This is a genomic window from Rhodococcus sp. Leaf233, from assembly GCF_001426165.1.
GTDB lineage: Bacteria > Actinomycetota > Actinomycetes > Mycobacteriales > Mycobacteriaceae > Rhodococcoides > Rhodococcoides fascians.
This window is the reverse complement of the sequence record NZ_LMRO01000001.1, coordinates 228707-343215: the sequence shown is the minus strand read 5'-3', so window position 1 is coordinate 343215 and position 114509 is coordinate 228707. Positions and strand designations below refer to the sequence as shown.

112 protein-coding genes, 2 tRNA genes and 1 pseudogene (2 of these 115 running past the window's edge) are annotated in these 114509 nt (G+C 65.3%); 48 read left to right on the top strand and 67 right to left on the bottom strand.

Features of this window, described 5'->3' with window-relative positions; genetic code table 11:
• Together ASH04_RS01640 and ASH04_RS01635 are read right to left on the bottom strand one after the other, a co-directional pair.
• A protein-coding gene (locus ASH04_RS01640) for a flavin-containing monooxygenase (protein ID WP_057472597.1) crosses the window boundary here: on the bottom strand, window positions 1-209 show its 5' portion. Its footprint begins 1282 nt before the window's first position; the window shows 209 of its 1491 coding nt (coding positions 1-209); it begins with the start codon at window positions 207-209; its stop codon lies beyond the left edge, outside the window.
• A gap of 26 nt (window positions 210-235) precedes the next feature.
• Window positions 236-1102, bottom strand: coding sequence for an SDR family oxidoreductase (locus tag ASH04_RS01635; RefSeq protein ID WP_027494433.1), 867 nt, complete (start codon window positions 1100-1102; stop codon window positions 236-238).
• Window positions 1103-1174: 72 nt separating this feature from the next.
• On the opposite strand from ASH04_RS01635, the gene ASH04_RS01630 reads away from it, so the two are divergent.
• On the top strand, window positions 1175-1819 hold the full coding sequence (locus tag ASH04_RS01630) for a TetR/AcrR family transcriptional regulator (protein ID WP_032373825.1): 645 nt from the start codon (window positions 1175-1177) through the stop codon (window positions 1817-1819).
• Window positions 1820-1826: 7 nt separating this feature from the next.
• Here the strand turns inward: ASH04_RS01630 and ASH04_RS01625 are convergent, their stop codons facing one another.
• Window positions 1827-2828 (bottom strand): EamA family transporter, encoded by a 1002-nt coding sequence (locus ASH04_RS01625; RefSeq protein WP_057472596.1) that lies wholly within the window; start codon window positions 2826-2828, stop codon window positions 1827-1829.
• Window positions 2829-2867: 39 nt separating this feature from the next.
• On the opposite strand from ASH04_RS01625, the gene ASH04_RS01620 reads away from it, so the two are divergent.
• Entirely contained in the window at window positions 2868-3401 is a 534-nt protein-coding gene (locus ASH04_RS01620; protein ID WP_057472595.1) for a CGNR zinc finger domain-containing protein, read from the top strand.
• Between the two features lie 118 nt (window positions 3402-3519).
• Complete coding sequence (locus ASH04_RS01615; protein WP_052053276.1) at window positions 3520-3780, top strand: hypothetical protein; 261 nt, start codon at window positions 3520-3522, stop codon at window positions 3778-3780.
• A gap of 28 nt (window positions 3781-3808) precedes the next feature.
• Here the strand turns inward: ASH04_RS01615 and ASH04_RS01610 are convergent, their stop codons facing one another.
• From ASH04_RS01610 to ASH04_RS01590, 5 genes are all read right to left on the bottom strand, one after another.
• Entirely contained in the window at window positions 3809-4918 is a 1110-nt protein-coding gene (locus ASH04_RS01610; RefSeq protein ID WP_057472901.1) for a hypothetical protein, read from the bottom strand.
• A complete protein-coding gene (locus ASH04_RS01605) occupies window positions 4915-6270 on the bottom strand; it encodes a hypothetical protein (protein WP_057472594.1) in 1356 nt (451 codons plus the stop codon). Before ASH04_RS01605 ends, ASH04_RS01610 begins: the two co-directional genes overlap by 4 nt.
• Window positions 6271-6318: 48 nt before the next feature.
• Complete coding sequence (locus ASH04_RS01600; RefSeq protein ID WP_057472593.1) at window positions 6319-7548, bottom strand: AGE family epimerase/isomerase; 1230 nt, start codon at window positions 7546-7548, stop codon at window positions 6319-6321.
• Between the two features lie 39 nt (window positions 7549-7587).
• Window positions 7588-8145, bottom strand: coding sequence for a dihydrofolate reductase family protein (locus ASH04_RS01595; protein ID WP_032388252.1), 558 nt, complete (start codon window positions 8143-8145; stop codon window positions 7588-7590).
• Window positions 8146-8220: 75 nt separating this feature from the next.
• Entirely contained in the window at window positions 8221-8631 is a 411-nt protein-coding gene (locus ASH04_RS01590) for a RidA family protein (RefSeq protein ID WP_057472592.1), read from the bottom strand.
• 79 nt (window positions 8632-8710) lie between these two features.
• Here ASH04_RS01590 and ASH04_RS01585 point away from each other — a divergent pair, with 79 nt between their 5' ends.
• The gene (locus tag ASH04_RS01585; RefSeq protein WP_032364524.1) at window positions 8711-9079 is read left to right on the top strand and encodes a winged helix-turn-helix transcriptional regulator; all 369 of its coding nucleotides are present in this window, start codon (window positions 8711-8713) and stop codon (window positions 9077-9079) included.
• Between the two features lie 4 nt (window positions 9080-9083).
• Here the strand turns inward: ASH04_RS01585 and ASH04_RS01580 are convergent, their stop codons facing one another.
• Window positions 9084-10175, bottom strand: a complete 1092-nt coding sequence (locus tag ASH04_RS01580; RefSeq protein WP_057472591.1) for a spore photoproduct lyase family protein — start codon at window positions 10173-10175, stop codon at window positions 9084-9086.
• 50 nt (window positions 10176-10225) lie between these two features.
• Window positions 10226-11110, bottom strand: coding sequence for a LysR family transcriptional regulator (locus ASH04_RS01575; protein ID WP_032388249.1), 885 nt, complete (start codon window positions 11108-11110; stop codon window positions 10226-10228).
• A gap of 112 nt (window positions 11111-11222) precedes the next feature.
• On the opposite strand from ASH04_RS01575, the gene ASH04_RS01570 reads away from it, so the two are divergent.
• Window positions 11223-12470, top strand: a complete 1248-nt coding sequence (locus tag ASH04_RS01570; protein WP_032373817.1) for an MFS transporter — start codon at window positions 11223-11225, stop codon at window positions 12468-12470.
• A 3-nt stretch (window positions 12471-12473) separates the two neighbouring features.
• Here ASH04_RS01570 and ASH04_RS01565 read toward each other — a convergent pair whose 3' ends face one another.
• Window positions 12474-13694, bottom strand: a complete 1221-nt coding sequence (locus ASH04_RS01565; RefSeq protein ID WP_082519132.1) for a putative bifunctional diguanylate cyclase/phosphodiesterase — start codon at window positions 13692-13694, stop codon at window positions 12474-12476.
• A 166-nt stretch (window positions 13695-13860) separates the two neighbouring features.
• Window positions 13861-14592 (bottom strand): annotated as a pseudogene (locus tag ASH04_RS27065) (PAS domain-containing protein); the annotation flags it as partial.
• A gap of 673 nt (window positions 14593-15265) precedes the next feature.
• Between ASH04_RS27065 and ASH04_RS01555 the strand changes: the two are divergent.
• Genes ASH04_RS01555 through ASH04_RS01540 form a run of 4 tightly spaced genes read left to right on the top strand, consistent with a single transcriptional unit; the run spans window position 15266 to window position 19281 of the window.
• Window positions 15266-16363 (top strand): hypothetical protein, encoded by a 1098-nt coding sequence (locus tag ASH04_RS01555; protein WP_057472588.1) that lies wholly within the window; start codon window positions 15266-15268, stop codon window positions 16361-16363.
• Between the two features lie 58 nt (window positions 16364-16421).
• On the top strand, window positions 16422-17513 hold the full coding sequence (locus ASH04_RS01550) for a LolA family protein (protein ID WP_143536288.1): 1092 nt from the start codon (window positions 16422-16424) through the stop codon (window positions 17511-17513).
• Window positions 17510-18472, top strand: coding sequence for an ABC transporter ATP-binding protein (locus ASH04_RS01545; RefSeq protein ID WP_032391304.1), 963 nt, complete (start codon window positions 17510-17512; stop codon window positions 18470-18472). The genes ASH04_RS01550 and ASH04_RS01545 overlap by 4 nt, the downstream gene beginning before the upstream one ends.
• A complete protein-coding gene (locus ASH04_RS01540) occupies window positions 18469-19281 on the top strand; it encodes an ABC transporter permease (RefSeq protein WP_027494448.1) in 813 nt (270 codons plus the stop codon). The genes ASH04_RS01545 and ASH04_RS01540 overlap by 4 nt, the downstream gene beginning before the upstream one ends.
• Here the strand turns inward: ASH04_RS01540 and ASH04_RS01535 are convergent.
• The 4 genes from ASH04_RS01535 to ASH04_RS01520 all read right to left on the bottom strand — a co-directional run bounded on the left by ASH04_RS01535 (window position 19271) and on the right by ASH04_RS01520 (window position 21310).
• Window positions 19271-20080 (bottom strand): lipase family alpha/beta hydrolase, encoded by an 810-nt coding sequence (locus ASH04_RS01535; protein ID WP_057472586.1) that lies wholly within the window; start codon window positions 20078-20080, stop codon window positions 19271-19273. The genes ASH04_RS01540 and ASH04_RS01535 overlap by 11 nt on opposite strands.
• Before the next feature lie 52 nt (window positions 20081-20132).
• On the bottom strand, window positions 20133-20351 hold the full coding sequence (locus ASH04_RS01530; RefSeq protein ID WP_027494450.1) for a hypothetical protein: 219 nt from the start codon (window positions 20349-20351) through the stop codon (window positions 20133-20135).
• 124 nt (window positions 20352-20475) lie between these two features.
• A tRNA-Thr gene (locus ASH04_RS01525) sits at window positions 20476-20548 on the bottom strand.
• A 66-nt stretch (window positions 20549-20614) separates the two neighbouring features.
• The gene (locus tag ASH04_RS01520) at window positions 20615-21310 is read right to left on the bottom strand and encodes an SDR family oxidoreductase (protein ID WP_027494466.1); all 696 of its coding nucleotides are present in this window, start codon (window positions 21308-21310) and stop codon (window positions 20615-20617) included.
• A gap of 87 nt (window positions 21311-21397) precedes the next feature.
• Here ASH04_RS01520 and ASH04_RS01515 point away from each other — a divergent pair, with 87 nt between their 5' ends.
• The gene (locus ASH04_RS01515; RefSeq protein ID WP_032369317.1) at window positions 21398-21916 is read left to right on the top strand and encodes a CGNR zinc finger domain-containing protein; all 519 of its coding nucleotides are present in this window, start codon (window positions 21398-21400) and stop codon (window positions 21914-21916) included.
• On the opposite strand, the gene ASH04_RS01510 is transcribed toward ASH04_RS01515, so the two are convergent.
• The 4 genes from ASH04_RS01510 to ASH04_RS01495 all read right to left on the bottom strand — a co-directional run bounded on the left by ASH04_RS01510 (window position 21913) and on the right by ASH04_RS01495 (window position 27261).
• Entirely contained in the window at window positions 21913-23100 is a 1188-nt protein-coding gene (locus tag ASH04_RS01510; protein ID WP_057472585.1) for a DNA polymerase III subunit delta', read from the bottom strand. The genes ASH04_RS01515 and ASH04_RS01510 overlap by 4 nt on opposite strands.
• Before the next feature lie 118 nt (window positions 23101-23218).
• The gene (gene topA, locus ASH04_RS01505; RefSeq protein WP_057472584.1) at window positions 23219-26209 is read right to left on the bottom strand and encodes a type I DNA topoisomerase; all 2991 of its coding nucleotides are present in this window, start codon (window positions 26207-26209) and stop codon (window positions 23219-23221) included.
• Window positions 26210-26318: 109 nt separating this feature from the next.
• Complete coding sequence (locus ASH04_RS01500; protein ID WP_057472583.1) at window positions 26319-26906, bottom strand: hypothetical protein; 588 nt, start codon at window positions 26904-26906, stop codon at window positions 26319-26321.
• Between the two features lie 151 nt (window positions 26907-27057).
• Window positions 27058-27261 carry a cold-shock protein gene (locus tag ASH04_RS01495; RefSeq protein ID WP_005248460.1) on the bottom strand — a complete coding sequence of 68 codons (204 nt, stop codon included), beginning with the start codon at window positions 27259-27261 and terminating at the stop codon, window positions 27058-27060.
• 436 nt (window positions 27262-27697) lie between these two features.
• Between ASH04_RS01495 and ASH04_RS01490 the strand changes: the two genes are divergently transcribed.
• Together ASH04_RS01490 and ASH04_RS01485 are read left to right on the top strand one after the other, a co-directional pair.
• Window positions 27698-30067 (top strand): DEAD/DEAH box helicase, encoded by a 2370-nt coding sequence (locus tag ASH04_RS01490; RefSeq protein WP_057472582.1) that lies wholly within the window; start codon window positions 27698-27700, stop codon window positions 30065-30067.
• A gap of 243 nt (window positions 30068-30310) precedes the next feature.
• Entirely contained in the window at window positions 30311-31573 is a 1263-nt protein-coding gene (locus ASH04_RS01485; protein WP_057472581.1) for an alpha-hydroxy acid oxidase, read from the top strand.
• 237 nt (window positions 31574-31810) lie between these two features.
• On the opposite strand, the gene ASH04_RS01480 is transcribed toward ASH04_RS01485, so the two are convergent.
• From ASH04_RS01480 to ssd, 7 genes are all read right to left on the bottom strand, one after another.
• On the bottom strand, window positions 31811-32176 hold the full coding sequence (locus ASH04_RS01480; RefSeq protein ID WP_057472580.1) for an Rv3654c family TadE-like protein: 366 nt from the start codon (window positions 32174-32176) through the stop codon (window positions 31811-31813).
• Entirely contained in the window at window positions 32173-32484 is a 312-nt protein-coding gene (locus ASH04_RS01475; protein WP_032392769.1) for a TadE family type IV pilus minor pilin, read from the bottom strand. The genes ASH04_RS01480 and ASH04_RS01475 overlap by 4 nt, the downstream gene beginning before the upstream one ends.
• A gap of 23 nt (window positions 32485-32507) precedes the next feature.
• On the bottom strand, window positions 32508-32711 hold the full coding sequence (locus tag ASH04_RS01470) for a DUF4244 domain-containing protein (RefSeq protein ID WP_027494474.1): 204 nt from the start codon (window positions 32709-32711) through the stop codon (window positions 32508-32510).
• A 63-nt stretch (window positions 32712-32774) separates the two neighbouring features.
• A complete protein-coding gene (locus ASH04_RS01465; RefSeq protein WP_057472579.1) occupies window positions 32775-33347 on the bottom strand; it encodes a type II secretion system F family protein in 573 nt (190 codons plus the stop codon).
• The gene (locus tag ASH04_RS01460; protein ID WP_057472578.1) at window positions 33344-34123 is read right to left on the bottom strand and encodes a type II secretion system F family protein; all 780 of its coding nucleotides are present in this window, start codon (window positions 34121-34123) and stop codon (window positions 33344-33346) included. Before ASH04_RS01460 ends, ASH04_RS01465 begins: the two co-directional genes overlap by 4 nt.
• Window positions 34120-35304 (bottom strand): TadA family conjugal transfer-associated ATPase, encoded by a 1185-nt coding sequence (locus ASH04_RS01455; protein WP_200937260.1) that lies wholly within the window; start codon window positions 35302-35304, stop codon window positions 34120-34122. The genes ASH04_RS01460 and ASH04_RS01455 overlap by 4 nt, the downstream gene beginning before the upstream one ends.
• A complete protein-coding gene (gene ssd, locus ASH04_RS01450; RefSeq protein ID WP_082519131.1) occupies window positions 35301-36416 on the bottom strand; it encodes a septum site-determining protein Ssd in 1116 nt (371 codons plus the stop codon). Before ssd ends, ASH04_RS01455 begins: the two co-directional genes overlap by 4 nt.
• A 335-nt stretch (window positions 36417-36751) precedes the next feature.
• On the opposite strand from ssd, the gene ASH04_RS01445 reads away from it, so the two are divergent.
• Window positions 36752-37597, top strand: coding sequence for an HAD-IB family hydrolase (locus tag ASH04_RS01445; protein ID WP_205912680.1), 846 nt, complete (start codon window positions 36752-36754; stop codon window positions 37595-37597).
• Between the two features lie 365 nt (window positions 37598-37962).
• Here ASH04_RS01445 and ASH04_RS01440 read toward each other — a convergent pair whose 3' ends face one another.
• The 5 genes from ASH04_RS01440 to ASH04_RS01420 form a co-directional block, all read right to left on the bottom strand.
• Complete coding sequence (locus ASH04_RS01440; protein ID WP_032364740.1) at window positions 37963-38709, bottom strand: hypothetical protein; 747 nt, start codon at window positions 38707-38709, stop codon at window positions 37963-37965.
• A 32-nt stretch (window positions 38710-38741) separates the two neighbouring features.
• A complete protein-coding gene (locus tag ASH04_RS01435) occupies window positions 38742-40463 on the bottom strand; it encodes a dipeptide ABC transporter ATP-binding protein (protein ID WP_027494481.1) in 1722 nt (573 codons plus the stop codon).
• Window positions 40460-41431, bottom strand: a complete 972-nt coding sequence (locus tag ASH04_RS01430; protein WP_027494482.1) for an ABC transporter permease — start codon at window positions 41429-41431, stop codon at window positions 40460-40462. The genes ASH04_RS01435 and ASH04_RS01430 overlap by 4 nt, the downstream gene beginning before the upstream one ends.
• Window positions 41424-42350 (bottom strand): ABC transporter permease, encoded by a 927-nt coding sequence (locus ASH04_RS01425; RefSeq protein WP_027494483.1) that lies wholly within the window; start codon window positions 42348-42350, stop codon window positions 41424-41426. The genes ASH04_RS01430 and ASH04_RS01425 overlap by 8 nt, the downstream gene beginning before the upstream one ends.
• Window positions 42351-42514: 164 nt before the next feature.
• Complete coding sequence (locus ASH04_RS01420) at window positions 42515-44143, bottom strand: peptide ABC transporter substrate-binding protein (protein ID WP_027494484.1); 1629 nt, start codon at window positions 44141-44143, stop codon at window positions 42515-42517.
• Between the two features lie 444 nt (window positions 44144-44587).
• Between ASH04_RS01420 and acs the strand changes: the two genes are divergently transcribed.
• The gene (gene acs / locus ASH04_RS01415; protein ID WP_032369305.1) at window positions 44588-46531 is read left to right on the top strand and encodes an acetate--CoA ligase; all 1944 of its coding nucleotides are present in this window, start codon (window positions 44588-44590) and stop codon (window positions 46529-46531) included.
• Between the two features lie 64 nt (window positions 46532-46595).
• Here acs and ASH04_RS01410 read toward each other — a convergent pair whose 3' ends face one another.
• Window positions 46596-47966 (bottom strand): MFS transporter, encoded by a 1371-nt coding sequence (locus ASH04_RS01410; RefSeq protein ID WP_027494486.1) that lies wholly within the window; start codon window positions 47964-47966, stop codon window positions 46596-46598.
• Window positions 47967-48233: 267 nt separating this feature from the next.
• Between ASH04_RS01410 and ASH04_RS01405 the strand changes: the two genes are divergently transcribed.
• Both ASH04_RS01405 and ASH04_RS01400 read left to right on the top strand, forming a co-directional pair.
• Window positions 48234-48728 carry a phage holin family protein gene (locus ASH04_RS01405; protein WP_032373800.1) on the top strand — a complete coding sequence of 165 codons (495 nt, stop codon included), beginning with the start codon at window positions 48234-48236 and terminating at the stop codon, window positions 48726-48728.
• 24 nt (window positions 48729-48752) lie between these two features.
• Window positions 48753-49685, top strand: coding sequence for an alpha/beta fold hydrolase (locus ASH04_RS01400; RefSeq protein ID WP_057472576.1), 933 nt, complete (start codon window positions 48753-48755; stop codon window positions 49683-49685).
• Between the two features lie 10 nt (window positions 49686-49695).
• Here the strand turns inward: ASH04_RS01400 and marP are convergent, their stop codons facing one another.
• From marP to nth, 4 genes are read right to left on the bottom strand one after another with little or no spacing between them, the layout of a single operon-like run.
• On the bottom strand, window positions 49696-50886 hold the full coding sequence (gene marP, locus ASH04_RS01395) for an acid resistance serine protease MarP (RefSeq protein ID WP_057472575.1): 1191 nt from the start codon (window positions 50884-50886) through the stop codon (window positions 49696-49698).
• The gene (locus ASH04_RS01390; protein WP_032386606.1) at window positions 50883-51569 is read right to left on the bottom strand and encodes an NUDIX hydrolase; all 687 of its coding nucleotides are present in this window, start codon (window positions 51567-51569) and stop codon (window positions 50883-50885) included. Before ASH04_RS01390 ends, marP begins: the two co-directional genes overlap by 4 nt.
• 23 nt (window positions 51570-51592) lie before the next feature.
• Window positions 51593-52201, bottom strand: coding sequence for a TlpA family protein disulfide reductase (locus tag ASH04_RS01385; RefSeq protein WP_057472899.1), 609 nt, complete (start codon window positions 52199-52201; stop codon window positions 51593-51595).
• 50 nt (window positions 52202-52251) lie between these two features.
• Complete coding sequence (nth, locus tag ASH04_RS01380; RefSeq protein ID WP_235579931.1) at window positions 52252-52938, bottom strand: endonuclease III; 687 nt, start codon at window positions 52936-52938, stop codon at window positions 52252-52254.
• A 173-nt stretch (window positions 52939-53111) separates the two neighbouring features.
• Between nth and ASH04_RS01375 the strand changes: the two genes are divergently transcribed.
• Window positions 53112-53381, top strand: coding sequence for a hypothetical protein (locus tag ASH04_RS01375; protein WP_027494493.1), 270 nt, complete (start codon window positions 53112-53114; stop codon window positions 53379-53381).
• Between the two features lie 255 nt (window positions 53382-53636).
• Window positions 53637-54311, top strand: a complete 675-nt coding sequence (locus tag ASH04_RS01370; RefSeq protein ID WP_027494494.1) for a Crp/Fnr family transcriptional regulator — start codon at window positions 53637-53639, stop codon at window positions 54309-54311.
• Window positions 54312-54338: 27 nt separating this feature from the next.
• Here ASH04_RS01370 and ASH04_RS01365 read toward each other — a convergent pair whose 3' ends face one another.
• Window positions 54339-55130, bottom strand: a complete 792-nt coding sequence (locus ASH04_RS01365; protein WP_057472573.1) for an MBL fold metallo-hydrolase — start codon at window positions 55128-55130, stop codon at window positions 54339-54341.
• 71 nt (window positions 55131-55201) lie between these two features.
• On the opposite strand from ASH04_RS01365, the gene ASH04_RS01360 reads away from it, so the two are divergent.
• Window positions 55202-56062, top strand: coding sequence for a Gfo/Idh/MocA family protein (locus ASH04_RS01360; protein WP_057472572.1), 861 nt, complete (start codon window positions 55202-55204; stop codon window positions 56060-56062).
• A 13-nt stretch (window positions 56063-56075) separates the two neighbouring features.
• Window positions 56076-57464, top strand: coding sequence for a wax ester/triacylglycerol synthase domain-containing protein (locus tag ASH04_RS01355; RefSeq protein ID WP_235579930.1), 1389 nt, complete (start codon window positions 56076-56078; stop codon window positions 57462-57464).
• Here ASH04_RS01355 and ASH04_RS01350 read toward each other — a convergent pair.
• Both ASH04_RS01350 and ASH04_RS26380 read right to left on the bottom strand, forming a co-directional pair.
• Complete coding sequence (locus tag ASH04_RS01350) at window positions 57445-57903, bottom strand: RidA family protein (protein WP_027494498.1); 459 nt, start codon at window positions 57901-57903, stop codon at window positions 57445-57447. The two genes, ASH04_RS01355 and ASH04_RS01350, sit on opposite strands and share 20 nt — an antisense overlap.
• A gap of 4 nt (window positions 57904-57907) precedes the next feature.
• Entirely contained in the window at window positions 57908-58075 is a 168-nt protein-coding gene (locus ASH04_RS26380; protein ID WP_072691993.1) for a DUF4177 domain-containing protein, read from the bottom strand.
• A 105-nt stretch (window positions 58076-58180) separates the two neighbouring features.
• On the opposite strand from ASH04_RS26380, the gene ASH04_RS01345 reads away from it, so the two are divergent.
• Complete coding sequence (locus tag ASH04_RS01345) at window positions 58181-59188, top strand: ArsA-related P-loop ATPase (protein ID WP_027494499.1); 1008 nt, start codon at window positions 58181-58183, stop codon at window positions 59186-59188.
• Window positions 59185-60315 (top strand): ArsA family ATPase, encoded by a 1131-nt coding sequence (locus ASH04_RS01340; protein ID WP_027494500.1) that lies wholly within the window; start codon window positions 59185-59187, stop codon window positions 60313-60315. The genes ASH04_RS01345 and ASH04_RS01340 overlap by 4 nt, the downstream gene beginning before the upstream one ends.
• 20 nt (window positions 60316-60335) lie before the next feature.
• Here the strand turns inward: ASH04_RS01340 and ASH04_RS01335 are convergent, their stop codons facing one another.
• Window positions 60336-60659 (bottom strand): WhiB family transcriptional regulator, encoded by a 324-nt coding sequence (locus ASH04_RS01335; RefSeq protein WP_008712729.1) that lies wholly within the window; start codon window positions 60657-60659, stop codon window positions 60336-60338.
• A 293-nt stretch (window positions 60660-60952) separates the two neighbouring features.
• On the opposite strand from ASH04_RS01335, the gene ASH04_RS01330 reads away from it, so the two are divergent.
• Complete coding sequence (locus ASH04_RS01330) at window positions 60953-63304, top strand: penicillin-binding protein (protein ID WP_057472570.1); 2352 nt, start codon at window positions 60953-60955, stop codon at window positions 63302-63304.
• Between the two features lie 66 nt (window positions 63305-63370).
• Here the strand turns inward: ASH04_RS01330 and ASH04_RS01325 are convergent, their stop codons facing one another.
• Entirely contained in the window at window positions 63371-63835 is a 465-nt protein-coding gene (locus ASH04_RS01325) for a GatB/YqeY domain-containing protein (protein WP_027494503.1), read from the bottom strand.
• Between the two features lie 197 nt (window positions 63836-64032).
• Here ASH04_RS01325 and ASH04_RS01320 point away from each other — a divergent pair, with 197 nt between their 5' ends.
• From ASH04_RS01320 to ASH04_RS01310, 3 genes are all read left to right on the top strand, one after another.
• Window positions 64033-64959 carry a metallophosphoesterase gene (locus tag ASH04_RS01320; RefSeq protein ID WP_228139376.1) on the top strand — a complete coding sequence of 309 codons (927 nt, stop codon included), beginning with the start codon at window positions 64033-64035 and terminating at the stop codon, window positions 64957-64959.
• A 17-nt stretch (window positions 64960-64976) separates the two neighbouring features.
• A tRNA-Pro gene (locus ASH04_RS01315) sits at window positions 64977-65050 on the top strand.
• 80 nt (window positions 65051-65130) lie between these two features.
• Window positions 65131-65556: an SRPBCC family protein gene (locus ASH04_RS01310; RefSeq protein WP_027494505.1), complete on the top strand. Its 426-nt coding sequence runs from the start codon at window positions 65131-65133 to the stop codon at window positions 65554-65556.
• 61 nt (window positions 65557-65617) lie between these two features.
• On the opposite strand, the gene ASH04_RS01305 is transcribed toward ASH04_RS01310, so the two are convergent.
• The 11 genes from ASH04_RS01305 to ASH04_RS01255 all read right to left on the bottom strand — a co-directional run bounded on the left by ASH04_RS01305 (window position 65618) and on the right by ASH04_RS01255 (window position 77966).
• Window positions 65618-66589, bottom strand: a complete 972-nt coding sequence (locus ASH04_RS01305) for an LLM class F420-dependent oxidoreductase (protein ID WP_032387954.1) — start codon at window positions 66587-66589, stop codon at window positions 65618-65620.
• Between the two features lie 9 nt (window positions 66590-66598).
• On the bottom strand, window positions 66599-67399 hold the full coding sequence (locus tag ASH04_RS01300) for an SDR family NAD(P)-dependent oxidoreductase (protein WP_027494507.1): 801 nt from the start codon (window positions 67397-67399) through the stop codon (window positions 66599-66601).
• Window positions 67400-67429: 30 nt separating this feature from the next.
• The gene (locus ASH04_RS01295; RefSeq protein ID WP_057472569.1) at window positions 67430-69229 is read right to left on the bottom strand and encodes a glycoside hydrolase family 15 protein; all 1800 of its coding nucleotides are present in this window, start codon (window positions 69227-69229) and stop codon (window positions 67430-67432) included.
• Window positions 69226-69915: an HAD family hydrolase gene (locus tag ASH04_RS01290; RefSeq protein WP_057472568.1), complete on the bottom strand. Its 690-nt coding sequence runs from the start codon at window positions 69913-69915 to the stop codon at window positions 69226-69228. The genes ASH04_RS01295 and ASH04_RS01290 overlap by 4 nt, the downstream gene beginning before the upstream one ends.
• Window positions 69916-69998: 83 nt before the next feature.
• Complete coding sequence (locus tag ASH04_RS01285; RefSeq protein WP_027494510.1) at window positions 69999-70472, bottom strand: Dps family protein; 474 nt, start codon at window positions 70470-70472, stop codon at window positions 69999-70001.
• Window positions 70473-70611: 139 nt separating this feature from the next.
• The gene (locus ASH04_RS01280; RefSeq protein ID WP_027494511.1) at window positions 70612-72144 is read right to left on the bottom strand and encodes a catalase; all 1533 of its coding nucleotides are present in this window, start codon (window positions 72142-72144) and stop codon (window positions 70612-70614) included.
• 174 nt (window positions 72145-72318) lie between these two features.
• Window positions 72319-72954: a hypothetical protein gene (locus ASH04_RS01275; RefSeq protein ID WP_027494512.1), complete on the bottom strand. Its 636-nt coding sequence runs from the start codon at window positions 72952-72954 to the stop codon at window positions 72319-72321.
• On the bottom strand, window positions 72954-74645 hold the full coding sequence (locus ASH04_RS01270; protein ID WP_032373786.1) for a GMC oxidoreductase: 1692 nt from the start codon (window positions 74643-74645) through the stop codon (window positions 72954-72956). The genes ASH04_RS01275 and ASH04_RS01270 overlap by 1 nt, the downstream gene beginning before the upstream one ends.
• Window positions 74642-76150, bottom strand: a complete 1509-nt coding sequence (locus ASH04_RS01265; RefSeq protein WP_235579899.1) for a flavin-containing monooxygenase — start codon at window positions 76148-76150, stop codon at window positions 74642-74644. The genes ASH04_RS01270 and ASH04_RS01265 overlap by 4 nt, the downstream gene beginning before the upstream one ends.
• Entirely contained in the window at window positions 76147-76743 is a 597-nt protein-coding gene (locus tag ASH04_RS01260) for a TetR/AcrR family transcriptional regulator (protein WP_057472567.1), read from the bottom strand. The genes ASH04_RS01265 and ASH04_RS01260 overlap by 4 nt, the downstream gene beginning before the upstream one ends.
• 44 nt (window positions 76744-76787) lie before the next feature.
• A complete protein-coding gene (locus ASH04_RS01255) occupies window positions 76788-77966 on the bottom strand; it encodes an epoxide hydrolase family protein (RefSeq protein WP_057472897.1) in 1179 nt (392 codons plus the stop codon).
• A gap of 84 nt (window positions 77967-78050) precedes the next feature.
• On the opposite strand from ASH04_RS01255, the gene ASH04_RS01250 reads away from it, so the two are divergent.
• From ASH04_RS01250 to ASH04_RS01240, 3 genes are read left to right on the top strand one after another with little or no spacing between them, the layout of a single operon-like run.
• Window positions 78051-78620, top strand: a complete 570-nt coding sequence (locus tag ASH04_RS01250) for a CGNR zinc finger domain-containing protein (protein WP_057472566.1) — start codon at window positions 78051-78053, stop codon at window positions 78618-78620.
• 49 nt (window positions 78621-78669) lie between these two features.
• Complete coding sequence (locus ASH04_RS01245; RefSeq protein ID WP_057472565.1) at window positions 78670-78948, top strand: hypothetical protein; 279 nt, start codon at window positions 78670-78672, stop codon at window positions 78946-78948.
• Window positions 78949-78989: 41 nt separating this feature from the next.
• Entirely contained in the window at window positions 78990-79877 is an 888-nt protein-coding gene (locus ASH04_RS01240) for a polysaccharide deacetylase family protein (RefSeq protein ID WP_057472564.1), read from the top strand.
• A gap of 27 nt (window positions 79878-79904) precedes the next feature.
• Here ASH04_RS01240 and ASH04_RS27480 read toward each other — a convergent pair whose 3' ends face one another.
• The 3 genes from ASH04_RS27480 to ASH04_RS01220 all read right to left on the bottom strand — a co-directional run bounded on the left by ASH04_RS27480 (window position 79905) and on the right by ASH04_RS01220 (window position 84368).
• A complete protein-coding gene (locus ASH04_RS27480; RefSeq protein WP_327212955.1) occupies window positions 79905-80147 on the bottom strand; it encodes an HNH endonuclease signature motif containing protein in 243 nt (80 codons plus the stop codon).
• A 1803-nt stretch (window positions 80148-81950) separates the two neighbouring features.
• Window positions 81951-82403: a DUF6855 family protein gene (locus ASH04_RS01225; protein WP_200937258.1), complete on the bottom strand. Its 453-nt coding sequence runs from the start codon at window positions 82401-82403 to the stop codon at window positions 81951-81953.
• A gap of 147 nt (window positions 82404-82550) precedes the next feature.
• Entirely contained in the window at window positions 82551-84368 is a 1818-nt protein-coding gene (locus ASH04_RS01220) for a multicopper oxidase family protein (protein ID WP_057472561.1), read from the bottom strand.
• A gap of 117 nt (window positions 84369-84485) precedes the next feature.
• On the opposite strand from ASH04_RS01220, the gene ASH04_RS01215 reads away from it, so the two are divergent.
• Complete coding sequence (locus ASH04_RS01215; protein ID WP_027494521.1) at window positions 84486-85556, top strand: ABC transporter ATP-binding protein; 1071 nt, start codon at window positions 84486-84488, stop codon at window positions 85554-85556.
• A 49-nt stretch (window positions 85557-85605) separates the two neighbouring features.
• Here the strand turns inward: ASH04_RS01215 and ASH04_RS01210 are convergent, their stop codons facing one another.
• A complete protein-coding gene (locus tag ASH04_RS01210) occupies window positions 85606-86628 on the bottom strand; it encodes an aspartate-semialdehyde dehydrogenase (RefSeq protein ID WP_027494522.1) in 1023 nt (340 codons plus the stop codon).
• A 2-nt stretch (window positions 86629-86630) separates the two neighbouring features.
• Window positions 86631-87896, bottom strand: coding sequence for an aspartate kinase (locus tag ASH04_RS01205; protein WP_027494523.1), 1266 nt, complete (start codon window positions 87894-87896; stop codon window positions 86631-86633).
• 136 nt (window positions 87897-88032) lie between these two features.
• Between ASH04_RS01205 and ASH04_RS01200 the strand changes: the two genes are divergently transcribed.
• The 3 genes from ASH04_RS01200 to ASH04_RS01190 all read left to right on the top strand — a co-directional run bounded on the left by ASH04_RS01200 (window position 88033) and on the right by ASH04_RS01190 (window position 92271).
• Window positions 88033-89721 carry an FUSC family protein gene (locus ASH04_RS01200; protein ID WP_156394444.1) on the top strand — a complete coding sequence of 563 codons (1689 nt, stop codon included), beginning with the start codon at window positions 88033-88035 and terminating at the stop codon, window positions 89719-89721.
• 152 nt (window positions 89722-89873) lie between these two features.
• Window positions 89874-91685: a 2-isopropylmalate synthase gene (gene leuA, locus ASH04_RS01195; protein ID WP_032364570.1), complete on the top strand. Its 1812-nt coding sequence runs from the start codon at window positions 89874-89876 to the stop codon at window positions 91683-91685.
• Window positions 91686-91893: 208 nt separating this feature from the next.
• Window positions 91894-92271, top strand: a complete 378-nt coding sequence (locus tag ASH04_RS01190) for an SHOCT domain-containing protein (protein WP_057472559.1) — start codon at window positions 91894-91896, stop codon at window positions 92269-92271.
• On the opposite strand, the gene ASH04_RS01185 is transcribed toward ASH04_RS01190, so the two are convergent.
• A complete protein-coding gene (locus tag ASH04_RS01185; protein WP_057472558.1) occupies window positions 92240-93151 on the bottom strand; it encodes a LysR family transcriptional regulator in 912 nt (303 codons plus the stop codon). The genes ASH04_RS01190 and ASH04_RS01185 overlap by 32 nt on opposite strands.
• Window positions 93152-93223: 72 nt before the next feature.
• Here ASH04_RS01185 and ASH04_RS01180 point away from each other — a divergent pair, with 72 nt between their 5' ends.
• The 3 genes from ASH04_RS01180 (at window position 93224) to ASH04_RS01170 (ending at window position 96171) form a co-directional block, all read left to right on the top strand.
• Window positions 93224-94120 (top strand): EamA family transporter, encoded by an 897-nt coding sequence (locus ASH04_RS01180; protein WP_032392791.1) that lies wholly within the window; start codon window positions 93224-93226, stop codon window positions 94118-94120.
• Window positions 94121-94205: 85 nt separating this feature from the next.
• The gene (locus ASH04_RS01175) at window positions 94206-95468 is read left to right on the top strand and encodes a Mur ligase family protein (protein WP_032400335.1); all 1263 of its coding nucleotides are present in this window, start codon (window positions 94206-94208) and stop codon (window positions 95466-95468) included.
• Window positions 95461-96171 carry a type 1 glutamine amidotransferase gene (locus tag ASH04_RS01170; protein WP_057472557.1) on the top strand — a complete coding sequence of 237 codons (711 nt, stop codon included), beginning with the start codon at window positions 95461-95463 and terminating at the stop codon, window positions 96169-96171. Before ASH04_RS01175 ends, ASH04_RS01170 begins: the two co-directional genes overlap by 8 nt.
• 32 nt (window positions 96172-96203) lie before the next feature.
• Here the strand turns inward: ASH04_RS01170 and ASH04_RS01165 are convergent, their stop codons facing one another.
• The 3 genes from ASH04_RS01165 to ASH04_RS01155 form a co-directional block, all read right to left on the bottom strand.
• On the bottom strand, window positions 96204-97211 hold the full coding sequence (locus ASH04_RS01165; RefSeq protein WP_057472556.1) for a type IV toxin-antitoxin system AbiEi family antitoxin domain-containing protein: 1008 nt from the start codon (window positions 97209-97211) through the stop codon (window positions 96204-96206).
• Between the two features lie 126 nt (window positions 97212-97337).
• A complete protein-coding gene (gene recR, locus ASH04_RS01160; RefSeq protein ID WP_027494532.1) occupies window positions 97338-97946 on the bottom strand; it encodes a recombination mediator RecR in 609 nt (202 codons plus the stop codon).
• A 9-nt stretch (window positions 97947-97955) separates the two neighbouring features.
• Window positions 97956-98294 carry a YbaB/EbfC family nucleoid-associated protein gene (locus ASH04_RS01155; protein ID WP_027494533.1) on the bottom strand — a complete coding sequence of 113 codons (339 nt, stop codon included), beginning with the start codon at window positions 98292-98294 and terminating at the stop codon, window positions 97956-97958.
• Between the two features lie 132 nt (window positions 98295-98426).
• Between ASH04_RS01155 and ASH04_RS01150 the strand changes: the two genes are divergently transcribed.
• Complete coding sequence (locus ASH04_RS01150; RefSeq protein ID WP_139278370.1) at window positions 98427-99077, top strand: hypothetical protein; 651 nt, start codon at window positions 98427-98429, stop codon at window positions 99075-99077.
• On the opposite strand, the gene ASH04_RS01145 is transcribed toward ASH04_RS01150, so the two are convergent.
• Window positions 99074-99508: an SRPBCC family protein gene (locus tag ASH04_RS01145; RefSeq protein WP_027494535.1), complete on the bottom strand. Its 435-nt coding sequence runs from the start codon at window positions 99506-99508 to the stop codon at window positions 99074-99076. The two genes, ASH04_RS01150 and ASH04_RS01145, sit on opposite strands and share 4 nt — an antisense overlap.
• 258 nt (window positions 99509-99766) lie before the next feature.
• On the opposite strand from ASH04_RS01145, the gene ASH04_RS01140 reads away from it, so the two are divergent.
• Window positions 99767-101212, top strand: coding sequence for an FAD-binding oxidoreductase (locus ASH04_RS01140; RefSeq protein WP_057472555.1), 1446 nt, complete (start codon window positions 99767-99769; stop codon window positions 101210-101212).
• On the top strand, window positions 101209-102525 hold the full coding sequence (locus ASH04_RS01135) for a class I SAM-dependent methyltransferase (RefSeq protein ID WP_032369284.1): 1317 nt from the start codon (window positions 101209-101211) through the stop codon (window positions 102523-102525). The genes ASH04_RS01140 and ASH04_RS01135 overlap by 4 nt, the downstream gene beginning before the upstream one ends.
• A gap of 52 nt (window positions 102526-102577) precedes the next feature.
• On the opposite strand, the gene ASH04_RS01130 is transcribed toward ASH04_RS01135, so the two are convergent.
• Both ASH04_RS01130 and ASH04_RS01125 read right to left on the bottom strand, forming a co-directional pair.
• On the bottom strand, window positions 102578-103360 hold the full coding sequence (locus tag ASH04_RS01130; protein ID WP_057472554.1) for an alpha/beta fold hydrolase: 783 nt from the start codon (window positions 103358-103360) through the stop codon (window positions 102578-102580).
• Window positions 103361-103388: 28 nt separating this feature from the next.
• Window positions 103389-104321, bottom strand: a complete 933-nt coding sequence (locus ASH04_RS01125) for an oxygenase MpaB family protein (protein ID WP_057472553.1) — start codon at window positions 104319-104321, stop codon at window positions 103389-103391.
• Between the two features lie 23 nt (window positions 104322-104344).
• Here ASH04_RS01125 and ASH04_RS01120 point away from each other — a divergent pair, with 23 nt between their 5' ends.
• Genes ASH04_RS01120 through ASH04_RS01110 form a run of 3 tightly spaced genes read left to right on the top strand, consistent with a single transcriptional unit; the run spans window position 104345 to window position 107620 of the window.
• Window positions 104345-104914, top strand: coding sequence for a TetR/AcrR family transcriptional regulator (locus tag ASH04_RS01120; protein WP_057472552.1), 570 nt, complete (start codon window positions 104345-104347; stop codon window positions 104912-104914).
• 28 nt (window positions 104915-104942) lie between these two features.
• Window positions 104943-105203 (top strand): acyl-CoA-binding protein, encoded by a 261-nt coding sequence (locus tag ASH04_RS01115; protein WP_032364582.1) that lies wholly within the window; start codon window positions 104943-104945, stop codon window positions 105201-105203.
• A 50-nt stretch (window positions 105204-105253) separates the two neighbouring features.
• Window positions 105254-107620, top strand: coding sequence for an FdhF/YdeP family oxidoreductase (locus tag ASH04_RS01110; RefSeq protein ID WP_032399298.1), 2367 nt, complete (start codon window positions 105254-105256; stop codon window positions 107618-107620).
• A gap of 6 nt (window positions 107621-107626) precedes the next feature.
• On the opposite strand, the gene ASH04_RS01105 is transcribed toward ASH04_RS01110, so the two are convergent.
• Window positions 107627-108301, bottom strand: a complete 675-nt coding sequence (locus tag ASH04_RS01105) for a GntR family transcriptional regulator (protein ID WP_057472551.1) — start codon at window positions 108299-108301, stop codon at window positions 107627-107629.
• Between the two features lie 102 nt (window positions 108302-108403).
• On the opposite strand from ASH04_RS01105, the gene ASH04_RS01100 reads away from it, so the two are divergent.
• A complete protein-coding gene (locus ASH04_RS01100; protein ID WP_442971185.1) occupies window positions 108404-109921 on the top strand; it encodes an aldehyde dehydrogenase family protein in 1518 nt (505 codons plus the stop codon).
• Window positions 109922-109923: 2 nt separating this feature from the next.
• Window positions 109924-110826 (top strand): oxygenase MpaB family protein, encoded by a 903-nt coding sequence (locus ASH04_RS01095; RefSeq protein ID WP_057472549.1) that lies wholly within the window; start codon window positions 109924-109926, stop codon window positions 110824-110826.
• 16 nt (window positions 110827-110842) lie between these two features.
• Here the strand turns inward: ASH04_RS01095 and ASH04_RS01090 are convergent, their stop codons facing one another.
• Entirely contained in the window at window positions 110843-111895 is a 1053-nt protein-coding gene (locus ASH04_RS01090; protein ID WP_057472548.1) for an alpha/beta hydrolase, read from the bottom strand.
• A 343-nt stretch (window positions 111896-112238) separates the two neighbouring features.
• Here ASH04_RS01090 and mihF point away from each other — a divergent pair, with 343 nt between their 5' ends.
• From mihF to ASH04_RS01070, 4 genes are all read left to right on the top strand, one after another.
• Complete coding sequence (gene mihF / locus ASH04_RS01085) at window positions 112239-112553, top strand: integration host factor, actinobacterial type (protein ID WP_008712632.1); 315 nt, start codon at window positions 112239-112241, stop codon at window positions 112551-112553.
• A gap of 82 nt (window positions 112554-112635) precedes the next feature.
• Window positions 112636-113118, top strand: a complete 483-nt coding sequence (locus ASH04_RS01080) for a cation:proton antiporter regulatory subunit (RefSeq protein WP_027494547.1) — start codon at window positions 112636-112638, stop codon at window positions 113116-113118.
• A gap of 19 nt (window positions 113119-113137) precedes the next feature.
• Window positions 113138-114310, top strand: a complete 1173-nt coding sequence (locus ASH04_RS01075; RefSeq protein ID WP_027494548.1) for a cation:proton antiporter — start codon at window positions 113138-113140, stop codon at window positions 114308-114310.
• 13 nt (window positions 114311-114323) lie between these two features.
• Window positions 114324-114509, top strand: the beginning of a protein-coding gene (locus tag ASH04_RS01070) for a GntR family transcriptional regulator (RefSeq protein WP_052063059.1). 471 nt of this gene lie beyond the right edge of the window; only the first 186 of its 657 coding nucleotides appear in the window; it begins with the start codon at window positions 114324-114326; its stop codon lies off the right edge, out of view.

Sequence of the window (114509 nt, the reverse complement as noted above, 5' to 3'; positions counted from 1 at the left end):
CTGTACCCGAGGGTGTACATGTCGGAATCGGAGCGAATACCGGGGTAGCGGAACAGATCCCAGGTGCCACCGATCGCCCCGCGGCTTTCGAGGATGGTGTACGTCTTCCCGGGCAGATCGTGCCCGAGGTGACGCGCGGCACCGATCCCGGACAGGCCGGCACCGATGATGAGGACATCGACCTCGGGGGTGGTCAGTACGGCAGTCATGAGCAACGATTCCTTCGGTGGGGGGGTCAGCTGATTTTGTTGCGTGCGCTCTCGGACCTACCGAGACGCGCTACTTCTTCGTCCATCTTGGGCAGGATCGTCGGCACGTGCGCCAACATGCTGCGATCGCCGACGCGCGAGGTGATGACGGCCTTGAACCAGGACGCCGCACCCACCCACCGCGGTACGTAGACGCGGCGCTTGCGCTTGGCCAGGCCGTCGACGAACGCATCCACGCACTGCTCGACGGTCATCGTCTTCCCGAGGGGGCCGGGCAGTACCGCGAGCAAATCCTGGAAGGCGCTGAGATCGGACTTCGCGTCCTGGACCATCGGGGTATCGATCCAGGCCATGTGGGCCGAGCCGACGTCGACTCCTCGGTAGTTCACTTCCAGCCGAAGCGCATTGGCGAAATGCTCGGCTGCGGCTTTGCTGGCGTTGTACGCGGCCAAGCCGGGGCACGGGGTGAACGCGGCCAGCGAGGAGACGACGAGGATGTAGCCGTTGCGTTCGATCAGCGACGGCAACGCAGCGCGGACGGTGTTGAACACGCCCATCACGTTGATGTCCATGACGCGCTGGAACGTGGCCGGGTCCACCTGCAGGATCGATCCGTAGCTGGCGATTCCCGCATTGGCGAGCACCAGATCGATGCCTCCGTAGGCCGCGATGCCGCCGTCGACGGCGCGCTGCATGTCGTCCAGATTTCGGACGTCGGCGACGAACGCCTCGGCCTTCAGCTGCGTCGCGACCTCCCGCAGCGGAGCCTCGTCGACGTCGACGAGTACCAACTTGGCTCCACGACCTGCCAACGCACGTGCGGTCTCGGCACCGATTCCTCGTGCCGCGCCTGTGATCAGAACGACCTTGTTCCGGAGCGTCGATGACGCCATGTCTCCCCCTCGATCGAGATTCATTCCTGCGAACACTTTGCATCTGATACCGAGCGGTGTCAAGATCTGTCTGTGACTACCCATCACAGTGACGTCGGCAGGACGTATCGCGGAGCTCCCCCGCAGCAGCGGCAGCAGGAGCGTCGAACCCGGCTGCTCGATGCCGCCGTCGAAGTGTTCGGCACCACCGGGTACCGGACGGCGACCGTGGAGAAAGTCTGCGTCGAAGCGGGGCTGACCAAGCGCTACTTCTACGAGTCCTTCACCAACAGCGAAGAACTCCTGATGGCCACCTACGCCCGCGCCACCGACGCGATGCGCGAGAGCATCCTCGCCGGAGCGGCCTCGGAGACGGAGTCCAGCGAACAGGTGCTCCGAGGAGCCCTGACCGGATTCTTCACGTTCGTCGCCGAGCAACCGAAGTCCGCTCGTATCGCCTTCGTCGAAATCCTCGGCGTATCCCCCACCGTCGACGCGTTGTACCGCAAGACCACCACCTCGTTCTCGGCGACGGTGCTACAGGTAGCCGACACCGTCGGGTCCAGCCGAGGCCTGGCCGGGCCGAACCGTAAAACGCTGGCGATGGGCCTGGTGGGCGCGGTTCTCACCATCGCTCAGCAATGGTTGCTGTCCCCCGAACGCGAACCTCTCGACTCCGTGATCGCCAGTGCGCACACCATTCTGGCCGCCGTCGTATTCGGACGCGTCGACGGCTGAGCAATTGTCATGCTCTGCTCTGCAGCGGCTCCACCGGTTCGTCCGAGGTGACGCGTTCACCTGATTTGACGACGACGACACCGAGCAGAATCAGTGCGCCACCGGCCAATTGGATCGGCCCCGGAGCCTGGCCGAGCAACAGCCACGCAAACACAAGCGCTGCAACAACTTCCATCAGACCCATGAACGACGCCAGCCGCGAGCCGAGGCGTCGGCCGGCCGCAATTCCGAGTACGTACGCCAACGCGGCGGTCACCACACCGAGACCGATGATCGGAACCCACCACGGCACAACGGCATCGACGAACGTGACGTCGGTCAGGGGAGCCGCGAACGGGACGATGCCGACCAGCCCGGCGGCGAGCAGAATGAGTCCACCCGCCAGCAGACCGCCCCCGGCAAGCACGATCGGTGGCAAGCCGTTGCTCTCGTCGGCGGAGAGCACCCAGTAGACGGCGGCCCCCGCCATCGCGCCGAGCGCCCACAGCACGCCGACGCTGTCGACGTCCGCGCCGGAGATCAGGTCGAGCACGAGCACCAGTCCCATTGCGGCCAACAGCGCACCGACCAGCGTCAGCCGACCCGGACGCTGCTGGTGCCGAAACCACATCCAGCCGATGACGGCTACGGGCGAGGTGAATTCGATGAGCAGTGCGACACCCACGTCCATTCGGCCGACGGCGTTGAAGAACGCGAGCTGACAACCGGCCACCGCGAAGGCACCGTAGGCCACGAGCAGCTTCCAATTCTTGGCCAACAGGCCCCAGCGTCCACGCAGCGCGAGAATCGACGGAATCAGCAACACCGCTGCCGCGAGCAGGATGCGCGCAGTCACGGCGGCACCGGCGGTCCAGCCGGCATCGAGCAGGCCTTTGGCCAACGAGCCGGAGAGCCCGAACGATGCCGCGGAGAGGAGCGCGAACATGAGCCCCGAGAGTCGACGCGACCGTGCCGCAGCGTCGTGTGCAGCAGCGCGATCCACCTGCGCGTCATGAGTGTAAGCCGTCATGACATGTGACAGTAGGGAGTGAATTGGTAAGGTGTCAACATGCTTTTTGCTCATGACGCAGAACTGTCGCTTCTGTCCGCCGTGGCATTGGTCAATTCCGCCGAAGACCCGGACACGCTGACCACCCGCGAGGAGCTGGCCGACTTCTTCACCGACCAGGGCTACTCCGGACGGTTCGACGGCGACGACGCCGAGCTCGAGGCTGTGCGGGCACTGCGTCCGACCCTGCGATCACTGCTCACCAGCAGTCGAGACGACGCCGTGCTCGAGGTGAACCGCTTGCTTGCCGAATCCTCGGCCCTGCCCCGACTGGTCCGGCACGACACTCTCGACTGGCACGTCCATGCCGCCGCCGACGACAGTCCACTGGCAACCCGCATCGTCGTCGAGACTGCGATGGCCATGATCGACGTCATCCGAGCCGACGAGCTCTCCCGTTTCGACGTCTGCGCCGATCCGGACTGCAACGGGCTGGTTCTCGACCTCTCCCGAAACCGCTCTCGCCGCTTCTGCAGCACCACCTGCGGCAACCGCGCGGCGGTTGCCGCGTACCGCGCACGCAAGGCCCAGTAGCACCGCAGAGCTTAGACGACCGGGTTTCGGGTATTCGGCGACGGAACTTAGCGAGAGGAACATCCCCATGGTCGAGAAAAGGCCTTCGAAAACGAGCTGGGCACGTGCAGTCGAGAACATGCTGGCCGTCATCTTGATATTCGCCGGAATTGCATCTGCGGGCGGTCTGATCGCGGCTCTGGCGGGCGGCTTCGAGGGATGGGCGATCGTCGCCGGCATCACCGTGGTCGTACTGTTCGCAGCCGCGTTCTTCGCCGTTCGCGACGGTGCCCGACGACGCGCGCGGGAAGTCGACACCGTCGTCTACTCCCCCGACAACACCGATCAACTGTTCGACGTGGACCCGAATACCGGTGAGCGCACTCCGCACCGGGAATAGCACTGCCGCACGTAAGAGCTGCTCGGCGTCAACTCGGAACCGATTCGAGACGAACCATCGAATCGGTTCCGAGGAAGAACACACCCGATCGCGTCTGGGCGATAGTGCCGCTGTCGGTGAACCCATCGGATCCAGCCGGGATGGTCCAATGCCACCGCACATCACCGGAATCCGTCGTCGCGACATACGCCGGACCGTCGATCGAATAACGAGTGTTGCCGATGACCTTGTCCGTATCGAACGGATCCGGCAACTCCCAGACAGTAGCGCCGGTGGAGTCGACGACGGTGTCGTCCGAGGTCATGTCGAGACCCTCGACGGGTGCTCCGGTGGTCGGATCGAAAAATGTAGCCTCTCCGCCCATCGTCACGACGCCTCGCCCGTCGGCCGTGTGAATCACCGTGCCACTCAGGCCCTCCCACCCCACGGATGTGGTGATCGGTAGCGTCCACATTCGGTCGAGTGCATTCACCGACCCGCCGTGCAACACGGATTCGCCATCCTCAGGGCTGCCTTCCAACAACAGCACCGATGTCCCGTCGCTCTCGATCGCGTAGACGTACCAGCCCTCGGGGACCGGTATCCGCTTCACCACCCCGTCGTTCGTACCGATAGTGACGAGGGACTGCACATCGGAATACGAGTCCAGACAGACGATGTCGCCCTGAACGGGGACACTCGCGCATACGTCGACTGTGCCGGGCGACGCCTTCCATCGCACACTGCCGTCGTCGGCATCGAGGGCCACGAACTCGACTGCATCGAGCGAAGACGACCGTGGATTCGGAAGACCCATTGCGGTGACGAGAACATCGCCGGCGTCGATCACGCCCGTGACCCCGAGATCGAACGTCAAACTTGCGGTCGGCGAACGGAATGCAGCGAATTGCCTGCCGTAGACGGTCTCTGCGTCGATCCGCCAGCTGGGCTCGAGCGCCGGCCCAGCCGGTGCCTCAATTGTCTCCGTCTCCTCCGAGAACGTCGGCATTTCGTCGAAGGCCGACGTCGTTGCATCGTCCATCGACGGCTTCACGGACACGTCCACATTCACCAGCACGACCGCAGCCGCGGCGACGGATACCACTGCCACCATCACCGCGGCTGCTGCGAGAACAGTGCGTGTCGTCGAATCTTTCACGGCCACTCCGTGATCGGAGCTTGGGCCACTGCATCCAGTAGCTCGAGTGGCAGCGGTTCCGGCCGTGTCGAACGGCCCCCACCAGAAACGAAATCCGCCGTCGACCGAACCGACACCTGCACGCCGGACGGTCGCGTCAGCGTGACCGACCTCGCCAACCGCATGGTTCCGTCCTCCGCGGTCATGCTGCTCGACAGATCGACGTCGTACGATTTGAGCACCGAACCGTCGGGCAATGTTCGCAGCTCCACAACCGGTTCGTACGCATTCTCCGGATCGTAGGGGTCCCTCGCCACCGGGAGTGCCGCGCCGGAGGATACGGAAATCGACAGCGCTACATCGGTGTTCACTACGTCGATGTCCGTACAGGCACCCCTGCCCGTGCGATCGGGTACCAGTGACCCGATCGGCCGGTTCAGTACCGGCGCATCGGGTAGCGCCTGCCACGTTGTCGTCAACGCCTCGTTCGCGGCGTCCAAGGACACCTCGTCGATATCCACCGCTGTCGCCTCCCCTGCGAGCGAGACCGAGCAATCCTGGCGCGGCGCAGCGCTTCCCGCCGGTGCAGGCGAACCGACTCGGAGGCCCGGCAGCGCCGCGATTCGGGTCAACTCGGATGTGTCCAAGGGAAATTCGGGACCGACGGTAGTACTGAGATTCGCGGTGACCAGAGTTCCGTCCGGGTGATACGCCGTCGCTCTGCGACTGTTCGTGCGGTCACCGCCGATCTCGTACCAACTGTCGTCGGTATCGACCACCGTTCCATCGGGTTCGGTACTGCGGGCATCGAGAACGCCTGCGACACAGGCCGGAATCCCCGTCGACGACGGTCGAACATCGACGCTGGCAAACGCAGACACCCCCGCACGAACCAGATCGCCACGGGCACTGGTGCTGGCCTCGAGGCCCTCCGGCACGTTACCGCCGAAGTCCTCCACCGGTTGGAAGGTCAGCGACTGGGATGGGGCGGCCAACTTCACGGTGACATCCGCTGGAAGTGCGCCCACAAGAGCGTCGGTCATCGCTCCTGCCTTGCTCGCGGTCAACCACGGGTAGGCAGGATTGTCGTAGGACGGAGCCTGACTTCCGATGACCGAGATGAGGCGCCCATCCTCACTGGGCGGGGGCGGTTCGACCTCGGAGCACCCCGGAATGTCGGCCGGATACTCGACGGGCTCGGAGACGATGGAGTAGTCACCGTCGCGTGCGGCCTCTCCGGATGACACAGCATTTCCGCGCGGCAGTTCACTTTCCGGCGAATGCAGCAGTCCGGCCGCAACGACACCGAGTGCGACCACCGTGACGATGACCGATACGTCGATGACGGCGTTGTGTCTTCTACCTTCGCGCACGAGACGACACTACATACCCAACGGACGGTTTTCGTCCGATGCGGCCACTCAGGCCGCCAGCAGCGCCGCCACCATACTCGAGCTGTTCACACCTCGGCTGATCCATGTTGCCTGCACAGCGTGGTACAGGTCGGGTTTGCCACTCCACACCGTGGCTGCGGGCCTGTTGTCCGCGTCGAGTTCGTGATGCCAGGAGCCGTCGACGAGGTCGATGAAGGAGTCGGCGGCAATGTCCCACCAGGTGCGATAGTCGTTGTCGTAGCGGTCTTCTCCGGTCCGACGACCCAGTGTCGCGGCGGCCGCGATCGCCTCGCACAACACCCAGTGCAGACGCTCTCTCACTACCGGTCGCCCAGTCCAGTCGGTGGTGTAGACGAAGCCAGGCGACGGGCCGGGTTGCCAGCCGTCCTGCGCCGCGCGGTGATACAGCGACGCGGCGGCGGCAACGTAATCGTGGCCACCAGGGCTATCGGCCACGAGACTCGCCTGCACGAGCAGCCGCGCCCACTCGAAACCGTGCCCCACCGTTGCTCCGTACGGCTTGAACTGGTTTGCTGTGTCGCCGCTGTTGTACTCGAGCATCGGCTGCCATTCCGCAGTGAAATGCTCGGGAATGCGATTCTCGTTCGCCTGTGACCAGCCGATCACGTTGTCGCAGATGCGTACTGCCCTGCTTCGCCAGACCTCGGGCGCACACGCATCGGCCGCCGCCAGCAGCGCCTCGACCATGTGCATGTTGGCGTTGATTCCGCGATAACCGTCGAGCGCGGTCCAGCTCGCATTCCAGGTGTCTGCGCACATGCCGTGGTTCTCGTCCCAGAATCGCCGATCCACGACCTCGAGGGCTTCGTCGAGAAGCCCCCGTCCACTGGGGTGTCCCGCCGCTGCGGCTGCGGCTGCAGCCAACACTACGAAGGCGTGCGTGTAGGCCGTCTTCGTCGCATCGGGAGACGAGGCGTCGGCGCTGGACTCGAACCACCCGCCGTTCGTGCTGTCCCGCAACGTCGTCAGTAGACCGTCGAACACTCGATCGGCTTTCCTACGAGACCCCGGATACCCCTGCATCGAGGCCAGGAAATGCACGTGCGCCATCCGAGCAGTGATGTAGGTCAGGGCCGGATGGCTCAGGTCCGGATGTCCGCGGTCGTTCAACCACGCCGCTCCCCCGGCAGGATGCTCGAGCGAGCTACCGAACCGGAGGAGCCGAGCCGATTCTGTGTCGAGCCACCGCTGGTGCGCGGGCAAGGTCCACCACTGACGACGATCACCGGATGTCATGAGCCCATTCTGCGCGATCGGGCCGGACGACAGGTCTGCTTACCGAACCACCCTGTACCGCAGATACATCCAGCCCGACGTGGGGAAGTGCCTTTGCTCTTCCAGCACCAGGTTCAGTCGGTGCCCCGCGGGGAAGTACGGCTTGCCACCACCCAGGATGGTCGGGACGACAATGAGCTCGAACTGGTCGATCGAGTCGAACAACGATGCGGCCAACGACGCGCCGGCGACGGCCAACGTGCCCTCGGTCTCCCGTTTCATTCGCTCCACCTCCGCTACGGCGTCGGCACTACGGACCAGCCGGCAACCGTCGGGCACGGAAGTGAGGGTGTCCGAGAAGACCACCCGGGGAGTTGCCTGGTACAGCTCGGCGAATTCGGCTTCGACGGGGTCGCCGGCCGCCCGTTCCGGGTCGGTCCAGTAGTCCTCCATGGCCTCGTACAGCCGCCGTCCGAACAGAAAGACGCTCGTCTCCACGGTCTGTCGATTCGAGAACCGATGCGATTCCTCGTCGGGCATCGAGTAGTCGAGGCTGCCGTCGGGATCCTCGATGTAGCCGTCGAGGGAAACATGCAGGTTGTAGGTCAGAATCGCCATGTCACTCCAGAGGTCGGGTGGGTTTGCCGGTATCGACCTCTGCACCGCCGAGAAGTCACCGGCCTATCCGCGGATTCAGTCCAGAATCGCGGTTGCTTCCACCTCGACCCGCACGTCCGGTTCGAAGAGGTAATCCACTCCGATCAGCGACGCCGGCGGCATAGGAGTCGGCAGTCCGATCTGGTCGGCGACACGCGTGACGCCGTCCATGAACTCACCGATCAGCTCGGGAGCCCAGTGCGTGACGTAGAACGTCAGCCGCAGTACGTCCTCGAATGTTGCTCCTGCACCGGTCAATCCGATCGCGGTATTGCGCAGCGCCTGCGCAACCTGACCGGCGAGGTCGTCGGTATCGATGGCCGACCCGTCCTCGTTCCGGGCGATCTGACCGCTGACGTGGATGTGTCGAGAACCCTGACCCACCGCCACGTGGTGATACGGGGTGGGTTGCATCATTCCGGGCGGGGTGAATCGAGTGACGCTCATGGTTGGTCCTTCGTCGTAGAAATTCAGGTATAACGTTGATACCTGGTACACAAAGGACACTTCAAGGGAACCTGGTTTCATGACCGATACCGCCGACGGCACCGCAGAACTCACGATCACTGCCCCGCACCGCGAATTGTTGGATCAGGTGCTGGACAAATGGTCACTGCAAGTACTCAACGAATTGTGCGAGCGCCCCTGCCGATTCAACGATCTCCGCCGCGGGATTCCCGAGGTGACTCAGAAGTCCCTCACCGCAACGCTGCGCAAGCTCGAACGCAACGGAATCATCGAACGCACGGTGCTGAGCACCCGCCCGGTGGCGGTGGAATATCGAATCACTCCCCTGGGCAAAACGCTCCGAACTCCCGTCGACGTCCTGCTGGCGTGGGCAACCACGCACATGGACGACATCGACCGAGCGCGAGACCGATTCGATGCCCTGTGACGGTTCACGTCCAGTACAGCAGCTGCGCGTCGGGCAGAACGTCGCGAAGTTCGTCGACGAACCAGCTGCGCATCTCGGCCATCGTGTCCTTCGGATAGACGTATTTCACGCCACCGAACTTGTTTCTCTTCGCTGTGCGCGCGCCCTGGTCCATCTCCAGTTTCGTTCCCGGATACCAGCTCAACAACACATCCTTGCTCGACGGCGTGAAGCGGTGAGTGATGATTTCGGCGGTCAGATCGAGATCGGGCACATCGCGCAACGCGTCGGCGACATTCGCGAGCAATCGACCGTACTGCTCGCGCCACTGCGGGATCGGCATGATCGGCGCGATCGTCAACCCCACTCGGTAACCGGCCAGTGCCAACTGCCGCAGAGCTTCTATCCGAGCCGGCATACGTGCCGTGCCGCCCTCGAAGCGGTGAGCGATGTCATCGGCGTTGACCGACAGCCGAACTCGCGTTCGGCGGCCGTGGTCGAGCGTCACCAACTCGCGGACGTCGTCGAACTTGGTGGTGAAACGCAGCGACACGTCGTCGCCGTACACGCCCGCGCCCACTCTGCGAACGGCCTCGGCAAGAGAGCCCGTCACGTGTTCGATCCCCAAAGGATCGGTGTAGCAGGATAACTCGAATGTGGTGCCTTCGTGCCCGCGTTCATCGGTACCGGAGGTGATGGAACCGCGGCCTGCGTGAGTGCCGATACCGGCCAACACGTCGTCGAGGTTGGCGAAGACCCTGGTGATCGGCGGACCGGACAACGAGCCGGCGAGATAGCAATACTGGCAATGCGCCGGGCACCCCTTGGCCAGGTCGATCCGCCAGTCCGCGCTCGGCGGAATCGGTTGCGGTTTCAGCACACTCGGCGGGGCGACCACCACGGCCATCGTCGACTTGGCTCGTGCGTAGGTCTCGCGCTCGGACTCACCACGCAGTCCGGTGAGGCGGTCACCGGACAGAATGTCGATGTCGGCGACGCCTGCTGCTTCGCACCGACGAAGAATTTCCGCGGTGTGCGGTAGCTCGGACGCAGACTTGGTGACCAGGACACGCGAGGGTGTCCAGAGTCGAGTGGGGGCAACCAGAAGATCATCCATTACTCGTGTTCAACGCGTCGCAGCGCGCAAAACTTCCCGGTTACCGCAGCTCAGGCGAGAAATTCGTCGAGCACGCCCAGCAGGGCACGTACCGCCGCGCTCGGAGCGCGAGTCGACGAGGTCGCAACGGCGAGCGGCCACGTCAGATCCACTTCCGACACCGTGGTGACGACCACACCGCTCCGCTCGGTCAGGACGAACCGGGGTAGCAGCGATATCCCGAGGCCGTTGCGGACGTAGGCAACGCCGGTGGAGATATCGGTGATTTCGATGCTCACGCGTCGCTGCAATCCCGCGTCGGCGAACGCGCGGTCGGCCACCGCGCGGTTTCCGAAGCCGATGGGCGAGTCGATGAAGTCGTACGGTGCAATGTCATCCAGCGTCAGGGATTCTCGTTCGGCCAGGGGGTGGTCCGACGGGAGCACCAGATCCAATACCGACGACGCGAGTTCTCGCACGTCGATCCCGGCGGGCCGTCGGCCGGAGTCGGAGACGAACGCGAGGTCCAGTCGACCGTCCGCCACCGATTCGAGTAGCCCCTGGGTGCCCGACGGCGCTGCGCCGGTGATGAGCTGGACGTGCGGAAACCGGCGGTGGTACTCGCCCAGCAGACCGGGAAGGTCGATCAGCTTGATGGAGGTCAACGTGCCGATTCTGACGGTGCCGCGCAGGCCGCCTCGAACGTCGTCGACCGCATCACGGGCATCGCGAGCGGCATCGAGGACGACCCGAGCACGGGGAAGCAGAGCCCGACCGGCCTCGGTCAGCAGGACACGCTTGGAGTTGCGATCGAGCAGCGATGCACCCAGTTCTCGTTCGAGGGACTTGATCGCCGCCGAAACCGCAGATTGAACGATATGCAGACGGGCAGCGGCACGGGTGAAGTTCTGTTCTTCACTGACCGCGACGAAGTATTCGAGGTGGCGCAGCTCCATCCGTCGATGATCGCATATCGAGATAGTTGTCAGCGTTTTTCTTCGTTGGACGTGATGGTCGAGTCCGAGGACAGTCGTATCCGAACGAACAACACCGACATCGGAGAACGACATGTCCTACGACACCCTGCCCGCCGCTCCGCCGGCACAGACTCACTCACCGACCTCGACTCGTCGACACGGCGTCGGCTTCTGGGTGGTTGCGGCGGCATTCCTCACCGCGATGGCGTTCTCCACCGTGCCCAGCCCGCTGTACCCGCTCTATCAGGTGCGTGACGGCTTCTCGACGTTCATGGTCACGATCGTGTTCGCGGCCTACGCCGTCGGCGTGATCGTCAGTCTTGTTCTGGCCGGACATGTCTCGGACTGGGTGGGCCGGAAGAAGGTCTTGATCGCCGCGTTGCTGCTCGAATTGGTGGCTGCGGTCATGTTCCTCAGCGGCACTGCACTTCCTCTACTGCTCGTCGCACGGCTCATCACCGGACTCGGCGTCGGAGCACTCACCGCGACCGCCACGGCCTACCTGCACGAGCTGCATTCCACGCACCGGCCGACCGCGTCCGGCCAGCGATTCGAGAAGGTCTCCACCGCAGCGAACATCGGCGGACTCGGCGTCGGGCCGTTGGTAGCCGGGTTCCTGGCGCAGTTCGTCGCGGCTCCCCTGCACACCCCGTATCTGGTGTTCGCGGTACTGATCGTCGTCGCTGTCGTCGGTGTCGCGCTGGTACCCGAGACCGTGGCCGAAATGCCGGAGCGGCCCGCCTATCGCCCGCAGCGAATCAGTGCCGATCACGGTGATCGCGCCGGGTACTTCGCCGCTGCCGCAGCCGGTTTCGCGTCGTTCGCAGTGTTCGGTGTGTTCACCTCGGTGGCACCGGGATTCGTCGCGGGCACACTCGACCATCCGTCCCGCGCCCTCAGCGGTGCCACCGTGTTCGCGGTGTTCGGCACGGCAGCGCTCGCGCAGACGATGACCAGCCGCATGTCGAGTACAGCGAAACTCTCACTCGGCATCTCGGCCGAGGCCCTCGGTCTGATCGCGCTGGTGGTCGGAATGCACACCCTGAGCCTGCCGACATTCCTGGTAGGCGGTGTCGTGGCCGGAATCGGGGCGGGCGTTCTGTTCAAGGCCGCAGTGGGAGCCGTTGCCGCGATGGCGGCACCGGCCGAACGAAGCGAGGCCTTGGCCGGACTGTTCCTGATCGCATACCTCGGCCTGGGCATTCCGGCCGTGGGAATCGGAATCGCCACCCTCTCGATGTCCGCAACCGCAGCCATGACCGGACTTGCGGCCTTAGTGCTGGTACTTCTACTGGGAGTGGCAACCCTGGCTCGACGGGCCTCGGCAACACCGCGGTGAGGCTCAGGGATTCCAGGTATCCGACGCGATCTCGGCAGGCCTGCCCAGCGGATAGCCCTGTCCCTGAACAGAATTGGGCAGCGCTTCGAGTTGATCGAGAGTTTCGATGCCCTCGACCACACAGCCGAGTTTCAGATCGCGGGCCAGATTGATGATTGCTCCGACGATGCTGCTGCTCGTCGCGTCACTGGTCATGCTGGACGTGAACGACCGGTCTATCTTCACTGCGCTCACCGGCAGCGTAGCGAGGTATCGCAGGCTCGCGAAGCCCGTTCCGAAGTCGTCGATGGCGATTCCTACACCCAGCGTGCGTAATTCGCCGAGCTGACGCAGGACCGACGAGCCGGAATCGAGCAACACGGACTCGGTGAGTTCGAGAACGAGGTCCCCCGGAGCCATGCGATGCCGACCGAGGGCTGCGTCCACTGCCGCACGGATGTCGACGTGTTGCGCCTGTCGGGCACTGAGATTCACGGCCATCGTGACGGGCGCGTCGGACGCGGAGGTAGGCGGGTTCTCGGATCGCCACCGCGCGAGGGTGCCGAGAGCGTCGTCGAGCACGCGCTCACCCAGATCGGAAATGAGTCCCGTGTCCTCGGCCACCGGGATGAATCTGTCGGGTGAAATCGCTGTGCCCGTGCTGTCCCGCAGGCGAGCGAGCGCCTCGAAACTGACGAGTCGCCGACTGCCGAGATCGTAGACCGGTTGGTAGGCCACGCCGAATGTCGCGGAACCGCCCCGATCAGGATCGAGCGCGTCCCTCAGGGTCTGTTCGATGTACGCACGCTCGATCGCGTGCACCCGCAGCGCGTCGTCGAACAGTTCGATTCGGTCCTTGCCCAGTTGCTTCGCCCGGTACATCGCGGAGTCCGCATCGCGCAGCGCTTCCTGGGCACTGACGCCCCGGCGGACCAACACCATCCCGACGCTTGCCGACACCACGTACTCACGGCCTCCGTACGCGATGGGCGCTGCGAGTACCGTCCGGATTCGTTCGGCGACCTGTGCGGCTAGCGCGCCGCCCGCAGGCTTGCCTGATCCGTTCTCCGCAGGCAACGCATCGACGACGAGAACGAACTCGTCGCCGCCGACGCGGGCGATCGAGTCCTCGGCTCGCAGCACCGAACGCAATCGGCGAGCGACCTCGACCAGCACGGCGTCTCCGGCCGCATGGCCACCGGTGTCGTTGATTCGTTTGAACCCGTCCAGATCGCAGAACAGCACCGCCGCGGCAGCGCCGGTGCGCGCCCCCCCGCTCGATCGCCGATCCGATTCGCTCCAGCAGCTTCATGCGGTTGGGCAGGCCGGTCAACGGATCTTGTAGAGCTGCACGCTCGAGAGCGCGCTCGGCTTCGACAACGTCGGTCACCTCCCGCACCACCGAGAGCACCTCCGCCGCTGAACCCGCCGGTCCATGTCGGAACGGGGTGGTGCGCCGCGAAAGCCACCTCAGCGAGCCGTCCGCCGCACGCACCCGGTACCGGATGCTGACGCTCTCCCCATCCGGCAGGGAGGCAGCGTCCCGGTCCGCTGCCCGGACGACGTCGATGTCCTCGGGCACCACCGACTCCAACCCGTCCTCGGGGGCGGCGGTGTCGCCGGGTGAGCCGTCCTGGTTCGGCCCGGTCAACAACGACCTGACGTTGCGCGAGGCCCACTTCACGGTCCCGGTCTCGACATCGGTGAAGATGGTGACGTCCGGCGATGCCGTCAGCACCGCATCACGGAACGCGCGCGCCTGCTCGAGCTCGGCGCGCGCCTCACGCTCGGCAGTGACGTCCTCGGACAGCACCATCGCGCCGACGATTCGACCTGTGTCATCGCGCAGAGGTCTGGTCTTCACGGCGAAGATCGCACCCGTCCGGGAACCTACGGAGTCGAAGGACGACTCCTCCCCATCGATGGCCGCTGTGTAGAACGGCTTCAGCCGGGCATAGACCTCCGGCGGGACAGTGTCTTGCAGCAGCTGCCCCTCCATCCGCCGCGGGTCGTATCCTTCCGCCAGCAGTCCGGCACCTTCGACGAGTATGAATCGCAGGTCGCGATCGACGACCAGCACCGACGTGTGCGGGAGGTTCGCCGCCAGCTGCCGATACCGGGCCTCGCTTGCGTCGTCGAACATCGCAGGTGAGCGGAGCAACGGTCCGTAGAAGCGGCGCATCCCCAGGTAGACGACGCCGGCGAGTGCCGTCGAGGCCGTCACCATCACATCGACGGTCCCGCCCATCGACTCCCGCATCGCGTCCAGGGTTCCCATGCCGGAATCGGTACCGAGATGCGATGCGTGAGTGCCGAGCCCGGCCGTCAGATGCCACGCATGGATCAAGTGGTGGGCGGCACACGTCGTGAAGATCGCGGCGGTGGCGACCGCGAGCCGGTTGTTACGAAACTGCCCGGTTCGCAACAGCCCTCGGACGATGAACAGCACGATCCCCGAGTACGCAGCAGCGGTGATCCCGTTGAGGATCACCACCCAGAGCCACCCACTCACCGCGATCGCTCATCGGCTCGGTACACCGGGCTCACGAGTCGGTTCGAGTCGACGACGAGCACGATGCGACCCCCCCAGGTTCGTAGCGCGTTGCACAGAATGATCGGACCGGGACCGGAATTCGGTACTTCACCACCGAAGACCCGCATTGACCAGCGTTTCAGCACATTGTGTTTCGCGAAGGTTATCGCAGTTCTTTTTACACTGCTGCCGTTCGGGCAGCCGCGAATCGGGCGTTTCGCCGGATAATCCGCACCTTCGGTCCGCCGCCGAACGAACGCGATGCGTCGGGTAAGAAGCTCTCATGCCCTTCGCCGATGAACTACTCGGTCCGGACGCAGCCCACACGCTGTTTCGGACCATTCGTACGGCTGCTCCGAAAGCGGATTTGTCGTTGCTTCGAGAGTCGTCGGACGGGTTGGCTCCACTCGCACTCCGAGCCCGCGCCGACCTGCTGCGTGACGCGCTACTGACAGGGCTGCCGGGCGACTACGCCCAGTTCGCTCGAACCATCCGACTGGCCGCTGCGGATCCCGACTTTCGAGGCTGGTCGGTCTGGCCCGTGACCAGCGCCGTCGCATCGAAGGCCGTCGACGAGCGCACTGCGACCGCGTTCGACGACGGGATGTCCTTGCTCGCCGAGCTCACCGGCCGACTGACCTCCGAATTCGCCATCCGGACCTTCCTGCGAACCGATCTGGATCGGGCTCTCGCCATCGCGGCCGAGTGGACGCAATCACCGGACGAACACGTTCGCCGCCTCGCGTCGGAAGGCACCCGACCGTACTTGCCGTGGTCGGTGAGAGTGCCCGAAATACTTGCGCGCCCCGGCGTGACCGTGCCGATTCTGGACAGGCTGTACCGAGACGACAGCGACTACGTTCGGCGGTCGGTTGCCAACCACCTCAACGACTTCAGCCGAGACATCCCGGATGTCGTCGTCGGGACCGCGGCACGGTGGCTGGGCGAGCCGGACGCCAACACCGACCAGCTTGCGCGCCATGCGCTTCGGACGGTGATCAAGAAGGGGAACACCGACGCGCTCGCGTTATTGGGTTTCTCCCCGGCCGACCTCGAGGTGACGGGCCCTGCCGTGGACGTGACCGAGTTGCAGATCGGCGAGAGCCTGGGATTCACCGCGAAAATTCGCAACGTCGGCGTCGAGCCCGCAAAGATCGCGATCGACTACGTCGTCCACCACACCAAAGCGAACGGCGGAGTGACAGGGAAAACGTTCAAGCTGACGACCAAGACAGTCGCGCCCGGAGAGAGCATCGAGGTAGTGCGCCGACACTCGTTCAGAACGTTGACCACACGCAAGTACTACCCCGGCCCGCACTCGATCGAGCTCCAGATCAACGGTGTGAGTTACGGTCTCGCGGAGTTCGTGCTCGTCCGCTAGCCGCGAGTTTTGTACCACGCACATGCGGCACATCGGCTACGTCCGTACGGTCGATGAGGTGCGTGGACAGTGGCGGTGGCTGGCGGTGGTGCTCGGCATCGCCGTGCTCGTCGCCGCGCCCTCGGTGATCGAGCGCCTGCCCGTCGCCGCGTCGGACATCGGTGCGGCGGAACTGCTGTCTCGGGTCCAGTCCTCCACCGCAACACCGTATTCGGGCTACGCCCAGGCCGTTGGCGGCGTCACCCTGCCGGTCACCGACGGACTCGGCGGCCTACCGGATCTGCTGGGCGACACCACGACCCTGCGCGCCTGGTACCGCGCCCCGGACAGCTTTCGCGTCGACACCGTCCGCCTCGCCGGTGAACGCGGTCTCTACCGGTCCCCGGCTCTGCTGTGGAGATGGGACTACGAACAGAACACGGCCGTGGCAAACCCGGTCCCCGAACCGAGCCTGCGTCTGCCGCGCGAGGCCGATCTGCTGCCGCCGGAGCTCGGGCAGCGGTTGCTCAGTGAGGCGACCACCGACGAGGTCACCCGGCTGCCGACCCGCCGAATCGCCGGCCGGGACGCCCCTGGCCTGCGGCTCGTCCCCGCCGAGTCTCAGAGCACCATCACCGAGGTCGACGTGTGGGCCGACCCCGACAGCGGGCTGCCACTGCAGGTCGACGTGCTCGCCGGCGGGGCCGCTCGCCCTGTTGTCAGCACCGCGTTCCTGGACTTCTCACCCGAGATGCCCGACGCCGACACCGTCCGTTTCGTCCCGCCCCCGGGAACCGATGTGCAGCAGCAGGACGGCCTCGACATCGCCTCGTTCGCCGACGGGACCGACTCTCCCCGTCTTCCGTCGACTCTGTCCGGACTGGATCTGCGGGCCCGCGACGAACCGGGATCCGTCGGGATATACGGCCGCGGAGTGACCGAGCTGATCGCCGCTCCGCTGCCGCGTCGCGCCGCGCGCGGGCTCGTCGACCAGTTGCGGGCCGCTCCCGGCGCAGTCGTGACCGGCGACAGCGTCGCACTGTCGATCGGACCGCTGAACGTCCTGATCACCGAGCCCGCCGGAGACCGCCGCCGATATCTGCTCTCCGGCACCGTCACCGCAGAAACCTTGGCCACCGCCGCCCAGCAGCTCGAAGGAGCAGCCACATGATCCGCACGACCGGCCTCACCAAGCGTTACGGATCGGTGCGGGCCGTCGACGGCGTCGACCTCAACGTGCGCGCCGGCGACATCTACGGCTTCGTGGGCGCGAACGGCTCCGGCAAGACGACGACCGTTCGGATGCTGCTCGGGCTGGTCCTGGCCACCTCCGGGCAGATGCAGGTGCTCGGCGAGGAGATGCCCCGACGACGCAGGAGCGTGCTGCCGCGGGTGGGTGCACTGATCGAGAACCCCGCCGCCTACCCCAATCTTTCCGGGCGACGAAACCTCACGCTGCTCGACGCGGCCGGCCCCGGTGGTTCTCGGCGCACCCGCACCGCCCGCGTCGGCGAGGCCCTCGAGCAGGTGGGCCTCGCCGGGGTCGGACGCAGGCCGGTCAAGCAGTACTCGCTCGGCATGCGGCAGCGCCTCGGCTTGGCCGCGGCCCTCATGCGTACCCCCGAGCTGCTGATACTCGACGAGCCGACCAATGGCCTCGATCCACAGGGAATCCTCGAGATTCGAGAGTTGTTGCTGGACTTGCATTCCCGAGGCACCACCGTCTTCCTCTCGAGCCACCTGCTGGCCGAAGTGGAGCAATTGTGCGACCGAGTGGGAGTGCTCGATCGAGGTCGCCTCGTTCTGCAGGATCAGCTCTCTGCATTCCAACAACCCACCGGCCGAGTGCTCGTGCGTACCCCCGACCCCGCCGACGCGGTGACGGTCCTGTCCGACGTGGAGGACGCCACCGTGCTCGAGCGTGACGGGCAGCAACTCGTGATCGAACACCCTGATCCGGCCCTGCTCAATCGACTGCTCGTCGAAGGCGGAGTCCGGGTGAGCGAGTTGAGCCCGCAGCAGATGAGCCTCGAGCAGTCGGTGCTGGCGGTCACCGGTGCCAGCTCGGACCGAGTCGACGGTCCCGCTGGCCCTCGCGAAGGTTCCGTCCGATCGGAGGTGACCGCATGATCGGCGTCGAACTGCGCGCGATGCTTCGCCGACCCCGCACCTGGGTCGTCATTCTCCTGCTGAACCTGCTGCCCACCATCGTCGCGGGCCTGCTGGCACTCACCGACGTCGGTCCGCGTCCCGGCGACGGCCCTGCCTTCCTGTCCGCGGTGACCACGAACGGCCAGCTCTTCCCACTCGCCGCTCTCGCCATCGTGCTCCCGCTGTTTCTTCCGGTCGCGGTGTCGGTCATCGCCGGCGATTCCGTCGCCGGCGAGGCTCAGGCCGGCACCCTGCGTTACCTGCTCGCCCGCCCCGTCGGACGAACGAAGCTGTTGGTCGCGAAGCTGATCTCGGTGGCCGCCTTCGTGCTGCTGGCCGTGGTCATCGTTGCTGCCGTCGCATACTTCGTCGGCACGACGCTGTTCGACACCACGTCGTTGGCCGGCGTGTCCAGCGTGTCCGGCACGGTACTGACAGACGAACAGGTCGCCGTGCGCACTGTCATCGCCGTGCTCTACGTGACCCTGTCGATGCTCGGAGTTGCTGCCATGGGGCTGTTCCTGTCGACCCTGACCGACTCGCCACTCGCGGCGACGCTGGGCGCGTTGGCCTTCCTCATCGCCAGCTCGCTACTGCTGACGCTGGACGCCGCCGACGCCATCGCGCCGTACCTTCCGACGCGGTACTGGCTGGCCTTCGTCGATCTCTTCCGCGACCCGGTGCCGACGCGGGACTTGGTGCGCGGCGTCGGATTGCAGGGCGTCTACGTCGTCGTGCTCCTGGGTGCCGCGTGGGCGAACTTCACCACCAAGGACATCACGAGCTGAGACGGCTGCAGTCGGCTGCGCCGAGCTCGACGGTAGAGCTGCCGTCCAACTGGGCCGAGACCATCGCGCCGACGAGAGGATCACGGGGCAGGTTTCCGTGGTCGACGGCCGAGTCCGCGCACACGCTTTGCACGGTTATGTCGATCGCCCCGTCGAGGCGGGCCGAGTTCGGCGGGGTCACCACTTGATCCAGTTCGGTCCAGATCGACACCCACTGCGGCCCGTCCGGCGTCTCGTCGCCCGAGTTCAAGCCGGCCAGCACGGAGCTGTCCGGGGCCAGTTGCTGGCAGGCCGTCGGGCACCGGTCGGGCAGGACCTGGGCAGCCAGCCCCGCCACCTGGGTGCCGTGGTGCGGGGAGCCCAGGGTCACGATGCGTCGAGCCTGCTCGGCACCGCCCAGATCGGCAGCCCAGATCCGGGCCACCACCCCGCCGGCGGAGTACCCGACGACGTCGACCGAGGTCGCTCCCGTCCGAGTCAGAGCCGCGTCGACGGCGTCGCGCAGTGTCTGCGCCTGTGCGGTCAGGTCGCCGACGCCACCATCGGGCAGGGCCACGACGGTGGCGTCGCGGCCGTTCTCCCGTAGTTCCGCCGCAAGCACCTCGAGAGCATCGGTGGATCCGCCGAACCCGGGTACCAACAGCACCGGGCCGGGAACGGACTGGTCGACGCTCGCGACGGGGTCGTTCGTGGTCCGCGATGCGACGAAGGCCGCCACGGCCACGACGAGCCCGATCAGGACGAGAGCGAGTACGACGTACGCGAGGCGACGACGGGCCGGGGCGAGGGAGGCGAACACCTCGTCCAGTGTGCCCGTCGACGGTGGTGCGGAAGGTCAGGGTGTCTGCGGTTCAGCTTTCGATGGCGGTGATCGCGTCGACAGCGATGACGACGGTGACGTAGGGAGACCCTGTGGGGACCTCGGTGAGGGCGACGGTGATGAAGCCACCGTCGTCATCGTTGTTGTCGACGGCCCCGATCTTGCCGACATGCTGGTGTCCGTCGATGGTGCTGATTCGGACGGGGGTTTCGGTATCGGAGTAGTTGGTGAAGATGACGGCGTCGATCATGTGGTGTTCCTGTTCGTTCGGTGATGGATGTCGCGGGGTCCGCGAGGCTGACGAGTCCGACGCTCACCGGAGCGGAATACGAAAAAGCCCCTCACAGATTTGTATCGGTGAGGGGCTGAGTCTGAGCCGCCTAAGAGAATCGAACTCTTGACCTTTTCATTACGAGTGAAATGCTCTACCGACTGAGCTAAGGCGGCGTGCCTTTCGGCGTTGGTGAGTCTAACGGAGCATCGGGTCGAAACGAAAATCGCCCTCCCTGGCGGTCAGCCCGCGAGGCCGAGTCCTTCCGCAGGCCCGCTGAGGATCGTCTTGACGTGCCTGGTCAGGTCGTCGGCGAGCACTTCGGTCTCCCCCGCCTCCAGGGCGTCGAGTACCTGGCGCACCACGTCGCGCGGGTCGTTCTTCGGGACGTCGAGTTCGGCGATCATGTCGGTGTCGGTGTACCCGAGATGCACCCCCACAACGAGGGTTCCCTGCGGTGCGAGCTCGAGCCGGAGCGAGTTGGTGGCCGACCAAATCGCCGCCTTCGATGCCCCGTAGGCACCTGCACCGCCGAGCCACGACAGCACCGAGTGAATGTCGATCAACGCCCCGCCGCCGTTTGCCTTCAGTATCGGAGCGAACTCTTGTGCGATTCGCAGCGCGCCGAAGACATTGGTCTCGAACACCGCGCGAATGTCGTCGATCGACGTCGTCAGCAACGGTGTCGTTCCGGGAGCGCCGGCGTTGTTGAAGACGATCGACACATCGGACGCGATATCGGCAAGTGCGGCAACGGAATCCGCGTCGGTGACATCGAGAGCAACGGGAACCACCCGAGGATCCGAGTCCTCTCGCGGGCTCCTCGCAGTCGCGTACACCTTCGTTGCCCCACGCTCGAGCAATGCGTCGACTGTCGCCTTGCCCAGACCGCGCTGACCGCCGGTCACCAATACCGTTGCTCCCGAAACAGACACCATCGAACTCACCCTTACGACAGAGGTTAAATGCTTTTGACTCTGTCAGTAGCAATTGACCAGTTCGACATAGTCAAATACTGTTCACTTATGTCACAGTCGCCGACGGAGCGCTTTCACCTCGCACCGGCACCCGACGGACTGCAGGTGGTTCAGAATCTGCTCAACACGCGAGCCATCGACGCGTACGGCCTCCCCGACCTCCTAGCGGACGGGAAGGCAGCATCGCTCGTGTGGGAGACCGCGCTGTCGGACGACGATGCGGCCACGCTGCGGGCTCTGCGCTCGGATGTCGAAGCGGCAATTGCCGGCGACCTGCCCACGCGTCCGGCCGTCCGAGCGGAACTTCTACCGGGCGGCGACGGCACCGTACGACTGATGCCGACCGGCACCGGGGCCGACTACATCGCGTCGAAAATGTGGTCCGAAGTGCTTCTCGCCCAACAAGCGGACACGTGGCGTCGACTCAAGCGATGCAAGAACGAGGCATGTGGATCTGCTTTCTACGACCGCTCCCGCAACAACAGCGGCGTCTGGCACGACGTGAAGACGTGCGGCAATGTCGCCAATCTTCGCGCTTCGCGGGCGCGGAAAAAAGCGATGGACTAACGCAGCACGTCGCCGAGCGTCGCGACCATCGCATAGATCGCAAATTTGGGTTTTGCGTTGACAGCCAACGACTCTCGGCATTCGAGGATCGCCTCGATGCTTTTCAGCAGAGCCTCGGGCGGCACGGCATTCGCCATTCGCTCGACCTGCTCGGCCATGTCGGGGTGCGTGGCCGTCGCGGTCGAGCCGTACGAACGTGCGAGCGCGTCGCGGTACAGGCCCACCAGGTCCATCAACGCCCGATCCAGCGAGTCGCGGCCGGTTCTGGTGGCGCGAGACTTCTGCCGCTTCTCCAGGTCCTTGAGCACGCCCGCCGAGCCGCGCAATGCTCCGGCAGCGCCCTTACCTGTGCCTCCGGCTCCGAGGGCCGTGCGCAACTCCTCGGTCTCGGCCTCGTCACGAGTGGCACTCATTTCCTTGGCCTCGTCCTCGGCGGCCTTCACCAGTTCCTCGGCTGCGAGGTACGCCTGATTGGGGCGAGCAGCAGCCGACGCCAGGGCAAGTGCCCGCTTGCGTCGCGCCCGCGCGTCCTCGTCGGTCGCGAGTCGGCGTGCTCTGCCCACATGGCCGCCGCTGATCGACGCGGCCCATTCCGCCGTCTCGGCGTCGAGCTTGTCGCGGGTCTGCAGCACCTGCGCGATGGCCGGCACGGTGGGCGTCACCAACGAGACGTGCCGGCAGCGCGAGCGCAGCGTCACCGAGATGTCCTGCGGATCGACCGACGGAGCGCACAACAGGAACACCGTCCGAGCGGGCGGCTCCTCGACGACCTTGAGCAGTACGTTTCCGGCACCCTCGGTGAGTCGATCGGCATCCTCGACGACGACCACCTGCCACAGACCGGTGCTCGGCCGACGCGACGCGACCGAGACGATGTCTCGCATCTCCTTGGTGCTGATGCTCAGACCCTCCGGGATGACGCGTCGCACATCGCCGTGAGTGCCTGCCATCGTCGTCGAGCACGCCTGACAGTGTCCGCACCCCGGAGTGCCCTCGGTGGTGCACTGCAACGCCGCAGCGAAGCACAGGGCGGCGATGGAACGCCCGGACCCGGGAGGGCCGGTGAAGAGCCACGAATGCGTCATCGCCGACGAGTCGACGCCCGTACGAGCAGCCACTGCTGCAGCCGTCAGATCGGCCTCGACATCTTCCTGACCGACCAAACGATCGAACACACCCGCCATGCTGGCAACCCTAACGGTTGGGACCGACTAGTCCCGGCGCACTGTTCCCGGACAGTGCCGAACTCGAAGCTGTGGACGTGATCGCTGCCGATTCCATCCACAACTTCGAGTTCGCGAGCTACTCGCCGTCGGTCTTCTTCGCCGGTGCCTTCTTGGCAGCAGCCTTCTTCGTCGTCGTCTTGGCCGCCGTCGTCTTCGTGGCGGTCTTCTTGGCTGCAGCCTTCTTCGCGGCAGCCTTCTTGGCCGGTGCCTTCTTCGCGGCGGCCTTCTTCGCCGGTGCCTTCTTCTTCACCGGGCCACGAGCACGCCTGTCCGCCAACAACTCCGACGCGCGATCGTCGGTGATCGTCTCGACCTCGTCGTCCTTGCGCAGACTTGCGTTGGTCTCGCCGTCGGTGACGTACGGCCCGAATCGACCGTCCTTGATCACCATCGGCTTCTCACTGATCGGGTCGACGCCCAGTTCCCGCAGCGGCGGCTTGGCCTCGCCCTGACGGCCCCGACGCTTGGGCTCGGCGTAGATCTTCAGAGCCTCTTCGAGACTGACCGTGAACATCTGATCCTCGTCGGCGAGCGAGCGAGAGTCGGTGCCCTTCTTCAGATACGGGCCGTAGCGGCCGTTCTGCGCGGTGATCTCTTCCTTGGACTCGGGATCGACACCCACGACGCGTGGCAACGACAGCAGCTTGAGCGCATCCTCGAGCGTGATCGTCGCCAGATCCATCGACTTGAGCAAGGAGCCGGTCCGAGGCTTGGGGCCGGTGGCTTTCTTCGCAGCAGCCTTCTTGGCCGGAGCCTTCTTGGCCGCGGCCTTCTTCACCGCAGTCTTGACGCCACCGCCGCCATCACCGTCGTTGCCGGACGGCACCGGGACGATATCGGGCTCGGGGGGCGTGGGTTCGGGTTCCGGCTCGGGCAGGATCTCGGTGACGTAGGGCCCGAAACGGCCTTCTTTCGCCACGATGTCGTGACCGGTCAGCGGATCCACACCGAGCTTGCGGCCCTCTTGTGGTGTGGCGAAGAGCTTTTCGGCAAAGTCGATCGTCAGCTCGTCCGGCGGCAAGTCGTCGGGCAGGTTGGCGCGCTGGCTGATCGGATCGCCGTCCGGATCGTCGTCGTTCTTGACCATGCGCTCGAGGTACGGACCGTAACGGCCGACGCGCACATGGATTTCGCGCCCCTCGGAATCGTCGAACAGACGAATCGAGTTGATGGTGCGCGCATCGATGTCTTCGAGGTTCTGGCCCACCATCTTCTTCAGGCCACCCGAGCGCGCCACCGAACCTTCGGCACCGGTCTCGCCGCCGAAGTAGAAGCTCTGCAGCCAATCTCCGCGCCGCTCACGGCCTCCCGCGATCGCGTCGAGGTCGTCTTCCATGCCTGCGGTGAAGTCGAAGTCCACCAGACGTCCGAAGTGCGCTTCCAACAACGCAATCACCGAGAACGCCACCCACGACGGCACGAGAGCGCTGCCACGCTTGTAGACGTAACCGCGGTCGAGGATCGTCTTGATGATCGACGAATACGTCGACGGCCGGCCGATTCCCAACTCTTCGAGCGTCTTGATCAGCGACGCCTCGGTGAAACGAGCAGGCGGGTTGGTCGTGTGACCGTCGGGATCGAGCTTGGTAGCCGTCACCGCCTGGCCGGCCTTCAACGCGGGCAGACGCGACTCGGCATCGTCGGTCTGACCGCCCGCCTCGTCGTCGACGCTCTCGACGTAGGCCTTGAGGAAGCCCGCGAACGTGATGGTGCGACCCGACGCGGAGAACGTGCACTCCTCGCCGGTACCGGCGGTTCCGGTGATGCGCAGGGTCAGCGTGGTGCCGCGCAGATCTGCCATCTGCGACGCGACCGTGCGCTGCCAGATCAGCTCGTAGAGCCGGAACTCGTCGGTCTGCAGCGCCGAATGCAGCTGACCGGGAGTCTGGAACACGTCACCCGAGGGGCGGATGGCCTCGTGCGCCTCCTGCGCGTTCTTGACCTTGCGGGTGTACTGCCGCGGAGTGGGGTGCACGTACTCCGGGCCGTACAGCTCGGTCGCCTGCGCCCGTGCCGCGGAGACCGCAGACGCGGACAGCGACGTCGAGTCGGTACGCATGTAGGTGATGTAGCCGTTCTCGTACAGACGCTGCGCGACACGCATGGTCCGCTCGGAACTGAACCGCAGCTTGCGGCCGGCCTCCTGCTGCAGCGTCGACGTCATGAACGGCGGGTACGGCTTACGCGTGTACGGCTTGTCCTCGGCGGACGCGACGGTGAGGTCGACGCCTTCGAGAGCGTCGGCGAGGCGTCGGGCATGCGGTTCGTCGAGAACGGTGACCGACTCGGTCTTGAGCTTGCCGTCGGGACCGAAGTCGCGGCCGGCGGCGACGCGATTGCCGTCGACGTTGACCAGCCGAGCTCCGAAACTGCGCGGGCTCGCCTCGGCCCCGGCGTCGAGGGTGGCAGAAATATCCCAGTACTCGGCGCTACGGAACGCCATCCGCTCGCGCTCACGCTGGACGATGATGCGGGTGGCCACGGACTGCACACGGCCTGCCGACAGCTTCGGCATGACCTTCTTCCACAGCACCGGGCTGACCTCGTAGCCGTAGAGGCGGTCGAGGATGCGGCGGGTCTCCTGCGCGTCGACGAGGTCTTGGTCCAGGTCGCGAGTATCGGCGGCGGCCGCGAGGATCGCCGGCTTGGTGATCTCGTGGAAGACCATGCGTCGAACGGGGACTTTGGGGTTCAGGGTCTCGAGGAGATGCCAGGCGATGGCCTCACCCTCGCGGTCGGGGTCAGTGGCGAGATACAGCTCGTCGGCGTCCTTGAGCAGGCTTTTGAGCTCTGCGACCTTGCCCTTCTTCTCGGGCGAGACGACGTAGAGGGCCTCGAAGTCGTGGTCGACGTCCACGCCCAGACGTGCCCAGGGCTCGCCCTTGTACTTGGCGGGCACGTCGGCAGCACCGCGAGGAAGGTCGCGGATATGGCCGACCGAGGCCTCGACGACATAGTTGCTCCCGAGGTAGGGAGCGATCTTTTTGGCCTTGGTCGGAGACTCGACGATGACCAGACGACGCGGCTCGGCGGAGCTGTCCCCCGAGCCGTTGTTACGTGCTGCCACCTTGCTGCCGAACCTTCCCTAGTGCGTTTTCACAAGCAGATTTGCCTGCCCCACTCCTAACAGACTGACATACGTCGAGCAAATACTCGCAGATCAGTCATTCATCTTCCTACTCAGCGTGGGGCCAATTGGTACGTGCGTCCACATTCGCAGGAGCCTCGCCGACGTTCTCGGTGAGGCGCAACAGCCGACGTCGGCCGGTGATTCGAAGGCCAGGATTGGACCCGCGGGTGCCGATCAGAGTCGGGGCGATGCCCGCGCGCATCAACGATTGAGCGAGGACCGCATGAGTCTCCGGCGCGTGCGGATCGAGGCCGAGTACGTAGCGTTCCCCCTCCGCCTCGGGACGCCCCGACGCGAGCACCCATGCCCGCAACTCCCGAGAACCGGGCACCCACCCGGGAGGCACGGCCTTCACCGCGCCCTTGGTCCACAACGACGCCAGCGCGGACAGAGCCGGAACCGACGCGGTGCGGACGAGAGGACGGTCTTCTTCGGACCGTCCCAGCTCTGCCGACAGACCACATTGTTCGATCAACTCGGCAATGGCATCGGCCCGCCACTGCGCGTCGACGACGACGGAGATACGCGCCGATCCCGAGGACGTGACGACATGGCCGGTGGCAGCCAGCAGTCCGCTGAGATCGGTCACCGCGGGCGGTAGCGACTCGGCAGAGAAGAAGGACAGCTGGTTCACAGCATGGACATTAGGACATCGACACCGGCAGACACTGCTTTCGACGCTTCCTGGTGGTTCGCCACGAACGAAACATCCCCCTTTCTCGAACGGCTTTTCACGGCCGATCGAGAAAGGGGGATGAAGGTTCTCGTCTCCGAAGAGAAAAGAATCAGACTGCGCGAACGCCCGTTGCCTGAGGACCCTTGGTGCCCTGGCCGACCTCGAACTCGACGCGCTGGTTCTCCTCGAGGGTGCGGAAGCCGCTGCCCTGGATCTCGGAGTAGTGAACGAAAACGTCAGCGGAGCCGTCTTCTGGTGCGATGAATCCAAAGCCCTTTTCGGCGTTGAACCACTTCACAGTTCCCTGTGCCATGCTTTTCCTTCTCTTTCTAACACCGGATTCGATGGAGCGCACTTTCGATCCATCGGGCCGGTTCCGACCGCTGCACTTGTACGAATCCCCCTCAGGATTCCCCCTGATGGACGAGCTCTCCCAGTACCGCGCCCGCAACATAAGATCCTGCGAAGCGTAGAACGAACACAGAAGCTGCGACCGCGTCAAGTGAACCATGAACTCCGCGTTCGCAACAGTCGAAAACCGACCCTTTTCGAACAAATTGCCCGTCTTGTAACAACACACAACGCCGGACGGGTGGAATGCGGCTCTCACCAGGGCTCGAGCCGCTCGTTTCGGGTCCGCGATAGCATGAGGACTCCAGGTCGCACCTAGGCAGGAGTGGAGCCTGCGGAACGACCCAGCAAGCCTGAACGGGCGGCCAGTAGATCGAACGAATGCATGGAGAGCGGCAGTGAGCGAGAAGCATCCGCACGACGGTGCGGATGTCCGGAGTTACGGGCAGCGGCTGCTGGATCGAGTGTTGGCCGGTACCCCCGCCGACGACGGCCCCGTCACGCACGTCGCCGAGATGCCGGCTCGATCGTCCAGTTTTGCACCATGGCCGTCGTGGGTCGGCCCGGAAGTGGTGCAGGTGATCACCTCTCGGGGCATCGCACAACCGTGGACGCATCAGGCCCGGGCCGCGACGCTCGCCGCCGAGGGCAGCCATGTGGTGCTCTCGACGAGTACGGCTTCGGGCAAATCGTTGGCCTATCAGCTGCCCATTCTGACGACGCTGGCCGCCGACGCCCGGGCGACGGCTCTGTATCTCGCACCGACCAAGGCCCTCGGAGCCGATCAGCTACGCACCACCATCTCGATCACCGACGAGTTGCGTTCGCTGTCAGACGATCTCGCTGAGGTGTTTCCCAGCTCGTACGACGGCGATACCCCGATCGAGATTCGGCAGTGGGCCAGAACCAATGCGCGCTGGATCTTCACCAATCCCGACATGTTGCATGTAGGCATTCTCGGTGCGCACGAACGATGGTCGCGTTTCCTGCGCAACCTGCGCTACGTGGTAGTCGACGAATGCCATTACTACCGTGGTGTTTTCGGCTCCAACGTCGCCCTGGTACTCCGTCGGTTGCGACGCCTCTGCGCGCGCTACGGAGCGTCTCCGGTGTTCGTTCTCGCCAGTGCCACCACCTCGGAGCCGGGACGCGCAGCCAGTCGACTCATCGGAGCGCCCTGCGAGGAGATCACCGAAGACGGCTCGCCCCACGGAGCGCGTACCGTCGCACTCTGGGAACCGCCGATGCTCAAGGAGATCACCGGCGAGAACGGTGCGCCGGTACGCAAATCGGCGGGGGCCGAGGCGTCGCGCATCATGGCGGATCTGTTGATCGAGGGTGCACGGACACTCGCGTTCGTACGGTCCAGGCGCGGAGCCGAAGTCACTGCGTTGGGGACCCAGAGAATTCTCGCCGACGTCGATCCGCAACTGGTCCGACGCGTCGCCGCTTATCGCGCAGGCTATTTGGCCGAGGATCGTCGCAAACTCGAACGCGACCTCTCCGACGGCACCCTGCTGGGAGTGGCCACCACCAACGCCCTCGAACTCGGCGTCGACATCGCCGGTCTGGACGCGGTGATCGTCGCCGGTTTCCCGGGCACCGTCGCCTCGTTCTGGCAGCAGGGTGGGCGTGCCGGACGACGCGGGGAGGGCTCACTACTGGTACTCGTCGCGCGCGACGATCCGTTGGATACCTACTTGGTGCATCACCCGGCGGCCCTGCTGGACAAGCCGGTCGAGGCAACCGTCACCGACCCGACCAATCCGTATATTCTTGCTCCCCAATTACTTTGCGCTGCAGTCGAACTACCGATCACCCTAGCCGAGGCCGAGGCGTTGAGCGCGGAATCGGTACTCGAAGAGCTCGAGCTGAAGGGCTACGTGCGTAAGCGTCCTCACGGGTGGTTCATCACCCCCGAGGGGCAGCAGCTGTCTCCGCACGGTGCGGTCAACATTCGCGGCGGCACGGGCGTGCAGGTCGCCATCGTCGACGGCGAGTCCGGCCGCATGCTCGGCACAGTCGACGGCGGACGTGCCCCTGCCACTGCACATCCCGGTGCGGTGCACATTCATCAGGGCGAGTCCTTCGTGGTCGACGAGCTCGACCTCGAGGCCGGCCTCGCGCTGGTGCATGCCGAACAACCCGAGTGGAACACCTCGGCCCGCGAGATCACCGACATCGCGATCACCGCGGTGCACGAATCCGTCGACTACTGCGAGGTCCGCGTCGCGCTGGTGCAGGTGAATGTCACCCATCAGGTGGTGGGATATCTTCGACGCCTCCCGTCGGGAGAGGTCCTCGATTCCATCGAACTCGACATGCCGGCGCAGACCCTCGACACCCGCGCCGTCATGTACACCATCACCCCGGAGTTGTTGGAGCACAGCGGTGTTCCGTTCGAGCGATTCCCCGGATCGCTGCACGCGGCCGAGCACGCCGCCATCGGCTTGCTGCCGTTGGTCGCGACCTGCGATCGGTGGGACATCGGCGGAGTGTCGACGGCATTACACCCCGACACCGGCCTGCCGACGGTCTTCGTCTACGACGGTTACGACGGCGGAGCAGGCTTCGCAGACCGCGGACACGTGGCCATCGCCGACTGGCTCGCCGCCACCAAGGACGCCATCGTCTCCTGCGAGTGTCAGACCGGTTGCCCGTCATGCGTGCAATCCCCGAAATGCGGAAACGGTAACGACCCCCTGGACAAAGAGGGTGCCGTTCGAGTGCTGACCGCAGTGTTGGCGGCCGTCACTCGCGAGGGATGAGCCGGCCGATCTCGCAGTCAGGAACCTGGTGGCTGGGGACCGAGTGGGGGTTCACCGCAAACGCGCGCGCGTTTGCCATGCGCGCGCAAAATTGCCAGGGTTTCGCGGGGATTACCAGTCATTTTTCGCAAACGCGCGCGCGTTCAAGGCTTGGATCGAACTGGTGCGCCACCCTGCTTGTCGTTGCTAACACCTCGGGTGGTGTGGTGGGGAGAGGATCAGCCCACAGAATCGAGACAACGCATGCCCATTGCCCGGCAGATACCGAAAGCCACCGACCTGCGCGAGGTGCTCTCGTTCAAGAAGCCCGATCTGAACCTGCGTCGACGACGCCTCAGCGCGGCACTGACCATCGACGATCTCCGCACCATCGCCCGTCGCCGTACCCCGCGCGCGGCATTCGATTACACCGACGGCGCGGCCGACGCCGAGATCTCACTCTCCCGGGCCCGGCAGGCCTTCCGTGACGTCGAATTCCACCCCTCGATCCTGCGAGACGTCTCCCACGTCGACACCTCGACGACGGTGTTCGGCGGGCCCTCCGCGCTTCCGTTCGGCATCGCCCCGACGGGCTTCACGCGCCTGATGCAGACCGAGGGTGAATACGCCGGTTCTGCCGCCGCCGGCGCTGCTGGAATTCCGTTCTCCCTCTCGACGCTGGGCACCACGTCGATCGAGGACGTGAAGGCCACCAACCCGAACGGCCGAAACTGGTTCCAGCTCTATGTCATGCGTAACCGCGACATCTCGTTCGGACTGGTCGAACGCGCCGCGAAAGCAGGCTTCGACACCCTCCTGTTCACGGTCGACACACCGGTCGCCGGAGCTCGCCTGCGAGACAAACGCAACGGGTTCTCCATTCCGCCGCAGTTGACCGCGTCGACCATCGCCAACGCCATTCCGCGTCCATGGTGGTGGTGGGACTTCCTCACCACGCCCAAGTTGGAGTTCGCGTCGCTGACCTCTACCGGCGGCACAGTCGGAGAGCTGGTCGATTCAGCGATGGATCCCTCCATCTCGTTCGAGGATCTCGACGTCATCCGTGAGATCTGGCCCGGCAAGTTGGTCGTCAAAGGTGTTCAGTCGGTGGCGGATTCGGCGCGCCTGGCCGAACTGGGTGTGGACGGCATCGTTCTGTCCAATCACGGAGGCCGACAACTCGATCGGGCTCCCGTCCCCTTCCACCTGCTGCCGCAGGTCGTCCGTGAAGTCGGCTCCGACTTCGAAGTAGCCGTCGACACCGGCATCATGCACGGTTCCGACATCGTGGCCTCCATCGCAATGGGTGCATCGTTCACGCTCGTAGGCCGCGCGTATCTGTACGGCCTGATGGCCGGTGGCCGCGCGGGCGTCGACCGCATGATCGAGATTCTGAGGGAGGAGATCATCCGCACCATGCAACTGCTGCAGGTCAATTCACTCGCGGAACTGACCCCGGAACACGTCACGCAACTCACTCGGTCGGCCCCTCTGCAGTCCGGTGCCGCCGCATTCACGCCGCGCTGACCGCTGCGGACGGACCGTCGCTGCCGGGGTTCGAGGCCGGGGGCGACGTATCGGCCACGGGTTCGGGTCCTCGGGCGGGGGTCGAGGCCGGGTTTCACCGCAAACGCGCGCGCATTCGCTGAACGCGCGCGAATTCGCCGGCTCGAACGGGGCGATTCCGCTCGCACCTGACAAACGCGCGCGCGTTTGCGGATTCGGGCGGGTCAGCGGGCGGGCGGGCGGCGGGCGGGCGTCCGGTCACTCCGGACCCGCCCGCGCCGTCGCGATGGCGTCGGACATCCCGAAACGTCCGAGGAACACCGGCTGGCCCACCGTGACGATCACATCCCACTCGTCGATCGTGCACTCTCGCAACTCCGTTCCCATTCGCATCGCCAATCCCCTCGCCGTCTCACACGCATCGGCCACCCCGCGATCGAGGGCCCCCGCACCGGCCAATGCAGCGAGATCAGCAGCCGACTGCGCCTGATGACGAGCGCCCACCGCCGACCCGACGTGCATCACCATCACCACGACGGCGATCAACGCCGACATCGCCAGTGCCGCCAAGACCGTCGCCCCGCCCTCGTCATCGCGCAGCGCCTTTCGGAATGCGAGCCTCATTCCGCTGCAACCGGTTCCGCAGCAGCAACGGCCTCCGCCGACAACGTCAGTCCCGGGAGCGGACTCTCCACCTCCACCCGCGCGACGAAGAATTCACCGTCTTCGCGCACCGTGATCCGAGCACCCTCCGGCGCAACCCGCTCCCCCACCGACACCGCCCGGGTCGCATCACCTCTCGCCGCCAACCGAGCCGCCTCCCGCGCAGCATCGACACAGCCGATGTGCATCGTCACCGACACGATCGCACCGATGCACACCACGATCACTGCGACGATGGACGCGACGGCAATCGCCGCCTCCACCGTCACAGCCCCGTCCTCACCGCCCGGAATCAGACGGCTGTGTTGAGCGCTCGATCGATGATCCCCGTCAGCGCGGTCACAATGCTGTCCCCCGTCACCACCGTGTAGAGCACCGCGCCGAATGCCGCGGCCGCGATGGTGCCGATCGCGTACTCCGCGGTCGACATACCGTCGTCCTCCACACCGAACAATGCGACTCGAGTCTTGATCTCCTGCAGTGCATTCCGCATCATGACGCTTCCCCTCCCAGTATTCCGGCGCGGCGTATCCGCACCGGACGATTCGTAGTTCGGCGGTCACAGCACGCCGCCGCCCAGCACATTGCCCGCAAGGCCGATCACCACGGGCACGATGCCCAGGCAGATGAAAGCCGGCAGAAAGCACAGGCCCAGCGGTCCGCTTATCAGCACACCGGCCCGTTCGGCCGCAGCCGCCGACGCATCCTCGGCCCGAGTTCGTTGGGTGGCAGCCAGTTCCGTCATCGCCGACGCCATGGATGACCCGGCCCGGGCGGATCGTCGCGCCATTCGTGCCAGCGCCTCGGTCTCCGGATCCTTCGCCACTGCGTCCCACGCCGTAGCCGCATCGGCCCCCAGCTCGAGTAGATCGGCGGCCTTTCGCAGAGCGATACCGAATGCGGGCGGAGCGGAGTGGGCTGCGGCCGCCGCGGCAGTCGAGATCGGAAGTCCGGAACGCAGACACGCAGCGAGAAGGTCGAACGTCGTGGCCACGGCGAGCGGATCGGGTCCGGAGTCGTCGACGGCATCGGTCGTCGAAAGCCCCGCAACCTCCACCCGCGACAAACCACCACGGGCAGCGGGGACGACGACCAATGCCGTTGCCAGACATAGTGCGATCGCCCACGTCATGTCGTCACCTTGCCGGTGATCGCATCGGTCCACAGCAGACCTGCGCAGCCGAGAGCGGTGCCGATGAGGAGCAGAATTCCGCCCAGCCCGCCGCCCAGCAGTATGCGCAGCGGATCGGCCCCCATCAGTTGTCCGAGCGCGACCCCGAGGACGGGCAGTCCAGCCAACACCAATGCAGTAGCGCGGGCCCCTGCCAGCGACGCCTCGGTTCGTTCCCGGAATCGCCGACGTCCGAGCAGGTCCTCGCGCACGGCGTCGAGCAACTCGGCGAGTGCGAGGCCGTGTTCGTCGGCCACCCGCCACGCCGCCGCCAAACGGTCCAGTTCGGGGTTCAACAGTGGATCCGACGCGGCTATCCCGTCGGCAGCGCGTCCACCGAGTCGCGATCTGGACGCAGCACCGCGCAGCGCCTCCGAGGCGATCCCGCTGCACTCGTCCGCAGCCACCTCGCCGGCCGTCGCCGGGTGCGCACCGACCCGCAGTTCACCGATGACCACTTCGACTCCGGTTGCCAACCAATCCAATTCGGCCGTCCGACGGGCGCGTACGGTGCGACGGCCATGTCGGTACCATCCGGTACCGCCCGCCACGAACAGAGCCGCCGCGCCCCACGGACCGCCGATCCAGAACATGCCCACGGCCAACACCGACGCTACAGCCACAGGGAACGCCCACCCAGGAACGCCGACGGCAACTCGACCGCGGCGCGGTAGTCGGCGAGAGCGGCTGGGCCACAGCGTAAATGCAGCGGCCAGGACACACAGTGCAGCCGTCATCGCATCTCGCCACAGCGCCGAGCGAGCAGTTCGTGCAGCCCGCGCTGCCCGGGCACGGCGTCGGAATCAGCGGACCACGCCGGCACGATATGAACACGACCCGTCGAATCCACCTCCACCAGTCCGATCTCCCGCAATCTGCGCGTGCCGTCGGCGCTCCGGTGGACGTGCAGGACGACCTGGACGGCCGCCGCGAGTTGACTGTGCAAGGCGTCGCGACCCATTCCGCCCAGTGCGGCAAGGGCTTCGAGCCGAGCGGGTACTTCCGAGGGCGAATTGGCATGGATGGTTCCGGCACCGCCGTCGTGCCCGGTGTTGAGCGCCGTCATCAGGTCGATCACCTCGGCCCCGCGCACCTCACCGACGACGAGCCGATCGGGTCGCATCCGTAGTGCCTGGCGAACCAATTGCCGAACCGACACCTCGCCCACACCTTCGACGTTCGGAGCACGGGCCACCAGACGCACCACATGAGGATGGGCCGGTGCCAACTCGGCCGCGTCCTCCACGCAGACGATTCGTTCGGCCGGGTCGACCTCGCCCAGCAGAGCAGCCAGAAGCGTAGTCTTTCCAGCGCCGGTACCTCCGACGACCAGAAACGCCAAGCGCGCGAGCACAATCCGCGCGAGCAGATCGTAGCCCTCCTCGGTCACCGCACCGGACGCCCGGAGCGCGGCGAGTCCCTGGGTAGCCGGGCGGAGCACTCGCAACGACAGGCAGGTTCCACCGCTCGCCACCGGTGCCAGCACCGCGTGCAGACGGACCCCGAACGCTCCCTGTCCGACGCCGGGTAATCGGCCGTCGACCCACGGCTGTGCATCGTCCAATCGCCGACCGGCCGAGAGAGCGAGCCGTTGCGCCAGCCGCCTGACCGCGGCTTCGTCGGCGAACTGGACTCCGGTGCGTTCCAGGCCTCTACCGCGATCGATCCACACCTGATCCGGCGCCGTGACCAGGACATCGGTCACCCCTGGCTCGGACAGGAGCGGCTCCAACGGTCCTGCTCCGGTGAGCTCGGTCTGCAGAATACGCAGTGCCGCAAGCATATCGGTGTCACCGATGACTCCCCCGGCCTCGGTGCGGATGGCCGCGGCAACGGTGGCGGGCACCGGAGACTGTGCCGAAGCAGCCAGCCGATCTCGTACGCGGTCGAGCAATTCGGCGGTGACGACTGCGCTCATGCGGCCCACCGCTGACCACCGGGCTTGTGCGCGAACGTATCGAGGACCACAGTGGCCGCCGCCGCCAGCGGTGATCGGCGTCCGAGAGCAAGCCCGCCACGCTCGAGACGCTCGGCCAACCCCGGCTCGGCCCGCATGGACGTCAGCAGCGACAGGTCGAGGGCGGCGGCGATGTCCGCGGCCCGCAGTCCCCCGGGTGCTGGCCCACGAACGACCAATCCGACGTTCGGATTGCGACTCGAGATCTCGTCCGCTACTGCTTCTGCCGACGTCACGGCCCGCAATTCCGCAGGCAGCACCAGTACGACGAGGTCGGCTGCGGCGTACAGGGCGTCCGAGAGGTCATCGGAGTGACGCGGGGCGTCGCACACCACGAGATCGCCTCCAGCGCGCCCTGCGTCGAGCACAGCCGCCGCGGCGACGGCCGAGAGTCCGGTTCGCCGGTCGTCCGTTCGCCCGAGTGCCAGCACCGACAATCCGTTCTTCGATGGCAGCGCGCCGTGGAGTGCGTCGCCGGATACTCGCCCGCCCTCGACGACGAGGCCGGACCATCGCAAACCTGGGGCGTTCTCCCAGCCGAGCAGCAGATCGAGGCCGCTGCCGTACCGGTCGGCTTCGACCATGAGTGTGCGTTGCCCCGTGCGACTGCTGCACAGGCCCAGCGCCGCCGCAAACGTGGAGGCACCCGCACCTCCGCGGGCACCGACGACCACGATGACGCCACCGCCGCCCGGCGATGTGGCGACGGGTTCACCGAGAATGCGAACGAGCGTGTCCTCGTCCGAGGGTAACGAGACCACGTGTTCGGCACCGAGCGCTGTGGCCGTCCGCCAATCGTCGAGTGTCGGCGAGGCGGCCGTGACCAGAACGACGCCGGGCCGCCGCGGAAATCCGCCTGCGAGCGCCGACTCGGCAGAAGAAAAATCGATCAAAATAATTCCTGGGAATTCCCAAATCGGGCGCGCCGATCCGATACCGACCAGTAAGTTCTGCTCTTCCACAACACAATCCGCGGCTGCGGCGATTCGATACACGTCCTGACGCAGTCCGTGATGGTCGATCGACATCGACGCGTTCGCATTCGTCCGCCGTGAAATCGGATCCGTTTTCATGGACCCAAGCGTGCGCGAGAATCCGCTCGCGCGGCGCGCGACTTGGGGAAATGTGGATAGATCGGCCCCTGTGGATGAATACCGGTACCGCGGTACCAGTTTTCGGCCTACCCCGAAAAAGAGGACGACCCTCGCCAGGGGGGGAGGAGGCGAGGGTCGTCTGGTTCAGCCCCGGGGGGTCGGGCTGAACACCGCCCGGAATGAACCGGGCTCGTGGAAAATACTACACCCGTGGACGTCCTTGTTTGCAAGTTCAACCGTCTCAATTTGTGGACTTGTTCGGAGCGAGTCGAGAAGAGAAGTTGCGCGACATCCAACGGTCACCACCGGCCACTATGGTGACAATCGTGACCCTCAGCGCAGACACCGACGACGCCCCCGCCGGCCGACGCGCAGCGCGCGTCGCCGCCTTCTTCGACCTCGACAAAACGATCATCGCGAAGTCCAGCACTCTGGCCTTCAGCAAGCCGTTCTTCGACCAAGGTCTGATCAACCGGCGAGCGGTACTCAAGAGCAGCTATGCGCAGTTCCTGTTCCTGCTCTCCGGTGCCGATCACGACCAGATGGAACGCATGCGCGCGCACATCGCCGGCATGACCGCCGGGTGGGACGTCGAACAGGTGCGAGCAGTGGTGGCCGAAACCCTGCACGACATCGTCGATCCCCTCGTCTTCGCCGAAGCGGCCGATCTGATCGCGGACCACAAACTCCGCGGACACGACGTGGTGGTCGTCTCGGCGTCGGGTGACGAGATCGTGCACCCCATCGCCGAACTGCTGGGTGCCGACCACAGCATGGCCACGACGATGGTGACTGTCGACGGCAAGTACATCGGCGAGGTCGACTTCTACTGCTACGGCGAAGGCAAGGTCGACGCCATGAAGTCCCTGGCGGCACAACATGATTACGACCTGGCCAAGAGCTACGCCTACTCGGATTCGATCACCGACGTGCCGATGCTGCGGGCGGTCGGGCACCCCACCGCCGTCAATCCAGACCGCGCGCTCCGCAAAGAGGCCTCGTCCCTCGGCTGGCCGATTCTGACATTCTCGAACCCCGTTTCGCTGCGCTCCCGCATTCCGAATCCGTCCGGGAAGACCGTAGTAGCCAGTGCTGCAGCAGGTTTCAGCGCAATAGCGGCCGGCGCGATCACCTACGGACTACTCCGCAGAAAACGATGAGCCCAAACCCTTGATGTGAGCGGCGTCACGGGGTACAAATGACGTACGGAAGAACGGAAGGCCAAGAACGAACCGGAAGAGAAGGTTCGCTTCTCCCGACCGCGATTCCCAGCACGGACACCGGCACCCACGCGGAGCTTGCCACCTAATGGCAGAAGCGCTGTGGGCCTGCGATATTCGTGGGTGATCAGCAAGAACCCTGCACCGGTTGCAGGGATGACCTCATCACCGTCGAGTTCTCGCCGAGGCCACGTGGTAGTCCATCACAGCCCACCTGTGCACGCTTGGTAACCAGGCGCTCCGTGCTAACGGGCGGCGACGTCGACGCAAGTCGGCATCGCCGCCCTTTTACGTGTGCACAACTCCTACTGTGCAGCTTCTGCAATCGAAGTCGCTTCTGCCGCACCAGCTTCGAATGCTCCGAGGCAGAGGATCACCCAACTACCGACGCCCGTTGCCGTGCCCTCGGCGAACCCGGCGGCTCCATCCCGGTACGCGTTCGCTCGACGCATCCAGCTCACCTCGGGCACGCCCAGGTTGTGCGGATCGAATCCCGACGATGCGGCCACCAACCTCGATGCAGCACGCGCCACAATGCCGTCGGCAGTTCCGAAAGGCCGCAGCGTCAACAGTTCACCGTGCACGACTGCGGCGATCACCGGAGCGGGCGCGGACGTTCCACCCGTCACCAACTGTGCGAGCAGATCGAGCCGCTCACCGATGCCGGCGTCCGTGCGCGGCCGACCGAGCGAGGACGCGTCGTCGACGAGATCCGCGGCAGCCAACAGATGTAGGCGGGCCAGCGTCTGCAGTGGGGCGCGCTTCCACGTCGACAACGTGTTCTGCAGGGCGTCACCGTCGAGAGCAGCGGCCACTCGCAGCGCACCCGCTAGAATCGGGTCGCCCTCCTCGCCTTCGCGAGGGAAATCCATCGAACCGCCCTCGAGCGCGGAGGACGAACGAGCTGCCCGCACAGCGGCCTCGGCCGCGGTCGCCGGCCACCCACGACGATTGGCCTTGTGCCGATGCACGGCACCGAGGGCATCGCGTGCCCGTTCGGCGGAATCGACAACTCCGGGCAATTCCAGCAGCGGGGCGAGGGGGTCCGTCACGACAGACGACGGTACCCCCTCACCCACCGCGGCTATGCGCCCAGCTGCACCGAGCCACCCGGAATTGCGGCAAGCAGCTTCTGGGTGTACTCCTGCTGCGGGTTGTCGAAGACGGCATCGGTCGACGCCGCCTCGACGATCTCGCCGCTGCGCATCACGAGCACGTCGTCAGCAATCTGACGGACCACCGCGAGGTCGTGCGTGATGAACAGGTACGTCAACCCGAGCTCGGCCTGAAGGTCGTTGAGCAGAGACAGGATCTGCGCCTGCACCAACACGTCCAGAGCCGACACTGCCTCGTCGCAGATGACCATTTCGGGCTCGAGGGCCAACGCACGAGCGATTGCGACACGTTGCCGCTGGCCGCCGGACAGCTCGTTGGGGAACCTGCGCATCACCGACGACGGCAGTGCCACTTTGTCCAGCAGATCACGGACTCTGGCTTCCCGCTCGGACTTCGACCCCACCTTGTGGGTGCGCAGAGGCTCCTCGATGGTGCTGAAGATCGAATACATCGGGTCCAGCGTCCCGTACGGATTCTGGAAGATCGGCTGCACTCGACGACGAAACGCGAACGCGTCCTTGTTGTTCAACCCCGCCACATCGCGCCCGTCGAACTTCACCGAACCCGCAGTGGGCTCGAGAAGTCCCAGAACCATCTGTGCCACAGTCGACTTGCCCGAACCCGATTCGCCGACGATCGCAGTGGTGGTACCGCGTGCGACTCCGAACGACACATCCTTGACGGCCGTGAACACGGACGACTTGAACGGGTTGCCGCCCCGGAGCTTGAATTCCTTGGTCAGCCCCTCGACCACGAGCACAGTGTCCGCGGCCGGCTCGAATGCCGAGTCGGTCTCCTCGGTGACGGCCTCGACCGCCACCTGCTTGGCATGCTCGACGATGTCCTTGCGCACCACCGACGACTTCAGTCGCTGCGACGCGAGAGACGGCGCGGCGGAGACGAGCTTGCGCGTGTACGGATGCTGAGGGTCCTGCAGGATCTCCAGTGCCGGACCGGATTCCACGATCCGCCCCTTGCTCATGACGACGAGGTGCTCGGCTCGTTCGGCAGCCAGGCCCAGATCGTGGGTGATCAGCAGAACCGCGGTTCCGAGTTCCTTCGTCAAACCTTCGAGATGATCGAGAATCTGACGCTGCACTGTCACGTCGAGAGCGGACGTCGGCTCGTCGGCAATCAGTAGTTTCGGACGTGCCGAAAGCCCGATCGCGATGAGCGCGCGCTGACGCATACCGCCCGAGAACTCGTGCGGGTACTGATTGACCCGCTTCTCCGAATCGCTGAGGCCCGCTTCTTCGAGCAGCTCGGCTGCCCGAACACGCGCCGCCTTACCCTTGGCGATGCCGTTGGCAGCGAGGGCCTCCTCGATCTGGAAGCCGATCTTCCACACCGGGTTCAAGTTGGACATCGGGTCCTGAGGAACCAGGCCGATCTGGCTGCCGCGGATGTCGACGAAGTCCTTTTCCTTGGCCTGCGCCAAGTCACGGCCCTCGAACAGGATGCGCCCCGCCGTCACCGTGCCGGTTCCGGGAAGCAGGTTGATGATCGAGTGCGCGGTGGTCGACTTACCGGAACCGGATTCGCCCACGATCGCAACGGTCTGCCCCGGGTAGACCGTCAGCGATACTCCGCGAACAGCCGGGACCGCACCGGAGTTGGACCGGAACGAGACCTCGAGATCTTGGATGTCGAGCAGAGGCTGCTCCACTGCGATGCGTGCTGGATCCGTCATCGCTTCCTCGCCTTCGGGTCGAGGGCGTCGCGCAGGGCGTCACCCATCATGATGAAGCCGAGCACCGTGATTGCCAGCGCTGCAGCAGGATAGAAGAGAATGGTCGAGCCCTGTCGCAGGGTGACCTGAGCGGCACTGATGTCGCCGCCCCAGGAGACCTCGGTGGGAGGCAGTCCGATACCGAGGAACGACAGCGTCGCCTCGGCCACGATGAACGTACCGAGTGAAATCGTCGTGATGACGATGATCGGTGCCATCGCGTTGGGCAGGACGTGCCGGATCAGAGTTCGCAGTCGCGTCAAACCCAAAGCCTGCGAGGCCATTACGTAGTCGTTGCCCTTCGCCGACAGCACTGCACCGCGAGTGATGCGAGCCATCTGAGGCCAGCCGAACAACGCCAACACCAGAATCACCGTGAAGATCGTGCGATCGGTGAACAGCTGCATGAGGACGATGGCCGCCAAGATCAGCGGAACGCCGAAGAAGATGTCGGTGATCCGTGAGAGCAACGAGTCCGCGATGCCGCCGTAGAAGCCGGCCAGAGCACCGAACACGACGCCGATGACCAGTACGAGGAACGTGACCCCGACTCCGGTCAGCACGGACGCCCGAGCACCGAACAGCACCCGGGAGTAGATGTCGCAGCCCTGTCGGTCGTAACCGAACCAGTGTCCGGATCCCGGGCCCTGCATGCTGAACTGCAGATCGCAGAAGCGCGGATCGGTACTGGTGAACAGGCCAGGCACGGCTGCGACCACGATGACGGCCAGGATGATGATGGCCGAGACTATGAACATCGGACGCGTGCGCAGGTTCCGCCACGCATCCGACCAGATGCTGGCGGGTGCGTCGTCGATGACGACAGCGTCGGTCTGCGACACGTCGATGACCTCGTCGGCCTCGACGAAACGTGCTTGGCGAGTAGCGCGATCGGCGTCGACGCTCTTCGGGGTGATGGGATCAGACATAGCGAATCCTCGGGTCGAGCGCGGCATAGAGAAGGTCGACGATGAGATTGGCGACCAGATAGACGACGATCAGCACGGTCACGAAAGACACAACGGTCGGTGCCTCACCGCGGATGACGGCTTGGTAGATGGTGCCGCCGACTCCGTTGATGTTGAAAATTCCTTCGGTGATGATCGCGCCGCCCATGAGGCTGGCCAGATCTGCACCGAGGAACGTCACGACGGGAATCAGCGAGTTACGCAACACATGCACGTTGACGACCCGGTTACGCGAGAGCCCCTTGGCCGTCGCCGTCCGCACGAAGTCCGCACTGAGATTCTCGGCCACCGACGTGCGCGTCAACCGCACCACGTAGGCGAACGAGACGGCTCCGAGTACGAATGCCGGCAGCAACAGGTTGGTGAAGCTGGTGTTGCCTCCCACTGTCGGCGGCACCCAACCCCACTTGATACCGATGAAGAACTGCGCGAGAAAGCCGATGACGAAGATCGGCACGGCGATGATGACGAGGCTGACGACGAGGACCGTCGAGTCGAACAGCTTGCCCTTGCGCAGACCCGCGATGAGACCGAAGCCGATACCGAACACGGCCTCGATCACGAGGGCCATCGAGGCGAGCTTGGCCGTGATCGGAAACGCTTGTACGAGAACTTCACTGACCGGGCGGCCCGAGAAGGACATGCCGAAGTCGAACGTGAAAATGCCCTTCAGGTACAGCAGGTACTGCACGATGAACGGCTGGTCGAGGTTGTAGCGGGCGCGCAGTTGGTCGGCGACGGCGGGACTGATCGCCTTGTCTCCGGCCAATGCCGCGATGGGGTCTCCTGGCAGCAAGAAGACCATGGCATAGATCAAGAATGTCGCCCCGATGAACACGGGGATCATCTGAAGTAATCGGCGTCCGATGTACCAGAGCATCGGATCACCTCCTTTGGAGGAAGGTGGACGTCACCGCAGAGGCGCAAGGATCAGCTGCAGCGGGGCGTCGAACGTAGATACGGGAGTGAGCGAGCACACGAGAAGGGCGGTAGGTGGAAGACCTACCGCCCTTCTCGGTCTCTACAGCAGTGGAGCGAACGTGATCAGTTCTTCTCGATCTGGTTGTAGATGGGGATTCCGTCCCAACCGATCTTGACGTTGGTGACGTTCTCCGACCAACCACTCGCTGCGTTGCGGTACCAGGTCGGCACTGCGGGCAGGTCGTTGAGCAGGATTTCCTGAGCCTGGTTGGTCAGCTCCTGCGCCTTGGTCTTGTCGGTCTCACCTGCGGACTCGCGGAGCAGGCGGTCGAACTCGGGGTTGGAGTACTCACCGTCGTTGGAGCTGCCACCGGTCTGGTAGTTCTGTGCCAGGAAGCCGTACTGCTGCGGGTAGTCACCCTGCCAGCCCGACCGGAAGGCGGTCGCGATGGTGCGGTTGGTGGCTTCGGTACGCAGCTGAGCGAACGTCGGGTACGGCGCACCCTGCGCCTCGATGCCGAGCGTGTTGCGGATGCTGTTGCTGACCGCATCCACCCATTCCTGGTGTCCACCGTCGGAGTTGTACGCGATGGAGAACGTTCCGGACCACGGCGCGATGGCGTCGGCCTGGGCCCACAGAGCCTTGGCACCCTCGGGGTCGTACTCGACGTTTCCGACGTCGGAGAGATCGCCGGTCCAGCCGTCGATGGCCGGGCTGGTGAAGTCCTTGGCCGGGGTACGGGTCTTGTTGAAGATCTGCTCGGTGATCTGGTCGCGGTTGATCGCCTTGGAGATCGCCTGACGACGCAGCACACCCTCTTCGCCACCGAAGTGCGCGAGGCGGCCCGGAATCGTGAACGTCTCGATCGACGCGGACGGCTGGTTCACCGTGCGGTCGGGAAGATCGGACTCGAAGGTGGTGACGGCCGAGGCCGGAACGTTGTCGAGAACGTCGACGTTGTTCGACAGCAGGTCCGTGTATGCGGTGTCGAGGTTGCTGTACAGAATGAAGCTCACGCCGCCGTTGGCGGGCTTGCGGTTACCGGCGTAGTCGGGGTTCGTGACCAGGTCGATCCGCACGTTGTGCTGCCAAGCGCCCTCCTGGGCGAACTTGTACGGGCCGTTGCCGATCGGGTTCTCGCCGAACGCGGCGATGTCCTGGTACGCAACCTCGGGCAGCGGGTAGTACGCGGCGAAGCCGAGACGATCGGGGAACGCTGCCTCGGGCTGCTTGAGCTCGATGGTGAACGTCTTGTCGTCGACGACCTTGAGACCGGACATGGTCTGCACCGTCGGGTTCTCGGCTGCGACCTCGTCGTAGCCCTGAATCGGATCGAAGAACGATCCCTGCAGCTGCGCATTGGTCGACAGTGCGCCGTAGTTCCAGGCATCGACGAACGACTTGGCCGTGACCGGCGTGCCGTCGGTGAACTGCCAGCCGTCCTTCAACGTGACGGTGTAGTTCTGGCCGTCGGTGGTATCGATCGAGTCCGCGACCTCGTTCTCGACACCGCCCTCGGGGGTGTAGGACACCAGGCCGGCGAAGATCGAGTCGACGACACGTCCGCCGGTGTTCTCGCTCGTATTGGTGGGCACCAAGGGGTTCTGCGGCTCACCGCTCCAGGCGTTGATGATGCCGGAGCCGTCTCCTGACCCTCCGCCGCCGGTCGAATCGCTCGAAGAGCACGCCGTCACCAGCGCCGCTCCGACGACAACTGCGATTGCAGCTGACGCGATGCGTGTTTTACGCAAGGAAATCCTCCATCCAGATGTGAACACGGGGTCGTCCGTGCTCAGTTCCTCGGGCGCGACGCCCGGGGATTCGTGGGCGACCGCAAGACACGGCCTGTGAGCCGTACCAACGATCTGATGGAACGAACTTTAGACACATCCTGAAACGAACATGTGAACTCCCCCGGGTTTTGTTGACCGGCGAGTAAGTCGGAAACATGATCGAAACGTTTCGGCAAGTCGATTTCTCACAGTGCGGGCAGAGCCGCCGAGACAGCCTCCCGCCGACGACGGCGATGACCGTCCATCGTGCGGAAACAACCGATCACCGCAGATCAAGGGGTTGCAGCCGATTGCAACGGTGCGATCGCCATCACATGTGACTACCCTCACTAGGGGCTCGAGACCGGCCTGTAAGTGCCGTTTCATGGGCGAAAAGCATCGGACGAAAGAGAGCTATTCGAGATGACGACCAGTACCTCCGGCAGCGACGAGACCGCGGTTGCCTCCTACGCACCCTCGGCCGAGTTCGCGGCGCAGGCGAACGCTCAGGCAGATCTGTACGCCGCCGCGGAGAAGGACCGGCTCGCCTTCTGGGCGGAGCAGGCCCGCCGGCTGCACTGGCACACCCCGTTCACCGAGGTACTCGACTGGTCCGACGCCCCCGTCGCGAAATGGTTCGCCGACGGCGAGCTCAACGTCGCCTACAACTGCGTCGACCGCCACGTCCTCGACGGCCACGGCGACCAGGTCGCCATCCACTGGGAAGGTGAACCCGGCGACAGCCGCGACATCACCTACTCCGATCTGCTCGCCGACGTCAGCCAGGCGGCCAACACCCTGACCGAACTCGGCCTCGTCTCCGGCGACCGCGTCGCGATCTACATGCCGATGATCCCCGAGGCCATCGTCTCGATCCTCGCCTGTGCACGCCTCGGTCTGACCCATTCGGTCGTCTTCGCCGGGTTCTCCGCCACCGCACTGCGCTCGCGCATCGACGACGCCGAAGCCAAACTCGTCATCACCACCGACGGCCAGTGGCGACGCGGCAAGCCAGCCCCCATCAAGGACACCGTCGACGAAGCCGTGGACGGAGCCGCCTCCATCCGGAACGTTCTGGTCGTCAAGCGCACCGACTCCGACGTCGCCTGGACCGAGGGACGCGACCTGTGGTGGCACGAGACCGTCGCGAAAGCGTCGAAAGAGCATGAGGCGCAGCCGTTCCCGGCCGAGCACCCCCTGTTCATCCTCTACACCTCGGGTACGACGGGTAAGCCCAAGGGCATCATCCACACCTCCGGTGGCTACCTGACGCAGACCTCGTACACCCACCACAACGTCTTCGACCACAAGGCCGGCACGGACGTCTACTGGTGCACCGCCGACATCGGTTGGGTCACCGGGCACTCCTACATCGTCTACGGACCGCTCTCCAACCGCGCCACGCAGGTCGTCTACGAGGGCACGCCCAATTCGCCCGACGAGCACCGGCACTGGAACGTCATCGAGAAGTACAAGGTGTCGATCTACTACACCTCCCCCACCCTGGTGCGCACATTCATGAAGTGGGGCAAGGAGATTCCCGAGGCACACGATCTGTCCTCGATCCGCCTGCTCGGGTCCGTCGGCGAGCCCATCAACCCCGAGGCTTGGCGCTGGTTCCGCGACGTCGTCGGCGGCGGCAGCGCACCGATCGTCGACACCTGGTGGCAGACCGAGACCGGCGCGATCATGATCTCCCCGCTCCCCGGCGTCACATCCACCAAGCCCGGCTCGGCAATGACTCCGCTGCCCGGTATCTCGGCCAAGATCGTCGACGACGACGCCAAGCCACTGGGCAACGGCGGCAACGGATACCTCGTTCTCTCCGAGCCGTGGCCGGCGATGCTCCGCGGGATCTGGGGAGACATGGACCGCTACAAGGACACCTACTGGTCCCGCTACGCCGAGGAAGGCTGGTACTTCGCCGGTGACGGTGCCAAATATGACGAGGACGGCGCCCTGTGGGTCCTCGGCCGCGTCGACGACGTCATGAACGTCTCGGGCCACCGCATCTCCACGTCGGAAGTGGAGTCGGCACTGGTCAGTCATCACAGTGTCGCCGAGGCTGCCGTCGTCGGTGCCGCCGACGAGACCACCGGTCAGGGCATCGTCGCGTTCGTCATCCTGCGCGGCGGCGAGGAGAACACCGGCGACGCATTGATCGCCGAACTCAAAGCTCAGGTTTCCAAGGAGATTTCGCCGATCGCGCGGCCACGAGAGATTTCCATCGTGCCGGAGTTGCCGAAGACCAGGTCGGGCAAGATCATGCGCCGCCTGCTCCGTGACGTGGCCGAGGGCCGCGAACTCGGTGACGTCTCCACCCTCGTCGACCCGAAGGTGTTCGAGGCGATCAAGAAGGGTCGCTAGCGCTCCCATGTGAGTGGTACCTCGTAGTGGGCTACGAGGTACCACTCACATGCGGCGCAGCCGCTCAGACGCTGTCGAGCGACTGGTCTCGCGTTTCCTTCATGATGATCAGCGAGATCAGGGTCAGCGCAGCGGCGATGGCGAGATAGACGCCCACCCAGCCGACGCCGTAGGAACTCACCAGCCAGGTTGCGATGAACGGAGCCACTGCAGCTCCGAGGATCGACGCGGTGTTGTACGAAATTCCCGAGCCCGTGTAGCGCACGTTCGTCGGAAACAGTTCCGGCAGAACGGCACTCATGGGCCCGAACGTCAGACCCATCAGTCCCAGGCCGACGCACATGAACACCAGCATCTTGCCTGCCGACGCGGACGACGGGTCGGCGAACCAGTGGAACGACAGACCGAACAGCACGATCGCCGCGGTGATGACGATGAGCGTGGGGCGGCGGCCGTACTTGTCGGCGAGCAGCCCGGCGACCGGGATCAGCGCCGCGAAGAACAGCACCGCGATGAGCTGGAGCTCCAGGAAGTCCGTGTACGGAATCGCGAGCTTGGGCCCGTTGACGTCGGCCACCTTGCCTGTTCCGTAACTGACCACCCACGTCGTCATGATGTAGAAGAGCGTGTACGTGGCGAGCATGACGAACGTGCCGATGATCAGCTGACGCCAGCTCGTCTTGAACACCTGGGCCAACGGGGTCTTGACCTTCTGGCCGCGCTCGACTGCCAGCTTGAACACCGGCGTCTCCTCGAGCTTGAGGCGGACGTACAGGCCGATGATCACCATGATCGCGCTGAGCAGGAACGGGATGCGCCAGCCCCACGTGAGGAACGCATGGTCGGTGCCGGAATTCGCGGAGTCGTAGCCGGTCGCGATGACGATGAGCAGGAAGATGCCGTTGGCGAAGAAGAAGCCGATCGGCGCACCCAGCTGCGGGTACATCGCCGCCCAGGCTCGCTTGCCCGGCTTCGCGGTTTCGGTGGCCAGCAGCGCCGCACCACTCCATTCGCCGCCGAGACCGACGCCCTGAGTGAAGCGCATGAGCGCCAGCAGGGCCGGTGCCCACAGACCCGCCGCGGCGTACGTCGGCAACAGGCCGATCGCGAACGTCGCGACACCCATCGTCAGCAGGGACCCGACGAGGGTGGCCTTGCGTCCGATGCGATCACCGAAGTGGCCGAACAGAATCGAGCCGATGGGCCGCGCGACGAACGCCAAACCGAACGTCGCGAACGACGCCAGCAGCGCGGTCGTGTCGTTGCCCGCGGGGAAGAACAGGCGGGGGAAGACGAGCACTGCGGCCGTTGCATAGATATAGAAGTCGAAGAACTCGATGGACGTACCGACCATCGAGGCGATGACGATTCGGGACCGAGGCACCTGAGGTGCGGGAATTGCGCCGTCGTCCGTGACGGCGTGTGGTGAACTCACGAGTGCTCCTGAAGGGGAAAGTTCCCTGAAAATTACCTGATGAACACCTGAGAATTTCACGCCCCCGGGCCGTTCGTTGCCGATTCGTGCAACATTCCCGTGTTTGTCGCGACGGGCGGAGAGGTAACCGACGACGGGCCGAGCGTCGCTCGGCCGCCGCGGGACAGATAATCTGCTACTTAGGCACTACTGTCGATACGATCTTCCGCAACACCGAGCAGAGCGATCACCGCAATACCGAGCACAGCGATTACAAGGGGTCGAGAGTTGAGCGTCAGCAATGACAAGGGATACGGCAACGGCGTCCCGAACACGATTTCGTCGATACCTCTCACCGATGTCGATGCCCGCACACCCGGTAGCGCGAGCATCGGAAACCTCGTCAAGGACGCCACGACTCAGGTCTCGACGCTGGTGCGTGCCGAGGTGGCCCTCGCCAAGGCCGAGGTCACCGGCGAGGTCAAGAAGGGTCTGCAGGGCAGCGTCTTCTTCATCGTCGCGCTGACGGTGCTGCTGTTCAGCTCGTTCTTCTTCTTCTTCTTCGCCGCCGAGCTCCTCGACGTGTGGCTCTACCGATGGGCCTCGTTCCTCATCGTCTTCGTGTTCATGGTGCTGGTTGCCGGCCTGTTCGGGTTCCTCGGCTACCGCAGGGTCAAGAAACTGCGCAAGCCCGAGAAGACCATCGACTCCCTCAAGCAGGCGTCGACCGTGCTGCCCAACCAGCACGAGAGCATTCCCGGAATCCCCGGCTACAAGAAGTAGACGACGCCCGGCGAGTCGAGCAGTATGAATCATCCCGATCCGTCCACGGTCCGTTACCCGGGACAGTGGATCCATCGCGACATCCATGCCAATGGAATCCGGTTCCACACCGTGGAGGTCGGCGAGCATGCTCCCGACGCCCCGCTCGTGGTGCTGCTGCACGGCTTCGCCGACTTCTGGTACTCCTGGCATCACCAGCTCGACGCGCTCGCGCGTTCCGGAGTTCGAGCGGTCGCAGTCGACCTCCGCGGCTACGGCGACTCCGACAAGCCCCCACGTGGTTACGACGGATGGACCCTGGCCGGCGACATCGTCGGTCTCGTTCGCGCGCTGGGGTACCCGCACGCGACGTTCGTCGGTCATGCCGACGGCGGCCTGGTGTGCTGGGCGAGTTCGGCTCTGCATCCGCGAATGGTCCGCTCGATGGTCCTGATCAATGCACCGCACCCGATCTCGTTGCGCCGCGCCGTGCTGAAGGATTCCGAACAGCGCGGTGCTCTGCTGCCGCACTTCGTTCGGTATCAAGTTCCGCTGCGCCCCGAGAAGCTGCTCACCCGGCGAGGGGGCGCGGCAGTGGAGGAGTTGATGCGCAGTCGCGCCGGGTCGCAGTGGCAGCGCACCGACGATTTCTCCGATACCGCAGGCAAGATGCGCTCGGCCATCCGGATTCCCGGGGCCGCGCACAGCGCACTCGAATATCAGCGCTGGGCGTTCCGTAGCCAGTTCCGCGCCGAGGGCCGACGCTTCATGGACGCCGTCGACGTGAAGACCTCGATCCCCGTCGCGCAGATCAGCGGTGACCTCGATCCGTACGTCCTACCCACCACCCTCGATCGCGATCGGCATTGGGCACCGGGGCTGACCCGTCGAACAGTGCGGGACGTCGGGCACTACGTGCACCAGGAAGCCCCCGACGTCGTGTCCGAGGAAATCCTGCGCGTCGCGCTCGAGAGCTGACGTCCCGCCGTCAGACGATGCAGTCGCCGGTCCCCACACTGACCGGCGCATCGAAGCTGCGGGCGAGCTCGTCCGAGATCTCGGTTGCGGTCAAGACGAATCCGGTATCGGGGTCGTCGACGGCAGCACCGAACACCACACCGAGTACCTCACCGTTCGAATTGACCAGTGGCCCACCGGAATTACCCTGCCGCACCGATCCGCGAACTGTGTAGACCTCACGTTGAACAGTGCCGGTGCGGTAGATGTCCGGTCCGCTGAGGTTGATGATCTCGCGAATGCGCGCTGGGCTCGCCGTGTACGGACCGCCGCCCGGGTAGCCCAACACGATGGCGTCGGATCCGGATTCGGCCGGGTTCGGCGCGAACGGCAACACCGGAGCTTGCAGCTGCGAAACACGTAGCACTGCAACATCTTCTTCGGGATCGAAGAGGACGACGTCGGCGTCGAGAGGGCCGTCCGGAGAATCGACGGTCACCTCGGAGGTACCGGCCACCACGTGGGCGTTGGTCATCACCAGATCCGGCCCGACGACGAAACCCGAACCCTCGAGCGCCTTCTGGCAACTCGGGGCAATTCCGTTGATCTTGATGACGCTCGCCTGCAACGCTATCGGGACGGGGCCTGCGGCGATCCCGGAGTCGGGAGCGGCAACCTCGGCGACCGGAGTGCGTCCGAACGGACCGATGACGTCCGGCAGCCCGGACGTGTCGAGCAGCGCCGAAAATTCCTTGGGCACCTGACGCAGCCACTCGGGTGCCACCTCGTCGACCTTGCCCAGGACCGTCGAGCCACGCACGGCACTGGCCACCTCGGGCTGCGACGAGGACGTCAGCGGAATGGCGAGCAACCATGCGGCAGCGAGCACGGCCGCGGCCTGCAGACCGGCCCCGATCGTGCTGTCGACCGATCTTGCTGAGCGCGAATGTATTCCGCTGCGCAACGCACGACCCAGAACCATGCCGGCCACCTCACCGACGATCACCAACACCACGATCAACGCGATACCGACGAACACCCTCGTGCGCGATTCGTCGACGTGTTCGAGCACGTGCGGCGCCACCAGAATCCCGGCGACGGCACCCAGAACGACTCCCAGAAACGCCAGCGCCGACGCCACCGCCCCCTGTCGCCATCCCGACGTCGCCGCCAGCAGCGCGACGGCGAGCACCGCGATATCGACCCACCCTGAACCCGTCACCGATCGAGCCTCGCTCCTACCGCAGTCAAGCTGGCCTCCAGATCGCGTATATCCCCCGTGTCCCATTCGGACTCCCAGCCCGACACAGCGAGCAGGCCCGCCAGAATACCGCCCGTGAATCCCCACACCAGCATTCCCTGCACCGAGAAGGCCGGGCCTTGGTAGCCGGCGGGGTGACGCACCTGGAATCGGTTGGCCGGATCGAGCAACTCGCGCAGGGGAACTCGCACCACGCGCTCGGTTTCGCCGGCGTCGACGACGCGGACCGGGGTTGGACTCTGCCAGTACGAGAGCACGGGAACCACGTCGAATCGGGACGGCGGCACGTAGATGCCGGGCATCGTCGCGAGCGGTACGACGCCGGCCGGGTCGAGACCGGTCTCTTCCTGGGCCTCGCGCAGCGCCGTTCCGATGGGCCCGTCGTCACCCGGGTCGGTGGCACCGCCGGGGAAGGCGATCTGCCCACTGTGGTCGCGCAAGGTCGACGCCCGCTGGGTCAGCAGTACGTCGGCCTCGGCGGGTAGCCCACCGGGCGCGGTCGGATCGGCGGCAGCCGGACCACCGAACAGCACCAACACCGCCGCCGAACGGGTTCGATCGGCCGGCTGCGCCTGTCGTTGCAGTACCGGGTTGATGCCGGTGGTGTCGGTCAGTCCGTTTTCGCTGCCGGCGACGTCGAGCATGCGCCCGAGCCACTCGGGTGCGCTCACGACGCGACTCCGAGGTTCTCGCGGACTGCGTCGGCGATGTCGTCGACGCTTGTGAAGGGTTCGGTCAGCACCTTGGCGACAGTGCCATCCGCAGATATCAAAACGGATACGGGCAACACGTTCGGCGCTTCCGCCGCCGCGGCGACGCGTCCGGCACCGTCCTGAACGCCGGGCAGCGTGACGCCGTACTCGGCCAGACGGGTCAGCCCGTTGGACTCGTTGGCATCGTTGTGGACGGTCAACACCGTGACTGCATCACCCGCCCGCTGCGCGTATTGCTGCAGGTAAGGCAACTCCTTCGCGCACGGGCCGCACCAGTAGGCCCAGATGTTGAGCAGTGCGGGTCGCCCGGCCAGAGCCTGGCCGAGGTCGACGGACGAGCCGTCGCCGATGCATTCGAGGGTGATACCCGTCAACGGGCCTGCTGCAGCGCCCGACGGCATCGGACATGCGTCGAGACCGGCGGTCTGCCGCAGCGGTGCCAGAGCCTCGGGAGTATCGGCGGCCCGACGCTCGGCCGTCGACGGTCCTTGCTGCCCCAGACCGGGACCATCGGCGCGCTGCGTCGCCGGAGATTCATTGCGTGGCCAGAGGGCATAGACCATCCCGACGACGAGAATGAGCGCGACCAGAGACCAGCGGAGTGCGGCCTTGTTCACGACACGATTCCGGCGAGAGCGAGCAGATGATCGGTCTCGGGACCCCGCACCAGGGCTGCAGCGGCGGCTGGATCGGTCGGGCCGAGGCCGAACGACGGGCAGTCCTTGGCCAGGACGCACACCCCGCACGCCGGCGTGCGGGAGTGGCAGACGCGTCGACCGTGGAAGATGACGCGATGGGAGAGCACGGTCCACTCCTTCCGCTCGATCAACGCGCCGACGGCGTGCTCCACCTTGACCGGGTCCTCTTCTTCGGTCCACTGCCAGCGCCGCACCAGCCGACCGAAGTGGGTGTCGACGGTGATGCCGGGAACGTCGAACGCGTTGCCGAGCACGACGTTGGCCGTCTTGCGGCCGATGCCGGGCAACGTCACCAGATCCTTCAACGATGCGGGGACTTCGCCGTCGAAGTTCTCGAGTAACTTCTGCCCGAGCCCGATCAGCGAGTTGGCCTTGTTGCGGTAAAAGCCGGTGGTTCGGATGAACTCTTCGAGTTCGGTTCGGTCGGCTTCGGCGTAGTCGCGAGCTGTGCGGTATCTCACGAACAGGGCCGGAGTCACCATGTTGACGCGCTTGTCGGTGCACTGCGCGGACAGGATGGTCGCGACGGCGAGTTCGAGGGGCGTGGTGAAGTCGAGTTCGCAGTAGACGTGCGGAAACGCGACCCCGAGCGTTCGGTTCATCCGCCGGGCCCGCCGCACGAGGCCGAGTCGCGTCTCCTCGCGTTTGCGCACGTCGGGGCGTTTCGGGGCTGTCGATTCCACGCCACAACTGTACGGACAAGAATGCGTAACGAACTACGCGAGCGCGCCGAGCTGTGTTTGTATCGAGACCTTTTCGGTGTTAACTGGCCGGTATGCAAGGACTCGCCGTGGTGCTCTTTCCGGTACTACTCATGCTCTTCGCACTCGCGATGGAGCGCGTCGAGTTCCGGCTCAGCAAGCTCGGCGTCCGGGAGCACGAAGTAGAGGAATTCCTCGATCAGGCAAGTAAGTCCGAGGTCGCCACACTGGCGAACGAGGGCTTCCCCCACGCCCTGGCTCGGTTCAACACCCGCAAGCGTCACCAGACTCCTCCGCGCACGATCGACACGCGCGACGGCATGGTCGACCAACGGGCCAGTTGAGCACCCATTTGTCCGCATTCGGATGAATTTACGGTGAACGCGAACAGACGTACCGTTCCTCTGGCAACCTGTGGTGGCGTCGATCACTCGGTTTCGGCCGAGTCGAAGTAGACTCCCCTGAGGTAATTGTTGTGTTTGAACATTGCATCGGCATCGACGCCTGAATCGCAGCGCGATTCGGTGGTGAGACGAGTGTGTACAGACGCCTTCGGGGGTGCGGGTCACCGCATCGCCGACATCCCAAAAGGAGCGCAAGTGGACGACGTCCTGGCACGGGCCGGCATCTTCCAAGGAGTCGAACCCTCTGCGGTTGCGGCACTGACGAAGCAGCTGCAGCCTGTCGATTTCCCCCGGGGACACGTGGTGTTCAACGAGGGTGAGCCCGGAGACCGGCTCTACATCATCGTTTCCGGCAAGATCAAGCTCGGGCGACGCTCCCCCGACGGCCGCGAGAACTTGCTGACGATCATGGGACCGTCGGACATGTTCGGCGAGCTCTCCATCTTCGACCCCGGCCCTCGCACGTCCTCGGCCACCACGGTCACCGAGGTGCGCGCAGTCAGCATGGACCGCGCGGCCCTCAAGGACTGGATCGATCAGCGCCCCGAGATCGCCGAGCAGCTGCTGCGCGTCCTGGCTCGCCGGTTGCGTCGCACCAACAACAACCTGGCCGACCTCATCTTCACCGACGTCCCCGGACGCGTGGCCAAGGCGCTGCTGCAGCTTGCCCAGCGCTTCGGCACCCAGGAAGCGGGATCGCTGCGCGTCACCCACGACCTGACGCAGGAAGAGATCGCTCAGCTCGTCGGAGCGTCGCGTGAGACCGTCAACAAGGCACTGGCCGACTTCGCACACCGCGGATGGCTGCGCCTCGAGGGCAAGTCCGTACTGATCTCGGACTCTGAGCGCCTGGCCCGCCGAGCTCGCTAGGCCGAGTTCCTTCGAGACAGCAGCTCGCTAGTTCTCCCTGAGGTAGGCCAGCTGCGTCTTGACCGACATCCGCGCAGCCGGCCACAACTTCTTGTCCACGTCCGAATAGACGTGGCGCACCACCTGCATCGGTTTGGCGTCGTCTCCGATCTCGGCCAACGCCGCCCGCACCTGATCCAGCCGCTGCCGACGGTGAGCGCGATACAGTCGCGCCACCTCGGCGGTGTCCGGTAGATCGGCCCCGTGCCCCGGCAACACCGTCTTGCCCGCACCGGCAGCCTCGAGTCGATCGAGCGAATTCAGATAATCCGCGAGCGAGCCGTCCTTCGGGTCGAGCACCGTGGTGCCGCGGCCGAGGATCGTATCTCCCGTCAGGACCGCGTCGTCGAGCACGAAGCTCACCGAATCCGCCGTGTGACCGGGCGTGTGAAGCACCCGGATCCGTAGACCCGCCGCATCGATGACCTCGCCGTCGGCCAACCGCTCGCCGCCGCCGTGCAGAAACTTCTCCCCCACCGCCCGCACCGGTGCCCCTGTCTTACGGTGAAACCGCTTCAACCCCGCCGTGTGATCGGCATGGCGATGGGTCACCAGCGTCAGCACCACCGTGCCCGACGCGGCGACGGCGTCGAGATGGGCCTTGTCCTTCGGCCCCGGGTCGACGACGATGCACTCGTCGGAACCCGGTGCCCGCAGAATCCACGTGTTCGTTCCGTCGAGCGTCATCTTGCCCGGGTTCTCCGCGAGCAGAACCGACGCCGTGGGCGTCACGTGCCGGACCAGTCCGTAGGCGGGATGCGTCAAGTTCGAGTCGGCCATTGAAACACTGTAGGACGCCCACTGTTCTCGAGGTGGAACAGGACCGGTGCCGACGACTAACGTCGACGCATATGAAGATCGGACTCGTCGGTGCCGGCCCCTGGGCTCGCAAGACTCAGGCCCCCTCGCTGCTCGCTCATCCGGAAGTGAACTTCACCGGAGTGTGGGCCCGCAGACCGGACGCTGCGGCCGAGTTGGGTGCACCCGTCTACGAGTCCTTCGACGCCCTGCTCGATGCCGTCGACGCGGTGGCGTTCGCGGTTCCACCGGCTGTGCAAGCCGGGTTCGCCCTCCGCGCCGCGCGAGCAGGCAAGCATGTGTTGCTGGACAAGCCCATTGCCGCCACCGTGGCAGAGGCCGAGGAATTGGCCGAGGCCGTCACCACCGCCGAAGTTCGTTCGATGGTGACTCTGACACTCCGATTCGCCCCGGAGACAAGGCAATTCCTCGCCTCGACAGCGGGCCGCCCCTGGGCAGCCGGCTCCGGAACCTGGTTCTCCGGCGCCACTCTCGGCGGGGCGTACTCGGAATCACAGTGGCGACACGACGACGGGGCGATCCTCGACATCGGGCCACACGTCTTCGATCTCCTCGACGCGGCACTGGGAACCATTGCGCGCGTTGCCTACTCGCACCGCGACGTGGCGTCGGACAGTTGGACCGTTCTACTCGAACACGAGGGCGGCGCGCGTAGCACCGTCCAATTGTCGCTGCGGACACCGGTCATGCCGTCGCCCATGCGGATCGAGCTGTCCGGACCCGCCGGGGTCGACACCTTCACCGACCGATCCACGTCGTCGACCGACTGCTACGCCGTACTGCTGGACGAGTTCCTCGAATCGGTGGAATCGGGTGTCGACCACGAATGCTCGGTGCACCGAGGACTGCACTTGCAGAGGGTGATTGATCGGGCGCGGGAGTGGGCACCCTGATCGTGTGACCACCATGGACGTCAAAGATGCGATGTTCCACTACACCTCGGCCCCGCATCGCTCGATGGACCAGTACACGACGTTCGTCTTCGATTCGGGGGACCACGAGCCACCGACGTTCGACGACGTCGTGGCCCACGTCGAGAGACGCGCTCGATTCGTTCCGAGACTGCAGATTCGCATCGGCGATGCGGTGGGTCTGTTGGAGTACCCCCGATGGATCAGGGACCCGACGCCGCCTCGTGACCACGTGGTCGACCACGATCTCTCCGACGGTCGTCACACGCTGAATTCGTTTCTGGCCGAACGCGCGTGCGTTCCGGTCGATGCGACGACGCGGGCATGGACCGTGCACGTCGGCCGGGGCCTGTCGGGCGTCGACGGTATCCGCGGTGCGGCCACTGTCATGATCGTTCAGGTCAGCCACGCATTGTCCGACGGGTCGGTCGGTACCCGCATCGTTCGCGCTCTCTTCGGACCGGACGAGCCGACCGACAACGTCACGTTCCCCGACGACCCTGCCGTCTCGCGTCCACGTCGCGTGCGAGATGCGGCCGTTGCGACGGCGCTCCTGCCCTACCGCTGGGCGCGGTCGCAGCGGCGGATGGGGCGGGCACAGCAGACGTATCTCGACGCCGTGCGGACCGGGGAGCTGGTTGCCCCCGCACCGGTCGAACCCACGCGCGTCAACGCCCATCCCGACGAAACAAGAGCGGTGCACGTCCTGCAGTTCCCGAAGTCGCAGTGGACGGGCGGGCCGGCCACCGTCACGGCTACCGCACTCACCGCCGTCGGAGCGGCGTTGTCGACGTATCTCGCGGCGCACGGAGAGAGGGTCGGCACCCGCATCCGCGCCACAGTGCCCACCGCGATCGAGACGTCGGCGGCCTGGCCTGCCGTCAACCGAACCGTCCCGGCTGCCGTCGATCTGCATCCCGAGCTCACCGACGTGCCCGACCGAGCATCGGCAGTGGCGCACGCGCTCAACCTGCAGCGTGAACGCGTGAACGATCGCCGCCACATCGACGCCACCCGGTCGGCCGAGCTCTACCCCGCCGCTCTACTGCTCGGCTTCGGTCGCCGCGCTCGGCTCGTCGCGCCTCGCAGCGGTACGCCCGAGCGTGTCACCAGCCATACCGTGGTGACGAGCGTCAATCGAACCGGTCTGGACCTCGAGTTGGGGTCGAGCCGGGCAACCCTGTGCGCGGGGGTCGCATCGCTGAGCCCGGGCTGCAGCATCACCCACGCCGTGTACGGATACGGGGACGTCGTCACCGTCTGTGTGACGGCCTGCCCGACGACGGTCCCCGATCACGCCGTGTATGCCGACCTGCTGCGTTCCGCAGTCGACGAGACCTGCGGTGCACTTCATGGGACGTCGACTACTGCAGTTCGACGATGAGCTCCACTTCCACCGACGCACCGAGGGGCAGTTCGGCGACACCCACGGCCGAGCGGGCGTGCTTGCCTGCGTCACCGAAAATCTCGCCGATGACGTTCGAGGCTCCGTTGACGACACCGGGCTGACCGGTGAAGCCCTCCGCGGAAGCGACGAAGCCGACGGCCTTGATCACGCGTGCGACCGAATCGATACCGACCAGCGCATGCACCGCGGCCAGCGCGTTCAACGCACAGATCCGCGCAGCTGCCGTGGCGTCCTCGGCCGACACGTCGGCACCCACCTTGCCCACGGACGTCAGGTTTCCGTCCACGATCGGCAGTTGACCGGAGGTGTAGACGAGCGAACCCACCTGTACGGCGGGGACGTACGCGGCCAGCGGCGGAACGACGTCGGGCAGCTCGATGCCCAGCTCGGAGAGGCGTTCGCTCCAGTTCGCCACGGCGTCAGCCCTTCGGACGCTTGAAGTACGCGACCAGTGTGTCGCCGCCGTTCGGTCCCGCCATGATCGTCACGAGCTCCCAGCCCTCGGAGCCGTAGTTGTCGAGAATCTGCTTGGTGGCGTGAATCAGCACCGGTGCGGTGAAGTACTCCCAGATGATCTTTTCGCTCATGACTCGAAGCCTATCGCCCACCGGAGTACGAGGGGTGCGTCACTGCGATCGGGTGATTCTCGGTTCTGTCGGACGACCGGCATCGCGTCTCTATATGGTCGAGGCGTGGGTACATCGAAGCAAGAGGGATGGCCGGCGAAGGCGGATGCCGCGCGGCTGCATTTCGTGTCCGGCAAGGGCGGTACCGGTAAGTCGACGGTCGCTGCCGCGCTGGCGTTGGCGCTGGCCGCGGGTGGCCGGCGAGTGTTGTTGGTGGAGGTCGAGGGCAGGCAGGGCATCGCGCAGCTGTTCGACGTGCCGCAGCTACCGCCGGTGGAGACCCGCGTCGCCTCGGCGGACGGCGGCGGCGAGGTCTACGCGCTGGCGATCGACATCGAGACCGCGTTCCTCGAGTATCTCGACATGTTCTACAACCTCGGTTTCGCCGGCCGCGCGATGCGCAAGATCGGTGCCATCGAGTTCGCGACGACCATCGCGCCCGGTCTGCGTGACGTACTGCTGACCGGCAAGGTCAAGGAGTGCGTGGTGCGGACCGACAAGAAGGGCAACCGCGCGTACGACGAGGTGGTCGTCGATTCGCCGCCCACCGGCCGCATCGGAAACTTCCTCGACGTCACCAAGGCCATGGCCGACCTGGCCAAGGGCGGCCCGGTCCGCTCGCAGAGCGAGGGCGTGGTGCGGTTGCTGCATTCGTCGGACACCGTCGTGCACCTGGTCACCCTGCTCGAAGCATTGCCGGTGCAGGAGACGGCAGACGCGGTACGCGAGCTCGAAGCAGCCGACCTCCGCCTGGGCACGGTGATCGTCAACCGCACCGAGCCGACGTACCTGCCTGCCGACTCCCTCGAACCCATCGCCGAAGGCGAGATCGATGCCGTCGCAATTCAGGAGGGTCTGGCCAAGACCGGAATCACGTTGTCCGAGGCCGACTTCGCCGGTCTCCTGACCGAATCGATCGAGCACGCGTCGACGCTGTCCGCTCAGGTGGAGAGCGCAACACAACTCGACGAGCTCGACGTCGCACGCATGACGCTGCCGATGTTGGCCGACGGCGTCGACCTCGGCGGCTTGTACGAGCTCGCCGCCACGCTCGCAGAACAGGGTGTCCGATGACTCGACCAGCAGCAACCGAACTCGACGTCGACCGCATCCTCACCGACCCCGCGTCACGAATCGTCGTGGTCTGCGGCGCAGGCGGTGTGGGCAAGACGACCACCGCAGCAGCGATGGCTCTGCGTGCCGCCGAACAGGGCAGGCGCGTCGTCGTGCTGACCATCGATCCGGCTCGCCGGCTGGCCCAGGCCCTCGGGCTCGGCGACCTCGACAACAGCCCGCAGCCGGTAAAATTGGGTGCCGACGCCAAGGGCGAACTGCACGCGATGATGCTGAACATGCGGCGCACGTTCGACGAGATGGTCATCGAACATTCGACGCCGGAAAAGGCGGCGCAGGTTCTGGCCAACCCGTTCTATCAGACTGTGGCGTCGTCCTTTTCGGGCACGCAGGAGTACATGGCGATGGAGAAGCTGGGCCAGCTGTCTCTCGACGCATCGTGGGATCTGATCGTGGTGGACACTCCGCCGTCGCGCAACGCATTGGATTTCCTCGACGCTCCGCAACGGCTCGGGTCGTTTCTCGACGGGCGTTTCATCCGGCTGCTGACCGCTCCCGGACGAGGAATCACCCGCGTCGTCACCAGCGCGATGAGCCTGGCGATGCGCGGAGTCTCGACCGTCATCGGCAGCCAAATGCTCTCCGACGCTTCGGCTTTCGTGCAATCACTGGATTCGATGTTCGGCGGCTTCCGCGAACGCGCCACGCGCACATACCAATTGCTCCGCGAGGACGGCACCAGTTTCCTCGTCGTCGCTGCCGCCGAGCCCGACGCATTGCGCGAGGCCGCGTTCTTCGTCGAGCGACTCTCCGCCGAGAACATGCCGCTGGCCGGACTGGTGGTGAACCGGACGCATCCGACGCTGTCGTCGGTGCAGGCCGATCACGCCGCCACTGCCGCCGATCTCCTGGACCGAATCGACGACCCCGGTGCCGAACTGACTGCTGCGGTGCTGCGTATCCACGCTCAACGCGCAGTGACCGCGGCGCGCGAGGTGCGGTTGCTCAAACGCTTCACCGGCGCGCACCCCCGCGTGCCCATCGTCGGTGTTCCGTCCCTGCCGTTCGAGGTCTCCGACCTCGCCGCACTACGCGCGGTGGCCGACCAGCTGACCCGCAGAGGCTGATCGGCCGTACCGGCAGGCGGTCAGATCGCCGCCTGCTGCTGACGCTGGGTCTCGAAGAATTCGGACCAGGAGTCGACCTCGGGGTGCTGCTTGAGCAGTGCCCTGCGCTGACGCTCCGTCATGCCACCCCACACACCGAACTCGACGCGGTTGTCGAGCGCATCCGCACCGCACTGCATCAGAACCGGGCAGTGCCGGCAGATGGTCGCGGCCTTGCGCTGCGCTGCACCCCGGACGAACAGCTGGTCCGGATCCGTGCCCTTGCACCGAGCGTGTGACACCCAAGCGATACGTGCTTCTGCTTCCTCTACATCGAGTCGCGTCGGCGCGGTTGTCGTGTGCATGGCGGATCCCCTTTACGTCTCGGTCGCCCTCACTGGGCGTCCTGGAGGCTCCGAGCAGTTTGTACCTCGGTGTCGAAGCACAAATTCTAGGAGCTGCCCCACATTCATTATCAAGTGTTATGCGAATCACACTGTGCTCATAATTTAGGTAAACCCGGCCCCGAATGCAAGACGGTGAGGTCACATTTCTGGTACGGGCGTCCCGAGCAGGGGCGCAGCGCACAACGCATGCGGGGCACTGCCGATCCGAACGAGGCACACGTACGCTGTGCTCTGTGTCAGTTGGAAAAACCGTGGCGAAGCTCGCCGGATGTTCAGCACTCGCCGGTGCATTGCTCGCCGGCGTGATGTTCCCCTTGGCCGGTGGGTTCGGGTTCGCGTCCAACCGCGCCGCCGATACCGTCGACAACGTCTCGGCCGAGTTGGTCGAGGGTGCCGTACCTGCTGTTTCGACGATGACCGACGTCAACGGCAACCCGATCGCGTGGCTGTACGAGCAGCGCCGCTTCGAGGTACCGAGCGACAAGATCTCCAACGAGATGAAGCTGGCCATCGTCTCCATCGAGGACCGCCGCTTCGCGGAGCACCAGGGCGTCGACTGGCAGGGCACGCTGCGCGCGTTCCTGACCAACACCACCAGCGGCCAGGTCCAGCAGGGTGCATCGACCATCGACCAGCAGTACGTGAAGAACTACCAGCTGCTGGTCGTGGCGAAGACCGACGCCGAGCGACGCGCCGCCATCGAGACGACGCCCGCCCGCAAGATCCGCGAGATCCGGATGGCGTTGACGCTCGACAAGGAACTGACCAAAGACGAGATCCTCACCCGCTACCTCAACCTGGTGCCGTTCGGTAATGCCTCGTTCGGCATCCAGGACGCGGCTCAGACGTACTTCGGCATCGATGCCAGCCAGCTCAGCGCCGTCCAGGCCGCGATGCTCGCCGGCATGGTCCAGTCCAGCTCCGCCCTCAACCCGTACACCAACGAAGAGGGTGTGATCGAGCGCAGGAACACCGTGCTCGACACGATGATCCAGAACCTCCCCGAGCGTGCGGCCGAGCTCACCGCACTCAAGGCCGAGCCCCTCGGTGTGCTGCCCGTCCCTCAGACCCTGCCCCGCGGCTGTATTGCGGCAGGAGACCGAGGATTTTTCTGTGACTACGCGTTGCAGTACCTCGCTCAGGCCGGAATCAGCCAGGAGCAGATAGACAAGGGCGGGTATCTCATCCGCACGACGCTCGACCCCGCAGTGCAGAACTCCACCAAGGCCGCCCTGGTCAGCAACACCAGCCCCTCGCTCGACGGCGTGGCGACGGTGATGAACGTCGTCGCCCCGGGCCAGGACCAGCACCGGGTCCTGGCGATGGGCAGCAGCCGCACCTACGGCCTCAACGCCGACGCCGACGAGACCGTGCAGCCACAACCGCACTCCCTCGTGGGCAACGGAGCCGGCTCCATTTTCAAGATCTTCACCACGGCCGCCGCCATGGAACGCGGGCTGGGCACCAGCGCAACGCTGCAGGTCCCCAAGCGCGTGGAGGTCAAGGGCGTCGGCGACGGTGGTGCTCGGAACTGCCCGGCCTCCACCTACTGCGTGGAGAACGCGGGCAACTACCCACCCGCGCTGTCGATCACCGACGCGTTGGCTCAGTCCCCCAACACTGCTTTCGTCAAGCTGATCGAGTCCGTCGGCGTCACGCCGACGGTCGACATGGCCGTCCGTCTCGGCCTGCGCTCGTACACGGACCCGGGTTCCTCGGGTGCCGAGCAGTCGATGGCCGATTTCCAGAAGAGTCAGAACCTCGGGTCGTTCACCCTCGGACCCACCTGGGTGAACCCGCTGGAGCTGTCCAACGTGGCCGCGACCTTGGCTTCCGGCGGCAAATGGTGCCCGCCGACCCCGATCGACTCGATCTTCGACCGCGACGGCAAGCCCGTTCCCGTCGCTCACCAGGCCTGCGAGCAGGTCGTCGAACCCGGTCTGGCGAACACCCTCGCCAACGCTATGAGCAAGGACGACCAGGCAGGTGGCACGTCCGCGTCCGCCGCTGCCTCGGCCGGCTGGAACCTGCCGATGTCCGGCAAGACCGGTACCACCGAGTCGAACCGATCCTCGGGCTTCCTCGGGTTCACCAACAATTACGCCGCCGCCGTGTACACCTACGGCGACTCACCGACGCCCAGCGAGATCTGCTCGTTCCCGCTGCGGCCCTGCGGTTCGGGAAACCTGTACGGCGGTAACGAACCCGCGAGAACCTGGTTCGACGCGATGAGCCCGATCGCCACCAACTACGGGCCCGTCCAACTTCCACCCGTCGACCAGAAGTACGTCCGCGGCTCGGCCAACGGACAGGTACCCGACGTCACCGGGCAGAGCCAGTCGTCCGCGACGTCCACGCTGCAGGGTGCGGGCTTCCAGGTGACCGCGGTGACGACGGCAGATCAGGCTGCGCGCGGAACCGTCGTGTCGACGTCACCGTCGGGCAGTGCGGTTCCCGGATCGAACATCACGATCTACGTCAGTGACGGATCGGTTCGCCCGGCACCGACTCCGGCCCCTGCCCTGCCGCCGGGTATCCAGATACCGGACCTGCCGCCGGGCATTCAGATACCGGCAATCCCCGGGCTCACCGCTCCTCGCTAGTGCCTGCGGCAGTGGTGTGGTTACGGCCCTCCTGGGGCACATAACCGCACCACTGCGCGGAGCGCACTACAGGCGGTCTTTGACGGCCTTCGACAGACGGGATCCATCGGCCTTGCCTGCGGCGAGTCCCGACGCGATCTTCATGACCTGACCCATCTGCTTCATGGCCGGTCGCTCGCCCAATTCTTCGGCGACCTGGGCGATGGCGGTATCGACGATGGTGGCCAGTTCCTCGTCGGTCAGCGGAGTGGGCAGATACTCGTTGATGATCTGCGCCTCGGCGTGCTCGTTGGCGGCGAGCTCGCCGCGACCGTTCTGCGTGTAGATCTCGGCCGATTCGCCGCGCTTCTTCGATTCCTTCGCCAGCACCTTCAGGACGTCGTCGTCGGTCAGTTCGTGGGCCTCCTTGCCGGAGACCTCCTCGGTCTGAATGGCGGCGAGGATCATGCGCAGCGTTGCCAGCCGGAGCTTGTCCTTCGCTTTCATCGCTGTGGTCAGGTCGGTTCGGATACGGGCCTTGAGTTCGGACATGGCAGAAACGCTACGCGGCCCAGCCGTCGGCTCGCGCGTCCATATCGGCTTGCTGCCGTATCGTGGACTGGGTGGCCGTTCACTTCAGTTCCTCGTTACTGCCAACCTCGGCGCAACTGCGCAGCGCTTCCACGCAACTGCGGTCGGTTGCCGAGCACACGCGCGACGTCGTCAGAGCGGCACCGCTCAAGAGCTCGGTGATCGGGACGGCGGGTGCTGCGGCCTTGGGCATCGGCTACGCCACCCTCGTCGAGCGCAACGCGTTCACGCTCCGTGAGACGTCGATGGCGGTGCTCGAACCCGGCTCCGCGACGCTGCGAGTACTGCACATCAGCGACCTGCACATGATGCCGGGCCAGCGGATGAAGCAGAACTGGCTTCGCGAACTGGACCGCCTCGAACCCGACCTCGTGGTCAACACCGGCGACAATCTGTCGCACCAACGCGCCGTTCCCAGCGTCGTGCAGGCTCTCGGGCCGCTGCTGTCGCGTCCAGGGCTGTTCGTGTTCGGCAGCAACGACTACTTCGCGCCCAAGCCGAAGAACCCCTTCAAATACTTCGACAAGAACCACAAGCGCACGACGGGCGAGTCGCTGCCGTGGCGTGACCTGCGGGCTGCGTTCTCCGAACGCGGTTGGCTCGACGTGACGCATGTCCGCCGCGAACTCGAGGTCGCCGGAGTCCGGATCGCATCGGCGGGCGTCGACGATCCGCACCTGAAGCGCGATCGCTACGACACCATCGCCGGCCAGCCGAACCCGTTGGCGGATTTGCGCCTCGGTATCACCCACTCCCCCGAGCCCCGGGTGTTGGACAAGTTCGCACAGGACGGTTACGACCTCGTCCTCGCCGGGCACACCCACGGCGGCCAGCTGTGCCTGCCGTTCTACGGTGCGCTGGTGACGAACTGCGAGATCGACCGCTCCCGGGTCAAGGGTCCGTCCAAGTGGGGTGCGCACACGCAGCTCCACGTATCGGCCGGTCTCGGGACATCGCCGTACGCGCCTGCCCGCTTCTGCTGCCGCCCCGAAGCAACCCTGATCACGCTCACTCCTGCCCCCAGAAAGGGCCCGAAGGACGTCTCCGACGAGGGCGTTTCGCGTTCTGAGGCGGTCGTGAGTTAGACTTCTCCAGCGGTACACGGGGTGTGGCGCAGCTTGGTAGCGCGCTTCGTTCGGGACGAAGAGGTCGTGGGTTCGAATCCCGCCACCCCGACAGTTGGACCACGAAAAGGGACCCACTCGATTCAATCGAGCGGGTCCCTTTTCTTTGCCTGATCGGCGCTACTGTGAGGCATGCCGACCCCCACCCGCGTTCATGTCACCCATCGGTTCGCTTCGTCTCCCGACGTCGTCTTCGCGGCGCTGTCCGAACACGAGAACCTCGGCCCGTTGTTCCTGGCCAAGATCCGCCGGGTGCGCGACGGAGACACCTCCCGCAACGGCGTCGGATCGGCTCGTAGCCTGAAGCTGGGGCCACTCCCCGCGTTCGAGGAGACCACAACCGTCTCCGAGCCGAACACCCTCATCGAGTACCGCATCACCAAAGGTGGCCCGCTACGCGGTCATTGGGGTGTGCAGAAGCTGACCCCCACCACTGACGGCGGTACCGAACTCGACTACACAATCGGATTCGACGCCCCGATCCCCGGTCTCGCCGCGATCGTCGGCAAGGCACTGACGTCGAGCATCTCGAAGAACCTGCCGCGCTTGGCTCGGTAGCACAGCCGCACAACGACAAGACCCCGATCGATGGTCTCGATCGGGGTCTTCTCGTGTGTGCTCAGCTGGACGCAGCGCGCAGCTTCTCCAACAGTGGGCCGGCCGCTTCGGCCAGGAAGCGCTCCTGAGTTTCGTCGCCCACCTGCACCAGCGCGATGTCGGTGTAACCGGCCTCCCAGTACGGCTTCACGGCCTCGACGATCGCGTCCAGGTCCGGTCCGCACGGGATCGTGTCGGCCACATCCTCTTTCCTGACGAACTTCGTCGCACCGGCGAAACCGGCCGTCGTCGGCAGATCGGCGTTGACGGCCCAACCGCCGGCGAACCAGCGGAAACGGTCGTGTGCGCGATCGATGGCTGCGTCCTTGTCCGGATCCCACGATATGGGGATCTGGCCGATGGACCGCGCCGGTCCGTCGTGGTTGTCCGACCATGCCTTGACGAGATCAGCATCCGGCTCGGTGGCGATGAGGTGATCGCCGTACTCGGCGAACCGCGCCACTGCCTTCTCGCCGCCGGCGGCGATGCCGATCGGGACTCCGCCCTCGGGCAGGTCCCAGATCCGAGCCGAGTCGACGCGAAAGTGCTTGCCCTCGTAGGTGACCAGGCCACCGGCGTGCAGTGCGCGGATGATCTCGAGTGCCTCGACGAACATGTCCTGACGCTTGTCGATGGAGGGCCAGCCTTCACCCACGACGTGCTCGTTGAGGTTCTCGCCGCTGCCGAGGCCTAGAGTGAAGCGTCCGTCGGCCAGGATCTGCAATGTCGCGGCCTTCTGGGCGACGACGGCCGGGTGGTACCGAATGATCGGGCACGTCACGTACGTCATCAGCTCGACGCGCTCGGTGGCCTGCGCGACCGCACCCAAAGTGGTCCACGCGTAAGGAGAGTGGCCCATGGACGAGAGCCACGGCGAGTAGTGGTCACTGCTGACCTCGAAGTCGAAGCCGACCTTCTCGGCTCCGACGGCGTACTTCACCAGCTCTTTGGGACCGCTCTGCTCGGTCATCAACGTGTATCCGAAATTGGTCATGCTGTTCTCCTAAATTGTTGCGACGGAACCGGCGTCGACTCGGTAGTTGGATCCGTTGACGAAGGACGCGCGATCCGAGCACAGGAACGTGATCACCGAGGCCACTTCCTCGGGTTCGCCGCGGCGTCCCAGTTCCATGTACGGGCGCTCCTCGTCGAGGAAACTCTCGATGGCACCGTCTCTGTCGGTGCCCTTCTCTTCGGCTCGCTTGTCCATCATCGCGTCGGTCATCGGGGTGTGAATGAATGCCGGGGAGACCGCGTTGACCAGCAGGCCCTCCGACGCGTAGCTGCGTGAAAGCCCCTTGGCCAGGGCCAGTACTCCGGCTTTGGCCGAGCAGTAGGGCAATTCGTCGTCGTACGGCTGCACGGCGTCCTCGGACGTCAACAGCACGATTCGCCCCCATCCACCGCGCCGGAGGGCGGGGAGAAACGCGCGCAGTAGGCGGACCGGGCCCATGAGGTCGATGTCGAGGGTGGAGCGCCACCCTTCCTCGTCGATCTCGTGGAACAGCCCCTGCGCGCCGGTGACGCCGGAGGACTGCACCAGAATGTCGATGTCGCCCACGGCCTGCTGCGTGCGCACTGCCAGGTTCTCGACGGCCTCGGTGTCGGTCACGTCCGCGGCGAACGCGAACAGCTGTCCTTCCGCTGCACCGAGTTTCGCGGCGGCCTCGTCCAGCGAACTCTGGTCCTTGTCGCTGACGACCACACGGACGCCCTCGGCCAGCAGCAGCTTCGCAGTGTGCCACCCGATGCCGGAGTCGGCTCCGGTCACCAGTGCGGCTCTACCGTCGATTCCCAAATCCATTCGATCCCACTTTGCGCTAGAGGTCGGTTGTCAGGCTGTGGCGTCGTGCGAACGCGCGATGGTCAACGCCGCATTCACCAGGGCCAGGTGGCTCAAGCCCTGCGGGAAGTTACCCAGAAACGACCCATCCGAAGCATCGATCATCTCGCTGTACAGCCCGACGTCGTTGGACATTTCCACCAACTGGTCCATCAGGGCCGTGGCCTCGTCGTCGCGGCCGACGCACGACAGCGCCGACACTCGCCAGAACGCGCAGGCCACGAACGTGACCTCTTCCTCGGACACTCCGCTGTAGCGGTACATCAACGGCCCGGCACCGAGCTCCTCGCCGAGCGCATCGATCGTGGCCGAAATGCGTTCTCCGCGATCGAAGTTCATCTCGGCGGCCAACAGCACCGACGCGTCGAGCCCGTCGGCACCCGGGTACGCAAGGTAGGTCTGCCGCTCCTCGGACCAGCACTCGGTTTCGATGTACCGCCGTATGCACTCCTTCTCGGCCTTCCACCGATCCGGTATGCCCGGGATCTCCCCTGCTTCGGCCAGGTGCACCGCGCAGTCCAGTGCCTGCCAGCACCCCAGCTTCGAGCTCGTGTAGTGCTGCTCCACCTCGAGCTCCCAGATACCGGCATCCTTGCGCTGCCACGAGTCGCAGGCCTCGTCCGCGATGGTCGCCAACAGCCGGCCGGTTTGCGCGTCGAGAATGTTGCCCGCGTCCACGTACTGCCGAATGATCGAGAAGAGGTCTCCGAAGATCATCAGCTGGAGTTGGTCCGCCGCGGCGTTACCGTTGACCACCGGTCCGATGCCGCGCCAGCCGGGCACGTCGGGCTGCTCTGTGCCGCCCGGCAATTCGCCGCCGAGGGTGTAGAACACGTTCACCAACGGATCGTTGACTCGAATGACCTTCAGCAGCCACGCGACCGCCGCATGGATTTCCTCACGCAGACCGAACCGTTGCAGCGCCCGAATGGTGTACGCGGCGTCCCGAACCCAGGCGTAGCGGTAGTCCCAGTTCTTACCACCGGTGCGATTCTCGGGCAGTGACGTGGTCGCTGCAGCCGCGATAGCACCGGATGGGCTGTGCAGCAACAGCTTCAACGCCAACGCGCTGCGAGCGACGTGCTTCGCCCACGGGCCCTCATATGAGAACTCGTCCGACCAGACGCGCCAATTGTCGATGGTCCGGTCGATGCCCTCGTCGAGGTGCTGAGGATCCGGCAGCGGCAGTGGCTCGTTCTCGGTTCCGACCACACCGATGACGTGACGCGAACCCGAGCGCGTGGTGAAGACGCCGCTGATGTCGCGATCCGCGAGCTGCACGTCTTCGATCCCCAAAGTCCGGACTGCCAGCGTCAATCCGTCGACGCGCAGGACGGTTCCGTGCTCGGTGTCGTACGCCCACGGCGACGCGATACCGAGCATCGTCCCCGGTGCGACGGACCACGTCATGTCGACTGTTCCGTCCAGTCCGTCGATGCGGCGCGCCAACTCCACCCACGGCAATCGCCCGGCCACACCGGTGTTGAGCGAGTCGGTGATTCGGACGGTACCGCTGTCGGTGCGGAACGTGGTGGTCAGAACGTTTGTGCCGGGCACGAATTCGCGCTCGACGGTGAACTCGCCTCTGGGCGTCAGTTCGATGTACCCACCGTGCGGAGCGTCGAGCAGCGACGCGAACGGCGGTGGTGAATCGAGATTCGGTACCGGGAACCAATCGATGCGGCCGTCGTCGGCGATCATCGCGACGGTCCGGCCGTCACCGATCGCGCCGTAACTTTCGATGGGGACGTACCCGTCGACCCTCGGACAAGGCTTTCGGAAGTTGCTCAAGCACTTGCCTTATCGACAAGGATCGGGCTCTCGGCGAGGTGTTCCAGCAAATCGGCCGGGTCTTCGAACACTGCCACCGCACCCGCGTCGAGCAGCTCTGCGCGTGAGATACCGCCGCTCAACACGCCGATGGCCCGCACCCCTGCCCGGCCCGCGGATTCGATGTCCCACACGCTGTCTCCCACCATGATCGCGTGTTCGGCGTCGACGCCGGCGCGCTCGAGCGCAACACCGATGATGTCGGGCTCCGGCTTCGCCACCTCGGCGTCCTCGGCGGATGTCACCACCGCTACCGAATCCTCGACCTCGAGCAGATCACGCAACGTCGACAGCTCGGACTCCGGAGCGGACGTCGCGAGCACCACGGTGACCTCGCGAGTACTCAGCTCTGCCAACAGCTCCCGTGCACCCGGCAGAATTTCCAAGGTCTTCGACGCCGCCGCGTAATACTCCCCGTGCAGGGTTTTCGCTTCCTGCGCGAGCGCGCTGTCGGACGAACCGACCAACGCCTCCAGCAACTTCGACCCGTCCATCCCGATACTGCGATGAATGCGCCACGACGACACCTCGTGCCCGGCATCGCGGAACGCGCGGGACCACGCGTCGACATGGACGTAATTGGAATCGACGAGCGTGCCGTCGATATCGAACAACACCGCGTCGACCTTCGGAGCACTTTCAGACATGGGCGTACGAATACCCATGGGCTGTACACGCAAACAAAACGGGCCCCTCACCACCGGTGAGGGGCCCGCATCGAATTCAGGTTTCAGCTGGCCTGGGCCTGCCACATCCAGTGCAACTGCTCGAGCCGAGCAGTGATGGCGATGAGCAGGTCCTGCGTCACCGGGTCGGCTTCCGCGGTATCGGCGACGCGTCCACGTAGCCGGTCGACGACGGCAGCGATGTTGTCGACGATGGCCGGCACCACTTCGCTGTCCTGGGTCCACCCGGCACCGAAGCCCTTGGTTCCGGCCGTCGAGGAGACGGTGGCTGCCCGGCCGTCAGGGCTGACACCGATCGCGGTCGCGCGCTCGGCCGCCTGATCGGTGAATTCACGTGCAGCAGTGACTAATTCGTCGAGCTCGAGGTGCACGGACCGGAAGTTCTTGCCGATCACGTTCCAGTGCGCCTGCTTCGCGATGAGCGAGAGATCGATCAGGTCGACGACGGTGCCCTGCAGAGCGTCGCCCGCGATCTTCTGCTGACCTGCGTCGAGGGTGCTGGTGATGGGGTTCGTCATGATGTGGCCTCCCTGCCGTTGTACGACGGTGTGCATCGCACGCCATTATTGTGCTTCCGTCTGTATTGCACAACGGCGGCACTGCGCCGGTTGTTCCGGGATCGGCGTCGTTGTGACGCCGATCCCAGGAACGTCCGGATCAGACCTTGGCGGCCTCGTCGGCAGGATCGTCGATCGCGCCGGCACCGGTGGTGGGAGCGGTCTCGTTCTGCTGCGACCGAACACCTTCCTCGACCTTCTTGCCGAGCTCGGGGTCGACGTTGGTCCAGTACTCGAACACTCGGCTCAGAACCGGCTCGCTGACGCCGTTGAGGACGTGTCCGACGATGTTCCCGACCAGACGCTCGCGCTGCGCATCGTCCATGACCTCGCGGACGAGGGCTCCCGCTTGGACGAAGTCGCCGTCCTCGGGGTGCTCGATGTAGCCGGTGCGGACGAAGCGAGGCTCGAAGTCCCACGCTCCGTCGTCGCCGTACTTGTTCGTGTCCGCCGACGGACCGCCGAAGGAGTTCGGCGCGTAGACGGGCGTCTCCGGAGAGTTGAACGAGTACCGCATGTTGCCGTCCTTGGAGTACGAGTTGACCTCGGACTTCGGGGCGTTGACCGGCAGCTGCGCATAGTTCGCTCCGATGCGGTAACGATGCGCGTCCGCGTAGGAGAACACGCGGCCGAGCAGCATCTTGTCGGGGCTGAAGCCGATGCCGGGCACGGTGTTGGACGGCTCGAACGAGCTCTGCTCGATCTGTGCGAAGAAGTTCTCCGGGTTCCGGTTCAAGGTCATCTTGCCGACCTCGATGAGCGGGTAATCCTTCTGCGACCAGACCTTGGTGAGATCGAACGGGTTGTACTTGTAGTTTTCGGCCTCGTCGTACGGCATGAGCTGGACCTTGAGGGTCCAGCTGGGGAAGTCGCCGTTCTTGATGGACCCGAACAGATCCTGACGGTGGTGGTCGGGTGACGTACCCGCAACCTCGTCGGCCTTGTCCTGCGTCAGGAAGTCGATGCCCTGATCGGTCTTGAAGTGGAACTTCACCCAGGTCTTCGTGCCGTCCTCGGCGATGAGCTGGTACGTGTGCGAACCGAAACCGTCCATGTGGCGGAACGACTTCGGGATGCCGCGGTCACCCATGAGCCACGTGACCTGGTGCGCCGACTCGGGCGAGAGGGTCCAGAAGTCCCACTGCATGTTGTTGTCGCGCAGACCGGAATCGGGCATGCGCTTCTGGCTGCGGATGAAGTCCTGGAACTTGATCGGATCCTTGACGAAGAAGATCGGCGTGTTGTTGCCGACGAGGTCCCAGTTGCCTTCCTCGGTGTAGAACTTCAGCGAGAAGCCGCGCGGATCACGCCAGGTGTCGGGGCTACCCTGCTCGCCGGCGACGGTGGAGAACCGTGCCAGCATCTCGGTCTTCGCGCCGGGCTGCAACGCCTTCGCCTTGGTGTATTTGCTGATGTCACCGGTGATCTCGAGCTCGCCGAACGCGCCCGCGCCCTTGGCGTGCACGACGCGCTCCGGGACTCGCTCGCGGTTGAACTGCGCCATCTTTTCGATGAGGTAGTGATCGTGCAGCAGGATCGGGCCCTGTGCGCCGGCGGTGAGCGACTGGTCGTCGCTGGCTACGGGGATTCCCGAGTTGCTGGTTGTGGGCTTGCTGGTGGTCGGCTTGGTCATACGAAGCCTCCTGATGGCTGTAGAGAGACCGAGAGGGCTGTCCCGGACGAAAACTGTGCGGCCGAGGGCGCGGCCGGATTCTCATGGGGAATGCCCGTACTCACGCGGCATAAACCCTCGAGCTCGACCACCAGCATGCCATCAATCTGTACTAAGTCAAGAAAAGGATTGCCGTCAGGGCACCAGCCGCGCTTCGCCCGTCCGCATCGAACCCGACACGATCTGCAACCCGAAATACGTTCCCGACGGCATCCAGCGATCGAGCGTCGGCCCCGACGCATCCACCTCCACCCGGGCCAACCTGGCTTTCCCCTTCAAACTTGCGACGCCGAGAGCCGATCCGCCGGGCACCGGCTGCGCGAACCCGATCGATCCGCGCATCGGAAAAGCGGGCCCGAAGCCGCGGGAGCCGGTCCGCACCGACCAGTCCCCACCGCTGACCCCGGCCTTGTTCAGCACGTCGCCGTCGAACTCGGCCAGCACCTTGGGCAGATGCCAGTTGGTCCTGCCGCCGTGCACCGACGTCGCGGAATCGACGGCGATGAACGGCACCGACATCCGCGGAATCTTTCCGACGTCCCGGCGCAACACCGGGCTCGCCAGTATCTCGCGGTAGGGACCGACGGGTGACGTCATGTAGTCGACGACCATGCACATCGTGATCGGCAACGTCTTCGCGCCGGCAGGCGCGAAATCCGACGACCGGGCGCGATGCCACCAGATCGTGGCTCGGACGTTCGCCGGCCACGGCGCAGCGGGGCTGACCGGCCAATCGGTGCGCTCGGTCTCCGACTCGGCGACGCTCCACATCAGGAGTCCCTCCCCACGACGGTCAGCGGCAGGCGCAGCGCGCCCGGCGCGGTCACCGGCACCACCGGGTTGGACGGTTGAACCGGTGCCACCTCGACATAACCCGAGCCGACGGCAGGCCTACGGTCCGGCTCACCCTTGTTCGGCCACAACGCCATTGCCCGCTCGGCCTGCGCGGTGATGGTCAGAGACGGATTGACGCCGAGGTTGGCGCTGACGGCAGAACCGTCGAGCACGTGCAAGCCCTCGTACCCGTACACCCGCTGGTAGCCGTCGATCACACCGGTATTCGGTGAATCACCGATGGCGCAGCCGCCGAGGAAGTGCGCGGTCATCGGAATGTTGACGATCTCGGCGATCGACCCGCCCGGATCGCCGCCGATCTTGTCGGCGAGCAACCTGATGGCCGTGTGCCCCTGCGGAATCCACTGCGGCGGCGGATCGCCCGCTCCGGGCCGACTCGTCAGACGACGCCCGAACGGCCCCTTCTTCGAGCCCAGCTCGAGGGAGTTGTCGTCGGTCTGCATCACCAGAGCGATGACGGTGCGTTCGGACCACCTGTGGACCGACAGACTGCGGGCCGCCGCGCCGGGGTGACGCAGCGCCACTCCGAGCGTCTTGAGAATCCGCGGCACCTTGCCGCCGCCGTCGCTGAGAACGGTTTGCAGCAGCCCGATCGCGTTGCTGCCCTTGCCGTATCGCACGGGTTCGATGTGCGTGTGATCGTCCGGATGGAACGACGAGGTGATCGCCACTCCCTCGTGGTAATCGACCTCGCGTCCGCGCGCCGTTGCGGCCAGCACGGCCTCGGAGTTGGTACGTACCAACGAACCGATCTTGTTCGACAGCCGTGGCAAAGAGCCCTTCTCCTTGGCGGCGAGCATGAGCTTCTGCGTTCCATAGGTGCCTGCCGAGAAGACCACCTGATCGGCGGTGATCGTCTTCTCCTTGCGGCGCAACTTGCCGCCGGTGCGCCGCGTCACCACGTCGTAGCCGCTGCCGTTCGGGCGGACGTCCACGACGGTCGTCAGCGGAAGGATGTGTGCGCCTGCACGTTCAGCGAGATAGAGGTAATTCTTGACGAGGGTGTTCTTCGCGCCGACGCGGCAACCCGTCATGCACGAACCACACTCGGTGCACCCGGTCCGCTCCGGGCCGGCACCACCGAAGAACGGGTCGGGTGCAGTCTTGCCACGGTCACCGAAGTAGACGCCCACCGGAGTAGAGGTGAACGTGTCGCCCACGCCCATGTCCTCGGCGACCTCCTTCATGACCTTGTCCGAGGCAGTGATCGTCGGGTTCGTCTCGACCCCGAGCATCCGACGCGCCTGGTCGTAGTACGGATTCAGCTCACGCTTCCAGTCCGTGATGGCACCCCACTGCGGGTCCTCGAAGAACTTCGTCGGCGGCTGGTACAGCGTGTTGGCGTAGTTGAGCGAGCCTCCGCCGACGCCTGCCCCCGCCATCACCAGCACGTCGGGCAACAGGTGGATACGTTGGACGCCGTAGCAGCCGAGCGCCGGAGCCCACAGGTACTTACGCAAACGCCAACTGGTCTTGGGCAATTCGTGATCGGCGAACCGTCGGCCGGATTCCAGCACCGCCACCCGGTAGCCCTTCTCGACGGCCCGCAGCGCGGCGACGCTGCCGCCGAACCCGGAGCCGATGATCAGTACGTCGTAGTCGCTCATGCGGAAACCGCCTTCTTGTCTGATTCACGGGTGTCGGAGACGAGTCGGTAGTTCGAGGTGTCGAACGTTCGCGTCTTGTTGCGGAACCGGAATGTGTACGTGGGCCACATCGTCGAGTTACGTCCGTTGGCGTCGAGGTACCAGCTCGAGCAGCCGCCGGCATTCCAGACTGTGCCGTCGAGAGAAGAGTCGACCCACGAGTTGTGCTGCTGCTGAGCGGATTCGGACACCTCGACGGCGGTTGCATGATGGTCCCGCATCTCGCTGAGCGCCGAGACGACGTAATTGGCCTGCGACTCGAGCATGTAGACGATCGAACTGTGCCCGAGATTGGTGTTGGGGCCGTACATCAGGAAGAGGTTCGGGAACCCGGCGACGGTGGTACCCAGGTGGGCCTGCGGGCTACCGCCCCAGCGCTCTGCGAGAGTACGACCATCGCTGCCGCGCAACAGATGCGACACCGGCGGTTCGGTCGGGGTGAACCCCGTCGCGAAGATGATGGTGTCCACCTCGTAGTTGCGGCCCGACGCGTCGACGACGCCGTTCTCGGTCACCGACGTCAGGCCCGAGGTCACCAGGTCGACGTCGGGTCGATCCAGCGTCCGCAGCCAATCATTGGACAGCAGAAGACGTTTGCAGCCGGGTGCGTAGTCGGGGGTCAGAGCCGCCCTCTTCGTCGGGTTCTTGACCTGACGCTTCAGATTGGCCTTCGCGAATGCCTTGACGGCGGGCAACATCCACGGATTGTCGGCCAGAACGGTCACGTATGCCTCGCGGTACCCGTAGATGATGCCGCGAACCGCGCGATGAGCCGCGGGGACCTTCTCGTACAGAGTCCGCTCGACCCGGCCGATGGTGCGGTCCAGACGTGGGATCACCCAGGCCGGTGTGCGCTGAAAGACGGTGAGCCGCTGGGCCTTGTCGACGATCTCGGGCACGAACTGCACCGCCGACGCTCCGGTGCCGATCACGGCGACGCGCTCCCCGGTGAGATCGTGCTCGTGGTTCCACGTCGCGGAGTGGAACACCGTTCCCTGGAATGTGTCGATGCCCGGGACGTCCGGGATCTTCGGCGTCGACAGTGCGCCGGTGGCAGCTACGAGAACCCTGACGCTCGCCGCGCCCTTCGAGGTCTGCACGGTCCACCGCTGGTCCGTGTCACTCCAATCGGCCGACAGCAGTTCGCAATCGGTGACGATGCGATCCCGCAGGTTCAGGCGCTCGACCACCGATTGGAGGTAGTCGAACAGCTCCGGTTGGCGCGCGAAGGTGTGACTCCACTTCGGGCTCGGCGCGAACGAGAACGAGTACAGCGACGTCGGGACATCGCACGCACACCCGGGGTAAGTGTTGTCCCGCCATGTGCCGCCCACCTCCGACGCTCGCTCGATGACGGTCACGTCGGCACTCGGATCGGCGGCGAGGATCTTCGCCACCGCGGCGAGGCCGGCAAAACCGGCTCCGACGACGAGCACGTCGACTTGTTGGGGCAGTGCAGAATTCACGAGTCCATCACCTTTTCGGACCAGACGGGGAGGAGCCGTCCGCGCAGCTGCGCGTCGGCTTCGGGGGTACGGAACAGAGCCGATACAGCGAGCCCGCGTGCCAGCTCGACGCTGAGCTCGATGGACTCGGTGGACATGCGGCTACCCATGACGATCTGAGCGCCGCTCTGGATGGCCTCGGCGACGCGGCGCTCGAGCGGAACCATTGCCTCGTGCAGAGCCGGATCGGTACGGGCCGCGACCCACAGCTCGAGCGCGGCATAGAACAGCGGGCCCGAGAACGCGTCGACGAGGATCTCGGGTCCGCGTTCCGGATCGGGCTCGGCTTCCAGAATCTCGGACAGGCGGCGGTCGACGAGATGCTCGACGGCAGCGGTCACCAACGTCTCCTTGGTCGGGAAGTGGTGCAGCTGCGCTCCACGGGATACTCCGGCACGCCGCGCGATCTCCTGCGTGCTGGTCTTCGAGAAACCCAGCTCGACGAGGCACTCGATGGCTGCATCGAGCAACTTGGCGCGGGTCCCCGCGGTGCGTTCGGCCTGCGTGCGGCGCGGGGTAGGCGCGCCGTCGCTGACCTCTGTGTCGGTAGTCACACTTTGCACAGTAGCGTCAAAACAACAAACAGTCCAGCCTGACTTTAAGTTTTGTCACAACTGAGTTCATCCGCCTCCAGGACCGCCGACAGACCCGCGCGAAGGTCCCGGACGAAGTAGTCGCGCCGTTCGAGTGAAGGGAAGTGACCGCCGGCGTCGGGTGCCCGCCATCGAACGATGCGCCGGTACCTCTGCTGGGCCCATGGCAGCGGGCACTTCGCAATGTCCCGGGGATATGTCGTGATCGCGGCCGGGACATCGACGCGGAGGTCCGGGTCGAGTGAGTGGTGGCTTTCGTAGTAGATGCGGGCCGACGACGCCCCGCTACGTGTCAACCAGTACAGGGTGACGTTGTCGAAAAACGCCGTGCGAGAGATCGTCTCGAACGGACTGCCCTCGGTGTCCGTCCACTCCGCGAACTTGTCGAGAATCCAGGCCAACAGCCCGGCCGGGGAATCGACGAGTGAATACCCGATCGTCTGCGGCTGCGTCGCCTGCAGTGTCGCGTAGGCGATGCGATCACGGTCGAACTCTCGGGTGTGCTGAACCCAGCCGAGCTCCTCGGCCGTCAGTCCGTCCGTCGACAACCCGGGCGGCGCTTCGGCGTAGGTCGTGTGGATTCCGATGACCTGCTCGGGGAATCGGCCGCCCAGGATCGTGGTGACGACACCTCCCCAATCACCCCCGTGGGCGAGGAACCGCTCGTAGCCGAGGCGACCCATGAGCTCGACCCACGCGGCCGCGATCTTCTCGGTGCCCCACCCGGTCGTCGCAGGTTTGTCGCTGAACCCGAAGCCCGGAAGAGACGGGACTACGACGTGGAATGCACGTGCCGAGAGGTCCGACGGATCGGCCAGTTCGTCGATGATGTCGAGGAATTCGACAACACTGCCCGGCCAGCCGTGCGTCACGATCAACGGCGCTGCGTCACTCCGCGGTGAACGACGGTGCAGGAAATGAATCCCCACGCCGTCGATCGTCGTGCAGAACTGCCCGACTCGGTCGAGCCTCGACTCGAGCGAACGCCAGTCGTATTCGGTGCGCCAGAACTCGATCGCGTCCGTGAGCTCCGTGAGCGGTACCCCCTGCTCCCATCTGCGCGCGCCGGCCACGGTCTCGGATTCGGGCAGGCGAGCCGCGTCGAGCCGTGCGACCAGATCGGCGAGGTCGGCGTCGGTTGCGCGCCACTCGAACGGGCGGACATCGGGCTTGTCGACGCGCATCATGAAGGCTCCTTTGTTTACTTGAACCGGCTAAGGCAGTTCTAACAGCGCAGACGGCCTGTCGCAACCGGCTAAGGTGGTTCTATGGCAAGGAGCTTCCCCGATTTCCGACCCGGCAATGTCCTGTCGACGGCATTCACCGGAACCCTCACCGAGCGTCGCGGCGATGCCGTCGAACGAATCCCTGTGCCGGAACGGCTCTCCGACTGGTTGACTCTCCACGGACTCGCCGTCGAATCCTGCACCGACTCACACCTCGACGCGGCTCGGGAGCTACGGGAAGCGATCCACCTCTGCGCTACCGCAGCCGCGACTGGAGATCGACTGCCCGCTTCCCCCGTTCGCATTTTGAACGACCACAGCCTTCGGGGTCGGGCGTCGGCAATCCTGTCGCCGTCGGGCGTCCGGCAGTGGCAGTTGACGGCTACGACGGGGGTCGAGGACGCCCTCGGTGTCATCGCAGCCGACGCAATCGACACTGTCGCCGGTGAGCGAGACGGCACGGTGGCGTTGTGCGCATCCCCTACGTGCCGCGCGGCGTTCTTCGACACCAGCCAGAGCCGCAGTCGAAAATGGTGCGACATGAACACGTGTGGAAACCGTCAGAAGAAGGCCCGCATGGCGGCCAGTCGTGGCACCACATCGTCGCGCTGACGTCGACCACACTGGCATTCGTACGCTGCTTCGACGAAAGGAATACACGATGACCGGTCATTCCGTGCGCCCCGAGGACATACTTCCCGACGGAGCCGAGAGAGCCACGTTCGACGGTCACCCGATACGGAAAGGCACCGTGGCGGCGTTTATCGCGAATGCGCACGCGCTCCGTGACGTGGAACCCGGGACCGAGGCTCACGACGAACTGGTCGCGACGCTGAAAGAGCTGGCACCGCAGCTGGCGGCAATCGGAGTGTTCGAGGTGTGCGAGCCACGGGACCCGCAGATCGCCCACCTGGTGGACGTCGCGACTCAGACCGACTGACCGACAGTTTGTGCCGACTCGCCGCGGGCAATACCCCGGCCATGGCTCTCCCCTCACACGGCCGCTTCGAGTACTCCCCCATCGTCGATCGGCCTCGGTTCGAGTGGCCCGGCGGCGCACGTCTCGCGGTGTACGTCGCGGTCAACTGCGAGCACTTTCCGTACGACGACGGGCAGCCCGGCCTCGGTTACACGCCTGCAATGGACCAACCCAACACGTACAACTGGGGCTGGCGTGAATACGGCAATCGCGTCGGCGGCTTCCGCATCGCAGAGACATTGCGGCAGTGCGGAATTCGGCCGACACTGCTGGTCAACACCGAGGTGTACGAGCACGCTCCGCAGCTGACCGCAGCGTTCCGAGCACTCGACGCCGAGGTCGTCGCACACGGCCGAACGAACGCGGTGCAACCGAACGATCAGGACGAGGACGCCGAACGTCGCTCCATCGAGGATGTCACCGCCGCGATCGAACGACACGAGGGAGCGCCGCCCCGAGGATGGATGAGCCCAGGTGCCAACCCGAGCCGCGACACCGAGGACCTCCTCGCGGAGCGCGGTTACCAGTACACCTTGGACTGGCCCGTCGACGACCAACCGGTGTGGCTACAGACCCGCGGCGGCCCGCTGCTGAGCGTCCCGTATCCCCATGAGATCAACGACCTGCCGATGTTCGTCCATCACCATCAGACCGCAGAAGCATTCGAGCACAACATCATCGGAAGCTTCGACGAACTGAAGGAGAACTCGGCAAGGCAACCGGTGGTGCTCGCGATTTCCGTGCACACCTTCCTGACGGGACAGCCCTACCGACTGCGACGGTTCCGTGCTGCACTCGAGCACCTGACCGCCAACAACGACGGCGTCTGGTTCACCACCCCCGGCGACATCGCGGCGCACTACCGCACGGTTGCACCTCCCGTCCGATAGATCGGCAGGATCACAGCCGGCGTGGAGTCAGGCGGCTCGCTGTTTTCGTCGGTGGTAGCTGGGAAGGGGTTGCTGTCCGGGGTCGATGGATTCGGGTGGGATCGCGTAGGGGTGTCCGTCGTCGCCCATCAGCAGCTGCCAGTCGCCGTGGTGGACGAGGCGGTGGCATTCTCCGCAGACGAGCGCGAGGTTGTCGATGTCGGTGGGGCCGCCGTGTTCCCAGAATTTGATGTGGTGGGCTTGGCACCACTGGGCTGGGCGGCCGCACATGACGCAGCAGGTGTCGCGGATGGTCAGGGCGATGCGTTGGTCGTGTTCCCAGAATTTGATGTGGTGGGCTTGGCACCACTGGGCTGGGCGGCCGCACATGACGCAGCAGGTGTCGCGGATGGTCAGGGCGATGCGTTGGTCGTCGCTGGCGAGTCGTGTGGTTCGTCCGAGCGCGAGTGGTACGCCGTGGTGGTCGACGATGACTGGGGTCAGGTCGGCGTCGCAGGTGACGAGTTCGGCGAGGAAGCGGCTGATGGGGCCGGTCCAGTCGAGGTGGAACGGCCAGTCCGCGTCGCCCGGCTTGGGGACAGACTTCTGCCCGGCACCATCACCATCGGCTGAAGCTTCGCCGCAAGCAGCAGCGACTCCCCTCTCGGGCACAGACTTATGCCCGGCGTCACTGCCACGGCCGGCCGCGGTGGCGTCGCGAGAACCAGCGTCGCCCGGGTCGGACGCAGACTTCTGCCCGGCACGGTCGAAATCGCCACCACCATTCGCGGCTGCTTCGCCGCGAGGATCCGCGTCGCCCGGCTCGGGGACAGATTTCTGCCCGGCACCACCACATCCGGATGTCGCATCGCCGCGAGCAGCGATATCCCCTCGGGCCACTCCATCCGGACGCGAGCCGTTGCTGTCGCCGCCGTTCGAGGAGCTCCCCGCGACCGAACCCGTGTCGACCGAATCCGTTGCAGTGCTACCCGTTTGCTTGTTGCCGCCGTGGGCGAGCAAGTCCCGCAGGGGGACGATCAGGTGCACTGACGCCCGCGACCCGCCCGCCGACCCACGAGTGCCGCCGCGGAGGTGTCGGTCGAGGATCTGATCGAGTGCATCGGCCCGGCGCTTCGACGCACTCCGCGGGTCGCGCTCCCCGCCGGGACCGGGCCGAGGTGCCGTCAACGGCGACAGAGCGGTGAGAAGCTTCTCGGCGAGCAACCGGTCCATGTCGCCACCGAACTGAAAGCGGCCGTTGGCCAGGGGGTGCAGGTCGAATCGGTTCAGGTCCGGGTTTTCCGACACCGGTCGCGGTGCAGGCGTCGGCGGAACAGGCTCGGGCGCAGGCGGTTCCGGATCAGGCAGCCTGCCGGTAGCGGTCGCAGCATCATCTTTCCGCCGCTCCTGATCATGACGCTCGCGTTCCTGCTGTTCCTGCTCTCGTCTTTGTTTCTCGGCTTTCGCGTGTCGTGCTCGGGCGTCGTCCGCGGCCGCATGCGCCAAAGCCTGCGCGCGGGAGGTGACCTGGCCGGCGGTGTTGCGCATCGCGGTTTCGAGGAGTTCGTCGACGATTCCGTCGCGCCCCGAGCGAGAACGGCNTTTGTTTCTCGGCTTTCGCGTGTCGTGCTCGGGCGTCGTCCGCGGCCGCATGCGCCAAAGCCTGCGCGCGGGAGGTGACCTGGCCGGCGGTGTTGCGCATCGCGGTTTCGAGGAGTTCGTCGACGATTCCGTCGCGCCGGTCCTGATCCAACGTCGGGTCGGCCACCAGGACGACGTCGTATCCCTCGGCGATGGCGGCGGCGTGCGCGGCATGGATGCGGCCGTCGGCGAGGGCGTCGAGCACGGTGTGGTGATCGAACAGCCAGTACCCCAGTGCGTTCTGGCGGGCGGCTGACCCGTCGGTGATCCGCACCGACTTCGCGTACCAGCGGGTGACGGACGAGTGCCCGAGTTTCATTGCCAAGCCGCGGCGGTCGATTTCGGCGATCAACGTCAATCTAGTTGCGGCGAGGGCGTTTTCGAGTGAGATGACGTCAGCAAGCTCGGAGACCAACTCCTGGTCCCCGAGCCCGAACACATCCCCCCATGTCTTCACCCCACGAAAGCTATACCCACCCACCGACAGACTTTTTCGATGACTCCGCTACAGCGCGCGCATGCTGTTGTTCCGCGCATTGTGGGTGAGCTCTGCAAGGCCGAGCTCTTCGAGTAGCGGTGGCAAATACATGCCGAAGCGGCCGCGGTATCCGTTCCTGAGCCCGTACCAACCGCGACCGGGTTGTCCGGAGAGCGTCCCCACGCTTCGACCGTGTCCGGCGCAGCCGGCTTCTTCTCGTCAGCGGCACCGAGCAACACCCAGTCGCCACGTTCGGTGAGCCAACCGTGCAGGTCTTCGATTGCCTCGATGCGGTATCGCAGAGTCGTCGACCCCACCTGGCATACGAGGGCAGGTGGCTCGTGGTCGGGATCGCGGTACATGGTGTACGCCGAGGTGCCAGGGGCGGTGGTGAGAGCCCACGGGTCGGATTTCGTTCCGCTGGTCATGGCCTGGGTCCGTTCCGTTGTCGCAGTCGGCCGACGGGCAGAAAGATCGACCGAGCACAGTGATTGCCTTACACGGCACGGTCAGTGTGGACCGACCTGACGGTGAACACAACCACTCCCGACCCTGGACAGGTTCGGGGTCGTGCGTCACGGAGCGACGGTGCGGTACCGCAGCATCATTTCGTGGTCCTCGTGGTCGAGCATGTGGCAGTGCCACATGTACCCCTGCAGTTCGGACGGACCCGCAGCCGGCATGTCGTGACCGCTCATATCGTGACCGCCGTGGTGTGCGGCCGGTCCAGCGAACGTGGCGTCGGGATCGAAGCCGAGTTCGTCGGCCGTCGGGAATCGGACGAGGATCTGGGTGACGGTGCCCGGGTACGTGTTGACGGTGTCTTTCCACCCGGCTTCCCAGGTGGCCGGCGGCACCGAGGGCCCGGTGAGGAACTTCTCCACCGGCGGAGCCCATTTGGTGCCGAACGTCGGCCGGGGGAAGTCGCGTTGGTACGCCGCGATGTCGATGGGAATTCGCCCCAGCGTCCGAAAGTGCGCTAGGTGCAGGTGAATCGGGTGCGGCTCGACCGTCGTGTTGACGATGTTCCACATCTCCACGGTGCCCTGCTTGGGCATCTCGATGTCCGGGTCGGAGTACCGCAGGTTGTTCAAGTTCATCAGCGTCATGTCGAGGTTCAGCCCACCGGAGGGCTGGTTGACGGTGACGGTGCGCGAGAAAGTGGGTGTCGGCAACGCGGGCAACAGATCCGGCTGCCCCTTTCCCCCGCGCAGCAACGACGGCATGCCGCCCCGGAACCCTGCCGCGGACGCGACGCGGAACTGGCAGAACATCGGCATCGGGACGGCTCCGAGCGACGCGGCCTGCGCCGGCGGCGGCTCGTCGTTGAGCAACTCGACCAACGCCCCTGCCTCGACGGCTCCGAAGTCGACGAGGATGTCGGCGCGCTCGGCGGGTGCGAGCCGGATGCTGGTGGTCTCCACCGGTGCGTCGAGCAATCCGCCGTCGTTTCCGATGACCCAGAATCGCAACTTGTTGGTGAAGAACAGGTTCCACACGCTGTACGACCCGGCGTTGACGAGCCGCAGCCGGTACATGCCCCGGGCCACTTCCATCGTCGGCCAGATCTTGCCGTTGACGACGCCGACGTCGCCGGTACCGCCACCCTCCCACTTACCCTGCGGCACAGTGATATTGGAGCGGATACTCATGCTGCCGTCGGGATTCATGATCTTTTCCTGCAGCACCAACGGCAACTCGAATTCGCCCGAGGGCAGACCGAGGGCGTTGTCGGAAGTGCCGGTGTCCCAACGATCACGGACGAGGTTCATCCCGAGCAGGCCCGCGTAGACGTTGATGCGCGTCATCGACATAGCGTGGTCGTGGTACCACAGCCCGGCAGCATCATTGAGCCCGGAAAAATTGTGAGTCATCGACTCGCCCGGACGCACCAGCATCTCGGAGTGCCCGTCACTGGCCGGTTCGGTGACGGCACCGTGCAGGTGCAGTGCCGTCGGCGTCATCGTGCGATCCATCTCGCTCATGCCGTGCAGCGAGGTGTCGACGTCGGCGGCAAGAGGATTGCCGGCGGTGGTGTTCGAGTACTTCAGCGTCCAGGGCTGGCCTTGCTGAGACTCGATGGTGGGCCCGAGGTAGTCGCACTGGCCGTAGCCGAACGTAGGAGCGGGCCTGAGATCGGCGTGGAACGAGTGGGTGGCACTGTGCGCGTCGAGGGAGATCTCGGTACCGCTGATCAGCGGCAACCGCGGTAGCTCGTCACGGAACGGCGTCAGCTGCGGCGAATGGAACAGCAGTGGGCTCTGCCCGCGGAGGAAGTCGTCGGCCAGTGCTCGACGCGTCGTCGACGCCACGGGTATCGCGGCTGCTCCGGCTGCCACTGCGGCCGCCGCCAGCCCACGTAGGGCGGTGCGTCTGGACACGGAGCCGCTCACCCGGCCACCTTCCTCCTGGTTGTGATGGGGCCCATACTATGTGCTGGTCGGCTCCCGCCGTCACCCCACACTTGGATCGTCCGGCACGTTCCTGCCGGTGGAGGGATCTATTTCGTCATGGCAACAATCTCGTTCGAGCGCACGACCAGGCTTTTTCCCGGCTCCGACACCCCCGCGGTGAACGAGCTCGATCTGCACATCGAGGACGGTGAGTTCCTCGTTCTGGTCGGCCCCTCCGGGTGCGGCAAGTCGACGTCGCTTCGGATGCTCGCCGGGCTCGAGGAGGTCAACTCGGGACGCATCCTCATCGGCGGCAAGGACGTCACCAATTCCGAACCCAAGGATCGCGATATCGCGATGGTGTTCCAGAACTACGCGCTGTACCCACACATGACCGTCGCCGAGAATATGGGGTTCGCGCTCAAGCTGGCGAAGGCGAACAAGGAGGACATTCGCACTCGCGTCGAGGAGGCCGCCAAGCTCCTCGACCTCGAGCCGTACCTCGACCGCAAGCCCAAGGCGCTCTCCGGCGGCCAGCGGCAGCGAGTTGCCATGGGGCGCGCCATCGTTCGGCAGCCCCAGGTGTTTTTGATGGACGAGCCGCTGTCCAATCTCGACGCCAAACTGAGGGTTCAGACGCGGACGCAGATCGCTCAGTTGCAGCGTCGGCTCGGCACGACGACGGTCTACGTCACGCACGATCAGGTCGAGGCCATGACGATGGGTGATCGCGTCGCCGTCCTGAAAGGTGGTGTGCTGCAACAGTGCGCCACCCCGCGTGAGCTCTACCGAACCCCGGTCAACGCATTCGTCGCCGGGTTCATGGGCTCACCGTCGATGAATCTGTTCCGCGCTCCGGTCACCGACGGCGGCGTCCGCCTGGCCGATCAGGTAGTCCCGGTCCCACGTCAGACGCTCGGTTCCGCGACCGAGGTGATGTTCGGCATTCGTCCCGAGCACATCGAGATCGCAAGCAGCGGAATAGCTCTCGAGATCGACGTCGTCGAAGAGCTCGGTTCCGAGGCCTTCGTGTTCGGCCGCGCGGACATCAACGGCCGGACCGAAACCATTGTCGCTCGGGCCGATTGGCGCAGCCCGCCCGAGAAGGGCGACCGCGTTCACGTCCGCATCGACGAAGCCCATGCGCACATCTTCGACGCCTCCGCCGAAGGTCACCGCCTGAACTGACCGTCGTGCGCGTTGTGCGTACCCCTGGGGACACACAACGCGCACGACCTCAGACCAGGAGCTCGGCGATCTGAATAGTGTTGAGCGCGGCACCCTTACGCAGGTTGTCGCCCGAGACGAACAGCGCGAGTCCGCGGCCCTCGGGGACGCCCGGATCCTGGCGGATGCGGCCGACGAGGGAGTCGTCTTTGCCTGCGGCTTCCAGCGGCGTCGGTACGTCGACCAGCGAGACACCCGGTGCGGAGGCCAGCAGTTCACGAGCGCGTTCCACTGACAGCGGTGAAGCGAACTCGGCGTTGATCGACAGCGAGTGCCCGGTGAAGACCGGAACGCGCACGCAGGTGCCACTGACCAGCAGGTCGGGCAGTCCGAGGATCTTGCGCGATTCGTTGCGTAGCTTCTGGTCCTCGTCCGTCTCGCCGGATCCGTCGTCGACCAACGCGCCGGCCAGCGGCAGGACGTTGAAAGCGATGGGCGCGACGTACTTGTTCGGAGCCGGGAAATCGACCGACGAACCGTCGTGCACCAGTTTTTCGACGTCGTCGATGACGGCGCGTGCCTGAGTGGCGAGCTCGTCGACGCCGGCGAGGCCGCTACCGGACACCGCCTGGTAACTCGAGACGATCAACCGCTGCAAGCCGGCTTCGTCGTGCAGCACCTTGAGCACCGGCATGGCGGCCATGGTGGTGCAGTTGGGGTTGGCGATGATGCCGCGGGGCGGGTTCTTCGCCGCCTCGGGGTTGACCTCGCTGACCACCAGCGGCACATCGGAGTCCTTGCGGAACGCCGACGAGTTGTCGATGACGGTGGCACCTGCGGCAGCGAATCGCGGTGCCTGCTCACGCGAAAGCGTGGCACCGGCCGAGAACAGTGCGATGTCGATACCGGTGAGGTCCGCGGTGGACGCGTCCTCGACGATGATCTCCTCGCCGCGGAACGGCAGCTTCTTGCCCGCCGAGCGTGCGGAGGCGAAGAATCGAACGGTGTCGGCGGGAAAGTTGCGCTCCTCCAACAGGGTTCGCATGACGGCACCGACCTGGCCGGTGGCTCCTACGACTGCAACTGTGGTCATGGCTATCGTCCTGTTCCTGCGTGCACGACGGCTTCTTCGTCGCCGCCGAGATCGAAGGCGGCGTGCAGTGCGCGCACGGCATCGTCGAGCTGAGTGTCGCTGCACAGCACCGAGATACGGATCTCGGAGGTGCTGATGAGATCGATGTTGATGCCGGCGTCGGCGAGGGCCTCACAGAACGTCGCGGTGACGCCGGGGTGGCTCTTCATACCGGCACCGACGAGCGAGACCTTGCCGATGTGGTCGTCGTAGAGCACCTGCGCGAAGCCGATATCGGCCTGCAGCTTGGTGAGCTTCTCCACGGCCGTCGGACCGTCGGCCTTGGGGCAGGTGAAGGTGATGTCGGTCTTGCCGGTGTCGATCTTGGAGACGTTCTGCAACACCATGTCGATGTTGATCTCGGAGTCGGCCACGGCGCGAAAGACCTTGGCGGCGTAGCCCGGTGTGTCGGGCAGACCGACGACGGTGACCTTCGCCTCGCTGCGATCGTGTGCGACGCCGGTGAGAATTGCTTCTTCCACTGGAATGTCCTCCATAGATCCGGAGACGATCGTTCCGGGTTTGGTGGTGTACGACGAGCGCACGTGAACGGGAACGTTGTAACGACGGGCATATTCGACGCAGCGCAGCATGAGCACCTTCGCGCCGCAGGCTGCCATTTCGAGCATCTCCTCGAACGAGACGGTCTCGAGGTGGCGTGCGTTGGGAACGATGCGCGGGTCTGCGGTGAAGATGCCGTCGACGTCGGTGTAGATCTCGCAGACGTCGGCGTTCAATGCCGCGGCGAGCGCGACGGCGGTGGTGTCGGACCCACCACGACCGAGCGTCGTGACGTCCTTGCTGTCCTGACTGACGCCCTGGAAGCCGGCGACGAGCACGATCGAACCCTCGTCGAGTGCGCTGCGGACGCGGCCGGGGGTGACGTCGATGATCTTGGCGTTGCCGTGCACGCTGGTGGTGACGACGCCTGCCTGGGAACCGGTGAACGACCGTGCCTCGGCACCGAGCGAGTGGATGGCCATCGCGACCAGTGCGTTGGAGATGCGTTCACCCGAGGTGAGCAGCATGTCCATCTCGCGAGCGGGCGGGGCCGGGCACACCTGCTGTGCCAGGTCGAGCAGTTCGTCGGTGGTGTCGCCCATCGCCGATACGACGACGACAACGTCGTTGCCCGCCTTCTTGGTCTCGACGATTCGTTCAGCGACGCGTCGGATACGTTCGGCGGTCCCCACCGACGATCCACCGTACTTCTGGACGATGAGAGCCACGCGTTTTACCTCCGCTGGATAGCCGACAATCGTTCGATTGTCCGCGGGTCACCTTACCGAGCGAATGCCCCGAGCAGTGGGCCGGGTAGCTCCGAGCTGGGACTTTAGGGCCTCTCGCCTGCCTTAACATGTTCGAGTGACCGTTCCCGAACATCTCCCACCACCGCCGGCTCGAGGCCTGAAGGTGCTCTTCGGGCTCCCCGCCGTCGGCCGGCGCTGGCCCGGTGGACTGCGTTCGGCGCTGGCGTTCGGTGTTCCGGCGATCCTGGCGTGGCTGCTCGGATTCCACACCGAGGCACTACTGGTGGTCTCCGGCAGTTTTGCGGTGATCTACGGCGAAGGCCGCCCCTATCGATCGCGCTGGTGGGTAGTCCTGACCGCAGGGGCCGCCCTGGTGGCCTCGGTGTGGCTGGGCGCGACGGCCGGTCGGCTCGCCCTCGACTTCGGCGAGACCGGGTGGGCGCGGATGATCCCGGTGACCGTGTTGTCCGTTCTCGCTCTCGTCGCGGTCTACGTCGTGGCAGCGCTGCGACTCGGCCCGCCCGGAGCCTTCTTCTTCGTGCTGGTGTGCGCGGTGGCGTCGTACCTCCCTGCCGCCGACATCAGCGCGACCCGCGGTGCCGTGTGCGCGGCGATCGGGTTGGCGTCGGCGCTGGTGGTCGCGATGTCCGGGGTGGTGCGTGACCCGAGGGGTCCCGAACGGGCGGCCGTCGGTGCGGCCGTGGCGGCGATCGAGAAGTACACGACATCGCCGACGGCGTCCGTGGGCGATCGACATACCGCCGCCTCGCGTCTGCACGCGGCGTGGGCCGCGGTGTACGAGGCCGGGTCGACGCGCGGGACCTCGCGCCCCGCGCTGGTACAAACGCTGTTCGACGCCCATCTCGCGTTTGCGGCCGCCACGAGGGCGCGCGCCGGTGCAGTCCCGGATCCGGAAAGTGCGGTGGAATCGCCACGAGATCAGCTGCCGCTGGCTCGTCCGGGCATCGGGTATCGGTTGAAGCGGTCGTTGCATCGAGATTCGCATGCGGCGTCGACGGCGATCCGAGTGTTCTGTGCGGCGGCAGGTGCCGGCGGGATCAGTGTGGCAATGGGTTTGAGCAGGCCGGATTGGGCGATCCTCGGTGCCGTCCTGGTTCTCCAGCAGGGGCCGGATCGTGTGCACGGGACGTACCGCGGCATGCAGCGGCTCGGCGGAACGCTGGCCGGAGTGGTGCTGTTCTCGGCGATCTATCTTTCGCCGCTGACCGGTCTCGCGGTGATCGTGGTGTTGATGGTGTTGCAGTTCGCGATAGAGATCAGTGTGGCGCGCAATTACGGTCTCGCCGTCACGTTCATCACCCCACTCGCGTTGCTGATGGGCACCATCTCGCATCCGGGCGCTCCGCTCGGCGGCATCGTCGTCGATCGGGTGGTGGAGACCGCAGTGGGTGTCGCCCTGGCCTTCGCGGCGCTGTGGTTGTTGTTACCGGGCGCTTTCCGGCGCGCGCTGCTGTGGTCCGATCGACGGGTTCTGGAGTTGACCGACCGATTGTTGACGGCCCTCCGAAGCGAAAACGCTTCGGCGTCAGTCACTATGGAGCTACGACGAGATATCCAGTTCGAGCTGGTCGGTGCCGCGCTCGCGGGAGCCGAAGCGGCGCACAACGATCGCCGCTGGGCGCATCGAATGTGGGACAGGCATGCAGAGGTCGATCATCTCGGATACGAACTGCTCGCACGGTGTTGGACCGCGGACGATGTCGGACGACCGAACGACATCGATCAGTGGCAGCGCAGGCACGACACCGTGACCGGAAAATTCGACTCCCGAACCCTGGGGTAGGCGGTCGGTCTGCGGTAGTACACTCACCCCATGCTGCGAGCTCTCCTTCTTAACAGCCGCGACGGGGTCTGAGACCAGACTGGCTTCCCGTCGCGGGGTTCGTTGCGCCGGTCGAACACCATTGCTCTGATCTGTACGGAGAGACGAAGACCATGTCACCAGCCGACGCATTCACCTCGGGATCCCGCACCATCACCCCGCCCTCACGGCCCGCGCCCAGCGACCAGCCTGCGTGGAACACCCAGAAGAACTCCTCGATGCCCACGTTCCGTTATCGGCCGTTCGCCGAGGAAGTGGAGCCCGTCACCCTCCCCGACCGCACCTGGCCGGACAAGATCATCGACCGGACGCCGCAGTGGTGTGCCGTCGATCTGCGCGACGGCAACCAGGCACTGATCGATCCGATGAGCCCCGCGCGCAAGCGCCGGATGTTCGACCTGCTGGTCCGGATGGGCTACAAGCAGATCGAGGTCGGCTTCCCGTCCGCCAGCCAGACCGACTTCGACTTCGTCCGCGAGATCATCGAGGACGGCGCGATTCCCGACGACGTCACCATCCAGGTTCTGACGCAGTGCCGTCCCGAGCTGATCGAGCGCACGTTCGTCGCGTGCGAGGGCGCTCGCAGCGTCATCGTCCACTTCTACAACTCGACGTCGATCCTGCAGCGCAAAGTGGTGTTCCGGGCCGACCGTGACGTCATCAAGAAGATCGCGACCGACGGTGCTCGCAAGGTTCTCGAAGAAGCGGCCAAGTTCCCCGATACCGACTGGCGCTACGAGTACTCCCCCGAGTCCTACACCGGCACCGAGCTCAGCTACGCCAAAGAGGTGTGCGATGCAGTCACTGCGGTCATCGACCCGACGCCCGAGAAGCCTCTGATCCTGAACCTGCCGGCCACCGTCGAGATGGCGACGCCGAACGTCTACGCCGACTCGATCGAGTGGATGAGCCGCAACCTCGATCGCCGCGACAGCATCGTGCTGTCTCTGCACCCGCACAACGACCGCGGAACCGGTGTTGCCGCAGCCGAACTCGGCTACCAGGCCGGTGCCGATCGCATCGAGGGATGCCTGTTCGGCAACGGTGAGCGCACCGGCAACGTCTGCCTGGTCACGCTCGGCCTGAATCTGTTCACTCGCGGCGTCGATCCGCAGATCGACTTCTCCAACATCGACGAGATTCGCCGCACGGTCGAGTACTGCAACCAGCTGCCCGTCGCCGAGCGTCATCCGTACGGCGGTGATCTGGTGTACACCGCGTTCTCGGGCAGCCATCAGGACGCGATCAACAAGGGCCTCGATGCCATGAAGGTCACGGCAGACGAACAGGGTTCGGACATCGGCGACATCACCTGGCAGGTGCCGTACCTGCCCATCGACCCCAAGGACGTCGGCCGCACCTACGAGGCCGTCATCCGCGTCAACTCGCAGTCCGGCAAGGGCGGCGTCGCGTACATCATGAAGTCCGATCACGGACTGAACCTGCCGCGTCGCCTGCAGATCGAGTTCTCCCAGGCCGTCCAGCGCATCACCGACGGTGAGGGCGGCGAGGTCTCGCCGAAGGAGATGTGGGACGTCTTCGCCGAGGAGTACCTGACGCCGATCCGTCCGCTCGAGCGCATCAAGCAGTCGGTACAGGCTGCCGAAATCGACGGCGGAACCGACACCATCACCGCCACGGTCAAGGTCGACGGCGTCGAGCAGGAAATCTCCGGCTCCGGCAACGGACCACTCGCTTCGTTCGTCGACGCGCTGTCCACCATCGGTTACGACGTCAGCGTCCTCGACTATTCCGAGCACGCACTGTCCGCAGGCGACGACGCCCAGGCCGCCGCCTACGTCGAAGCCTCGGTCACCTCGCCTGCAGGTGTCGCCACCACAGTCTGGGGCGTCGGCATCGCGACCTCGATCACCACCGCGTCACTGCGCGCTGTGGTCTCGGCCGTGAACCGCGCGCTGAAGTAACTTCGCTGCTCGACGACACGCCGCTCACCTTTCGGGGTGGGCGGCGTGTTGCGTTGTCGAGCCCTCACGAAACGAAAGCGGGCGCGGTCGACGTGGGGCTCACTGGGATTTCCGGTCGACGAAAGGGACCAAAGACCCGTGTGCACGGGGTGCCGCAAATGCCACACTGAATCAGCCGTCGGGGCACCTCAGAGAATGGAAGTTCGCCATGGATTCTTTCTGGGATTTTCTTTGGCTTCTCATCGTCGGGTTCGCCTTCGTGGCCTACCTCATGGTGATGTTCTCGATCATCGGAGATCTTTTTCGGGACCACAAGACATCCGGGTTCGTCAAAGCCCTGTGGGTGCTCTTCCTCATCGTTGCGCCGTTCCTCACCGCGCTGGTCTACCTCATCGTGAACGGCAGCAACATCGCCAAGCGTCAGGTTGCCGCCCTGCAGCACGCACAGGACCAGCAGGAGGAGTACATCAAGCACGTCGCCGGTCGATCTGCGTCCGAAGAGATCGCACACGCAAAGGCGTTGCTGGACAACGGAACCATCGATCAGGACGAGTTCACGACGCTGAAGGCCAAAGCGCTGTCCTGAACGTCGCTTCCGCTCCGAACGCATCGAGCACAGCGGCGATCGCGGGTAGTCGCCGCGCATCCGTCCTCGTCGCGAGTTCGTAGATTCGCCCGGCTCGAACGCCGGCGAGCTCTCGACGTACCAGGCCCGGATGCACAACAGCGTAGCGCGGCATCAACGCCACTCCGTGCCCGGCCGCGACGAGTGTTTCGGTCACTCGAAAGTCGTTGATGCGTTGGACAACTCGCGGCTGAACTCCGGTCACCGAGGCCACGGAAAGCAACACGTCGTCGACCGGAAAACCGCCGCGAACGCTGATCCACCGCTCGTCGATCAAGTCTCGCAGATCGATCGAGCCTTGCTGCGCCAGTGCGTGATCGAGAGGCAACACCAGATCGATGGGCTCGCGCATCAGGGTCGTCACCTCGATCCGTGGACCCGCCGTCGACGGAGCTCGGTCGTCTCGGTGGGTGAGCACCACGTCGTAATCGGCGAGTAGCTCGGGCACCGAGGATGCGGGCAGGTCCTCGTCGCGCGCATCGATGTCGACGTCCGAGTCCGCCAACCGCGTCAGGACCCCGGGCAGCAGCAGTGCCGCGCCCGACGGGAACAGCGCAACTCGGACGCGTCCCCGCGGAGACGCTCGATACCGATCCATTTCTGCTGTGGCGCGGGCAAGGGCAGCGAGGACCTCGTCGGTTCTGAGTACCAGTGCCCGCCCGGCGTCGGTGAGGCGCAGCCGACGCCCGTCCGGTTCGAGCAATGTCACGCCGACCTCGCGCGCCAGCAACTTGAGCTGTTGAGACACCGCCGACGGAGTCATCGACATCGCCTCGGCGACCGATGCAACGGTTCCGCGGTCGGCAAGCTCAGCGAGGATCCGGAGCCGCTCCACATTCATACAGAAAATCTTAACTGTTGGTGCGGATATATTCGATTGTGCTGATTGTTTGCACCCGTCACGATAAATGGCATGACCACACGCGACCGCCTCCTCGGACTGACTGTCGCCGTTCTGTGGGGACTGAACTTCCTCGCCATCCGCGTCGGGCTCGACCACTTTCCGCCCTTCTTCTTCGCGGCACTGCGCTTTCTGGTCATCGCAGTTCCTGTTGTGATGTTCGTTCCGCGACCGAAGGTGCCCCTCAAGTGGTTGCTGCTCTACGGCTTCGGCTTCGGCTTCCTGCAGTTCGCCTTCCTGTTCGCGGCGATGGCGGCAGGCATGCCCACCGGATTGGCGTCGCTCGTCCTGCAGTCGTCCGCTCCGTTCACCGTCATTCTCGGCGCGCTGCTGTTACGCGAACACGTGAGCCGCAGGCAGGCAATCGGCATCGGTGTGGCCGTCCTCGGCATGGTCCTCATCGGGTGGGATCGCGCCCAGAACGCCACCCTGCTTCCTGTCGTCCTCACCCTGCTCGCCGGTCTGGGCTGGGCATTCGGCAATCTCGGAAACCGACTCGCCAAATCCGACTCCCCGATGACACTGATGCTCTGGATGACCGTCGTACCGCCGGTGCCGATGTTGGCGCTGTCGGCGGTCGTCGAGGGCCCGAGCACGGGCTGGCACGCGCTCGCCGACTCGTTCGGTTCGCAGGGCTGGCCAGGGCTGGTCGCGTTGGCGTACATCGTGATTCCCGCCACGATCATGGGAAGCGGCCTGTGGAGCATCCTGATGAGCCGCAACCCGGCCGGTCTCGTCGCACCGTTCTCGCTGCTGGTTCCCGTCGTCGGTATCGCGGGTGCCTGGGCGTTCCTCGACGAAACCCCGTCGCTGTTGGCCCTGCTCGGCGGAGCGATCGTCATCGGCGGCTGCCTGGGCGGAATGGCTGCCAGGAAGCCGACCCCAGTTCTGGAGAAAGTACCGGTATGAGGGCGGGAGTGGAGCCTGCGGGATGACCGTGGGTTAGCGAGCCGCCGATATGAAACGCCACCCTGTTCTGTGCCAGACTCGGCGGATGGCTGAACTGGGTGAGCGCAGACGTATCGGCGCCCGTGGCCGCGTGGCATTACGCGCGGCGGAGCTGGCGACGTGGGCGTCCCGCAAGGCGGGCCGAGGCAAAGGCTCGATGATCGGTGGTCTGGTCGCGCTCAAGATCGATCCGACCATTCTGGGCGGCCTGGGCCGTGGGCGGCGCACCGTCATCGTCACCGGCACCAACGGCAAGTCCACCACGACGCGGATGACGGCCGCAGCGCTGGCCACTCTCGGCGACGTCGCCACCCAGGCCGACGGAGCCAACATGGATGCCGGCATCGTCGCGGCATTGCACGCTCATTTCGACGCGGAGCTGGCGGCCCTGGAGGTCGACGAACTCCACGTCCCCCACGTATCCGACGCCGTCGATCCCGCGGCGATCGTTCTGCTGAATCTCAGCCGCGACCAGCTCGACCGTGTCGGCGAGATCAACATGATCGAGCGAGCCCTGCGCGCCGGGTTGGCCCGTCATCCCGACACCGTCGTCATTGCCAACTGCGACGACGTCCTCGTCACCTCGGCGGCATTCGATGCGCCGAACGTCGTGTGGGTCGCCGCGGGCGGCGGCTGGGCCGGCGACTCCGTCAGCTGCCCGCGTACCGGCGAACCCATCGTCTGGGACGGCGAGCACTGGTACAGCACCGGAAGCGATTTCAAGCGTCCGACGCCGGATTGGTGGCTCGACGACGAGAATCTCTACGGCCCCGATGGGCTCGTTCTACCGATGACATTGGCGCTGCCGGGGAAGGCCAACCGCGGCAACGCAGCTCAGGCCGTGGCTGCAGCCGTCACTCTCGGCGCAACGCCTGCCGACGCCGTCGCTGCCGCATCGGGAGTCGACGAGGTGGCCGGGCGTTACTCCACCGTCCAGTACGGATCGCATTCCGTCCGAATGCTTCTGGCCAAGAATCCTGCCGGTTGGCAGGAAGCACTGTCGATGATCGATCCCACGTGCGACGGTCTCGTCATCGCCGTCAACGGGCAGATTCCCGACGGTGAAGACCTGTCGTGGCTGTGGGACGTGCGTTTCGAGCACTTCGAGGACGTCGCTGTCGTCGCGGCCGGTGAACGCGCGACCGACCTGGGCGTCCGCCTGCTGTATGCCGGTTCGCAGCACACCACCATCGCAGATCCGTTGCAGGCCATCGCATCCTGCCCGCCGGGACGCGTCGAAGTGCTGGCCAACTACACCGCGTTCCGCGATCTCGGTCGCGCACTGGCACGGGAGACCAAGGATGTCTGAGTCCACCGTTCGGATCGGCCTCGTTCTGCCCGACGTCATGGGCACGTACGGCGACAACGGCAATGCCCTCGTTCTCCGCCAGCGACTGCGGATGCGCGACATCGACGCCGAGGTCGTGCACATCACGCTCAACGATCCGGTCCCGGATTCGTTGGACGTGTACACCCTTGGTGGAGCGGAGGATTCGGCTCAGCGCCTCGCGACGCGTCACCTCACCCGATACCCGGGCCTGCAGAACGCAGCTGCTCGCGGTGTGCCGGTACTCGCCATCTGCGCCGCGATCCAGGTGCTCGGGCACTGGTACGAGACCTCCGCAGGCGAACGCGTAGACGGCATCTCTCTCTTCGACGTGACCACCGCGCCCCAGGCCACCCGATCCATCGGTGAAGTCGTCACCGAACCCACGCTCGACGGTCTCACCCAGAAGCTCAGCGGATTCGAGAACCACCGCGGCGGAACGACACTCGGGACTGATGCCGCACCGCTCGCCAAGGTCACGCACGGGGTGGGTAACGGTGTCGGAGACGGACGCGAAGGCGTCGTGCAGGGTTCGGTGCTGGGCACGTACATGCATGGGCCGGTACTCGCCCGAAACCCGGAGTTGGCGGACTACCTACTCGAATGGGCGCTGGGCACTACTCTCGCTCCCCTCGACCTCCCCGAGGTCACGCAACTCCGCAGGGAGCGGCTCCGCCGCACGTGAGTGAAACTTCGTAGCCCACTACGATTTTCCACTCACGACGTGCACCGTTCACAGGGGTACGACGAGTCGTTCCATCCCTCTCTGACCAGCACCTCGCGGACTTCGCGGTACACACCGCACGGGTCTTCGGTCACTTCGTGCCAGCCGTACATCAGCCGCGGCAGGTTTCGTAATTCCGCGGCATTGTCGCGTCGTCGATCGCGAAAACGCCGCTGCTTGGCGGAGTGGAAAGCCTGGCCGTCCAGCCTGACGATGAGGTCGCATATTTCGTAACGAATGTCCTCGAAGAGTTGACGGCCGTCGACGAAGACCGGTGCCTGTCGCTTCCCGGCCGGAAGTCCGTGCGCCTGTTCGACATCGAGCACGTAGCGGTGCTCCAGCGCAGAATGGACCCCGTCGCGCATGAGAGCCAATGTATGCAGAATCGCCTTCAGGTAGCGCATCGGCCGTCGGACCTCGATCTTGCGCGTCATTGCCGCGACGTTCACGCCGCCCGATGACATCGCTGAAACCAGCGTGATCACCGCCTGCCTCGACGACGGTTCCGCGACTGTCAGATCCAGCACCGTGTCGGCAGCGCTCGTTCGCGCCGGATTCGTCTCGACGCCGATGTGGCTCATGGCTCGGGAACGGTGCACGATCACGCCGGGATGAATTTGTTCATTGCTCTCCGACGTGAAGTTCTGCTTGGCGTGTCGCATTGTCGGCGGCCTGCTGATTGCCGAGCACCCGTAGGGAACGGTGAGATGAACCGGCCCAGAACTGACCCGACGCCACCCCCACTCCTCAGCGGCGGTGGTGCGGCTGAGCAACGCTCCCCGGCCCGCGAACAACAATGCCGCCGACAGCTGCATCTCACGAGTCAGCGGTCCGTTGGTCACCGATATGACTCCGCGAAACACCCGGAGCCACTGCCCGGTTTCCACACAGTGGTCGATGGAGTCCTTGTTGACCCCGTTCTCGTGCATTTGTTTCGTGGTGATGATTCCGTGCTGATCGTCCAGTAGTCGCTGCCAGGCACCCGCCGGTCTCGTCCTCATGTACCTCAGGATGGCCGGTTTACGGTGACCGCGTCAGAATCTATCCACAGGCTGTGGATAGAAAGGGTCGTGAGTGGAAACTCGACCCCTGCTACGAACTTCCACGCACGTGCGGCGAAGCCGCTTTCACATACGACGCCTACCGGTCAGAGCTCGGCCGAGTGTCAGTTCGTCGGCGAATTCGAGGTCTCCGCCCATCGGCAGGCCGGAGGCGAGACGGGTGATGGCGAGACCGGGGAAATCGCGCATCATCCGAACCAAATACGTAGCCGTTGCTTCGCCCTCGGTGTTGGGGTCCGTGGCAATGATGACCTCGGTGACGTCGACGCCGTCGTCCTGAGTTCCCACGCGGGTCAACAACTCTCGGATGCGCAGCTGGTCGGGGCCCACTCCGTTGAGTGGGTCGAGCGCTCCGCCGAGTACGTGGTATCGGCCTTTGAATTCGCGCGTACGTTCCACGGCCTGAACGTCTTTGGGCTCTTCGACGACGCAGATCATGGACCTGTCACGTCGGGAGTCGGCGCAGATTCGGCACAGTTCCTTGTCCGATACGGTCCCGCAGACGATGCAGAATTGCACGCCGTCGCGGATGCGCTGCAACGCGCGCATGAGGCGATCGACCTCGGGCGGCTCGACGGCCAAGAGGTGAAACGCTATGCGCTGAGCGCTCTTCGGACCGACTCCGGGGAACTTTCCCAGCTCGTCGATCAGATCCTGTACGGGACCTTCGTACACTCGTCTCGCCTAGAAGCCGGGTAGTCCGAGGGAGCCGCCGCCGAGACCGCCTGCGAGGGGGCCGAGCTTCTCGCTCGCTACGTTCTGCGCTGCCTTCGACGCGTCGGCGATGGCACCGATCACCAGGTCCTGCAGTGTCTCGACGTCGTCGGGATCGACGATCTTGGGGTCGATGGTCAGTCCGACCACTTCGCCCGTTCCCTTGACGGTCGCCACGACGAGTCCGCCGCCGGCCTGGCCGGTGACCTCGGTTTCGGCGATCTCCGCCTGTGCCGCCATCAGTTGCTGCTGCATCTGCTGAGCCTGCTGCAGAATCGAGGCCATGTCGGGCTGTTCACCGGGTTGCACTGTGCCGTCCTCTCGCGTGGGTCGAAGCAACCTCCAGCGTAGTCGCACGGTGTCGGAAGACGTTCGACCGCACGATCGGGTTCGACACTCGGCTGACGTTCCGTCAGTTCTGAGCCCACGTAGCCTGAGGGCATGAACGCGCCGGCGAGCTCGACCCCTCGCAAGCGTCGAGTGACTCCCGAAACCATGGCCGAGGCGGGCATCGCGCTGACGCTGCCCAAGGTGACGGTGAAGTCGGTCGCCGACGCGCTGGGCGTGTCGATAGTCGCGATCTACAACAACATCGACGGCCCGACCGCGCTCAAGGCCCTGGTCGCCGAGGAGATCCTGCGACGGTGGTCGCCGCCGCTCCCCGGAGACGACGAGTCGATGCACGACGCGTTGCTGGGACTCTCGTCCGCGTTGCGGGTGCTCGTACTCGAGAACCCGGGCATCGCCGAGTATCTGATCGGACTGACTCCCAGTTCCGTCGACGCGCTGCGCATGGCCGACACCGTGCAGACCCGATATCGAGTGCGCTACGAACTGACTTCCAAGCAGGCGACGTGGGCCGTCATCACCGTCAGCGAACATGCACTGGCGTTGGCGCAGATGGTGTACAACGCCGATCGCCGCGACCGTGAGTACGACGACGCGATCGCGGCGCGCACCGACCTCGACACCCTGCCGGGGGCCTACGACACGATCGACCGTGGACCCGACGGGATGTTTCTGTGGTCGATGCGCACCGTGGTGGTCGGCACGTTGGCGTTGATCGAAGAGCCGGATTTCGAGCGGGTCTAGATCAACTCGCGGCGCAGGTTGTCGAGGGTCGCGGCCTGGATCTTCTTCAATCCGAGGGGCGCGAACGTCTTCTCGAAGAATCCGCCGATTCCTCCGGCACCCGCCCACTCGGTCGTCGTGGTGACGACGGACCCGTTGCCTTCGGGGGCGACGGTCCAGGTGGTGACCATCGAGGAGTTGGCGTCGCGTTCGGTGATGGTCGAGCCGGAGACCGTGACGGAGGCGCTCACGTTGCGCACTCGCTTCTCGGTGGCCTGCAGGGTCCATTCGGCCACGGTGCCGCCGCCTTGTCCGCCCTGCACCACCCGGTAGTCGCGATACTGCTCGGGAAGGATGCGGGGCCGCACGGTTTCGTAGTCGGCGAGCGCGGCGAGCACCTGATCGGGTGTGGTGGCGATGGTGGCGGAACTGGATGCGCTGACCTGAGCCACGAGAACGTTCTCCTTCGAGTCGATTGGGGTTGCGTTCTCCATCCTGCCTCGCGTCGCTCCCGATGTCGGCACTGCCGCCGAGGGTGTGTGAGGTGGTTCACACAGGATCAGTTGTCATCGAAAAACACATGCATGATGCAACCATTTGTCCGAATAGTTCTGTTTCAGCCGGCCGATTCGACAACAGTTGCATGAAGTTTCACCGGACCGTCGGCAGCTTCGGTGGATACCGAGCAGTACGAGATATAGCGTCTACTCGTGGCTTCAGTGAATGCTCTTCTCGGACGACGGCCAGAACCGAGGGAGAGCGGTTACGCAGCGCATCGGTCGGGTGTCGAGAGGTTGCTTCGCAGCTATCGCGCAATACCGACCGACGCGACGGTGCGTCTGGCTAAGAAGACGTCCAACCTGTTTCGGGCCAGGACGACCTCGAAGACGCCGGGACTCGACGTCTCGGGATTGAGCAAGGTCGTCACCGTCGATGCCGCGGCTCGCACCGCCGACGTGGCGGGGATGTGCACGTACGAGGATCTGGTCGACGCGACGCTGCCCTACGGCCTCGCCCCTCTCGTCGTTCCGCAGCTCAAGACGATCACCCTCGGCGGCGCGGTCACCGGACTCGGCATCGAGTCGACGTCGTTCCGCAGCGGGCTTCCGCACGAGTCGGTACTCGAGATCGACGTCCTCACCGGTAGCGGTGAGATCCTCACGGCAACACCCGAGGGCGAGCACGCGGACCTGTACTGGGGCTTTCCCAACTCGTACGGCACTCTCGGCTACTCGACGCGGCTGAAGATCGAACTCGAGCCGGTACTTCCGTTCGTTGCCCTGCGCCACTTGCGATTCCACGATCTGGACACGCTTCAAACGACGATGGACACCATCGTCGCTCGGCGTGAGTACGACGGCATCGACGTTCAGTACCTGGACGGCGTCGTCTTCAGCGCCGACGAAAGCTACCTCACTCTCGGGGTTCAGACCGACGAGCCCGGACCCGTCAGCGACTACACCGGTGCCGACATCTTCTACCGTTCGATCCAGCATTCGTCGGACACTCCGAAGACCGATCGGCTCACCATCCACGATTACCTGTGGCGCTGGGACACCGACTGGTTCTGGTGCTCGCGTGCGTTCGGAACCCAGAACCCCCGGATCCGACGCTTCTGGCCGCGCAAGTACCGGCGCAGCAGCTTCTACTGGAAGTTGATCGGCCTCGATCGCAAGTACGACATCGCCGATCGACTCGAGAAGCGCAAGGGAAATCCGCCGCGCGAACGCGTCGTACAGGACGTCGAGGTTCCCATCGAACACACCGCCGGATTCGTACGCTGGTTTCTCGACGAGATTCCGATCGAGCCGTTGTGGTTGTGCCCCTTGCGTCTTCGCGAACCGGCCGCCCCCGGAGCCGATCCGTCCCGGCCGTGGCCGCTGTACCCGCTCGAGCCCAAGCGCACCTACGTCAACATCGGCTTCTGGTCGTCGGTGCCGATCGTGCCCGGTCGACCCGAGGGTGCCGCGAACCGCGCCATCGAGAAGAAGGTCACCGAGTTCGAGGGGCATAAATCGCTGTACTCGGACGCTTACTACACCGAGGATGAATTCGCCGTTCTCTACGGCGGCGAGAAATACAGAGAACTGAAGAAGAAATACGATCCCGAATCCCGATTGCTGGATTTGTACTCGAAGGCGGTGCAGCGCAAATGACGACGTTCAAGGACTCCGGCAATCGCACGGTGAACGGGCCACAGAAACTCAAGATCTCCGAGATCCTCGAGCTGATCTCCGACGGCAACATTCCCCTGCGTTTCACCGCGTACGACGGCAGCGTGGCCGGCCCCGAGGATGCCAAGATCGGCCTCAACCTCAAGAGCCCACGCGGAACCACCTATCTCGCAACAGCTCCCGGCGATCTCGGCATGGCCCGCGCCTATGTCTCCGGCGACCTGGAGGCCACCGGTGTTCATCCCGGTGATCCCTACGAACTTCTCGCGCTGATGGGCGACGAGCTCCATTTTCGCCGCCCGTCGGCCATGACCTTGACCTCGATCGCTCGGTCGCTCGGCTGGGACGTGCTGCGTCCCATCGCTCCTCCGCCCCAGGAGGCGATTCCGCGGTGGCGTCGCATCGCCGAAGGTCTGCGGCATTCCAAGACACGCGATGCCGAAGCGATCCACCACCACTACGACGTGTCCAACAGGTTCTACGAGATGGTCCTCGGTCCCTCGATGACGTACACCTGTGCGGCATTCGAGAACGTCGAGCAGTCTCTGGAGGCCGCGCAGGAGAACAAGTATCGGTTGGTGTTCGACAAACTGGGTCTGCAGCCCGGTGATCGGCTGCTCGACATCGGATGCGGCTGGGGTTCGATGGTGCGCTACGCAGCGCGACGCGGAGTTCAGGTCATCGGTGTGACTCTCTCGCAGGAGCAGGCCTCGTGGGCGCAGAAGGCCATCGAAGACGAGGGTCTGTCGGACCTCGCCGAGGTTCGCTTCTCCGATTACCGCGACGTGCCCGAGACCAATTTCGACGCGATCTCGTCGATCGGGCTGACCGAGCACATCGGTGTCGGCAACTATCCGGCGTACTTCACGTTCATCCAGTCCAAGCTGCGTGACGGTGGTCGACTGCTCAACCACTCGATCACCCGGCCCGACAACCGCGCGCACGCCAAGGCAGGCAGCTTCATCGACCGGTACGTCTTTCCCGATGGGGAGCTGACCGGATCGGGTCGCATCATCACCGAGATCCAGGACGTCGGCCTCGAGGTCCGGCACGAGGAGAACCTGCGCGAGCACTACGCGCTGACCCTCGCCGGGTGGTGCCAGAACCTGGTCGACAACTGGGATGCGTGCGTCGCCGAGGCCGGCGAGGGAACAGCCCGTGTCTGGGGCCTGTACATGGCCGGGTCCCGTCTGGGATTCGAGCGCAATGTCGTTCAGCTGCACCAGGTTCTGGCGGTCAAGCTGGGACCGAAAGGTCAGGCCGACGTACCTCTGCGTCCGTGGTGGAACGGCTGAGCCTTGTGAGTGGAACTTCGTAGCAGGGGTCGAAGTTCCACTCACATGGGAGCTAGCGACCGGTCGCCCGCAGGATGACTCGGGCGGTTTCGGTCGGCTGGTCCCAGTGCGGGAAGTGTCCGCATTTGTCGAACCAGTGCAGGGTGGCGTCGGGGAAACGCTGCATCGCCACCTCTGCCTGGCTGGGCGTCGTCACCTTGTCCTGACGGCCCCAGCCGATGAGCAGCGACCCCTGCAGGGAACCTTTCGGGGCACCCTGCTGCTTCGGCCCGTGGATCAGCGCCTTGCGAGCGGCATCGAGCGAGGGTGAAGTCTTGGCAGAGAAGCCCTTCAGCTCCCGTTCGACCAGTCCGCTCGGCAATTTCCACGGCGCGGCCGAGAACTGCGCCAGTGCAGCGGTTCTGGTGATCGGGTTCCCGGCCAGGAAAGGCACCAGCGGCTGCGCCCGCTTCATCAACGCCAGCGATGCCGTGATGGTCGCCCCGAACACCTTGACCTGACGGTCGTTCCAGAAGCCGCCCGGGTCGAGGGCGACCATCGACCCCCGGTGACCCCGTCGGGCCAGCTCGACGACCATCCGCGCGCCCATCGAGCTGCCGACGAGATCGGCGTCGGACAATCCCTCGCTGTCGAGGTACGCGCGCAGGGCATCGGTCAACGACGCGATGGACACGTCGGCCAGCGGCGGTGTCCGTCCGAACCCGGGGAGATCGAGGGCGATGACCTCGCGGTGCTCCGCGAGTGCCGGGACGATCGGATCCCAGTTGCGGTACGAGGACCCGAGCCCGTGGACGAGGACCAGCGGCGACCCGCTGCCAGTTCTGACGTTGTACATACCCGCGTCGTACCCGGAGACCGGAAACCTACACTTTCGGGCTGTAGTGCGACGGGTGCGAGCGACGCTGCGCCGGCGGCAGATTGCGGGCGGGCGTGTGCACCAGGGGAGCCGATGCCGGCCTGCGGCCCGCCACGCGATCCCAGCCGGCCCGGGCGCGCGGATGGAGTCGGCGACGACGCGGCACCAGCCCGAACGCCAGGTTCACCGCCCTGCCGAACACCGCGAACCGTCGTGCCTCCCGCTCCGACCAGGTGTATCCCAGTAGCTCCCGGACGGGCGGGTCGTAGAGCCCGACGGTGATCCAGACGAACAACGATGCCACCGGTCTGCGCAGCACGGCCCACACTCGTTCCGGCAGCCAGGAGGCATACGGCGGCCGTCCGAGCGCGGACAGATCCAGCACTCCACGTGCAGCCATGTTGTCTTCCAGCACGTGTGTGCACATGTGCTCCCAGTACTTCTGGAATTCGGCCCAGGTCTCGGGCACCGATCGCATGCTCATGCCGTAGAGCCGGTACCACTGCACGTGCTCGTCGAACAGTTGCAGTTTCTGCGTTTCGGTCAGTCCGCCCATGAATCGGTCGGCGGTGAGCACCGTGCCCATGAAGAACGTCGCGTGTGCCCAGTAGAAGGTGTCGGGATCGAGGGCGTGATACGTGCGCCCTTTCGAGTCGATTCCCTTGATGTCGTTGTGGTAGCTGCGAACCTGGTGGGCGGTCTCCTCGGCGCGGTCGCCGTCGAACACCACTCCCCCGATCGGATACAGGGAGCGGTAGAGCCGCTGCCAGCGCTCGTCGAAGAACGTCGAATGCTGTTCGACGCCCGCTCCGAGGCCCGGGTGCATGTTCTGCATCGACCCCGCCCACACGCCCTGCAACATCCCCCGCCAGTCACCGAAGTACTTCCAGGTGAGCGAGTCGGGACCGAGTGGGACGGGTCGATCGAACTGACTACGCATGTTGTCAAAGTGGCCTCGACAACATGCGTGGTCAACAGTTGGAAGAGCGCAGATCCAAGCGATACGACGCGTTGCTCGATGCGGGGATCGAACTCCTCGGCGCGCAGGAGGGGCCTGCGGTCAACGTGCGCGCCGTGTGCCGCGCAGCCGGACTCACCGAGCGCTACTTCTACGAGAGCTTCACCGATCGCGACACGTTCGTTCGCGCGGTCTACGCCTGGGTAGGGGCCCGAGCGCAGGAGGCCCTGGAGAACGCCGTCGCCGGAGCATCACCGAAGGACGCCGTGGCCGCGCCTGTCCGGGCGTTCGTCGAAATCGTCGTCGACGAGCCTCGGATGGGACGAGTGCTGCTGATCGCTCCGTTGGCCGAACCTGCGCTGAGCCGACGCGGATTCGACCTGCTGCCCGGGTTCGTCGAACTGGTTCGTGCCCGGCTACCCGAGTCCGCCGACCGGCAGCTCGTCGCCGTCGGAACCGTCGGCGCGTTGACGGCTCTGTTCATCGGTTTTCTGGACGGCACCCTCGACGCCACTCGCGACGCTCTCGTCGCGCACTGTATTCGCATCCTCGAGCAGGCCGCCGTGCAAGGATGACGGCACCTACAGCCGAAGGAGCTCGTTCATGTCCGATCTCGACCAGTCGTTCGCCGATGCGCAGGTTGACGTCAAGAAGCTCACGTCCAAGCCGAGCAACGACGATCTGCTGCGCCTGTACTCGCTCTTCAAGCAAGGTTCGATCGGAGACGTGACGGGTAAGCGTCCCGGACGGCTGGACATGGTGAATCGGGCGAAGTTCGATGCCTGGGCGAAGCTCGAAGGTACGAGCCAGGATTCAGCGAAACAGCAGTACGTGGATTTGGTGACCGCGCTCCTCGCCGGCTGAGCCTTCGGGCTATTGTCGGTTTTCGGGGGTAACGCAACGAAGGGACCCGCATGAGACGCACCGACAGCGACGTCGACGAGGCCGAGCTCGATATCGAGAAGCCGAAAACCCATGCGGCAGGTGCCACCGCCGTTGCGGTGTCGATGAAGCGCGCGCTGGGACACATGGGTCCCAAGCGCACCGCGCAGACGCTCCTCAAGCTGAACCAGGCCGAGGGCTTCGACTGCATGAGCTGCGCGTGGCCCGATCCCGATCCGGGTCATCGGCACGCCGCCGAGTTCTGCGAGAACGGCGCCAAGGCCGTCGCCGAGGAGGCGACGACGACGCGAGCCACTCCGGAGTTCTTCGCGCAGCACAGCATTGCCGAGCTCGATGCGCACACCGAACACTGGTTGGGTCAGCAGGGCCGCATCACGCATCCGATGATCAAGCTCCCCGGCGGCAGCCACTACGAGCCCATCGAATGGGACGACGCGTTCCGTCTGATCGGCGACGAGTTGAAGAGCCTGGCCAGCCCGGACGAGGCCATCTTCTACACCTCGGGTCGTGCGTCCAACGAGTCCGCGTTCATCTACCAGTTGTTCGCTCGGTCGTTCGGCACCAACAACATGCCCGACTGCTCCAACATGTGTCACGAGTCGACGTCCATCGCGCTGCAGGAATCCATCGGCATCGGCAAGGCCAGCGTCACGCTCGACGACGTTCACAACGCCGAACTGATCATCCTGGCCGGCCAGAATCCCGGCACGAATCATCCGCGCATGCTCTCCGCCCTCGAGCTGGCGAAGCAGAACGGCGCAAAGATCCTGTCCATCAATCCCCTTCGCGAAGCGGGACTGCTGAACTTCAAGAACCCGCAGACCCCGCGCGGCATGGTCGGTCCCGGTACCGATCTGTCGGATCTGCACCTGCCGATCAAGCTCAACGGCGACCTCGCTCTGTTCCAGGCCCTCGGGGCGCTGTTGGTGAAGTGGGACGCCCTCGATCACGAATTCCTCGGCGAGTACACCGTCGGATTCGACGAGTGGAAGGCACACGTTGCCGAGGTCGATTTCGATCTCGTCACCGAGGTCACCGGTCTGTCGATGCAGCAGATCACCGAGGCCGCCGAGATGCTGCGCGACTCCAAGGCCACCGTCTTCTGCTGGGCGATGGGTCTGACGCAGCATCGCAATGCCGTCGCCACCATCAAGGAAGTCACCAATCTTGCGTTCGCGCAAGGAAACATCGGTAAGGCCGGTGCCGGTTTGCTTCCCGTCCGTGGCCACTCGAACGTGCAGGGCGACCGAACGATGGGCATCTGGGAGCGCCCTCCGGTGGCCTTCCTCGACGCCATGGCGGCGGAGTTCGACTTCGAGCCGCCCCGTGAGCACGGCTTGGACACCGTCGACTCGATCCGCGCCATGCGCGACGGCAAGGCCCATTTCTTCCTCGGCCTCGGCGGCAACTTCGTACAGGCGACGCCCGACAGCGACGTCACGTTCGAGGCGCTGCGCAAGATGCGCATGACCGTGCAGATCTCCACGAAGATCAACCGTTCGCATCTCGTCTGCGGCGAGACCGCTCTCATTCTGCCGACCCTCGGACGCACCGAGAAGGACGTGCAAGCCAGTGGCGAGCAATGGATTTCGGTGGAGGACTCCACCTGCTCGGTGCACTCGTCACGAGGACCGCTGAAGCCCGCCAGCCCGTACCTGCGCTCGGAGGTCGCGATCGTCAGCGGAATCGCCGAGGCGACACTCGGTGATCGATACGGTCTCGATTGGAAGGGTTTCCGCGACGACTACCGCAACATTCGCACGCACATCTCGCGCGTCGTCGCCGGTTGCGAAGGGTACGAGGTCAATGTTCGACGACCCGGCGGCTTCGTCCTTCCGCATCCCCCTCGCGACAGCAGGACGTTCGAAACCAAGAGCGGCAAGGGCGAATTCGCCGTCTCGCCGATCGACGTGCTGCAGGTTCCGTCCGGCCATCTGATTCTGCAGACGCTGCGCAGCCACGATCAGTTCAACACGACGATCTACGGCCTCAGCGATCGCTACCGCGGAATCGAGAACGGCCGACGCGTCATCTTCGTGCACCGAGAAGACATCTCGACGCTCGGCTTCCGCGACGGCGACATGGTCGATCTCGTCACCAAGTGGGACGACGACGACGTGGAACGGTGCGCGCCGTCGTTCCGCATCGTCGAGTACGACACCCCGCGTGGGTCGGCTGCTGCGTACTACCCCGAGACCAATCCGCTGATCCCGTTGGATTCGACTGCGCTGCAGAGCAACTGCCCTACCTCGAAGTCGGTGATCATCTCGATGGTTCCGGCGGGAACAGGAGCGCAGGGCACGTCGAACGGTCATCAGGACAACGAGGGCTCGGACGAGGGACACAAGTCGCACCCGCAGCCGCATCACCTCAGCTGAGCGGACTCAGCTGAACGATCGAACCAGGGTCGCTGCGTCGGTGAACTGATGCCGCATCAGTTCACCGGCGGCCCGGTGATCGGCTCGACGCATCGCCTCGATCAATTCCTTGTGGCCGCGTACCGCCCGTCGTCCCCAGTCGGTGTCGGACGCATGGAGATGCGTCGGGGTGTACTTGACGGCACCGAGCAGGAACCACGCCAACGTGGTGCCGCCTGCGATCTTGTTGATGGCGCGGTGAAACTCGAACTCGCACCGTTCGACGGCATCGGCGTCGGTGCGTGTCACGGCGTCGCGTAGGTCGTCGTTGAGGGTGGTCAACTGCTGGAGATGCTCCGCCGTCACCCGGCGGGATGCCCGCTCGGCCAAGGCCGCGGCGATCGTGCCCTGCAACCAGAAGATGTCGTCGATGTCCTGCCGTGTCAGTTCGACAACGCGGTAGCCCCGATGCGGGACCGATTCGAGCAACCCTTCGCCGCGCAACGACACCAGCGCCTCGCGTACCGGGGTGGCACTGACTCCCAACTCGGCTGCGGTCTCGTCGATGCGGACGAACGCCCCCGGCTTCAGCGCACCGGCGACGATCCTTCGGCGGATGCTCACTGCGACGTCCTCGGACAGCTGCGGTCGTCGCGCAATCGGCTGTTTCGAAGACGCCGTGCGTTTGAGATCGAGGCTCATTCCACATCTCCTGCACAGCGGGGCTGCGGGGGTTGTTGCAACGGTGGCGGGCGCATAGTGTGTCCTGGACAACATTGAATCACATCAAATATATGTGATGCGATCTGCTGGAGGATAGAGCCCGTGACGGACCAGATCGAACGAACGAACGAGAGCACCTTCGAAAGCCTCGATCCCAGAACGGGTCTCGCACTCGCCACGTACCCGATCGCCGACGCCGCCGAGGTCGAGATCGCCGTGACCCGCGCCCGCTCGGCCGCCCGGTGGTGGGACGCGCAGGGATTCGAGGGCCGCAAGCGGTGGCTCCTCGAATTCAAGACCGCGATCGCCCGCGACGCCGCGAGCCTCGCCGCCGTCATCGCCGCCGAAACCGGCAAGCCGGACGAGGACTCCCTGCTGGAAGTCATGTTGGGCGTCGAACACATCGATTGGGCGGCGCGTCACGCCGGCAAGACCCTGAAACAGCGCAGGGTCGGATCGGGTCTGCTCGCCATCAACCAGAAGGCCTACGTCAGCTACCGCCCGTTCGGCGTCGTCGGCGTCATCGGGCCGTGGAACTACCCGCTGTACACGCCGATGGGGTCGATCGCGTACGCCCTCGCCGCAGGCAACACCGTCGTCTTCAAGCCCAGCGAACTCACCCCGGGTGTCGGGGTCTGGTTGGCCGAGAAGTGGCAGTCGCTCGCCGCTCCCCACCCGGTGTTCCAGACGATCACCGGCGACGGTTCCACCGGCACTGCCCTGGTCGAAGCCGGCGTCGACAAGATCGCATTCACCGGCTCGACCGCGACGGCCAAGAAAGTCATGGCCACGTGCGCGAAATCGTTGACGCCGTTGATCGCCGAGTGCGGCGGTAAGGACGCGATGCTCATCGACGCCGACGCCGATATCTCTGCGGCCGTGGAGTTCGCGACGTTCGGCGCGATGGGCAATGCCGGGCAGACCTGCGCCGGAGTCGAACGTATCTACGTCGCCGCCCCGGTTTACGACCGGTTCGTCGCCGAATTCACCAGGGCGGTCAAGGAATTGAAGCCCGGTGGATCGAAGACCTCGTCCTACGGCCCGATGACGCTGGGCAAGCAGAGCGACATCGTCCGCGCCCAGATCGAGGATGCGTTGGCCAAGGGCGGCACCGCAGTGGTGGGAGGTCTCGACTCACTGCACGGGCCGTACATCGACCCCGTCGTCCTCACCGACGTTCCCGAGGATTCGACCGCGATCACCGAGGAGACGTTCGGGCCCACCGTCGTCGTCAACAAGGTCCGCGACCTGGACGAGGCCATCGCCCGCGCCAACGCGTCCTCCTACGGTCTGGGTGCATCGGTGTTCACCAAGGACACCGCGGTCGGGCGACGCGCCGCCGAGAAGCTCGATTGTGGTGTCGTGACGGTCAATTCGGTGCTGGGCTTCGCCGGCGTGCCGGCGTTGCCGTTCGGCGGAACGGGCGACTCGGGCTTCGGCCGCATTCACGGCGACGACGGCCTTCGCGAATTCAGCACCGTCAAATCACTGACCGTGCAGGGCTTCGCGGCACCGATCGATCTGTTGACGATGAAGCGCAAAGCCCGGAACATGAAGCTCTCGGTGCTGGCGCTCAAACTCCGCCACGGACGAGGCTGACCATGGACATCGCGCCGGGTCGGGGTCGATACGGGTGGTTGCGCCGCGTCGAGGAACTCGACCCGGTCCGCGACTGTCACACCATTCACCGGATCACCGCGGGGTACGAGTTCCCCTGGGATTATCAGCGGGCCCTCGAATTCGCCTTGTTCCGAACCTATTGCGTGCCGACGATCTCCGCTCTGCTGGCCCGGACCGGCGAGTTCGAGAAGCGACCGCAGAAGCGGTACGACGACACCTCGCTGCTGATGTCGGAAATGGTCGAACACGGATACGACTCCGAACGAGGTCGCGAATCGTTGCGGACGGTCAATCGAATGCACGCGCAGTACGACATCTGCAACGACGACATGCTGTACGTGCTCACGACGTTCATCTACGAGCCCATCGAATGGATCGACACCTACGGGTGGCGTCGCCTGCATCCCCACGAGCGGCTCGCGACCTTCCACTTCTACAGCGAAGTGGGTAAACGCATGGGCATCAAGGACATTCCGGAGTCGTACACCGAGTTCGCACAGTTCAAGCTCGATTACGAAGAACGCACGTTCCGCTTCGGCGAGGACAACCGTCGCATCGGCACCTACACACTCGATCTCTACTGCTCGTGGTTTCCCGCCGCGCTCACCCCGGCCGTCCGGCAGGGCGTGTTCGCGTTGCTCGACGATCGGATGGCGAACGCATTCGGCTTTCCCGCGGGCTCACCCACGCTGGAACGGGCCGCGGTGCGGGCGCTGCGGACCAAGGCCCGCGTGGAGCGTTTCCTGCCCACGAGAAAACACTCACGCACGACAGCCGACGCAGGCAACAAGACCTACCCCGGCTATCCCGTCGGGTACAGCCCGCGAGATCTGGGCACCCAGGCCGCATCACCGATTCGCGGTTGTCCGGTAGCGACGACGTAACTGCGCACTCGACGGGTCAGAGTCCGTCCACCCACCGGCCGAACGCATCGCGAAACTCCCCCGAGAGCGGCAGCGGTGCCAAGGCGGTGTTCGGATCGGCGGGCAGCGGGCCGAGCTCGCCCAGCATGTGCGAGCTGTTGGCGAAGCGCGCGAAGTGCAGGTCGGTGTGGCCCAGGGCCACTCGCACGTTCTCGACCTGGCCGCAGGACACGTTCAGGTCCTTGTCCGAGCAGGTCAGGAACGAGGAGTACGAGTCCGGTAGCGCGGCAGCCAGATCCGCCGGGTCCGTGGCATCCGCTTCCCGCAGGAAGGTGGCGCTCTGCCGCAGTCCCAGACCGTCGACGATCGGGTCGGGCTCCGCGGACAGCGGTTGTCCCGCGCGAATATCGGCGACGGCCTGGGCGAAGCGATCCCGCGACGACGCGGCCTGCTCCTCGGTGAACTGGCCGACCGCCACGGCCTCGCCGATGTTGCGATCGACCTGCGCGGTCAACAGATCCAGGTAGCGGATGGACAACGGCTCGAGCAGGCCGACATGGGTGAACGCCGCGCTGTCGGCATCAGCCAGGCGCAGCGCCGTCAGTGCGCCCTCGCTGTGCCCGATCACCGTCGTGCGATCCGCCCCGACACCGGTGCGCTGCTGCAGGAAAGCCAGTGCGTCCGCAGCATTGTCGACCTGCGCATCGAAGCCGGGCGGATTGTTCGGATCCACCCCGGCCAGGCCGGTGCGGCCGCTCCCGAGCTTGTCGAAACGCAGGCTCGCAATACCGCGTCGCGACAGCTCGTCGGCGACGTATGCGGTCGTATTCAGCTGCAGATCACCCGAGTTCCCGTTGCGGTCGGTCGGCCCGCTGCCCGGCAGCACCAATGCCACGCCGCGGGTGTCGCCGACCGGCATGCGAAGGCTGCCGTAGAAGGTGATGCCACCGGACTCGAAGCCGACCTCCGAATCGAGCGCGTCGTCGGGTGACCACGGAACGTTGATCGGAGCAGCGGCCGCGGTACCCGCGCCGACGAGCAGGAGCATCGACGCGGCCAGTCCGGCCAGCAGTCCTCGGGTGCGCATCATGCCGCCAGAATAACAATCCGACCGACCGTTCGGATACGGCGTCACTGGCCGTAGCGCCCACGGCACGACGCTCGCGTCGCCCATCGAAAACGCACGCGACCGCTCCCGACCGGGCCGGCTCGAGGCGTCGAACACCCAGCACACACCGGCTCCGGAAGGCCGAAGTGCTGGTCGGGGCACACCCCGAATCGGATAGGACGTAGCCTGGCGAGGGAGGTTCGGTGGTTCGACCGTGAATGACACCCGTGTTGTTCGGTTAGATTGGAAGAGCCACCAGGCACGATGCAAGAGGGTCGAGACCTGTCAACGAGCGACGGGTCACCACAATCGAGGAGAACAGGCCATGGCTTTACCAGTATTGACACCGGAACAGCGCACCGCGGCGCTGGCCAAGGCGGCCGAGGCACGCACTGCGCGGTCGAAGCTGCTCGCATCCGTCAAGTCCGGCGAACTGAGCGTCGCTGACGTCCTCGCCAAGGCGGAGAACGACGAGATCGTCAAGAAGACCAAGGTGTCCGCGCTGATCAAGGCCCTGCCGGGCGTTGGATCCGTGCGCGCCGCACAGCTTCTCGAGCAGCTGTCCATCGCAGATACGCGCCGCATCGGCGGCCTCGGCGCAAACCAGCGCGAAGCGCTGCTCGCTGCCGTCGCATCCTGATTCACATTTTCACGGGTCGTTCCTGCAGGCTCCACGCCTGATCCTGCGATAACGCGTTGCCTGCAGGGCTAGCATTTCGACCATGAACGTCGAAGTGACCCTGCTGCCCGGAATCGGGGTGCGGAAAGATTTTGCCCTCGCTTCCGGGCGCCGCATCGGCGTCATCACCCGCAAGGACGGCGCGAACGAGTTGATCGTTTCGCGCAAGGACGACCCCGATGCGACGCAGGCGTCCATCACCCTGAGCAATGAGGAAGCGGCGGCCCTGGGCAATCTGCTCGGGTCGCCGCAACTCATTGCTCAGCTCGGGGAAGAGCATCGCGACCTCCCCGGAATCAACACTCGTCAACTCCCCATTCGCGCGAATTCACGGTTCGTCAGCCGCACACTCGGCGACACCGCCATGCGCACCAAGACCGGAGTATCCGTCGTCGCTGTCATGCGCGCCGGCCAGGTACAACCGTCACCCACCCCCGACTTCACGCTCGCCGCAGGTGACCTGCTGGTCGCCGTCGGCACCGCGGACGGACTGGACGCAGCAGCCAAGTTGCTCGGCAATGCCTGAGATCAGTCGGGGCTGACCCGTGGCCGAGAGCGCGCTCGCCCTCACCGAGCTGGGTGCCGTGTTCTTCGTTCTCGGACTTCTCGCTCGTCTCGCCGGCCGGATCGGCGTCTCCCCCATCCCGTTCTACCTGCTCGGCGGGCTGGCCTTCGGCAACGGCGGATTCGTCAACCTCGGCGGCATCGACGAGTTCAGCGAAATCGCCAGCGAAATCGGCGTCATCCTGCTGTTGCTGCTGCTCGGCCTCGAATACACCGCAACGGAGCTCGTCACCGGCCTGCGTCGATCGTGGATGGCCGGTCTGGTCGACATCGTCCTCAACTTCGCGCCCGGTGCCGTCGTCGCGCTGCTGCTCGGCTGGGGCGGAGTCGGGGCGCTCGTGATGGGCGGCGTCACGTACATCTCGTCGTCGGGCATCATCGCCAAAGTACTCACCGACCTGGGCCGACTGGGAAACCGCGAAACCCCCGTCGTACTGTCGATCCTGGTGTTCGAAGACCTTGCGATGGCCATCTACCTCCCGATCCTCACCGCCGTCCTGAGCGGAGTCAGCTTCCTCGGCGGACTCGAAGCCCTCGGCATCTCACTGTTCGTCATCACCTTCGTGTTGGTCGTCGCGCTGAAATACGGCAGATTCGTCTCGGCGATCGTCGACAGTCCCGACCGCGAAATCGTCCTGCTCAAAGTCCTCGGATCCGCCCTGCTGGTGGCCGGCATCGCGTCGGAACTGCAAGTCTCGGCGGCCGTCGGCGCGTTCCTTCTGGGAATCGCGATCTCCGGCTCGACGGCCGACAACGCGACCCGCGTCCTCGAACCCCTACGAGACCTGTTCGCCGCGATGTTCTTCGTCGTGTTCGGCCTGGGCACCGACCCGTCGACCATCCCGCCCGTGTTGGGCTGGGCCGTCGTACTCGCCGTCACCACCGCCGCTACCAAGATCGCGACGGGCTGGTGGGCAGCAGGTCGGCAGGGAATCGGCAGGCCGGGACGACTACGCGCCGGTGCGGCTCTGGTGGCGCGCGGAGAGTTCTCCATCGTCATCGCCGGACTGGCCGTCGCCGCGGGAGCTGTCGAAGGCGAACTGGCGGCCCTGGCGACGGCGTACGTGCTGCTGATGGCCATCCTGGGGCCGATTGCTGCCCGCGTCGTCGAACCCGTCGCGAAGGTTGTGCTCCGGACCAAGCCCGCGGTGTGATTGGCTTTTCGACATGGCAGACAAGCGGACGGCTCTGAGGCGACGGCCGCAGTTGTCCGAGGAAGTCGCCAGCCACGTCCGGCACCTGGTGATGTCCGGAGAGGTGAGTCCGGGAGACTTCATCCGGCTCGACGAGACCGCAGCCCAGCTGGGCGTCAGCGTCACCCCGGTGCGTGAGGCGCTACTGACCTTGCGTGGT

Excerpts from the sequence above, each read along its gene's own strand:
- ASH04_RS01385 (WP_057472899.1), bottom strand. The coding sequence starts at position 52,201 with ATGGTCTATGCCCTCTGGCCACGCAATGAATCTCCGGCGACGCAGCGC.
- ASH04_RS01275 (WP_027494512.1), bottom strand. The coding sequence starts at position 72,954 with ATGTGGAGCGTCGCCGAGTCGGAGACCGAGCGCACCGATTGGCCGGTC.
- ASH04_RS01170 (WP_057472557.1), top strand. The coding sequence starts at position 95,461 with ATGTCTGAGTCCACCGTTCGGATCGGCCTCGTTCTGCCCGACGTCATG.
- leuA (WP_032364570.1), top strand. The coding sequence starts at position 89,874 with ATGTCACCAGCCGACGCATTCACCTCGGGATCCCGCACCATCACCCCG.
- ASH04_RS01305 (WP_032387954.1), bottom strand. The coding sequence starts at position 66,589 with ATGACCAATTTCGGATACACGTTGATGACCGAGCAGAGCGGTCCCAAA.
- ASH04_RS01090 (WP_057472548.1), bottom strand. The coding sequence starts at position 111,895 with ATGATGCGCACCCGAGGACTGCTGGCCGGACTGGCCGCGTCGATGCTC.
- ASH04_RS01120 (WP_057472552.1), top strand. The coding sequence starts at position 104,345 with ATGCGTGGTCAACAGTTGGAAGAGCGCAGATCCAAGCGATACGACGCG.
- ASH04_RS01245 (WP_057472565.1), top strand. The coding sequence starts at position 78,670 with ATGACCGGTCATTCCGTGCGCCCCGAGGACATACTTCCCGACGGAGCC.
- ASH04_RS01480 (WP_057472580.1), bottom strand. The coding sequence starts at position 32,176 with ATGAGGCTCGCATTCCGAAAGGCGCTGCGCGATGACGAGGGCGGGGCG.
- ASH04_RS01135 (WP_032369284.1), top strand. The coding sequence starts at position 101,209 with ATGACGACGTTCAAGGACTCCGGCAATCGCACGGTGAACGGGCCACAG.
- ASH04_RS01545 (WP_032391304.1), top strand. The coding sequence starts at position 17,510 with ATGATCCGCACGACCGGCCTCACCAAGCGTTACGGATCGGTGCGGGCC.
- ASH04_RS01595 (WP_032388252.1), bottom strand. The coding sequence starts at position 8,145 with ATGGCGATTCTGACCTACAACCTGCATGTTTCCCTCGACGGCTACATC.
- ASH04_RS01215 (WP_027494521.1), top strand. The coding sequence starts at position 84,486 with ATGGCAACAATCTCGTTCGAGCGCACGACCAGGCTTTTTCCCGGCTCC.
- ASH04_RS01620 (WP_057472595.1), top strand. The coding sequence starts at position 2,868 with ATGCTTTTTGCTCATGACGCAGAACTGTCGCTTCTGTCCGCCGTGGCA.
- ASH04_RS27480 (WP_327212955.1), bottom strand. The coding sequence starts at position 80,147 with ATGTGCGGCCGCCCAGCCCAGTGGTGCCAAGCCCACCACATCAAATTC.
- ASH04_RS01340 (WP_027494500.1), top strand. The coding sequence starts at position 59,185 with ATGACTCGACCAGCAGCAACCGAACTCGACGTCGACCGCATCCTCACC.
- ASH04_RS01465 (WP_057472579.1), bottom strand. The coding sequence starts at position 33,347 with ATGACGTGGGCGATCGCACTATGTCTGGCAACGGCATTGGTCGTCGTC.
- ASH04_RS01095 (WP_057472549.1), top strand. The coding sequence starts at position 109,924 with ATGGACATCGCGCCGGGTCGGGGTCGATACGGGTGGTTGCGCCGCGTC.
- ASH04_RS01110 (WP_032399298.1), top strand. The coding sequence starts at position 105,254 with ATGAGACGCACCGACAGCGACGTCGACGAGGCCGAGCTCGATATCGAG.
- ASH04_RS01510 (WP_057472585.1), bottom strand. The coding sequence starts at position 23,100 with ATGGCGGGTGTGTTCGATCGTTTGGTCGGTCAGGAAGATGTCGAGGCC.
- ASH04_RS01300 (WP_027494507.1), bottom strand. The coding sequence starts at position 67,399 with ATGGATTTGGGAATCGACGGTAGAGCCGCACTGGTGACCGGAGCCGAC.
- ASH04_RS01585 (WP_032364524.1), top strand. The coding sequence starts at position 8,711 with ATGACCGATACCGCCGACGGCACCGCAGAACTCACGATCACTGCCCCG.
- ASH04_RS01600 (WP_057472593.1), bottom strand. The coding sequence starts at position 7,548 with ATGACATCCGGTGATCGTCGTCAGTGGTGGACCTTGCCCGCGCACCAG.
- ASH04_RS01590 (WP_057472592.1), bottom strand. The coding sequence starts at position 8,631 with ATGAGCGTCACTCGATTCACCCCGCCCGGAATGATGCAACCCACCCCG.
- ASH04_RS01355 (WP_235579930.1), top strand. The coding sequence starts at position 56,076 with ATGGACGTCAAAGATGCGATGTTCCACTACACCTCGGCCCCGCATCGC.
- acs (WP_032369305.1), top strand. The coding sequence starts at position 44,588 with ATGACGACCAGTACCTCCGGCAGCGACGAGACCGCGGTTGCCTCCTAC.
- ssd (WP_082519131.1), bottom strand. The coding sequence starts at position 36,416 with ATGAAAACGGATCCGATTTCACGGCGGACGAATGCGAACGCGTCGATG.
- ASH04_RS01485 (WP_057472581.1), top strand. The coding sequence starts at position 30,311 with ATGCCCATTGCCCGGCAGATACCGAAAGCCACCGACCTGCGCGAGGTG.
- ASH04_RS01375 (WP_027494493.1), top strand. The coding sequence starts at position 53,112 with ATGCAAGGACTCGCCGTGGTGCTCTTTCCGGTACTACTCATGCTCTTC.
- ASH04_RS01335 (WP_008712729.1), bottom strand. The coding sequence starts at position 60,659 with ATGCACACGACAACCGCGCCGACGCGACTCGATGTAGAGGAAGCAGAA.
- ASH04_RS01310 (WP_027494505.1), top strand. The coding sequence starts at position 65,131 with ATGCCGACCCCCACCCGCGTTCATGTCACCCATCGGTTCGCTTCGTCT.
- ASH04_RS01080 (WP_027494547.1), top strand. The coding sequence starts at position 112,636 with ATGAACGTCGAAGTGACCCTGCTGCCCGGAATCGGGGTGCGGAAAGAT.
- ASH04_RS01165 (WP_057472556.1), bottom strand. The coding sequence starts at position 97,211 with ATGAGGACGAGACCGGCGGGTGCCTGGCAGCGACTACTGGACGATCAG.
- ASH04_RS01150 (WP_139278370.1), top strand. The coding sequence starts at position 98,427 with ATGAACGCGCCGGCGAGCTCGACCCCTCGCAAGCGTCGAGTGACTCCC.
- ASH04_RS01360 (WP_057472572.1), top strand. The coding sequence starts at position 55,202 with ATGAAGATCGGACTCGTCGGTGCCGGCCCCTGGGCTCGCAAGACTCAG.
- ASH04_RS01530 (WP_027494450.1), bottom strand. The coding sequence starts at position 20,351 with ATGATCGACGCCGTCATCTTCACCAACTACTCCGATACCGAAACCCCC.
- ASH04_RS01445 (WP_205912680.1), top strand. The coding sequence starts at position 36,752 with ATGGTGACAATCGTGACCCTCAGCGCAGACACCGACGACGCCCCCGCC.
- ASH04_RS01210 (WP_027494522.1), bottom strand. The coding sequence starts at position 86,628 with ATGACCACAGTTGCAGTCGTAGGAGCCACCGGCCAGGTCGGTGCCGTC.
- ASH04_RS01125 (WP_057472553.1), bottom strand. The coding sequence starts at position 104,321 with ATGCGTAGTCAGTTCGATCGACCCGTCCCACTCGGTCCCGACTCGCTC.
- ASH04_RS01430 (WP_027494482.1), bottom strand. The coding sequence starts at position 41,431 with ATGTCTGATCCCATCACCCCGAAGAGCGTCGACGCCGATCGCGCTACT.
- ASH04_RS01425 (WP_027494483.1), bottom strand. The coding sequence starts at position 42,350 with ATGCTCTGGTACATCGGACGCCGATTACTTCAGATGATCCCCGTGTTC.
- ASH04_RS01520 (WP_027494466.1), bottom strand. The coding sequence starts at position 21,310 with ATGGTGTCTGTTTCGGGAGCAACGGTATTGGTGACCGGCGGTCAGCGC.
- ASH04_RS01240 (WP_057472564.1), top strand. The coding sequence starts at position 78,990 with ATGGCTCTCCCCTCACACGGCCGCTTCGAGTACTCCCCCATCGTCGAT.
- ASH04_RS01225 (WP_200937258.1), bottom strand. The coding sequence starts at position 82,403 with ATGACCAGCGGAACGAAATCCGACCCGTGGGCTCTCACCACCGCCCCT.
- ASH04_RS01580 (WP_057472591.1), bottom strand. The coding sequence starts at position 10,175 with ATGGATGATCTTCTGGTTGCCCCCACTCGACTCTGGACACCCTCGCGT.
- ASH04_RS01515 (WP_032369317.1), top strand. The coding sequence starts at position 21,398 with ATGTCACAGTCGCCGACGGAGCGCTTTCACCTCGCACCGGCACCCGAC.
- ASH04_RS01495 (WP_005248460.1), bottom strand. The coding sequence starts at position 27,261 with ATGGCACAGGGAACTGTGAAGTGGTTCAACGCCGAAAAGGGCTTTGGA.
- nth (WP_235579931.1), bottom strand. The coding sequence starts at position 52,938 with ATGAACCGAACGCTCGGGGTCGCGTTTCCGCACGTCTACTGCGAACTC.
- ASH04_RS01470 (WP_027494474.1), bottom strand. The coding sequence starts at position 32,711 with ATGATGCGGAATGCACTGCAGGAGATCAAGACTCGAGTCGCATTGTTC.
- ASH04_RS01390 (WP_032386606.1), bottom strand. The coding sequence starts at position 51,569 with ATGCTCGACGTCGCCGGCAGCGAAAACGGACTGACCGACACCACCGGC.
- ASH04_RS01365 (WP_057472573.1), bottom strand. The coding sequence starts at position 55,130 with ATGGCCGACTCGAACTTGACGCATCCCGCCTACGGACTGGTCCGGCAC.
- ASH04_RS01130 (WP_057472554.1), bottom strand. The coding sequence starts at position 103,360 with ATGTACAACGTCAGAACTGGCAGCGGGTCGCCGCTGGTCCTCGTCCAC.
- ASH04_RS01460 (WP_057472578.1), bottom strand. The coding sequence starts at position 34,123 with ATGACGGCTGCACTGTGTGTCCTGGCCGCTGCATTTACGCTGTGGCCC.
- ASH04_RS01285 (WP_027494510.1), bottom strand. The coding sequence starts at position 70,472 with ATGACGAACCCCATCACCAGCACCCTCGACGCAGGTCAGCAGAAGATC.
- ASH04_RS01270 (WP_032373786.1), bottom strand. The coding sequence starts at position 74,645 with ATGAGCGACTACGACGTACTGATCATCGGCTCCGGGTTCGGCGGCAGC.
- ASH04_RS01185 (WP_057472558.1), bottom strand. The coding sequence starts at position 93,151 with ATGAATGTGGAGCGGCTCCGGATCCTCGCTGAGCTTGCCGACCGCGGA.
- ASH04_RS01175 (WP_032400335.1), top strand. The coding sequence starts at position 94,206 with ATGGCTGAACTGGGTGAGCGCAGACGTATCGGCGCCCGTGGCCGCGTG.
- ASH04_RS01455 (WP_200937260.1), bottom strand. The coding sequence starts at position 35,304 with ATGAGCGCAGTCGTCACCGCCGAATTGCTCGACCGCGTACGAGATCGG.
- mihF (WP_008712632.1), top strand. The coding sequence starts at position 112,239 with ATGGCTTTACCAGTATTGACACCGGAACAGCGCACCGCGGCGCTGGCC.
- ASH04_RS01290 (WP_057472568.1), bottom strand. The coding sequence starts at position 69,915 with ATGTCTGAAAGTGCTCCGAAGGTCGACGCGGTGTTGTTCGATATCGAC.
- ASH04_RS01575 (WP_032388249.1), bottom strand. The coding sequence starts at position 11,110 with ATGGAGCTGCGCCACCTCGAATACTTCGTCGCGGTCAGTGAAGAACAG.
- ASH04_RS01180 (WP_032392791.1), top strand. The coding sequence starts at position 93,224 with ATGACCACACGCGACCGCCTCCTCGGACTGACTGTCGCCGTTCTGTGG.
- ASH04_RS01115 (WP_032364582.1), top strand. The coding sequence starts at position 104,943 with ATGTCCGATCTCGACCAGTCGTTCGCCGATGCGCAGGTTGACGTCAAG.
- ASH04_RS01540 (WP_027494448.1), top strand. The coding sequence starts at position 18,469 with ATGATCGGCGTCGAACTGCGCGCGATGCTTCGCCGACCCCGCACCTGG.
- ASH04_RS01325 (WP_027494503.1), bottom strand. The coding sequence starts at position 63,835 with ATGTCCGAACTCAAGGCCCGTATCCGAACCGACCTGACCACAGCGATG.
- ASH04_RS01400 (WP_057472576.1), top strand. The coding sequence starts at position 48,753 with ATGAATCATCCCGATCCGTCCACGGTCCGTTACCCGGGACAGTGGATC.
- ASH04_RS01625 (WP_057472596.1), bottom strand. The coding sequence starts at position 2,828 with ATGACGGCTTACACTCATGACGCGCAGGTGGATCGCGCTGCTGCACAC.
- ASH04_RS01105 (WP_057472551.1), bottom strand. The coding sequence starts at position 108,301 with ATGAGCCTCGATCTCAAACGCACGGCGTCTTCGAAACAGCCGATTGCG.
- ASH04_RS26380 (WP_072691993.1), bottom strand. The coding sequence starts at position 58,075 with ATGAGCGAAAAGATCATCTGGGAGTACTTCACCGCACCGGTGCTGATT.
- ASH04_RS01435 (WP_027494481.1), bottom strand. The coding sequence starts at position 40,463 with ATGACGGATCCAGCACGCATCGCAGTGGAGCAGCCTCTGCTCGACATC.
- ASH04_RS01250 (WP_057472566.1), top strand. The coding sequence starts at position 78,051 with ATGGCAAGGAGCTTCCCCGATTTCCGACCCGGCAATGTCCTGTCGACG.
- ASH04_RS01615 (WP_052053276.1), top strand. The coding sequence starts at position 3,520 with ATGCTGGCCGTCATCTTGATATTCGCCGGAATTGCATCTGCGGGCGGT.
- ASH04_RS01280 (WP_027494511.1), bottom strand. The coding sequence starts at position 72,144 with ATGACCAAGCCGACCACCAGCAAGCCCACAACCAGCAACTCGGGAATC.
- ASH04_RS01255 (WP_057472897.1), bottom strand. The coding sequence starts at position 77,966 with ATGCGCGTCGACAAGCCCGATGTCCGCCCGTTCGAGTGGCGCGCAACC.
- ASH04_RS01555 (WP_057472588.1), top strand. The coding sequence starts at position 15,266 with ATGCCCTTCGCCGATGAACTACTCGGTCCGGACGCAGCCCACACGCTG.
- ASH04_RS01190 (WP_057472559.1), top strand. The coding sequence starts at position 91,894 with ATGGATTCTTTCTGGGATTTTCTTTGGCTTCTCATCGTCGGGTTCGCC.
- ASH04_RS01570 (WP_032373817.1), top strand. The coding sequence starts at position 11,223 with ATGTCCTACGACACCCTGCCCGCCGCTCCGCCGGCACAGACTCACTCA.
- ASH04_RS01635 (WP_027494433.1), bottom strand. The coding sequence starts at position 1,102 with ATGGCGTCATCGACGCTCCGGAACAAGGTCGTTCTGATCACAGGCGCG.